This window comes from Enterobacter dykesii (assembly GCF_008364625.2).
GTDB lineage: Bacteria > Pseudomonadota > Gammaproteobacteria > Enterobacterales > Enterobacteriaceae > Enterobacter > Enterobacter dykesii.
The window spans coordinates 1,437,037-1,552,379 of record NZ_CP126604.1; the positions used below are offsets into that span (position 1 = coordinate 1,437,037).

At 55.9% G+C, this 115,343-nt stretch carries 96 protein-coding genes (2 of these 96 only partly in view); 53 read left to right on the forward strand and 43 right to left on the reverse strand.

Translation table 11 applies throughout. The features are described from left to right. The 4 genes from F0320_RS06790 to poxB form a co-directional block, all read right to left on the reverse strand. Positions 1-966, reverse strand: partial view of an NAD-dependent epimerase/dehydratase family protein gene (locus F0320_RS06790; protein ID WP_047653249.1) — the 5' portion only. 48 nt of this gene lie to the left of the window's left edge; 966 of the gene's 1,014 nt are visible here — the first part of the coding sequence; it begins with the start codon at positions 964-966; its stop codon lies off the left edge, out of view. A gap of 92 nt (positions 967-1,058) precedes the next feature. Further along, the gene (locus F0320_RS06795; RefSeq protein ID WP_126328125.1) at positions 1,059-2,495 is read right to left on the reverse strand and encodes an SDR family oxidoreductase; all 1,437 of its coding nucleotides are present in this window, start codon (positions 2,493-2,495) and stop codon (positions 1,059-1,061) included. A 10-nt stretch (positions 2,496-2,505) separates the two neighbouring features. Beyond that, positions 2,506-3,507 (reverse strand): low-specificity L-threonine aldolase, encoded by a 1,002-nt coding sequence (ltaE, locus tag F0320_RS06800; protein WP_126328126.1) that lies wholly within the window; start codon positions 3,505-3,507, stop codon positions 2,506-2,508. A 38-nt stretch (positions 3,508-3,545) separates the two neighbouring features. After that, positions 3,546-5,264, reverse strand: a complete 1,719-nt coding sequence (gene poxB, locus F0320_RS06805; protein ID WP_023310968.1) for a ubiquinone-dependent pyruvate dehydrogenase — start codon at positions 5,262-5,264, stop codon at positions 3,546-3,548. A 151-nt stretch (positions 5,265-5,415) separates the two neighbouring features. On the opposite strand from poxB, the gene F0320_RS06810 reads away from it, so the two are divergent. Continuing rightward, positions 5,416-5,850 carry a DoxX family protein gene (locus F0320_RS06810; RefSeq protein ID WP_033145069.1) on the forward strand — a complete coding sequence of 145 codons (435 nt, stop codon included), beginning with the start codon at positions 5,416-5,418 and terminating at the stop codon, positions 5,848-5,850. A gap of 45 nt (positions 5,851-5,895) precedes the next feature. Here the strand turns inward: F0320_RS06810 and hcr are convergent, their stop codons facing one another. The 4 genes from hcr to aqpZ all read right to left on the reverse strand — a co-directional run bounded on the left by hcr (position 5,896) and on the right by aqpZ (position 10,448). Continuing rightward, positions 5,896-6,864, reverse strand: a complete 969-nt coding sequence (gene hcr / locus F0320_RS06815; protein WP_047653132.1) for an NADH oxidoreductase — start codon at positions 6,862-6,864, stop codon at positions 5,896-5,898. 10 nt (positions 6,865-6,874) lie between these two features. Next, complete coding sequence (gene hcp / locus F0320_RS06820; RefSeq protein ID WP_126328127.1) at positions 6,875-8,527, reverse strand: hydroxylamine reductase; 1,653 nt, start codon at positions 8,525-8,527, stop codon at positions 6,875-6,877. A 144-nt stretch (positions 8,528-8,671) separates the two neighbouring features. Beyond that, entirely contained in the window at positions 8,672-9,571 is a 900-nt protein-coding gene (locus tag F0320_RS06825; RefSeq protein ID WP_126328128.1) for a lysine exporter LysO family protein, read from the reverse strand. A 181-nt stretch (positions 9,572-9,752) separates the two neighbouring features. Next, positions 9,753-10,448, reverse strand: coding sequence for an aquaporin Z (aqpZ, locus tag F0320_RS06830; RefSeq protein ID WP_047653128.1), 696 nt, complete (start codon positions 10,446-10,448; stop codon positions 9,753-9,755). 290 nt (positions 10,449-10,738) lie between these two features. On the opposite strand from aqpZ, the gene F0320_RS06835 reads away from it, so the two are divergent. After that, positions 10,739-12,397, forward strand: coding sequence for an ATP-dependent endonuclease (locus F0320_RS06835; protein WP_029739481.1), 1,659 nt, complete (start codon positions 10,739-10,741; stop codon positions 12,395-12,397). Here F0320_RS06835 and F0320_RS06840 read toward each other — a convergent pair. Beyond that, positions 12,394-13,350, reverse strand: a complete 957-nt coding sequence (locus tag F0320_RS06840) for a VirK/YbjX family protein (protein ID WP_126328129.1) — start codon at positions 13,348-13,350, stop codon at positions 12,394-12,396. The two genes, F0320_RS06835 and F0320_RS06840, sit on opposite strands and share 4 nt — an antisense overlap. A gap of 159 nt (positions 13,351-13,509) precedes the next feature. On the opposite strand from F0320_RS06840, the gene macA reads away from it, so the two are divergent. Next, positions 13,510-14,625 (forward strand): macrolide transporter subunit MacA, encoded by a 1,116-nt coding sequence (macA, locus tag F0320_RS06845; protein ID WP_126328130.1) that lies wholly within the window; start codon positions 13,510-13,512, stop codon positions 14,623-14,625. Continuing rightward, complete coding sequence (gene macB / locus F0320_RS06850) at positions 14,622-16,562, forward strand: macrolide ABC transporter ATP-binding protein/permease MacB (protein ID WP_126328131.1); 1,941 nt, start codon at positions 14,622-14,624, stop codon at positions 16,560-16,562. The genes macA and macB overlap by 4 nt, the downstream gene beginning before the upstream one ends. A gap of 70 nt (positions 16,563-16,632) precedes the next feature. Here the strand turns inward: macB and cspD are convergent, their stop codons facing one another. Then, positions 16,633-16,854 (reverse strand): cold shock-like protein CspD, encoded by a 222-nt coding sequence (gene cspD, locus F0320_RS06855; protein WP_006809408.1) that lies wholly within the window; start codon positions 16,852-16,854, stop codon positions 16,633-16,635. Between the two features lie 267 nt (positions 16,855-17,121). On the opposite strand from cspD, the gene clpS reads away from it, so the two are divergent. The 3 genes from clpS (at position 17,122) to F0320_RS06870 (ending at position 20,452) form a co-directional block, all read left to right on the forward strand. Continuing rightward, positions 17,122-17,442, forward strand: coding sequence for an ATP-dependent Clp protease adapter ClpS (clpS, locus tag F0320_RS06860; RefSeq protein ID WP_006174393.1), 321 nt, complete (start codon positions 17,122-17,124; stop codon positions 17,440-17,442). Between the two features lie 27 nt (positions 17,443-17,469). Further along, entirely contained in the window at positions 17,470-19,749 is a 2,280-nt protein-coding gene (clpA, locus tag F0320_RS06865) for an ATP-dependent Clp protease ATP-binding subunit ClpA (protein WP_008499992.1), read from the forward strand. 253 nt (positions 19,750-20,002) lie between these two features. After that, entirely contained in the window at positions 20,003-20,452 is a 450-nt protein-coding gene (locus F0320_RS06870) for a hypothetical protein (RefSeq protein WP_126328132.1), read from the forward strand. A gap of 71 nt (positions 20,453-20,523) precedes the next feature. Here F0320_RS06870 and infA read toward each other — a convergent pair whose 3' ends face one another. The 5 genes from infA to trxB form a co-directional block, all read right to left on the reverse strand. Beyond that, a complete protein-coding gene (gene infA / locus F0320_RS06875) occupies positions 20,524-20,742 on the reverse strand; it encodes a translation initiation factor IF-1 (RefSeq protein WP_002211347.1) in 219 nt (72 codons plus the stop codon). A 284-nt stretch (positions 20,743-21,026) separates the two neighbouring features. Beyond that, complete coding sequence (gene aat, locus F0320_RS06880; RefSeq protein WP_047651318.1) at positions 21,027-21,731, reverse strand: leucyl/phenylalanyl-tRNA--protein transferase; 705 nt, start codon at positions 21,729-21,731, stop codon at positions 21,027-21,029. 45 nt (positions 21,732-21,776) lie between these two features. After that, positions 21,777-23,498 carry a heme ABC transporter ATP-binding protein/permease CydC gene (cydC, locus tag F0320_RS06885; protein WP_126328133.1) on the reverse strand — a complete coding sequence of 574 codons (1,722 nt, stop codon included), beginning with the start codon at positions 23,496-23,498 and terminating at the stop codon, positions 21,777-21,779. Then, on the reverse strand, positions 23,498-25,264 hold the full coding sequence (gene cydD, locus F0320_RS06890; RefSeq protein ID WP_126328134.1) for a heme ABC transporter permease/ATP-binding protein CydD: 1,767 nt from the start codon (positions 25,262-25,264) through the stop codon (positions 23,498-23,500). The genes cydC and cydD overlap by 1 nt, the downstream gene beginning before the upstream one ends. A 114-nt stretch (positions 25,265-25,378) precedes the next feature. Next, a complete protein-coding gene (trxB, locus tag F0320_RS06895) occupies positions 25,379-26,347 on the reverse strand; it encodes a thioredoxin-disulfide reductase (RefSeq protein ID WP_023616696.1) in 969 nt (322 codons plus the stop codon). A 544-nt stretch (positions 26,348-26,891) separates the two neighbouring features. Between trxB and lrp the strand changes: the two genes are divergently transcribed. From lrp to F0320_RS06945, 10 genes are all read left to right on the forward strand, one after another. Continuing rightward, a complete protein-coding gene (lrp, locus tag F0320_RS06900; RefSeq protein ID WP_000228469.1) occupies positions 26,892-27,386 on the forward strand; it encodes a leucine-responsive transcriptional regulator Lrp in 495 nt (164 codons plus the stop codon). A gap of 135 nt (positions 27,387-27,521) precedes the next feature. After that, the gene (locus F0320_RS06905) at positions 27,522-31,223 is read left to right on the forward strand and encodes a DNA translocase FtsK 4TM domain-containing protein (protein WP_126328136.1); all 3,702 of its coding nucleotides are present in this window, start codon (positions 27,522-27,524) and stop codon (positions 31,221-31,223) included. Positions 31,224-31,351: 128 nt separating this feature from the next. Continuing rightward, positions 31,352-31,966, forward strand: coding sequence for an outer membrane lipoprotein chaperone LolA (lolA, locus tag F0320_RS06910; RefSeq protein ID WP_028019257.1), 615 nt, complete (start codon positions 31,352-31,354; stop codon positions 31,964-31,966). Positions 31,967-31,975: 9 nt separating this feature from the next. After that, positions 31,976-33,319, forward strand: a complete 1,344-nt coding sequence (gene rarA, locus F0320_RS06915) for a replication-associated recombination protein RarA (RefSeq protein ID WP_126328137.1) — start codon at positions 31,976-31,978, stop codon at positions 33,317-33,319. A gap of 92 nt (positions 33,320-33,411) precedes the next feature. Beyond that, positions 33,412-34,704 (forward strand): serine--tRNA ligase, encoded by a 1,293-nt coding sequence (gene serS, locus F0320_RS06920; protein ID WP_126328138.1) that lies wholly within the window; start codon positions 33,412-33,414, stop codon positions 34,702-34,704. 211 nt (positions 34,705-34,915) lie between these two features. Next, a complete protein-coding gene (dmsA, locus tag F0320_RS06925; RefSeq protein WP_149323884.1) occupies positions 34,916-37,360 on the forward strand; it encodes a dimethylsulfoxide reductase subunit A in 2,445 nt (814 codons plus the stop codon). Between the two features lie 10 nt (positions 37,361-37,370). Further along, positions 37,371-37,988: a DMSO/selenate family reductase complex B subunit gene (locus F0320_RS06930; protein ID WP_126328140.1), complete on the forward strand. Its 618-nt coding sequence runs from the start codon at positions 37,371-37,373 to the stop codon at positions 37,986-37,988. A 1-nt stretch (position 37,989) separates the two neighbouring features. Continuing rightward, entirely contained in the window at positions 37,990-38,853 is an 864-nt protein-coding gene (locus tag F0320_RS06935; RefSeq protein WP_126328141.1) for a dimethyl sulfoxide reductase anchor subunit family protein, read from the forward strand. 274 nt (positions 38,854-39,127) lie between these two features. Further along, positions 39,128-40,276, forward strand: a complete 1,149-nt coding sequence (locus tag F0320_RS06940; RefSeq protein WP_047742311.1) for an MFS transporter — start codon at positions 39,128-39,130, stop codon at positions 40,274-40,276. Between the two features lie 123 nt (positions 40,277-40,399). Continuing rightward, positions 40,400-40,921: an anti-virulence regulator CigR family protein gene (locus tag F0320_RS06945; protein ID WP_126328142.1), complete on the forward strand. Its 522-nt coding sequence runs from the start codon at positions 40,400-40,402 to the stop codon at positions 40,919-40,921. A gap of 36 nt (positions 40,922-40,957) precedes the next feature. Here F0320_RS06945 and pflA read toward each other — a convergent pair whose 3' ends face one another. From pflA to ycaO, 4 genes are all read right to left on the reverse strand, one after another. Further along, positions 40,958-41,698, reverse strand: coding sequence for a pyruvate formate lyase 1-activating protein (pflA, locus tag F0320_RS06950; protein ID WP_023310991.1), 741 nt, complete (start codon positions 41,696-41,698; stop codon positions 40,958-40,960). Between the two features lie 204 nt (positions 41,699-41,902). Beyond that, positions 41,903-44,185 (reverse strand): formate C-acetyltransferase, encoded by a 2,283-nt coding sequence (gene pflB, locus F0320_RS06955; protein WP_024907798.1) that lies wholly within the window; start codon positions 44,183-44,185, stop codon positions 41,903-41,905. A gap of 51 nt (positions 44,186-44,236) precedes the next feature. After that, positions 44,237-45,094, reverse strand: a complete 858-nt coding sequence (gene focA / locus F0320_RS06960) for a formate transporter FocA (RefSeq protein WP_008499974.1) — start codon at positions 45,092-45,094, stop codon at positions 44,237-44,239. Positions 45,095-45,500: 406 nt separating this feature from the next. After that, complete coding sequence (gene ycaO, locus F0320_RS06965; RefSeq protein WP_047651308.1) at positions 45,501-47,261, reverse strand: 30S ribosomal protein S12 methylthiotransferase accessory factor YcaO; 1,761 nt, start codon at positions 47,259-47,261, stop codon at positions 45,501-45,503. 127 nt (positions 47,262-47,388) lie between these two features. On the opposite strand from ycaO, the gene F0320_RS06970 reads away from it, so the two are divergent. From F0320_RS06970 to F0320_RS07030, 13 genes are all read left to right on the forward strand, one after another. After that, complete coding sequence (locus tag F0320_RS06970; RefSeq protein WP_023310994.1) at positions 47,389-48,081, forward strand: DUF421 domain-containing protein; 693 nt, start codon at positions 47,389-47,391, stop codon at positions 48,079-48,081. Between the two features lie 162 nt (positions 48,082-48,243). Further along, complete coding sequence (serC, locus tag F0320_RS06975) at positions 48,244-49,332, forward strand: 3-phosphoserine/phosphohydroxythreonine transaminase (RefSeq protein WP_047651307.1); 1,089 nt, start codon at positions 48,244-48,246, stop codon at positions 49,330-49,332. Between the two features lie 69 nt (positions 49,333-49,401). After that, positions 49,402-50,685: a 3-phosphoshikimate 1-carboxyvinyltransferase gene (aroA, locus tag F0320_RS06980; RefSeq protein ID WP_126328143.1), complete on the forward strand. Its 1,284-nt coding sequence runs from the start codon at positions 49,402-49,404 to the stop codon at positions 50,683-50,685. Positions 50,686-50,870: 185 nt separating this feature from the next. Beyond that, a complete protein-coding gene (gene cmk / locus F0320_RS06985) occupies positions 50,871-51,554 on the forward strand; it encodes a (d)CMP kinase (RefSeq protein ID WP_013097305.1) in 684 nt (227 codons plus the stop codon). A 111-nt stretch (positions 51,555-51,665) separates the two neighbouring features. After that, positions 51,666-53,339, forward strand: coding sequence for a 30S ribosomal protein S1 (rpsA, locus tag F0320_RS06990; protein ID WP_008499966.1), 1,674 nt, complete (start codon positions 51,666-51,668; stop codon positions 53,337-53,339). Between the two features lie 170 nt (positions 53,340-53,509). After that, positions 53,510-53,797 (forward strand): integration host factor subunit beta, encoded by a 288-nt coding sequence (gene ihfB, locus F0320_RS06995; RefSeq protein WP_008499965.1) that lies wholly within the window; start codon positions 53,510-53,512, stop codon positions 53,795-53,797. A gap of 213 nt (positions 53,798-54,010) precedes the next feature. Continuing rightward, entirely contained in the window at positions 54,011-56,275 is a 2,265-nt protein-coding gene (locus F0320_RS07000) for a ComEC family protein (protein WP_126328144.1), read from the forward strand. 36 nt (positions 56,276-56,311) lie between these two features. After that, on the forward strand, positions 56,312-58,063 hold the full coding sequence (gene msbA / locus F0320_RS07005) for a lipid A ABC transporter ATP-binding protein/permease MsbA (protein WP_126328145.1): 1,752 nt from the start codon (positions 56,312-56,314) through the stop codon (positions 58,061-58,063). After that, the gene (gene lpxK / locus F0320_RS07010) at positions 58,060-59,037 is read left to right on the forward strand and encodes a tetraacyldisaccharide 4'-kinase (RefSeq protein WP_126328146.1); all 978 of its coding nucleotides are present in this window, start codon (positions 58,060-58,062) and stop codon (positions 59,035-59,037) included. Before msbA ends, lpxK begins: the two co-directional genes overlap by 4 nt. A 44-nt stretch (positions 59,038-59,081) precedes the next feature. Continuing rightward, the gene (locus tag F0320_RS07015; protein ID WP_126328147.1) at positions 59,082-60,311 is read left to right on the forward strand and encodes a winged helix-turn-helix domain-containing protein; all 1,230 of its coding nucleotides are present in this window, start codon (positions 59,082-59,084) and stop codon (positions 60,309-60,311) included. 45 nt (positions 60,312-60,356) lie between these two features. Then, positions 60,357-60,539 (forward strand): protein YcaR, encoded by a 183-nt coding sequence (gene ycaR / locus F0320_RS07020; RefSeq protein WP_006174474.1) that lies wholly within the window; start codon positions 60,357-60,359, stop codon positions 60,537-60,539. After that, positions 60,536-61,282, forward strand: a complete 747-nt coding sequence (kdsB, locus tag F0320_RS07025; RefSeq protein ID WP_023311001.1) for a 3-deoxy-manno-octulosonate cytidylyltransferase — start codon at positions 60,536-60,538, stop codon at positions 61,280-61,282. The genes ycaR and kdsB overlap by 4 nt, the downstream gene beginning before the upstream one ends. Before the next feature lie 141 nt (positions 61,283-61,423). Beyond that, positions 61,424-62,317 (forward strand): YcbJ family phosphotransferase, encoded by an 894-nt coding sequence (locus F0320_RS07030; protein WP_126328148.1) that lies wholly within the window; start codon positions 61,424-61,426, stop codon positions 62,315-62,317. Here the strand turns inward: F0320_RS07030 and elyC are convergent. Beyond that, entirely contained in the window at positions 62,294-63,073 is a 780-nt protein-coding gene (elyC, locus tag F0320_RS07035; RefSeq protein ID WP_126328149.1) for an envelope biogenesis factor ElyC, read from the reverse strand. The genes F0320_RS07030 and elyC overlap by 24 nt on opposite strands. Positions 63,074-63,197: 124 nt before the next feature. On the opposite strand from elyC, the gene cmoM reads away from it, so the two are divergent. The 7 genes from cmoM to F0320_RS07070 all read left to right on the forward strand — a co-directional run bounded on the left by cmoM (position 63,198) and on the right by F0320_RS07070 (position 73,835). Next, a complete protein-coding gene (gene cmoM, locus F0320_RS07040) occupies positions 63,198-63,977 on the forward strand; it encodes a tRNA uridine 5-oxyacetic acid(34) methyltransferase CmoM (RefSeq protein ID WP_126328150.1) in 780 nt (259 codons plus the stop codon). Between the two features lie 3 nt (positions 63,978-63,980). After that, positions 63,981-65,303 (forward strand): chromosome partition protein MukF, encoded by a 1,323-nt coding sequence (gene mukF, locus F0320_RS07045; RefSeq protein ID WP_023311005.1) that lies wholly within the window; start codon positions 63,981-63,983, stop codon positions 65,301-65,303. Next, positions 65,284-65,988, forward strand: coding sequence for a chromosome partition protein MukE (gene mukE, locus F0320_RS07050; protein WP_008499954.1), 705 nt, complete (start codon positions 65,284-65,286; stop codon positions 65,986-65,988). The genes mukF and mukE overlap by 20 nt, the downstream gene beginning before the upstream one ends. After that, positions 65,988-70,439, forward strand: coding sequence for a chromosome partition protein MukB (mukB, locus tag F0320_RS07055; protein WP_126328151.1), 4,452 nt, complete (start codon positions 65,988-65,990; stop codon positions 70,437-70,439). Before mukE ends, mukB begins: the two co-directional genes overlap by 1 nt. A 178-nt stretch (positions 70,440-70,617) precedes the next feature. Beyond that, the gene (gene ldtD, locus F0320_RS07060) at positions 70,618-72,441 is read left to right on the forward strand and encodes a L,D-transpeptidase (RefSeq protein ID WP_149323883.1); all 1,824 of its coding nucleotides are present in this window, start codon (positions 70,618-70,620) and stop codon (positions 72,439-72,441) included. 174 nt (positions 72,442-72,615) lie between these two features. Then, complete coding sequence (locus F0320_RS07065) at positions 72,616-73,167, forward strand: YcbK family protein (protein WP_126328153.1); 552 nt, start codon at positions 72,616-72,618, stop codon at positions 73,165-73,167. Between the two features lie 20 nt (positions 73,168-73,187). Further along, positions 73,188-73,835 carry an MBL fold metallo-hydrolase gene (locus tag F0320_RS07070; protein ID WP_126328154.1) on the forward strand — a complete coding sequence of 216 codons (648 nt, stop codon included), beginning with the start codon at positions 73,188-73,190 and terminating at the stop codon, positions 73,833-73,835. Positions 73,836-73,883: 48 nt separating this feature from the next. On the opposite strand, the gene aspC is transcribed toward F0320_RS07070, so the two are convergent. The 4 genes from aspC to pncB form a co-directional block, all read right to left on the reverse strand. Beyond that, positions 73,884-75,074 carry an aspartate transaminase gene (gene aspC / locus F0320_RS07075; RefSeq protein WP_033145106.1) on the reverse strand — a complete coding sequence of 397 codons (1,191 nt, stop codon included), beginning with the start codon at positions 75,072-75,074 and terminating at the stop codon, positions 73,884-73,886. A 184-nt stretch (positions 75,075-75,258) separates the two neighbouring features. Then, positions 75,259-76,362, reverse strand: coding sequence for a porin (locus F0320_RS07080; RefSeq protein WP_047651295.1), 1,104 nt, complete (start codon positions 76,360-76,362; stop codon positions 75,259-75,261). Positions 76,363-76,968: 606 nt separating this feature from the next. Beyond that, a complete protein-coding gene (gene asnS / locus F0320_RS07085; RefSeq protein ID WP_032658183.1) occupies positions 76,969-78,369 on the reverse strand; it encodes an asparagine--tRNA ligase in 1,401 nt (466 codons plus the stop codon). Between the two features lie 166 nt (positions 78,370-78,535). Beyond that, positions 78,536-79,738 carry a nicotinate phosphoribosyltransferase gene (gene pncB / locus F0320_RS07090; protein ID WP_047651294.1) on the reverse strand — a complete coding sequence of 401 codons (1,203 nt, stop codon included), beginning with the start codon at positions 79,736-79,738 and terminating at the stop codon, positions 78,536-78,538. A gap of 254 nt (positions 79,739-79,992) precedes the next feature. Between pncB and pepN the strand changes: the two genes are divergently transcribed. Further along, entirely contained in the window at positions 79,993-82,605 is a 2,613-nt protein-coding gene (gene pepN / locus F0320_RS07095; protein WP_126328155.1) for an aminopeptidase N, read from the forward strand. Between the two features lie 49 nt (positions 82,606-82,654). Here pepN and ssuB read toward each other — a convergent pair whose 3' ends face one another. The 5 genes from ssuB to ssuE are packed head-to-tail and all read right to left on the reverse strand — an operon-like array spanning position 82,655 to position 86,895. Then, on the reverse strand, positions 82,655-83,425 hold the full coding sequence (gene ssuB / locus F0320_RS07100) for an aliphatic sulfonates ABC transporter ATP-binding protein (RefSeq protein WP_126328156.1): 771 nt from the start codon (positions 83,423-83,425) through the stop codon (positions 82,655-82,657). Beyond that, positions 83,422-84,213 carry an aliphatic sulfonate ABC transporter permease SsuC gene (gene ssuC, locus F0320_RS07105; protein WP_126328157.1) on the reverse strand — a complete coding sequence of 264 codons (792 nt, stop codon included), beginning with the start codon at positions 84,211-84,213 and terminating at the stop codon, positions 83,422-83,424. The genes ssuB and ssuC overlap by 4 nt, the downstream gene beginning before the upstream one ends. 9 nt (positions 84,214-84,222) lie before the next feature. Further along, complete coding sequence (gene ssuD, locus F0320_RS07110) at positions 84,223-85,368, reverse strand: FMNH2-dependent alkanesulfonate monooxygenase (RefSeq protein WP_126328158.1); 1,146 nt, start codon at positions 85,366-85,368, stop codon at positions 84,223-84,225. Further along, entirely contained in the window at positions 85,365-86,327 is a 963-nt protein-coding gene (locus F0320_RS07115; protein WP_126328159.1) for a sulfonate ABC transporter substrate-binding protein, read from the reverse strand. Before F0320_RS07115 ends, ssuD begins: the two co-directional genes overlap by 4 nt. Next, a complete protein-coding gene (ssuE, locus tag F0320_RS07120) occupies positions 86,320-86,895 on the reverse strand; it encodes an NADPH-dependent FMN reductase (protein ID WP_008499940.1) in 576 nt (191 codons plus the stop codon). Before ssuE ends, F0320_RS07115 begins: the two co-directional genes overlap by 8 nt. A gap of 248 nt (positions 86,896-87,143) precedes the next feature. On the opposite strand from ssuE, the gene pyrD reads away from it, so the two are divergent. Beyond that, on the forward strand, positions 87,144-88,154 hold the full coding sequence (pyrD, locus tag F0320_RS07125; RefSeq protein WP_111964548.1) for a quinone-dependent dihydroorotate dehydrogenase: 1,011 nt from the start codon (positions 87,144-87,146) through the stop codon (positions 88,152-88,154). Positions 88,155-88,319: 165 nt separating this feature from the next. Then, positions 88,320-88,862 (forward strand): cell division protein ZapC, encoded by a 543-nt coding sequence (gene zapC / locus F0320_RS07130; RefSeq protein ID WP_032651189.1) that lies wholly within the window; start codon positions 88,320-88,322, stop codon positions 88,860-88,862. Here the strand turns inward: zapC and F0320_RS07135 are convergent. Then, positions 88,859-89,968, reverse strand: a complete 1,110-nt coding sequence (locus F0320_RS07135) for a YcbX family protein (protein WP_126328160.1) — start codon at positions 89,966-89,968, stop codon at positions 88,859-88,861. The two genes, zapC and F0320_RS07135, sit on opposite strands and share 4 nt — an antisense overlap. 98 nt (positions 89,969-90,066) lie before the next feature. Between F0320_RS07135 and rlmKL the strand changes: the two genes are divergently transcribed. The 6 genes from rlmKL (at position 90,067) to rmf (ending at position 97,993) form a co-directional block, all read left to right on the forward strand. Then, positions 90,067-92,175 (forward strand): bifunctional 23S rRNA (guanine(2069)-N(7))-methyltransferase RlmK/23S rRNA (guanine(2445)-N(2))-methyltransferase RlmL, encoded by a 2,109-nt coding sequence (rlmKL, locus tag F0320_RS07140; RefSeq protein ID WP_039261606.1) that lies wholly within the window; start codon positions 90,067-90,069, stop codon positions 92,173-92,175. Between the two features lie 12 nt (positions 92,176-92,187). Beyond that, the gene (locus tag F0320_RS07145) at positions 92,188-94,095 is read left to right on the forward strand and encodes an ABC transporter ATP-binding protein (protein ID WP_126328161.1); all 1,908 of its coding nucleotides are present in this window, start codon (positions 92,188-92,190) and stop codon (positions 94,093-94,095) included. A 13-nt stretch (positions 94,096-94,108) separates the two neighbouring features. Further along, positions 94,109-95,362 carry a membrane integrity-associated transporter subunit PqiA gene (gene pqiA / locus F0320_RS07150; RefSeq protein WP_126328162.1) on the forward strand — a complete coding sequence of 418 codons (1,254 nt, stop codon included), beginning with the start codon at positions 94,109-94,111 and terminating at the stop codon, positions 95,360-95,362. Between the two features lie 4 nt (positions 95,363-95,366). After that, positions 95,367-97,007: an intermembrane transport protein PqiB gene (gene pqiB, locus F0320_RS07155; protein ID WP_047652839.1), complete on the forward strand. Its 1,641-nt coding sequence runs from the start codon at positions 95,367-95,369 to the stop codon at positions 97,005-97,007. Beyond that, complete coding sequence (gene pqiC, locus F0320_RS07160) at positions 97,004-97,570, forward strand: membrane integrity-associated transporter subunit PqiC (RefSeq protein ID WP_024907767.1); 567 nt, start codon at positions 97,004-97,006, stop codon at positions 97,568-97,570. Before pqiB ends, pqiC begins: the two co-directional genes overlap by 4 nt. Positions 97,571-97,825: 255 nt before the next feature. After that, positions 97,826-97,993, forward strand: coding sequence for a ribosome modulation factor (rmf, locus tag F0320_RS07165; protein WP_013097261.1), 168 nt, complete (start codon positions 97,826-97,828; stop codon positions 97,991-97,993). Between the two features lie 71 nt (positions 97,994-98,064). Here the strand turns inward: rmf and fabA are convergent, their stop codons facing one another. Both fabA and F0320_RS07175 read right to left on the reverse strand, forming a co-directional pair. After that, complete coding sequence (fabA, locus tag F0320_RS07170; RefSeq protein WP_126328163.1) at positions 98,065-98,583, reverse strand: 3-hydroxyacyl-[acyl-carrier-protein] dehydratase FabA; 519 nt, start codon at positions 98,581-98,583, stop codon at positions 98,065-98,067. A gap of 68 nt (positions 98,584-98,651) precedes the next feature. Then, on the reverse strand, positions 98,652-100,412 hold the full coding sequence (locus F0320_RS07175; protein ID WP_126328164.1) for an AAA family ATPase: 1,761 nt from the start codon (positions 100,410-100,412) through the stop codon (positions 98,652-98,654). 186 nt (positions 100,413-100,598) lie between these two features. Between F0320_RS07175 and matP the strand changes: the two genes are divergently transcribed. After that, positions 100,599-101,051, forward strand: a complete 453-nt coding sequence (matP, locus tag F0320_RS07180; RefSeq protein WP_032658161.1) for a macrodomain Ter protein MatP — start codon at positions 100,599-100,601, stop codon at positions 101,049-101,051. Positions 101,052-101,117: 66 nt separating this feature from the next. Here the strand turns inward: matP and ompA are convergent, their stop codons facing one another. Continuing rightward, positions 101,118-102,173 carry a porin OmpA gene (ompA, locus tag F0320_RS07185; RefSeq protein ID WP_023311028.1) on the reverse strand — a complete coding sequence of 352 codons (1,056 nt, stop codon included), beginning with the start codon at positions 102,171-102,173 and terminating at the stop codon, positions 101,118-101,120. A 354-nt stretch (positions 102,174-102,527) separates the two neighbouring features. Next, positions 102,528-103,037, reverse strand: coding sequence for an SOS-induced cell division inhibitor SulA (sulA, locus tag F0320_RS07190; RefSeq protein WP_126328783.1), 510 nt, complete (start codon positions 103,035-103,037; stop codon positions 102,528-102,530). A gap of 217 nt (positions 103,038-103,254) precedes the next feature. Here sulA and F0320_RS07195 point away from each other — a divergent pair, with 217 nt between their 5' ends. Then, positions 103,255-103,881, forward strand: coding sequence for a TfoX/Sxy family DNA transformation protein (locus F0320_RS07195; protein ID WP_023311030.1), 627 nt, complete (start codon positions 103,255-103,257; stop codon positions 103,879-103,881). On the opposite strand, the gene yccS is transcribed toward F0320_RS07195, so the two are convergent. Together yccS and F0320_RS07205 are read right to left on the reverse strand one after the other, a co-directional pair. Continuing rightward, positions 103,838-106,000, reverse strand: a complete 2,163-nt coding sequence (gene yccS, locus F0320_RS07200) for a YccS family putative transporter (RefSeq protein ID WP_126328165.1) — start codon at positions 105,998-106,000, stop codon at positions 103,838-103,840. The two genes, F0320_RS07195 and yccS, sit on opposite strands and share 44 nt — an antisense overlap. A 19-nt stretch (positions 106,001-106,019) precedes the next feature. Continuing rightward, the gene (locus F0320_RS07205; RefSeq protein WP_023311032.1) at positions 106,020-106,466 is read right to left on the reverse strand and encodes a YccF domain-containing protein; all 447 of its coding nucleotides are present in this window, start codon (positions 106,464-106,466) and stop codon (positions 106,020-106,022) included. A 123-nt stretch (positions 106,467-106,589) separates the two neighbouring features. Between F0320_RS07205 and helD the strand changes: the two genes are divergently transcribed. Further along, on the forward strand, positions 106,590-108,644 hold the full coding sequence (helD, locus tag F0320_RS07210; protein WP_149323882.1) for a DNA helicase IV: 2,055 nt from the start codon (positions 106,590-106,592) through the stop codon (positions 108,642-108,644). 58 nt (positions 108,645-108,702) lie between these two features. Here the strand turns inward: helD and mgsA are convergent, their stop codons facing one another. After that, positions 108,703-109,161, reverse strand: a complete 459-nt coding sequence (mgsA, locus tag F0320_RS07215; RefSeq protein WP_033145124.1) for a methylglyoxal synthase — start codon at positions 109,159-109,161, stop codon at positions 108,703-108,705. Positions 109,162-109,241: 80 nt separating this feature from the next. Then, a complete protein-coding gene (gene csgI, locus F0320_RS07220; protein WP_033145125.1) occupies positions 109,242-109,904 on the reverse strand; it encodes a curli synthesis inhibitor in 663 nt (220 codons plus the stop codon). A gap of 173 nt (positions 109,905-110,077) precedes the next feature. Here csgI and F0320_RS07225 point away from each other — a divergent pair, with 173 nt between their 5' ends. Continuing rightward, complete coding sequence (locus tag F0320_RS07225; protein WP_008499920.1) at positions 110,078-110,491, forward strand: CoA-binding protein; 414 nt, start codon at positions 110,078-110,080, stop codon at positions 110,489-110,491. Positions 110,492-110,529: 38 nt separating this feature from the next. Here the strand turns inward: F0320_RS07225 and hspQ are convergent, their stop codons facing one another. Together hspQ and rlmI are read right to left on the reverse strand one after the other, a co-directional pair. Next, complete coding sequence (gene hspQ, locus F0320_RS07230) at positions 110,530-110,847, reverse strand: heat shock protein HspQ (RefSeq protein WP_008499919.1); 318 nt, start codon at positions 110,845-110,847, stop codon at positions 110,530-110,532. A gap of 60 nt (positions 110,848-110,907) precedes the next feature. Continuing rightward, positions 110,908-112,098, reverse strand: a complete 1,191-nt coding sequence (rlmI, locus tag F0320_RS07235) for a 23S rRNA (cytosine(1962)-C(5))-methyltransferase RlmI (RefSeq protein ID WP_047652832.1) — start codon at positions 112,096-112,098, stop codon at positions 110,908-110,910. Positions 112,099-112,271: 173 nt separating this feature from the next. On the opposite strand from rlmI, the gene F0320_RS07240 reads away from it, so the two are divergent. Genes F0320_RS07240 through yccX form a run of 3 tightly spaced genes read left to right on the forward strand, consistent with a single transcriptional unit; the run spans position 112,272 to position 113,921 of the window. Further along, positions 112,272-112,829, forward strand: coding sequence for a kinase inhibitor (locus F0320_RS07240; protein ID WP_126328167.1), 558 nt, complete (start codon positions 112,272-112,274; stop codon positions 112,827-112,829). Between the two features lie 10 nt (positions 112,830-112,839). After that, entirely contained in the window at positions 112,840-113,628 is a 789-nt protein-coding gene (locus F0320_RS07245) for an AraC family transcriptional regulator (protein WP_126328168.1), read from the forward strand. Positions 113,629-113,639: 11 nt separating this feature from the next. Next, positions 113,640-113,921: an acylphosphatase gene (gene yccX, locus F0320_RS07250; RefSeq protein WP_033145129.1), complete on the forward strand. Its 282-nt coding sequence runs from the start codon at positions 113,640-113,642 to the stop codon at positions 113,919-113,921. On the opposite strand, the gene tusE is transcribed toward yccX, so the two are convergent. From tusE to F0320_RS07265, 3 genes are all read right to left on the reverse strand, one after another. Then, a complete protein-coding gene (gene tusE / locus F0320_RS07255) occupies positions 113,918-114,247 on the reverse strand; it encodes a sulfurtransferase TusE (protein ID WP_008499913.1) in 330 nt (109 codons plus the stop codon). The two genes, yccX and tusE, sit on opposite strands and share 4 nt — an antisense overlap. A 69-nt stretch (positions 114,248-114,316) precedes the next feature. Beyond that, positions 114,317-114,868, reverse strand: a complete 552-nt coding sequence (locus F0320_RS07260; RefSeq protein ID WP_126328169.1) for a LuxR C-terminal-related transcriptional regulator — start codon at positions 114,866-114,868, stop codon at positions 114,317-114,319. 10 nt (positions 114,869-114,878) lie between these two features. Next, positions 114,879-115,343: the 3' portion of a CfaE/CblD family pilus tip adhesin gene (locus F0320_RS07265; protein WP_149323881.1), read on the reverse strand. Its footprint extends 693 nt past the window's final position; only the last 465 of its 1,158 coding nucleotides appear in the window; its start codon lies off the right edge, out of view — the gene reads right to left on this strand; its stop codon occupies positions 114,879-114,881.

Genomic DNA, 115,343 nt, shown 5'->3' on the forward strand with positions numbered 1-115,343 from the left:
AATCCCTTCATCCAGCGTCACAACCGGTTTGTACCCAAGCTCGTTCTCCGCCCGCGAAATATCCAGCGTGAAATCAAAGTTAAGCTTCGATACGCCGTAATGCGTTAGCGCAGGTTCTTTGGCCGTTTTACTGCCAAAACGCTCCATGCTGCGGGCAATCATATCCAGCATTGGGTAAGGGACTGAACGGATGCGGCAGTCGATCTGCAGTTCGTCAATTAAGCGCTGCACAATGCTGCGCAGCGTGCAGGGTTCGCCGTTCGTGATGTTGTAGGCGCGACCGGAGATCAGCTTATCGCAGTCCGGCTGGCTTGCCAGCCACATGGCGTGAACGGCGTTTTCGTAATAGGTCATATCCACCAGCGCATCGCCGCCGCGCGGCAGCAGCACGCTGCCGTAGTGGTGCATCATCTGCGCCAGGCGCGGAATAAACACTTTGTCGTGCGGCCCGAACAGGCTCTGCGGACGCAATACCGTAAAACGGGTGTGCGGGTTCGACTGCGCCAGCAGGTCAATCACCTCTTCGCTGGCCGCCTTGCTGCGGGCAAACTCGCAGGCAAAGCGAGCCGGACGGAAATCTTCCTGCACGTCACGATGGTGGTGGTAGTCGAAATAGAGCGACGGTGACGAGATATGAATAAAATTGCGCACGCCCCAGGCAACGGCCCATTCGCCCAGACGGCGGGTGGCCCGCACGTTGGCGAGATCGAAGGCTTCCTGGGTACCCCACGGAGAGGTGAAACTGGAGCAGTGCCACAGCGTGTCGATACCGGCGAGCATCACTTTCGCCTGAGAGGAGACCAGCTCCGTCAGGTCAGCATGGACGAACTCCGCGCCCATTTTTTGCAGCAGTTTTCCCATCGCTTCGTTGCGACCGGTAGCCCTGACGCTGATGCCCTTGTTGCGCAGAAATTCGACCGCATTTCGGCCTAAGCCGCTGGTCGCCCCGGTAACCAGTACCTTCATATCAATCCACTGTGTTGAAAAGAATTTCGTGCGCATTCTTTCGTGAATTACGGCGCTATGCAATGGGAAAGGTGAAAGAAAGAGAGTTTTATTTAGATCTTTTCCGTCTTTTGTTCTGCCTGTTGCGCAATGCGTTTCGCCATTCCCCGGAAGATAAACAGGTGGGCAGGGATCATCAACAGCCAGTAGAACAGACCCGGCATTCCGTGCGGATGCCACCAGGCGCGAACGTCCAGTTCACGGTGGGTGCCTTTGTCTTTCAGGGTAAAGCAAAGGCGACCCAATCCCGGGGCCTTCATGCCGAACAGCATCGCCAGCTGTTTTTCAGGCTCGACGATGATGACCTTCCAGCTGTCGACCGCGTCGCCAACCTCAAGATACGGGCGTGTCGGGCGGCCTTTCGCCAGCCTGTGCCCCACCAGCAGATCCATTGCCCCGCGCGTTTGCCAGAGGATATTACCGAAGAAATAACCGTCTTTACCGCCAATCTGGTTCACCACCTCCCACAAGGCGGTCAGGCTGGCGTGGGTTTTCACCGTGCAGCCCGCCTGTTTCGGGTAATAGCCGTACTCCGGCCGCCAGCGGGCAAACGCCTGGGCGTCGTAACCCCAGTCGCTGGAGTTCACCAGCTGCTCTTCTTCTTTCAGCGTATTGCGCACGGCATCGTCAAAGCGGATCAGATCCTGGGGAATGAGTGCCCGCAGTTCGCGATCGTCGGCCAGTAAATCGTGCTTAAGCCCCTGGATCAGCGCTTTGGCGGTCGTCGGCGGCACGGAGGTGATCACATTCAAAAACCATACCGAAATCCAGCGGGTCGGGAAGGGGATGGGGATCAGCCAGCGGCGGCGTCCGCTGACGCGCATGAAATGTTCGAACTGCTCCTGATAGCTCAGCACTTCAGGGCCTGCCGCCTCCAGCACGCGGTGTTGCTCTGCCGGATGATCCAGCAGCGCCACCAGATAATGCAGTAAATTCTCCAGCGCAATCGGCGTGGTGCGCGAGCGTACCCAGCGCGGCGGCGTGAGCACCGGCAGGTTGTAGACCATATCGCGCATCACTTCGAAGGCGGCGGAGCCTGCGCCGACGATGATCCCGGCGCGCAGTTCGGTGACGGGGATATTCGCCCCGCGCAGGGTTTCAGCCGTCAGATAGCGGGCGCGCAGGTGATCGGACTGCTCGTGTTCAGGTGCCTGGAGTGAGCTGAGAAAAATGACCTGCTTCACCGGGGTTTGCAGCAGGGCGTCGCGAACGTTCATCGCCACCTGACGCTCGTGGGCGATAAAATCCCCGCCTTCGCCCATGCTGTGCACCAGGTAGTAAAGCGTGTCGACCTCCTCCAGCAGGGCGGGAAGCTCCTTCGGCCAGTTGAGGTCAACGCTGTGGCAGGTAACGCCCGGCAAACCGAGTTTTTGCAGGCGTTCGGTGTTGCGTGCCGCGGCCAGCACCTGGTGTCCCTGCTGGCTTAACGCCGCGGTGAGATGCTGACCGATGTACCCGCTGGCGCCGAGCACCAGAATGCGTTGCGGCACGTGATGCTCCTTATCGCTGTAAAAACGCCTGCCAGTGTTTCACCACGTCGGCCAGCTGCTCGCGGCTGACGTCGAGATGCATCACCAGGCGAACGACAGGTGAGGCGTTGATCAGCACGCCACGTGATTTCATGAACTCACCCAGCGCTGCAGCGCGATCCTCGCCCACGCGGACGAACAGCATGTTGGTGTCGTGGCGCATCACGTCGGCGCCAATCTCGCGCAGCTGCGCCGCCATCCACGCGGCGTTGTCGTGATCGTCCTTAAGACGCGCCACGTTGTTTTTCAGGGCATACAGCCCGGCAGCCGCCAGAATACCCGCCTGACGCATGCCGCCGCCGGTCATTTTACGCCAGCGGTTGGCGCGCTTGATGTAGTCCGCGTTGCCGACCAGCAGGGAACCCACCGGCGTGCCCAGCCCTTTAGAGAGGCAGATGGTAAAAGAGTCGCAATATTGCGCAATCTCTTTCAGCTCGCAGCCGTACGCCACCACGGCGTTAAAGATGCGCGCGCCGTCAACGTGCAGGCCGAGCTTGCGCTCGCGGGTGAATTCCCACGCTGCTTTCAGGTATTCGCGCGGCAGGACCTTGCCGTTGTGGGTGTTTTCGAGGCTGAGCAGCCGGGTGCGGGCGAAGTGAATATCGTCAGCTTTGATTTTCGCCGCGACCTTATCGAGCGGCAGGGAGCCGTCCGGCGCGGCGTCAATCGGCTGCGGCTGGATGCTGCCGAGCACCGCAGCGCCGCCGGCTTCGTAGAGATAGTTATGCGCGCCCTGGCCGACGATATACTCTTCCCCGCGCTCGCAGTGGCTGAGCAGCGCCACCAGGTTAGCCTGCGTTCCGGTCGGCAGGAACAGCGCGGCCTCCTTGCCGCTCAGTTCAGCCGCGTAGCGCTGCAGCTCGTTGACCGTCGGGTCATCGCCGTAGACGTCGTCCCCGACCGGGGCGGCCATCATCTCTTCGAGCATGGCGCGGCTCGGGCGGGTTACGGTATCACTGCGTAAATCAATCATTTCACATCCCTTTAATTTAAGAGGTCATGCGAAATGTTTTACCTGAGCCAGTTGGTTTTTGCCAGTTCGATCACCTCGTCACCGCGACCGCTGATGATGGCGCGCAGCATATAGAGGCTAAAGCCTTTGGCCTGTTCAAGCTTGATCTGCGGCGGGATCGCCAGCTCCTCTTTGGCGACGACGACATCCACCAGCACCGGACCGTCGATGGAAAACGCGCGCTGCAGGGCTTCATCCACCTCGGAGGCTTTCTCCACGCGAATACCGGTGATGCCGCAGGCCTCGGCGATGCGCGCGAAGTTGGTGTCGTGCAGCTCGGTGCCGTCCGTCAGGTAGCCTCCGGCCTTCATCTCCATCGCCACGAAGCCCAGCACGCTGTTGTTAAAGACCACGATTTTCAGCGGCAGCTTCATCTGTACCACCGACAGGAAATCCCCCATCAGCATGCTGAACCCGCCGTCGCCGCACATCGCCACCACCTGACGCTCCGGGGCCGTCGCTTTTGCACCCAGCGCCTGCGGCATGGCGTTGGCCATCGAGCCGTGGTTAAACGAGCCGAGCAGGCGGCGTTTGCCGTTCATCTTCAGATAGCGGGCCGCCCAGACGGTTGGCGTGCCTACGTCGCAGGTGAAGATGGCATCGTCGTCCGCGAAATGGCTGATCTGCTGCGCCAGATATTGCGGGTGAATGGCTTTGTCGCTCGGTTTGGCGAGATCGTCCAGACCCTTGCGGGCATCGCGATAGTCGCTTAGCGCTTTATCGAGGAACTTGCGGTCGGTTTTCTCTTCCAGCAGCGGCAGCAGGGCGGCAAGCGTGGATTTGATGTCGCCCACCAGCGCCATATCGACCTTGCTGTGCGCGCCGATGCTGGCCGGGTTGATATCAATCTGAATGATTTTCGCATCCGTCGGGTAGAACGCGCGATACGGGAACTGGGTGCCGAGCAGGATCAGCGTGTCGGCGTTCATCATGGTGTGGAAGCCGCTGGAGAAACCGATCAGACCGGTCATCCCCACATCAAAGGGGTTGTCGTATTCAACGTGCTCTTTGCCGCGCAGGGCGTGAACTATGGGGGCTTTAAGCTTACCCGCGAATTCAAGCAGCTCCTTGTGCGCGCCCGCGCAGCCGCTGCCGCACATCAGGGCGATATTGCTGGAGTAACGCAGCAGCTGTGCCAGCTTTTTCAGCTCCTCTTCTGCGGGCGTCACCACCGGCTGTGGGGCGTGATACCAGTGGGTGCTGGCCCCTTCCGGCGCGGCCTTGAGGGCCACATCGCCCGGGATAACGACCACAGAAACGCCGCGGTTCAGCACGGCTTTGCGCATGGCTATCGCCAGCACCTGCGGGATCTGCTCCGGGGATGAAACCAGCTCGCAATAGTGGCTGCATTCACGGAACAGCTCCTGCGGATGCGTCTCCTGAAAGTAGCCGCTGCCGATTTCGGAAGAGGGGATATGGGCGGCAATGGCCAGCACCGGCACGTGGTTACGGTGACAGTCGAACAGCCCGTTGATCAGATGGAGGTTACCCGGCCCGCACGATCCGGCGCAGACGGCCAGTTCCCCCGTGAGCTGTGCTTCAGCGCCTGCGGCGAAGGCGGCAACCTCTTCATGGCGGGTGGGCATCCATTCGATGGTCTTCATCTTGTTGAGGCTGTCGCTAAGTCCGTTCAGGGAATCGCCGGTTACGCCCCAGATACGTTTCACGCCAGCCTGTTCGAGCGTTTTCGCTATATATGCAGCCACGGTTTGTTTCATGGTTGTCCGTCTCCTTTTTGTGATATCGCTTACAAGCTTAGAAGAAAGTCTCCGTATTGCCCGTCGCATCCCCCCAATTAAAAGGTGCTTTTCACGCGCAATTATTCGGCATAATCTGGTGATGTCTCGGTGAAAACAGGAATCATTTCAAATGGTTAAATCATTGTTAATTGCTGTTAATGAAAAGCTATCGTGCGACGATCTTGGCAAACTCTTGTTACGACTTGCCGTCGGCGGGCTGATGCTTTTTCACGGTTTGCACAAGCTTTTTGGCGGCGTGGGCTTTATTAGCGGCATGCTGGTGGAAAAAGGGCTGCCGGGATTTATCGCCTACGGCGTATTGGTTGGCGAAGTGGTGGCACCGATCCTCATTATCGTTGGGCTCTTTACGCGCCCGGCCGCGCTGGTGCTGGCCTTTACGATGATTGTGGCGTGGCTGATGGTGGGAATGGGTGAAACGCTCGCCCTTGATAAGGTAGGCGCATGGGCGATTGAAAGCCTGGTGTACTTCTTTATCGGCTCGCTGGCGGTCGCGTTTTTAGGGGCGGGGCGGTTTGCCCTGGGTAAAGCGCCCGCGTGGCGGTGATGTTTTGTAGGCCCGGTAAGCGCCAGCGCCACCGGGCATTTTTTATCAGGCAAGAACCAAATCACCCTGCGGATGACATGAACACGCCAGTACATAGCCTTCAGTAATTTCCGCGTCGGACAGCGTCATGGTGCTGGTGACGGTGTACTCCCCGGATACCACTTTCGTCTTACAGCAGCCGCACACGCCCGCGCGACAGGCCGCCGCTACCGGAACCTTGTTGCTTTCCAGCGCCTCCAGCAGCGTGGTCCCTACGCGGCCAAAGAAGGTCTGCGCAGGCTGCAGTTTGGTGAACTTAACGCCGCCGGTGGCCGCTTCCGCCACCGGCGTGAAGAACTGCTCTTTGAGGAAGCGGGTCACGCCAAGTGCTTTCACCTCTTTTTCCACGATGTCCATATACGGCGCCGGGCCGCAGGTCATCACGGTACGGTTCGCGATATCCGGCACACTTTGCAGCAGCTCGCGGCTCAGGCGACCGGGCACAAAGCCGTGCGTCGCGTTGTGCTCAGCCACCAGCGTCACCGGATAATCACGCCACTCCCCGGCAAAAATCACGTCTTCCGGGGAACGGACGCTGAAGATCGCCTGCACGTCGGCCTGCGGGCGGTTCTTCGCCAGCCAGCGGCGCATCGACATAATTGGCGTTACGCCACAGCCCGCCGCCAGCAGCAGGAATTTATCGTCTGCTTTGTCGTCACAGGTGAAATCACCCTGCGCGTCAGACAGCCAGATATAATCCCCGCGCTTCACGTCCCGCGTCAGCCACTGAGAGCCCGCGCCGTCGTCAATGCGGCGGACGGTGAGCGTAACGTACTCGCTCACGCCCGGCGTTGAGGAGAGGGTATAGGCGCGCAGGGTGTCCGCCGAGTTGCGAACGCTGACCAGCGCATACTGACCTGCACGGTACGGATAGTAGTCATGGCACAGCAGCGACAGCGTCCACACATCCGGCGTCTCCTGATGGATGTGATGAACCTGCATCCGCCACGGGCATTGTGAGGTTGGCATGGTCATGAATTACTCCTTATGCGCTCAGCAGCTGTTTCATATCGTCTTCAACGTTGGTCACGGAACGCAGGCCGAATTTCTCGTTCAGCACCGCCAGCAGGTCCGGCGTCAGGAAGCCAGGCGCGGTCGGGCCGGTCACGATGTTGGTGACGCCGAGAGAGAGCAGGGTCAGCAGGATGACAATCGCTTTCTGCTCGAACCATGACAGCACCAGCGACAGCGGCAGGTCGTTCACGCCGCAGCCCAGTTTCTCCGCCAGGGTGACCGCCAGAATGATGGCCGAGTAAGCATCGTTACACTGGCCCGCATCGATCAGGCGCGGCAGACCTTCGATGTCGCCGAAGTCCAGCTTGTTGAAACGGTATTTGCCGCACGCCAGGGTCAGGATCAGGCAGTCTTCCGGCACGCGGGTGGCGAAATCGGTGAAGTAGTTTCGCTCGCCGCGCGCGCCGTCGCAGCCGCCGACGAGGAAGATGTGGCGCAGCTTTTCACGGCTGACGAGATCGATCAGCGAATCAGCGGCACCCAGCAGGGTTTCACGACCGAAGCCGACGGTAATAAGGTGCGGGATCTCGCTGTACGGGAAGCCTGCCATCTGCTGCGCCTGCGCAATCACCGGCCCGAAATCGTCACCTTCAAGATGGCTCACGCCCGGCCAGCCGACGATGCTGCGGGTCCAGATGCGGTCATCGTACGCGCCGACGGTCGGGTCGATGATGCAGTTAGAGGTCATCACGATAGGGCCAGGGAAGCGGGCGAACTCCACCTGCTGGTTCTGCCAGCCGCTGCCGTAGTTACCGATCAGATGCTTAAATTTACGCAGCTCCGGGTAGCCGTGCGCCGGCAGCATTTCGCCGTGGGTATAAACGTTAACGCCGGTGCCGTCGGTTTGCTTCAGCAGGTTGTAGAGATCTTTCAGGTCGTGACCGGAAATCAGGATGCACTTGCCTTCAGTTGCCTTGACGTTGACCTGCGTCGGCGTCGGGTGGCCGTAGGTGCTGGTTTCACCGGCATCCAGAATGCTCATCACGCGGAAGTTCATCTGGCCGATTTCCATTGAGCACTCAAGCAGCGCGTTCATATCGGCAGGCCAGGTGCCCAGCCATGCCATGATTTTGTGGTACTGGGCGTAGATGTCGTTGTCGTACTGACCGAGCACATGCGCGTGTTCCATATAGGCCGCAGCGCCTTTCAGGCCGTACAGGCACAGCAGGCGCAGGCCGAGAATGTTCTCGCCAATCGCCGCTTTGTCTTTATTCGGGGTGAATTCTGCCGCCTGACGCTGGAGGTCGCCAAGATCGTCGCTGACCAGCTGCAGCTCAGACATCGAGTTTTCCACGCGGGCGCTGGCATCCGCCTTCAGGCACTGTGCTTTCAGCGCTTCACGCAGAGCAATCGCTTCGCGGGCGTAGCCGACAATGCGCGGAGAGTCGAAGTTAACGTTTGTTAGGGTGGAGAAAAACGCGCGCGGGGCGAAGCTATCGACGTAGTGGTCGACAATGCCGTATTCGCGGGCTTTGAACGCCCATGCGGAAAGGCCTTGCAGGGCCGCAATCAGCAGGTCCTGCAGGTCAGATGTTTCTGCGGTTTTACCGCACATACCCTGTGCGTAAGAGCAGCCATTGCCTGCCGGGGTACGGATGGTTTGTTCACATTGCACACAAAACATAATCACACCTGTTAAAGTTATATTTGATATACATGTTTAAGGTTATGCCTGTGCCAGAACGGAGAAAAGGGCTTTCTGCTACAAAATAGAGGGAGATTGATTTAGCGCAATTTTGGCGGCAGGAAACCTACCGCCAAAGAAGTATCAGGCAGAGAAGAAGGCCATCATGACCGGAACCAGCTGGCTTAAAATAAAGCCGTGCACGATAGCCGCGGGCACCATCTCCAGCCCTCCGGAGCGTTGTAGTACCGGCAGGGTAAAGTCCATTGACGTTGCGCCGCACAGGCCCAGCGCGGTAGAACGGCTGCGGCGAACCAGGCTCGGGATCAGCATGATGGCAATCAGCTCGCGCGCCAGATCGTTAAAGAAGGCGGCGCTGCCGATCACCGGACCGAACGATTCGGTCAGCAGAATACCGGAGAGCGAATACCAGCCAAAACCAGACGCCATCGCCAGGCCGGTTTTCAGCGGCAGATCGAGAATAAAGGCGTTAATGACGCCCGCCACCATTGAACTGGCGACAACCATAACGGCAACCATCATCCCCCGACGGTTGAGGACAATTTGTTTCAGCGTCATGCCATTATTTCGCAGCTGAATACCAATCAGGAACAGCAGGAAGATCAGCGTATATTCACTGGCCTCAGTCGCGTGCTGTAAAAATGCCCAACCGGTCAGCCCAAGAAGAAAACCGAGCACCACGACGCCGCATAATTTTAATGATTCAAGCGCCATTGCAATTCGTGAAGGAAGTTTTTCCTGATGGTGGTGATTTTTCCATGGAATAGTGCGCTCCAGCCACAGCAGCGCGGCAATATTGCACAGCAAAATAACCACCACGGTGACGACAGAATAATGGAGGATGGAGAGTAAATTCGCCGATAAGTTGTCCAGGAATGCCAGGCTAATCCCCATAAAGAAAAGAATAACGTAGACAATCCAGCTCAGGAATCGATTAATGAGCCTTAATGCGGATTCACGATGCAGCGGAATAAGATAGCCCACGATCAAGGGCAGCAAAATGATGAGGAGTCCTGAAAACATGAACAGCCGGTCCTTTTTGAGTATCGGTTAAGCGCCAGTGACACTACCCAATAAAGACTGTTCAGTAAAGCGGCAAAAGAAAGCCGGGCGGCGGCTACGCCTTACCCGGCTTGTGTCTATGTGGGGTGTGCGGCCTGCAGCCCTCACCCCGGCACTCTCCCACGGGGAGAGGGAGGAAAGATTAATCGCGTTTTTCCAGCAGGGTGCGATACAGCACGCCGCCCAGGATACCGCCGATAATTGGCATCACCCAGAATAGCCACAGCTGCTCAAGCGCCCAGCCGCCCTGGAAGATGGCGACGGCGGTACTGCGCGCCGGGTTAACGGAGGTGTTGGTGACCGGAATAGAAATCAGGTGGATAAGCGTCAGCGCCAGACCAATGGCGATCGGGGCGAAACCGGCTGGCGCGAGTTTGTCCGTTGCGCCGTGGATCACCAGCAGGAAGCCGGCAGTAAGCACGATTTCAATCACGATGGCAGACAGCATGGAGTAGCCGCCCGGAGAGTGCTCGCCAAAGCCGTTAGAGGCAAAGCCGCTGGCCGCCGCGTCGAACCCGGCTTTACCGCTGGCAATCACGTACAGAACGCCAGCCGCAATAATACCGCCAACCACCTGTGCCACAATGTAGCCAATCACGTCTTTCGCCGGGAAACGGCCGCCCGCCCATAAACCTAACGTGACTGCCGGGTTAAAATGACCGCCGGAAATATGTCCCACGGCAAACGCCATGGTTAATACGGTTAAACCAAACGCCAGCGCAACGCCGACAAAACCGATACCTAATTCCGGGAATGCTGCTGCCAGAACGGCGCTACCGCAGCCACCAAATACCAGCCAGAATGTACCAAAGCATTCTGCTGCCAATTTTCTAAACATAACCACCTCAAATAATCTTCCGCACGCATTCCCGCGCGCGGGATATATCGCCATAAAGGGATGACGACTCAAAGAGCCCGTATTTTAAAAACCAATAACACCCCTTCGCCACTTAAATAAATTCGATTAATTTGATTTAAGGCAATGTGATGTCAATCCTTGTTCAAATCAGCGGTAAATAGAGCATAGACCAATTCTGGTAAGGGCGAATGTTGTGCTGTCGTGGCAGAGCGCCTCCCGCTATACTGCTGATAACTTGAAGGAAAAAGTGATCATTTCGCGGGGGATTTATGCTTCTCGAACGTGTGGAAATTGTCGGGTTTCGCGGTATTAACCGTCTGTCGCTGCAGCTGGAGCAGAACAACGTCCTGATTGGCGAGAATGCGTGGGGTAAGTCCAGCCTGCTGGATGCATTGACTCTACTGCTTTCGCCCGAAGACGATCTGTATCACTTCGTCCGCGACGATTTCTGGTTTCCGCCCGGTGACGTAACGGGGCGCGAGAAGCACCTGCATATCATCCTGACGTTCCGCGAATCCGAGCCCGGACGTCACCGCGTGCGTCGCTTCCGCCCGCTGTCACCCTGCTGGGTGCCGTGCGATGACGGTTTCCACCGGATTTTCTATCGGCTGGAAGGCGAGATGGCGGAGAACGAGGGGGTACTCACCCTGCGTGATTTTCTCGATGAGAAAGCCAACCCGATCCCGCTGGACAATATCGACGATCTGGCCCGCCATCTGATCCGCCTGACGCCGGTGTTACGCCTGCGCGATGCGCGCTTTATGCGGCGTATTCGTAACGGTACCGTACCGAATATGCCGGAAGTGGAAGTCACCGCCCGCGAGCTGGATTTCCTGGCCAGAGAGCTGGTGTCGCGTCCGCAGAATCTTACTGATGGCCAAATTCGTCAGGGGTTGTCCGCAATGGTACAGCTTCTGGAGCACTATTTTTCCGAGCAGGGAACCTCGGAGTCGCGCCACCGTCTGATGCGTCGCCGCTCTCATGATGAGCAGCGAAGCTGGCGTTACCTCGACATCATTAACCGAATGATCGACCGGCCCGGCGGTCGTACCCATCGGGTGATTCTGCTGGGGCTGTTTTCAACGCTTCTGCAGGCCAAAGGCACCGTTCGTCTTGATCGGGACGCCCGGCCGCTGCTGCTGGTGGAAGACCCGGAAACGCGCCTGCATCCCATCATGCTCTCCGTGGCATGGCATCTGCTGAATCTGCTGCCGCTCCAGCGCATTACGACCACCAATTCCGGAGAATTATTATCGCTGACGCCGGTAGAACACGTCTGTCGCCTGGTGCGTGAATCCTCCCGCGTCTCCGCTTTCCGGCTTGGGCCGGGCGGTTTGAATGCGGAAGACGGGCGGCGCATCGCGTTTCATATTCGCTTTAACCGGGCGTCGTCGCTCTTTGCCCGCTGCTGGCTGCTGGTGGAGGGGGAAACGGAAACCTGGGTTATCAACGAGCTGGCGCGCCAGTGCGGCCACCATTTTGATGCGGAAGGCATTAAGGTGATCGAATTCGCCCAGTCGGGATTAAAGCCGCTGATAAAATTCGCCCGCCGGATGGGGATCGAGTGGCACGTGCTGGTAGACGGTGATGAGGCGGGCAAAAAATATGCTTCGACCGTGCGGAGCCTGCTGAACAACGAGCGCGAGGAAGAGCGCGACCATTTAACCATGCTGCCCGCGATGGACATGGAGCACTTTATGTATCGTCAGGGGTTCGACGACGTCTTCCACCGAATTGCCATGGTGCCGGTCGATGTCCCGATGAACATGCGGCGCGTAATCGCCAAAGCCATTCATCGTTCGTCAAAACCGGATTTAGCCATTGAAGTGGCGACGGAAGCGGGGAGGCGGGGCGTGGAGGCGGTGCCGACCCTGCTGCGGAAGATGTTCTCCCGCGTGCTGTGGCTGGCACGCGGGAAAGCGGATTAGCCTTGGGTCGCCTGTTTCACCTGCTGAATCAGGCTATCCAGCAGCTCGTAGCGGCGGCGATATTCGGAACGTTTTTTGCTGGCGATCTCTTCCATTGGTTTACGCGGCATGACGAGCGGCAGCATAAAGTTACCGCTGTCCTGCTTTTCACCGCCGAGGGAGATCCAGAAACTGTCGTAATCGGCCAGCAGTTTGCCCTCTTTTTTCTTGCGGTAGCGCCAGCTGCGATAAATGTGCGTATCGTTACTGACGGCAACAATTTGCTCTACCGGGAACGCGGCGCCGAGGGTCATGGCGGCCTCGACCAGCAGACGTTTCGGGAACAGACCGTGGCAGGCTTTCGTCGCACCCTGGATCAGCTCATGAGGAACATGCGCTTTTGCGCCCTGCAAACCGCCAATGAACAGCGTTGATTTTCCCTCAAACTGGCATAGCGTAAAGGTCATCTCCGCCAGCGCCGTATTTTGACCGTCACGGAAAACGAGGGTTGCTTCTCCCTCTTTGTCCATAAACGCGTCGGCGCACAGACGAACGGTAAATTGCTGTTCATCTTTTCCGGTTAAGGTCAGCAGAGTCACGCCCTGCTTTGAAAGGTAACCCTTTGTCAGCGTCGCCGGCAGCTGGCGACACATCATCTTGTAGTGCCAGGACAGCGATTCCAGCGCACGCTGTCGATCCATATTGACCGTCAGCCACGGACGATGAAGGCGGCAGGGCAGCCCCGGCTGAACCTGGAGCATTTGCATCAGGTGCGGATGCCTGGCAAGCTCAGAAAGCAGACGCGCGGTGCTGAGCGGTGTCGCCAGTGAACGCAGCATGAACTTACGTCGGTAGGCGGTGTTTTCCCATGCCAGCCCGGGTGCGATCTCACCGAAAGCCAGGTTTTTGAAGAGCTGCCAGCCGGATTTTGGCTGCGGCAGGTTTGAAAGTGATGTATCGACGATAGAAGACATGGTAGATCCTGATCCTTTTGGAATATCGCTATTTCAACAGGGGGAATGTCAACGTCTCGTAAACAAATTAGGGCGATTTCGGAGAACAGGGGTTTCGTTGAAGAGTCGTTTAGATAGAATCAACATTTATAATTGCCAGAACATTTATTTGGAATATTTATGAACCTCAAGGGAAAACGCAGAACGTGGTTTCTGCTGCTGGCGGTCGCGGTTTTAGCCGGTGGGTACTGGCTATGGCAGGTGCTGAATGCGCCGGTGCCACAGTATCAGACGCTGATTGTTCGCCCGGGCGAACTGCAGCAAAACGTCCTCGCGACGGGCAAGCTTGACGCGCTGCGCAAGGTTGACGTCGGCGCTCAGGTCAGCGGCCAGCTGAAAACGCTGTCGGTTGAGATTGGCGACAAGGTGAAAAAAGGTCAGCTGCTCGGCGTGATCGATCCTGAGCAGGCTGAGAACCAGATCCGCGAGGTGGAAGCCACGCTGATGGAGCTGCGCGCGCAGCGTGCGCAGGCGCTGGCAGAGCGTAACCTGGCCCAGGTGACGCTGACTCGTCAGCAGGCGCTGGCCAAAACCCAGGCTATTTCAAAACAGGATTTAGATACTGCCACCACCGAACTGGCGGTGAAACAGGCGCAAATTGGCACAATTGACGCGCAAATCAAACGCAACCAGGCCTCGCTGGATACGGCCAAAACTAACCTCGATTACACCAAAATCGTCGCGCCGATGGCGGGCGAAGTGACCCAGATCACTACGCTGCAGGGCCAGACGGTGATTGCCGCGCAGCAGGCGCCAAACATTCTGACGCTGGCGGACATGAGCACTATGCTGGTCAAAGCCCAGGTTTCAGAGGCGGATGTGATCCATCTTAAGCCGGGACAGAACGCCTGGTTTACGGTGCTGGGAGACCCGCAAACGCGCTACGAAGGCGTGCTGAAGGACATTCTGCCGACGCCGGAGAAAGTTAACGACGCTATTTTTTACTATGCCCGCTTTGAGGTACCAAACCCGCAGGGCGTGCTGCGTCTGGACATGACCGCACAGGTGCATATCCAGCTGACCGGCGTGAAGAACGTGCTGACCATTCCGCTCTCTGCGCTCGGCGAGTCCGCCGGGGAGAGCCGTTATAAAGTGAAAGTGCTGCGCAACGGCGAAACGCGCGAGCGCGAGGTCGTTATCGGCGCGCGCAACGACACCGACGTGGTGGTGGTGAAAGGGCTGGAAGAGGGCGAGGAGGTTGTTGTCAGCGAAAGCCTGCCCGGAGCCGCTAAATGACGTCGCTGCTTGAGCTGAATAACATTCGTCGCAGCTATCCTTCTGGCGACGGTCCGGTGGAGGTGCTGAAGGGCATCTCCCTGCGCGTGGAAGCGGGCGAGATGGTAGCGATTGTCGGGGCATCGGGGTCCGGTAAATCGACGCTGATGAACATTCTCGGCTGCCTGGATAAGCCGACCAGCGGGACCTATCGCGTGGCCGGGATGGATGTCTCCACGCTGAACGGCGACGCGCTGGCGAAGCTGCGCCGGGAACATTTCGGCTTTATCTTCCAGCGTTACCATCTGCTTTCTCACCTTAATGCGGCGCAGAACGTGGAAGTGCCTGCGGTCTATGCGGGCGTTGAGCGGAAAAAGCGCCTTGAGCGCGCGCAGATGCTGCTGACGCGTCTGGGACTGGCGGAGCGGGTGGAGTACCAGCCCTCGCAGCTTTCCGGCGGCCAGCAGCAGCGCGTGAGTATTGCCCGTGCCCTGATGAACGGCGGGCAGGTGATCCTCGCGGATGAACCGACCGGCGCGCTCGACAGCCATTCCGGCGAAGAGGTGATGGCGATCCTGCACCAGCTTCGCGATCTGGGCCACACGGTCATCATTGTTACCCACGATCCGCAGGTGGCGGCGCAGGCGGAACGCATTATTGAGATCCACGACGGCGAGCTGGTCAGCAACCCGCCGCCGCGTGAGTCCAGGGCTGCGGCGCCGAAAGAAGCGCTGCCGGCATCAACCGGCTGGGGACAGTTTTCCAGCGGCTTTCGCGAGGCGCTGACCATGGCGTGGCTGGCGATGGCGGCCAACAAAATGCGCACTCTGCTGACGATGCTCGGCATCATTATCGGGATCGCCTCGGTGGTGTCGATCGTGGTGGTGGGCGACGCGGCCAAGCAGCTGGTGCTGGCGGATATCCGCGCTATCGGCACCAATACCATTGACGTCTATCCCGGCAAAGACTTTGGCGACGACGAGCCGCAGTATCAGCAGGCGCTGAAGTACGACGATCTGGCGGCGATTCAGAAGCAGCCGTGGGTAAACTCCGCCACGCCTGCGGTTTCGCAGAACCTGCGTCTGCGCGTGGGCAACGTTGACGTGGCCGCCAGCGCTAACGGCGTGAGCGGAGACTACTTCAACGTCTACGGCATGACCTTCAGCGAAGGTGCCACCTTCAACGCCGAGCAGCTGGCGGGCAGGGCGCAGGTGGTGGTGCTGGACGCAAACTCGCGCAGGCAGCTTTTCCCAAATAAAGCCCACGTGGTGGGCGAAGTGATTCTGGTCGGCAACATGCCTGCCACGGTCATCGGCGTGGCGGAAGAGAAGCAGTCGATGTTCGGCAGCAGCAAGATCCTGCGCGTCTGGCTGCCCTACACCACCATCTCAGGGCGGATTATGGGGCAGTCATGGCTCAACTCCATCACCGTACGCGTGAAGGAGGGCTACGACAGCGCGCTGGCCGAACAGCAGCTTGAGCGGCTGTTAACCCTGCGTCACGGGAAGAAAGATTTCTTCACCTGGAATATGGACGGCCTCTTGAAAACGGCGGAAAAGACCACACGTACTCTTCAGCTGTTCCTCACGCTGGTGGCGGTGATCTCGCTGGTCGTCGGCGGTATCGGGGTGATGAATATCATGCTGGTGTCGGTCACCGAGCGTACCCGGGAGATCGGCATCCGCATGGCGGTCGGGGCCAGGGCCAGCGACGTGCTGCAGCAGTTTTTGATTGAAGCGGTACTGGTGTGTCTGGTCGGCGGGGCGATGGGCATTGCGCTCTCGATGATGATCGCGTTTGCGCTCCAGCTCTTTTTACCCGGCTGGGAGATTGGCTTCTCGCCGGTTGCCATTATCACCGCCTTTTTGTGTTCGACCTTTACCGGCATTTTGTTTGGCTGGTTGCCCGCCCGCAACGCGGCGCGGCTGGATCCGGTGGACGCGCTGGCTCGGGAATAACTCGAAAATAAAAATGCCAGCCGATCGGGCTGGCATTTTGACTGCGGGATGTACACAATAAAACAGAGAGCTATGCAACCGTCTCTGCTTCAACGGGTACGATTAGGCTGGCATGATTGCCTTTTGGTCCCTGATGTACATCGAACCGGACGGACTGCCCGGCTTTGAGCGTTCTGTAACCATCCATCTGAATGGTGGAATAGTGAGCGAAGATATCCTCGCCGCCGCCTTCGGGGCAGATGAAGCCAAACCCTTTGGCGTTGTTGAACCACTTAACAGTACCCATTTCCATGCTTCGACATCCTTCGTAAATCTTATAAGTTAAGATGGAATGAACCGGTGGTGGAGTGGGGGCTGTTCAAAACCTCGCCATCTCACGCTTGTACAATTTAGAGAAACGAAAGAAGTCGTCAAGCGTTTGGCGCTGGAGATGGGACAATAATCAACCAAAGTTTGAAGCAGTTAACGCTATTGCAACAGTTTGTGACAGACATCGCGGATGACAGTAATAGATGATTGTTATCTAACATCTGAGGTAGATTCAAAGTGGTTATGCATAATGGGTAAGACCAACGATTGGCTGGATTTCGACCAGCTGGCGGAAGACAAAGTGCGCGATGCGCTAAAACCGCCATCTATGTATAAAGTTATGTTAATGAACGATGATTACACGCCGATGGAATTTGTTATTGACGTGCTACAAAAGTTCTTTTCTTATGATGTAGAACGTGCAACGCAACTGATGCTTACCGTTCATTATCGTGGCAAAGCTATCTGCGGCATCTTCACAGCCGAAGTGGCGGAAACCAAAGTGGCGATGGTGAACGACTATGCGAGGGAGAACGAGCATCCGTTGCTGTGTACGCTGGAAAAGGCCTGATAAGGCATAAAATTGGGGGAGGTGCCTATGCTCAATCAAGAACTGGAACTCAGTTTAAACATGGCTTTCGCCAGAGCGCGTGAGCACCGACATGAGTTTATGACCGTCGAGCATTTACTGCTCGCACTGCTTAGCAACCCATCTGCCCGCGAAGCGCTGGAAGCCTGCTCCGTGGATCTGGTGGCGCTACGTCAGGAACTCGAAGCCTTCATCGAACAAACCACACCGGTGCTGCCAGCCAGTGAAGAAGAGCGCGACACGCAGCCGACGCTCAGCTTCCAGCGCGTGCTGCAGCGCGCGGTATTCCACGTCCAGTCTTCCGGGCGTAGCGAAGTGACTGGCGCAAACGTCTTAGTCGCCATCTTCAGCGAGCAGGAGTCACAGGCTGCCTACCTGCTGCGCAAACACGAAGTCAGCCGCCTCGACGTGGTTAACTTTATTTCTCACGGAACGCGCAAAGACGAGCCTAACCAGGCATCGGATTCCAGCAATCAGGTCAATAACAATGAAGAGCAAGCAGGCGGGGAGGATCGTATGGAAAACTTCACCACCAACCTTAACCAGCTTGCTCGCGTTGGCGGTATCGACCCGCTGATTGGTCGCGATAAAGAGCTGGAGCGCGCGATCCAGGTGCTGTGCCGTCGCCGCAAGAACAACCCGCTGCTGGTGGGCGAGTCAGGCGTGGGTAAAACCGCGATTGCTGAAGGGCTTGCCTGGCGCATTGTGCAGGGCGACGTGCCGGAAGTGATTGCCGACTGCACCATCTACTCGCTGGATATCGGCTCGCTGCTGGCGGGCACCAAATACCGCGGTGATTTTGAAAAACGCTTCAAGGCGCTGTTGAAACAGCTGGAGCAGGACACCAACAGCATCCTGTTTATCGATGAGATCCACACCATCATCGGCGCAGGTGCGGCCTCCGGTGGGCAGGTGGACGCTGCAAACCTGATCAAACCGCTGCTCTCCAGCGGCAAGATCCGCGTGATTGGCTCCACGACCTACCAGGAGTTCAGCAACATCTTTGAGAAAGACCGTGCGCTGGCGCGTCGCTTCCAGAAAATCGACGTGACCGAACCGTCCGTCGAGGAAACGGTGCAGATCATCAACGGCCTGAAGCCGAAGTACGAAGCGCACCACGACGTGCGTTACACCGCGAAAGCGGTACGTGCGGCGGTGGAGCTGGCGGTGAAATACATCAATGACCGTCATCTGCCGGATAAGGCGATTGACGTGATTGATGAGGCAGGGGCGCGTGCGCGCCTGATGCCGGCCAGCAAGCGTAAGAAAACCGTTAACGTGGCGGATATTGAGTCCGTGGTGGCCCGCATCGCGCGTATTCCTGAGAAGAGCGTTTCTCAGAGCGACCGCGACACGCTGCGCACCCTCGGCAATCGCCTGAAAATGCTGGTCTTTGGTCAGGATAAAGCCATTGAGGCCTTAACCGAAGCGATCAAGATGGCCCGCGCCGGGCTGGGGCATGACCACAAGCCTGTCGGTTCCTTCCTGTTCGCTGGCCCAACCGGCGTGGGGAAAACCGAGGTGACGGTTCAGCTCTCCAAAGCGCTGGGCATTGAGCTGCTGCGCTTTGATATGTCCGAGTATATGGAGCGTCACACTGTCAGCCGTTTGATTGGTGCGCCTCCGGGCTACGTGGGCTTTGACCAGGGCGGCCTGCTCACCGACGCGGTGATCAAGCATCCGCACGCGGTTCTGCTGCTCGATGAAATCGAGAAGGCGCACCCGGACGTGTTCAACATCCTGCTGCAGGTGATGGACAACGGGACGCTGACCGACAACAACGGGCGCAAGGCGGACTTCCGCAACGTGGTGCTGGTGATGACCACCAACGCCGGGGTGCGTGAAACCGAGCGTAAATCCATCGGCCTGATCCACCAGGATAACAGCACCGATGCGATGGAGGAGATCAAGAAGATCTTCACGCCGGAGTTCCGTAACCGTCTGGACAACATTATCTGGTTCGATCACCTGTCTACCGAGGTGATCCATCAGGTTGTGGACAAGTTCATCGTCGAGCTGCAGGTTCAGCTGGATCAGAAAGGCGTGTCGCTGGAAGTGAGCCAGGAGGCTCGCAACTGGCTGGCCGAGAAAGGCTATGACCGCGCGATGGGGGCCCGTCCGATGGCGCGCGTGATTCAGGACAACCTGAAGAAACCGCTGGCGAACGAGCTGCTGTTTGGCTCGCTGGTTGACGGCGGTCAGGTGACCGTGGCGCTGGATCAGGCGAAGAACGAACTGACGTACGATTTCCAGAGTGCGGCGAAGCACAAGCCGGAAGCGGCTCACTGAGTTATAAGGTAAAAGCAAAACGGCAACTTCGGTTGCCGTTTTTTTTGTTTTCTCCCTCTCCCTGTGGGAGAGGGCCGGGGTGAGGGCATCAGGTCGCAGAGGAATTTTGCGAGGCGCTTTCCAGTTTCTGTCGAAGTCAGTTGCTGGATAAATCCACAGTAATAAAATGGCGGCGCACCTGCAAAATCAGGTGCCGGGATTGGCGTCCTGAAAGTGTGTGCACAGACAATCTTGCGTGCATAAAGGATCACATATGACTGATATTAATAGCTTCGCCCAACTCTACACCGAACTCTCCCTCAACCCCGATCTTCCAACCCTGGCCGAGCGCTGCAACCTGCTCACCGAAATCCTGCTCGACTGTCATTCGCTCCCACAAACGCAGCCCGTATGTCGTTGCCTCGGGGCTTATCTGGAAGAGGTGAAATCCGGCCTTACAGAATCCATGCGTGATTTTCAGGTGGTGGAATTTGAGAACGAAGCGGAACAGCTGCGACAAAAAGAGTGGTTGCTTGAAGATACAGAAACGAAATGCGACTACTGCCGGGCGTTAAACCACATACTGCTGGTATCGCATTTTGACCGCGATATGTTGCCGCACCTCACGGGATTACTCCACGACATGGCTCATTCTATGGCAGGGGATTTAATCGCTCCTGTACAACCGTGGATGACAATACATCTTCCGACGCAGCAACACTAAAGCCATAAATAAAAAAGGCCGGGATTATCCCGACCTTTTAAATATTCATCTGCCATTACAGGCGAAAACAATTAGCGACTACGGAAGACAATGCGGCCTTTGCTCAGGTCGTACGGGGTCAGTTCAACAGTCACTTTGTCGCCCGTCAAAATGCGGATGTAGTTTTTGCGCATTTTACCGGAGATGTGCGCAGTTACCACGTGACCGTTTTCCAGCTCTACGCGAAACATGGTATTAGGCAACGTATCAAGTACGGTACCCTGCATTTCAATATTGTCTTCTTTGGCCATCTAATCCTCTGGGGTATCACTACCAAGTTTTGAACCGGCAAGATAATGCCGAAATTCATCAATTAAGTAAAGAATTGCGCGATTAAAACGCAGCAAAACAGTTTCGGCGCATTGCCCAAGCGTCACGGTACAACCGAACAGGAAGCGCATTCGTAAAGGGGAGACAACAGGATAAACGTCAGGACGTTATCTGAAGCGAGGGTCCCAAACGGCGGCGGGGCAACAGGCAGAAGCTACTCTGCGGCATAATTATAACACCCTCACAAAAAATATGCGGAAAACATTTAGGCATTGGGCATAAAGAGCGTTCTCGGTATCCAGAAGTCGCGCGGGAGCTTCTCCTGACGGCTGGCATCCAGTTGTTCGATGTACTGGCGTCGCGGGATTTCAACAGCCCCCAGGGAGGCCGTGTGCTCGTTGAGCACCTGACAATCGATCAGGCGTCCGCCGCGCTGGGCAAACGCCTCGCAGAAGACCAGCAGCGCGGTTTTCGAGGCGTTAACCGCGCGAGAGAACATCGACTCGCCGCAAAACAGCGTGCCTTGCGCCACGCCGTACATGCCGCCGACGAGTGCTCCGCCTTCCCACACCTCAATGGAGTGGGCGTACCCAAGTTCATGAAGCTGGTGGTAGGCAGTGATGATATCGCTGGTTATCCATGTCCCTTCATAGCGGTCTTCAGCGCAGCCTTCAATGACCTGACCAAAAGCGTGGTTGAGGGTGACGCGGTAGGGTGATTTCGCATGGAAACGCTTCATGCTGCGGCTCACGTGAAACTGCGCTGGCCACAGCACGGCACGCGGATCGGGGGACCACCATAAAATCGGATCGCCGGGGGAAAACCAGGGGAAGATACCGCGCTGGTACGCCATTAAAAGCCGTGCGGGACTGAGGTCACCGCCGAGGGCCAGCAGCCCGTTGGGCTCACGCAGCGCCCCTTCCGGAGAAGGGAACGCGATGTTATGACGAGAAAGCTGGACCAGGCGCATGACAGCAAAACTCCAGTACGCGAGTAAGGACGCTACAAATATAGTCTACAGACGCTGTTTAAACTGGTAGTAGCGACCCTGTTTGGCCAACAGCTCTGCGTGACTACCTTGCTCAATAATGTGTCCGTTGTCCATCACAATTATCCGATCAAAACTCGCCAGTCCGCGCAGGCGGTGTGTGACCATCAGCACGGTTTTGCCGGTCATGACATTCGCCAGTAAATCAAGGATTTGGCTCTCGGTTGTGGCATCCAGCCCTTCGGTGGGTTCGTCGAGCAGCATCAGCGGCGCATCGTGCAGCAGCGCGCGCGCGATTGCGAGACGGCGCAGCTCACCGCCGGAGAGCTGACGGCCGCCTTCGCCCAGCCAGCTGTTCAGTCCGTCGTCCTCAAGCAGTTTTTGCAGTCCGACCTGCTCCAGCACGGCGCGAAGCGCATCATCAGAGGCCTCTGGCGCGGCCAGCAGCAGGTTATCGCGCAGGGTGGCGCTAAACAGATGCACGCGCTGCGGAACGACGCTCACCGTCTTGCGCAGGGTCTGCTCGCTGAAATCGGTCAGCAACGTGTTATTAAAACGAATTTTGCCGCGCTGCGGATCCCAGGCGCGGGTCAGCAACTGCAGCAGCGTCGATTTACCGCAGCCGGTACGGCCGAGGATCGCCATCCGCTGACCTGCACTAACAGAAAGGTTGATACCGTCCAGCGCGTTCTGCGCCTGTTTGTCATAGGCGAAGGTGACATCTTCAAGCGTCAGCGCAACCTGCTCTGGTACCGCAGTTTGCCCGGCACTGAACGTGACTTCAGGCTCCTGTTCGGCAATCTGCGTGATGCGCAGGGCAGAGGCGATCACCTGACCAAGATGCTGGAAGGCGCCCGTCACCGGGGCCAGCGCTTCAAACGCCGCCAGCGCGCAGAAGACGAACAGGGCAATAAGAGGACCCGGCTGCGTATTACCGCCAACATCGCCTGAAGCCAGCCACAGCATAGCAATCACCGCCACGCCGCCGATTAACATCATCAGCGCCTGAGAAAAGGCCGTCAGCTCCGACTGGCGGCGCTGGGCCTCATGCCAGTTAAGCTCCGTACTTTCCATCCGCGCGCGATAGCGCTTGCTGGCGCCAAAAATCGTCAGCTCTGCCTGCCCCTGAAGCCAGGAGGTCAGCTGCTGACGGTAGTCCCCGCGCAGCCGCGTCAGGTTTTCCCCGGTGGATTTCCCGGCGCGGTAAAACAGCGGCGGCAGAATGATGAGCGTCAGCAGCATGATCCCGCCCAGCGTCAGCGCAACGGAAGCATCCAGAAAAGACAGCCCCAGCGTGACCACCACAATCACCACAAACGCGCCCACGATCGGGGAAATCACGCGCAGGTAAAGGTGATCCAGCGTGTCGACATCCGCAACAACACGGTTAAGTAACTCACCCTGACGAAAACGCGCCAGCCCGGCAGGGGAGAGGGGCAGCAGTTTGCTGAAGGTGTAGATGCGCAGGTGCTGCAGCACGCGGAAAGTAGCGTCGTGGCTGACAAGACGTTCGAAATAGCGTCCGGCTGTACGGGTGATGGCGGTACCGCGAACGCCGGCAGCCGGGAGCATATAGTTGAAGCTGTATAAACCGGCAAAGCCCGCGACGGCCGAAGCCGACAGGAACCAGCCGGAAAGCGTGAGCAGGCCAATGCTGGCGAGCAGCGTGACAATCGCCAACACAATCCCCAGCGTCAGCATCCATTTGTGGCGTTTATAGAGCGCAAGATAAGGCAGCAAAGCACGCATCAGATATCCTCCTGACGGTTCGCCAGTAGGGCGGCAAACGGTCCCTGGGCGGCAACGAGAGAGGCGTAATCGCCTTGCTCAACAATACGGCCGTTCTCCATGACCCAGATCTGGTCCCAGTCGGCAATCCCTTCCAGCTGGTGGGTGACCATCAGGGTGGTTTGCTGCCGGGAGGCGGCGTTCAGGGCCTCCATTACGCGCTGTTCGCTGTGGGCATCCAGGCTGGCGGCAGGCTCATCCAGTAGCATCAGATGGCATGGGTTAAGCAGCGCGCGTGCCACGGCTACGCGCTGCGCCTGTCCGACCGACAGCCCGGCGGACTGATCGCCGACCACGGTATCTACCCCCTGCGGGAGCAGCGGCAGAAACTCGCTGACCCAGGCGCGGTCGAGCACCGATTGCAGTTCATCGTCACGCGCATCCGGGCGCGCCAGCAGGACGTTTTCACGCAGCGTAGCGGCGGGAAGCTGCGGGTTCTGGCCCACCCAGCTGAGCTGTTTACGCCAGGCGTCTGGATCGAGGTTGCGCAGTTCGGTTTTGTTGATCCGCAGTGAACCCGTGTAGGCCATAAAGCCGGATAGCGCATTCAGCAGAGAGCTTTTCCCGGAACCGCTGGTGCCGACGAGCACCACGCGTTGTCTCGCAGGTAAGGTAAAGTTCAGCGGACCGGCGAGCACTTTGCCTTCGGGCGACAGAATGGAAAAGTCCTGCGCTTCAATGGACACCGGATCTTTCGCATTCAGCGTTACGTCACCGCGCTCCGGGTGGGCCAGCGGCGTTTCCAGGAACGTTTTCAGGCTATCGGCTGCACCAACCGCCTGCGCTTTGGCGTGATAGAAGGTTCCCAGATCGCGAAGCGGCTGGAAAAACTCCGGGGCCAGGATCAGCGCCAGGAATCCGGCTGAAAGGGTCACCGCCGTGCCGTAATGGCCGAAATCCAGCGCGCCAAGATAGGAGAAGCCAAAGTAGACCGCCACGAGGGCAATCGACAGCGAGGTAAAGAATTCCAGTACGCCGGAAGACAGGAAGGCGAGGCGTAACACTTCCATGGTGCGCTGACGGAAGTCCTGTGATGCCTGGCGAATGTTTTCGGTTTCTGCTTCACCGCGGCCAAAAATGCGTAACGTCTCCATGCCGCGAAGACGATCGAGGAAATGGCCGCTAAGGCGACCCAATGCCAGGAAGTTACGGCGGTTGGCATCCGCTGCCCCCATGCCGACCAGCGCCATAAACAGCGGGATCAGCGGGGCGGTGCCCATCAGAATCAGCGCAGCCATCCAGTTCACAGGGAAGATGGCGATCACGATCAGCAGCGGAACGAAGACGGCAAGGGCCATTTGCGGCAGATAGCGCGCATAGTAGTCGTGCATATCGTCAATCTGCTCAAGGATCAGCGTCGCCCAGCTACCGGCCGGTTTACCCTGGATCCACGCGGGCCCGGCTTCCTGAAGGCGATCCAGCACCTGACGGCGGATCTCGTAGCGGATATGCTGTCCGGCGTGAAAACCGACGCGCTCACGCAGCCACACCACCCAGGCGCGCAGGATAAAAATCAGGATCAGGACAATAAAGGGCAGCAACAGCGCTTCGCGCGGGATGTTCTCCATGATCATATGATTAAGAATGCGGGCCAGCAGCCATGCCTGGGCAACAATCAACAGGCCGCTAACGAACCCCAGGAGACGGGAAATCGTAAGCCAGCGGCGGGAAATAACGCTTTGCTGTTTCAGCCAGCGTGTTAACTCTTGTTGACGGGTTTTTTCCATTGCGTACTTTGCAGGTGACGTTATTAGAAGTTGGGCAGCGCAATGTTACAACGGGGAGACAATAAAGGCGACTTATCGCCGCCTTTATTTACGTTTGTTACTGACTTGTAAAGATTATTTACCTTGTTCAGCCAGTCCATCAAGGTAGCGTTCAGCGTCCAGCGCGGCCATACAACCGGTACCCGCAGAAGTAATCGCCTGACGATAAATATGGTCCATCACGTCGCCAGCCGCGAACACGCCAGGGATGCTGGTCTGGGTCGCATTACCGTGAATGCCGGACTGCACTTTGATGTAGCCGTTTTCCAGCTCCAGCTGACCGTCGAAGATCGCGGTGTTCGGGCTGTGACCGATCGCCACAAACAGACCCGCCACTTCCAGCGTTTCGACGTTATCGGTGTTCTGGGTATCACGGATACGCAGGCCGGCAACGCCCATCTGGTCGCCCGTCACTTCTTCCAGGGTACGGTTAGTGTGCAACACGATGTTGCCGCTTGCCACTTTATCCATCAGACGCTTGATCAGGATCTTCTCCGCGCGGAAGGTTTCGCGACGGTGGATCAGGTGCACCTCAGAGGCAATGTTCGCCAGGTACAGCGCTTCTTCCACCGCGGTGTTGCCGCCGCCGATAACCGCGACTTTCTGGTTGCGATAAAAGAAACCATCACAGGTTGCGCAGGCAGAGACGCCGCGGCCTTTGAACGCTTCTTCGGATGGCAGACCAAGGTAACGGGCAGAAGCGCCGGTGGCAACGATCAGCGCGTCACAGGTGTATTCGCCGCTGTCGCCCGTCAGGCGGAACGGACGGTTCTGCAGATCGACCTTATTGATGTGGTCGAACAGAATTTCGGTTTCGAATTTAGCGGCATGCTCGTGCATGCGCTCCATCAGCAGCGGCCCGGTCAGGTCGTTCGGGTCCCCTGGCCAGTTTTCCACTTCGGTGGTGGTGGTCAGCTGACCGCCTTTTTCCATACCGGTGATGAGTACCGGGTGCAGGTTAGCGCGTGCAGCATAGACCGCTGCGGTATATCCCGCAGGTCCAGAACCAAGGATTAGCAGCTTACTGTGTTTGGCCGTGCCCATGAGATCCCCATTATTGTTGGCAGACATTTGGCTGGATTGTAGGGAATTTGTTGTCGTAAAAAAAGAGCGCAGCAATTTTGATATCAATCTGTGTAATAGTCACGGACGATGAATGGCGCGCTATAACATCACGCTTTCGCCTGAAAACCGGTCGTTTGTAAGGCAATAAAATGAGGATTAATACCCTGCCGTAATGAATATCCGGCATGTTGTACTAAAAAACGATGTTTTGCTTTGACAATCCCCTGCGCTTTTGCGAAAACATTCAAGGAAGAAAAAAAACCGCGTTAACCGTATGCCGCATAGGCATGCACGTAAATGCCATTTTTACCGGGTCAGTGAAATCTACGCATGGCGTGGACAGACGCCATACGTGATGTCGGTGACTGCCTTCGGGCAACGGTCTTCTTACCAACAGAACCCGAATCCGCATCGCGTCTAATACATAATCAGGCGATGTGATGACTAACGGGTACAGGCTCTGAACAGTGATGTGCACAGGGTCCAGGCAGGAGTAGGGAAGGAATACAGAGAGACAATAATAATGGTAGATAGCAAGAAGCGCCCTGGCAAAGATCTCGACCGTATCGATCGTAACATTCTTAATGAATTGCAAAAGGATGGGCGTATTTCCAACGTCGAGCTTTCAAAACGTGTGGGACTTTCCCCGACGCCGTGCCTTGAGCGTGTGCGCCGACTGGAAAGACAGGGTTTCATTCAGGGCTATACAGCTCTGCTGAACCCGCATTATCTGGATGCCTCACTTCTGGTATTTGTTGAGATTACTCTGAATCGTGGTGCGCCGGATGTGTTTGAGCAATTTAACGCCGCTGTACAAAAACTTGAAGAAATTCAAGAGTGTCACCTGGTGTCCGGTGATTTCGACTACCTGTTGAAAACCCGTGTGCCTGATATGTCCGCCTACCGTAAGCTGCTGGGTGAAACCCTGCTGCGTCTGCCAGGCGTGAACGACACCCGTACTTATGTGGTGATGGAAGAGGTCAAACAGAGCAATCGTCTGGTTATTAAGACGCGCTAACACGGAACAGGTGCAAAATCAGCGTAGTTTGATTACACTCCTGTTAATCCATACAGCAACAGTGCCGGGGAGTCCCGGCGCTGTTGTCCGTTTTAGCAAAAAGGCAGGATATGCCTGATACCTGGAGAGCCTTTTTTGAGCCAGGAATACACTGAAGACAAAGAAGTCACACTATCGAAGCTAAGCAGCGGACGTCGTCTCCTCGAGGCTTTGCTGATTGTTATTGCCCTTTTCGCCGTCTGGCTGATGGCAGCCTTACTCAGTTTCAACCCCTCAGATCCCAGCTGGTCACAAACTGCATGGCATGAGCCTATCCATAATTTAGGCGGTGTCCCCGGTGCCTGGCTTGCGGACACGCTGTTCTTCATTTTCGGTGTGATGGCCTACACCCTTCCCGTCATTATTATTGGCGGATGCTGGTTTGCGTGGCGTCATCGTCAGAACGATGATTACATCGACTATTTTGCCGTGTCGCTGCGCCTGATTGGCGCACTGGCGCTGATCCTCACCTCGTGCGGGCTAGCGGCGATAAATGCGGATGATATCTGGTACTTCGCCTCTGGCGGGGTGATCGGCAGCTTACTCAGTTCTGCGCTGCAGCCGATGCTGCACAGCAGCGGCGGTACGCTGGCGCTGCTGTGCATCTGGGCGGCTGGGTTGACGCTGTTTACCGGCTGGTCCTGGGTGAGCATTGCCGAGAAAATTGGCAGTTTTATCCTCACCATTCTGACCTTCGCCAGCAACCGTACCCGCCGTGACGATACGTGGGTTGATGAAGACGAGTACGAAGATGAAGAGGAAGACGACGCGCCTGTGCAGCGTCGCGAGTCTCGTCGTGCGCGTATTCTGCGCGGCGCGCTGGCACGTCGCCAGCGTGTTGCTGAGAAATTTGCCAACCCGCTGGGTCGTAAAACCGATGCGGCGCTCTTCTCCGGTAAACGCATGGATGAAGACGAGCAGGTTGCGTATCGCGCTGCAGGTGTCGCCGTCGATCCTGACGATGTGCTCTTCTCCGGCAGCCGTGCCACGCCGGGTGACTTCGACGAATACGATCCGCTGTTAAACGGCCATTCGGTTACCGAGCCGGTTGCAGCCGCCGCAGCCGCGACGACCGCTGCGCAGGCGTATGCCGCGCCTGTCGACGCCGTGACGCCATCCGCGCCGGTTTCGCCGCCGGAATCCGTTATCCAGCAGCCTCAGGTTGACTGGCAGACTGCGCCAGGCGTTCACACGCCGGAGCCGGTTATCGCGCCTGAACCTGAAAGCTACATCCCTGTGCAGCAGGAGCAGTGGCAGCAGCCTTATCAGCCGCCGCAGCCTGCGTATGAACCGCAAGATTATCCGCACTATGAACAGCCTGTGGCCCAACCTTATCAGGAGTATGTGCCTGAGTCGGTTGAACCTGTGCAGCCTTATGTAGAGCCGCAGCCTGAACCTGAAATCGTGGAAGAGGTAAAACCCTCTCGTCCACCAATGTACTATTTTGAAGAAGTCGAAGAGCGTCGTGCGCGTGAACGTGAACAGCTGGCCGCATGGTACCAGCCTGTGCCTGAACCGGTGCAGGAGCCAGTGACGAAAGCGCCTTCTGTTTCTGTTCCACCGGTCGACCCGACGCCTGCTGTTGCACCCGTAGCAGAAAGCGTGAAGCAGGCTACCGCGGCTGCTGCCGTGGCTGCACCTGTCTTTAGCCTGGCAACAGGGAGCGCGCCACGTCCTCAGGTGAAGGAGGGGATTGGCCCGCAACTGCCTCGCCCTAATCGCGTTCGCGTTCCAACCCGCCGTGAGCTTGCCTCTTATGGCATCAAGCTGCCTTCCCAGCGTATGGCCGAAGAGAAAGCGCGCGAGCCTGAGTACGAAGATGACGCCGATGAAATGCAGCAGGACGAGCTGGCCCGTCAGTTCGCCGTGCAGCAGAATCAACGCTACGGTGAAGAATATCAGCACGATGAACCGGTGCTGGAAGACGAAGAGGACGCGGCTGAAGCCGAATTGGCGCGCCAGTTTGCCGCCACCCAGCAGCAGCGCTATTCCGGTGAACAACCGGCTGGTGCAAATCCGTTCTCGCTGTCTGATTTTGAATTCTCACCGATGAAGGATCTGGTGGATGATGGCCCGAGCGAGCCTTTATTTACCCCGAGCGTGATGCCGGAAGCAGAGCCTGTGCGCCAGCAGCCAGCACCACAGGCCTACTCGCAGCCGCAACAACCTGTTCAGCAGCCGTATGCGCAGCCGCATCAATCTGTTCAGCAGCCACCACAGCCGCCGCAGTTCCAGCAGCCTGCGCCTCAGCCGCAGGAAAGTCTGATTCACCCGCTGCTGATGCGTAACGGTGACAGCCGTCCGCTGCAGCGTCCAAGCACGCCGCTGCCGTCTCTGGATCTGTTAACGCCGCCGCCGTCAGAAGTGGAACCGGTTGATACCTTCGCGCTGGAGCAGATGGCGCGTCTGGTGGAAGCGCGTCTGGCTGACTTCCGCATCAAGGCAGACGTGGTGAACTACTCGCCGGGTCCTGTTATCACACGATTTGAACTGAACCTGGCGCCTGGCGTTAAAGCCGCGCGTATTTCCAACCTGTCCCGTGACCTGGCGCGTTCTCTGTCGACCGTTGCGGTACGTGTGGTGGAAGTAATACCGGGCAAACCGTACGTTGGCCTTGAGCTGCCGAACAAGAAACGTCAGACCGTCTACCTGCGTGAAGTGCTGGATAACACCAAATTCCGCGATAACCCCTCTCCGCTGACGGTGGTGCTGGGTAAAGATATCGCTGGCGATCCGGTCGTTGCGGATCTTGCCAAAATGCCTCACCTGCTGGTAGCGGGTACTACCGGTTCCGGTAAGTCTGTCGGTGTGAACGCCATGATCCTCAGCATGCTCTATAAAGCGCAGCCGGAAGATGTGCGTTTCATCATGATCGACCCGAAAATGCTCGAACTTTCGGTCTACGAAGGCATCCCGCATCTGCTGACCGAAGTGGTCACCGATATGAAGGACGCCGCCAACGCTCTGCGCTGGAGCGTCAATGAGATGGAACGCCGCTACAAGCTGATGTCTGCGTTAGGCGTGCGTAACCTGGCCGGTTATAACGAGAAAATCGCCCAGGCGATGCGCATGGGGCGTCCGATCCCGGATCCTTACTGGAAGCCGGGTGACAGCATGGATGCCCAGCATCCGGTGCTGGAAAAACTGCCTTATATCGTCGTGCTGGTCGATGAATTCGCTGACCTGATGATGACCGTCGGTAAGAAAGTTGAAGAGCTGATTGCCCGTCTGGCGCAGAAAGCGCGTGCGGCCGGTATTCACCTTGTGCTCGCGACCCAGCGTCCTTCCGTGGACGTTATCACTGGTCTTATCAAAGCGAACATCCCGACGCGTATCGCCTTTACCGTATCCAGTAAAATTGACTCCCGTACCATTCTTGACCAGGGCGGCGCAGAGTCGCTGCTGGGTATGGGTGATATGCTCTATTCAGGCCCGAACTCTACCTCTCCGGTGCGTGTCCACGGTGCGTTCGTCCGCGATGAGGAAGTACACGCCGTCGTGCAGGACTGGAAGGCGCGCGGTCGTCCGCAATACGTTGACGGTATTACCAGCGATACGGAAAGCGAAGGCGGCGGCGGTGGCTTCGACGGCGGCGAAGAGCTGGATCCGTTATTCGATCAGGCGGTTAACTTCGTTACTGAAAAACGCAAAGCGTCCATCTCTGGCGTGCAGCGTCAGTTCCGAATTGGCTATAACCGCGCAGCGCGCATCATCGAGCAGATGGAAGCGCAGGGCATTGTGAGCGAGCAGGGGCATAACGGTAACCGCGAGGTGCTGGCGCCGCCGCCGTTTGATTAACCTTCAGCGATTGCAAAGAAGGGTAAATCAGCCAAAATTAAGCATTTTCTTCTGTCGCCTGCCTTCGGGCAGGTCCAGAATAGAAGACGGAAACCCCATATCGGGAAGACGTATTTTAAGGAATAACAATGAAAAAAATCGCCATCGCCTGTGCATTACTCACCAGTTTTGTCGCCAGCAGCGTCTGGGCTGATGCAGCCAGCGACCTTAAAAGCCGACTGGATAAAGTAAGCAGCTTCCACGCCAGCTTCACGCAAAAAGTGACGGACGGCAGCGGCAACGCGGTGCAGGAAGGTCAGGGAGATTTGTGGGTAAAACGCCCGAATCTGTTCAACTGGCACATGACCCAGCCGGATGAAAGCATCCTGGTGTCGGACGGCAAAACCTTATGGTTCTTCAACCCGTTCGTTGAGCAGGCAACGGCCACCTGGCTGAAAGATGCCACCAGCAATACGCCGTTTATGCTGATTGCCCGTAACCAGTCCAGCGACTGGCAGCAGTACAATATTAAACAGACGGGTGATGAGTTTGTCCTGACGCCGAAAGGCAGCAACGGCAACCTGAAGCAGTTCACCATTAACGTAAGCACCAACGGTACCATTAATCAGTTCGGCGCGGTTGAGCAGGACGATCAGCGCAGCAGCTACCAGCTCAAGTCTCAGCAGAACGGCGCCGTTGATGCATCGAAATTCACCTTTACCCCGCCGAAGGGCGTAACGGTGGACGACCAACGCAATAAGTAAGAGGCGTGAGTGGGCAATCTGTCGCTCGATTTTTCAGATAACGCGTTTCAACCTCTGGCCGCCCGTATGCGGCCAGAAAATTTAGCGCAGTACATCGGCCAGCAGCATCTGCTGGCTGCCGGTAAGCCATTGCCGCGCGCCATTGAGGCCGGGCATCTTCACTCCATGATCCTCTGGGGCCCCCCTGGCACCGGCAAGACCACGCTTGCAGAAGTGATCGCCCGCTATGCCAACGCGGACGTTGAACGTATCTCGGCGGTCACCTCCGGCGTGAAAGAGATCCGTGAGGCGATCGAGCGTGCGCGGCAGAACCGCAATGCCGGACGGCGCACCATCCTCTTCGTGGACGAAGTCCACCGCTTCAACAAGAGCCAGCAGGATGCCTTCCTGCCGCACATTGAAGACGGCACGATCTTCTTCATCGGCGCGACCACCGAAAACCCGTCGTTTGAACTGAACTCGGCGCTGCTTTCCCGCGCGCGCGTTTACCTGCTCAAATCGCTGACCACCGAGGATATCGAAAAGGTTCTCACCCAGGCGATGGACGACAAAGCGCGCGGCTACGGCGGGCAGGATATCGTTCTGCCTGACGACACGCGTCGTGCGATTGCCGAACTGGTTAACGGCGATGCGCGTCGGGCGCTGAACACGCTGGAAATGATGGCCGATATGGCCGAAGTCGACGATGCCGGGAAGCGTGTGCTGAAGCCGGAACTGCTCACCGAAATTGCCGGGGAGCGTAGCGCGCGGTTCGATAATAAAGGCGACCGTTTTTACGACCTGATCTCGGCGCTGCATAAGTCCGTGCGCGGCAGCGCGCCGGATGCGGCGCTTTACTGGTACGCGCGCATTATCACTGCGGGCGGCGATCCTTTATATGTCGCGCGTCGCTGTCTGGCGATTGCGTCAGAAGATGTCGGTAATGCCGATCCTCGCGCCATGCAGGTTGCACTGTCGGCCTGGGACTGCTTCACCCGCGTTGGACCCGCGGAAGGCGAACGTGCCATTGCGCAGGCGATTGTCTATCTGGCCTGTGCGCCGAAAAGCAATGCGGTTTATACCGCGTTCAAAGCGGCGATGTCCGACGCGCGCGAACGTCCGGACTACGACGTGCCGGTTCACCTGCGTAACGCGCCGACCAAACTGATGAAAGAGATGGGCTATGGGCAGGAGTATCGCTACGCTCACGACGAGCCCAATGCCTACGCCGCCGGGGAGGAATATTTCCCGCAGGAGATGGCACAAACGCGCTATTATCACCCCACAAACAGAGGTCTTGAAGGCAAGATTGGTGAAAAGCTCACCTGGCTCGCCGGACAGGATCAAAATAGCCCTATAAAACGCTACCGTTAGTTCAATCGTTGCGGTAATGTTGGCAATGTATCCTTGTGGCCGCAGGCTGTGGCCACATTTTCCTATTTTAATTCGATAAGCACAGGATAAGCATGCTCGATCCCAATCTGCTGCGTAATGAGCCAGACGCAGTCGCTGAAAAACTGGCACGCCGGGGCTTTAAGCTGGATGTAGATAAGCTGCGCGCTTTTGAAGAGCGTCGTAAAGTTCTGCAGGTACAAACTGAAAATCTGCAGGCAGAGCGTAACTCTCGATCGAAATCCATCGGCCAGGCGAAAGCGCGCGGGGAAGATATTGAGCCATTACGCCTGGAAGTGAACAAGCTGGGTGAAGAACTGGATCAGGCAAAAGCTGAGCTGGATGTTCTTCAGGCCGAGATTCGTGATATTGCCCTGGCTATCCCGAATATTCCTGACGACAGCGTGCCTGTTGGCAAAGATGAAAACGACAACGTTGAAGTGAAACGCTGGGGTACGCCTCGTGAGTTTGACTTCGAGGTGCGCGATCACGTGACGCTGGGCGAAATGCACGCGGGCCTGGACTTTGCGGCTGCGGTTAAGCTGACCGGCTCCCGTTTTGTGGTGATGAAAGGCCAGATTGCCAATCTGCACCGTGCGCTGGCGCAGTTCATGCTGGATCTGCACACCGAGCAGCATGGCTACAGCGAAACCTACGTGCCGTATCTGGTCAACCACGATACGCTGTACGGTACGGGCCAGCTGCCGAAATTTGCCGGCGATCTGTTCCATACCCGTCCGCTGGACGAGGAAGCAGACAGCAGCAACTACGCGCTGATCCCAACCGCGGAAGTGCCGCTGACTAACCTCGTGCGTGATGAGATCATCGATGAAGACGACCTGCCAATTAAGCTGACGGCACACTCTCCGTGCTTCCGTTCTGAAGCCGGTTCTTACGGTCGCGACACGCGCGGTCTGATCCGTATGCACCAGTTCGACAAGGTTGAGATGGTGCAGATCGTTCGTCCTGAAGAGTCCATGGACGCGCTGGAAGAGATGACCGGCCACGCGGAGAAAGTGCTGGAGCTGCTGGGTCTGCCGTACCGTCGTATGGCCCTGTGCACCGGTGATATGGGCTTTGGTGCCTGCAAAACCTTCGATCTGGAAGTGTGGGTGCCTGCGCAGAACACTTACCGCGAGATCTCCTCCTGCTCTAACGTCTGGGATTTCCAGGCGCGCCGCATGCAGGCTCGCTGCCGCAGCAAATCTGACAAGAAAACCCGTCTGGTGCATACCCTGAACGGTTCTGGTCTGGCTGTGGGTCGTACGCTGGTTGCCGTGCTGGAAAACTATCAGCAGGCAGACGGTCGTATTGAAATCCCTGAAGTGCTGCGTCCATACATGAAAGGCCAGCAGTACATCGGCTAATTCTTTGCCTCACAACAAAAAAGCGCCTCAGGGCGCTTTTTTTATGCCTTTGATTTGATACGACGCAATAACCCTTCCCTCTAAAGTAGTAATACTCCTCCGAATGAAAGTCAGAATAAAAATCTGATAACGAAAAAAATCGTTATATATAAAACTACATAGCGGTTTACGCCGCCTCTCTTTTCTTTGTGAGCAACCAAAGTGAGTCTCTATGAAAATCAACGCGCCTGAAGCATTAATGGCTGCCGAGGTCACTCGCCGTGGGTTGATGAAAACCACGGCAATAGGCGGCCTGGCCGTAGCCAGCAGCGCCTTCACGCTCCCTTTTACCCGACTGGCCTCAGCGGCGGATGCACTATCCCCAGCCTCAGTTCCGGAAAAAGTGGTGTGGAGTGCCTGTACCGTTAACTGCGGTAGCCGTTGTCCGCTACGTATGCATGTGGTGGATGGCGAAATTAAATATGTCGAAACCGACAATACCGGGGACGATAACTACGAAGGGTTACATCAGGTCCGTGCCTGCCTGCGTGGTCGCTCCATGCGTCGTCGCGTGTATAATCCGGACCGCCTGAAATATCCGATGAAGCGCGTCGGTAAGCGTGGGGAAGGGAAGTTCGAGCGGATTAGCTGGGATGAAGCCTACGACATCATTGCCACCAACATGCAGCGTTTGATTAAAGAGTACGGCAACGAATCCATCTACCTGAACTACGGTACCGGGACGCTTGGCGGCACGCTGACCCGCTCCTGGCCACCGGGTAAAACGCTGGTGGCACGCCTGATGAACTGCTGCGGCGGTTATCTCAATCACTACGGCGACTATTCCTCTGCGCAGATCGCAGCAGGACTGAACTACACCTACGGCGGCTGGGCTGATGGCAACAGCCCGTCCGATATTGAAAACAGTAAGCTGGTCGTGCTGTTCGGTAACAACCCGGGTGAAACCCGCATGAGCGGCGGTGGGGTAACTTACTACCTCGAACAGGCCCGCGCCAAATCCAATGCCCGCATGATCATCATCGATCCGCGCTATACCGACACCGGTGCCGGACGTGAAGACGAGTGGATCCCCATCCGTCCGGGGACCGATGCGGCGCTGGTCTCCGCGCTTGCGTGGGTAATGATCACAGAAAACCTCGTCGATCAGCCTTTCCTGGATAAATACTGCGTCGGCTATGACGAGAAAACCCTGCCGGCCAGCGCGCCTGCTAATGGTCACTACAAGGCGTATATTCTCGGGCAGGGCAATGACGGCGTGGCGAAAACGCCGCAGTGGGCATCCACCATCACCGGCATTCCGGCCGAGCGTATCGTTCAGCTGGCGCGTGAGATTGGCTCGGCCAAACCGGCCTACATCAGCCAGGGCTGGGGTCCGCAGCGTCATGCGAACGGCGAAATCGCGACCCGCGCCATCTCCATGCTCTCCATTCTGACCGGCAACGTCGGCATTCACGGCGGTAACACCGGCGCGCGTGAAGGCTCGTATGAAGTGCCGTTCGAACGCATGCCGACGCTGGATAACCCGGTTCAGACCAGCATCTCCATGTTTATGTGGACCGATGCGATTGAACGTGGTCCTGAAATGACCGCCCTGCGCGACGGCGTGCGCGGCAAGGACAAGCTGGACGTGCCGATCAAGATGATCTGGAACTATGCCGGTAACTGCCTCATCAACCAGCATTCAGAAATCAACCGCACCCACGAGATCCTCCAGGATGACAAGAAGTGCGAGATGATTGTGGTGATCGACTGCCACATGACCTCCTCGGCAAAATATGCCGATATCCTGCTGCCGGACTGCACCGCCTCTGAGCAGATGGATTTCGCGCTGGACGCCTCCTGCGGCAACATGTCCTACGTCATCTTTACTGACCAGGCCATCAAGCCGCGCTTCGAGTGCAAAACCATCTATGAGATGACCTCCGAGCTGGCGAAACGTCTTGGTGTTGAGCAGCAGTTTACCGAGGGACGCACTCAGGAAGGGTGGATGCGCCATCTGCATGAACTCTCCCGTAAGGCGATTCCTGACCTGCCGGACTTTGATACCTTCCGCAAGCAGGGGATGTACAAACAGCGCGATCCGGAAGGGCACCACGTGGCGTACAAAGCGTTCCGTGAAAATCCGCAGGCGAACCCGCTGACCACGCCATCGGGCAAAATCGAAATCTACTCCGAAGAGCTGGCAAAAATTGCGTCGACGTGGCAGCTGCCGGAAGGGGACGTTATCGATCCGCTGCCGATCTACACGCCAGGTTTTGAAAACTATAACGATCCGCTGACGGCGAAATTCCCGCTGCAGCTGACCGGTTTCCACTACAAAGCGCGCGTGCACTCCACCTACGGTAACGTCGACATACTGAAAGCCGCCTGCCGTCAGGATATGTGGATCAACCCGATGGATGCCAAAGCGCGCGGCATCAGCAATGGCGATCGCGTGCGTATCTTCAACGGTCGCGGCGAGGTCCACATCGAAGCCAAAGTGACGCCGCGCATGATGCCAGGCGTGGTGGCGCTGGGGGAAGGGGCCTGGTACAGCCCTGATGCCAACCGCATCGACCAGGCGGGCAGTATTAACGTACTGACCACGCAGCGTCCGTCGCCACTGGCGAAGGGCAACCCATCCCACACAAACCTTGTCCAGGTTGAAAAGGTTTAAGGAGTAGCCGATGACAACCCAGTATGGATTTTTTATTGATTCCAGCCGTTGCACCGGGTGCAAAACCTGCGAGCTGGCCTGTAAAGATTACAAAGACCTGACTCCTGACGTCAGCTTCCGCCGCATCTACGAATACGCCGGGGGCGACTGGCAGGAAGATAACGGCGTCTGGCATCAGAACGTCTTTGCCTATTACCTGTCGATTGCCTGCAACCACTGTGAAGATCCGGCCTGTACCAAGGTCTGTCCGAGCGGGTCAATGCACAAGCGTGAAGACGGTTTTGTGGTGGTGGATGAAGATGTCTGCATCGGCTGTCGCTACTGCCATATGGCCTGTCCGTACGGCGCACCGCAGTACAATGCTGCTAAAGGCCACATGACCAAATGCGACGGTTGCCACACCCGCGTAGCGGATGGCAAAAAGCCGATTTGCGTCGAGTCCTGCCCGCTGCGCGCGCTGGACTTCGGTCCCATCGAAGAGTTGCGTCAAAAACACGGTCAGCTTGCCGCCGTGGCACCGCTGCCGTCTGCGCACTTCACGAAGCCGAGCATTGTGATTAAACCTAACGCCAACAGCCGTCCTACTGGTGACACCACCGGCTACCTGGCAAACCCGAAGGAGGTGTGAGATGGGAAGTGGATGGCATGAATGGCCGCTGATGATCTTCACGGTCTTTGGTCAGTGCGTGGCGGGCGGCTTCATTGTGCTCGCGCTGGCGATGTTGAAAGGGAACCTCAATGCCGAACAGCAGCAGCGTTTAGTGTTGAGCATGTTTGGCCTGTGGGTGCTTATGGGGATTGGCTTTATCGCCTCTACTCTGCACCTGGGTTCGCCGATGCGCGCGTTTAACTCTCTGAACCGCGTGGGGGCCTCATCCCTCAGTAACGAGATTGCCAGCGGGGCAATTTTCTTTGCCGTCGGTGGTCTGGGCTGGCTGCTGGCCGCTTTGAAGAAATTGCCAGCGGGTCTGCGCAGCCTGTGGTTAATCGTGACCATGGTACTGGGCGTGGTGTTCGTGTGGATGATGGTACGCGTCTATAACACCATCGATACCGTCCCCACCTGGTACAGCGTCTGGACGCCAATGAGCTTCTTCCTGACGATGTTTATCGGCGGGCCGCTGCTGGGCTACCTGCTGCTGCGCGTGGCGGGTGTCGACGGATGGGCTATGCGTTTGCTGCCCGCTGTTTCGCTTCTGGCGCTGGTAGTGAGTGCGATGGTCGCCCTGATGCAGGGTTCTGAACTGGCAACCATTCACAGCTCTATCCAGCAGGCCTCTGCCCTGGTGCCGGACTACGGTGCGCTGATGGCCTGGCGTATCGTTCTGCTGGTCGCTGCGCTGGTATTCTGGATTGCTCCTCAGCTCAAAGGCTATCAGCCCGCGCTGCCGCTGCTGTCACTGGCCTTTGTGCTGGTCCTGGCGGGTGAACTGATTGGCCGCGGTGTGTTCTACGGGTTGCATATGACCGTTGGTATGGCTGTCGCCAGCTAACGTTGCATTTGGTTATATCAAGCCGGGCCAGAGTGCCCGGCTTTTCTTTTTTCGATCATGAAATTTTTCGACTGTCGTTTTGTTTTAATTTCGCCCATTAATAAATAAAAACAGACACATAATTAATATCTATAGCAGGCGTGGCATTAGCAGGATAAGTTTTTTAAATCGACAGGGAACATATTGTGCGAGGCGGCTAAATCAGTGGATTGACTTTGTTTTTGCCAGTGGCATGATGCGCACGAAATCTGAACTTCCTCACGGTTTTTAATCCATGACCACCTATACCCGCCCAGTGCTCCTGTTGCTCTGTGGCCTGCTTCTGTTGACCCTGGCGATCGCAGTGTTAAATACGCTCGTCCCGCTATGGCTCGCCCATGAAAACTTACCGACCTGGCAGGTGGGTATGGTCAGCTCGTCCTTTTTTACCGGGAACCTGCTGGGTACGCTAATGACCGGGAGCCTGATTAAGCGCTTTGGCTTTAATCGCAGCTATTATCTGGCTTCGCTGATTTTCGCCGCCGGGTGTGCAGGGCTGGGCCTGATGGTCGGATTCTGGAGCTGGATGGCATGGCGCTTTATCGCAGGCGTAGGCTGCGCGATGATTTGGGTGGTGGTTGAAAGCGCGCTGATGTGCAGCGGCACTTCGCGCAACCGTGGACGCCTGCTGGCAGCCTATATGATGGTTTATTACGTCGGCACCGTGCTGGGTCAACTGATGGTCAGCAAGCTGCCAACCGATCTGATGAGCGTTCTGCCGTGGGTAACGGGCATGGTGCTGGCCGCAATCCTGCCACTGCTCTTCACGCGTATTGTGAACCAGAACAGCGAGCATCAGGAAGCGACCCACGTCTGGCCGATGCTGAGACTGCGTCAGGCGCGCCTGGGCGTTAACGGCTGCATTATCTCGGGGATTGTACTGGGCTCGCTCTACGGCCTGATGCCGCTCTATCTGAATCATCAGGGCGTCAGCGATTCCGGAATTGGCTTCTGGATGGCGGTGATGGTGAGTGCGGGGATCGTCGGGCAGTGGCCGATTGGCCGCCTTGCGGACCGCTTCGGTCGTTTGCTGGTGCTTCGCGTTCAGGTCTTCGTGGTCATCATGGGATGCCTTGCCATGCTCAGCAACGCCGCGATGGCGCCTGCGCTGTTTATTCTCGGGGCCGCCGGCTTTACGCTCTATCCGGTCGCGATGGCCTGGGCCTGTGAGAAAGTTGAACATCACCAGCTGGTGGCAATGAACCAGGCGCTGTTACTGAGCTATACCATCGGCAGTTTATTAGGGCCGACGTTTACCGCGATGCTGATGCAGAATTATTCCGATAATTTATTGTTTATCATGATCGCCAGCGTGTCGTTTATTTATCTCTTGATGCTGCTGCGCAAAGCAGGCGAGCATCCAACGCCTGTGGCACATGCCTGATTAAATAAAAGCCTGTCGATGACAGGCTTTTTTGTCCCTGTCACAACTAAGAGTTTTACTTATTGTTTGTTTATTGCGCCAGGCGATAATTCATGTGAGTCCTACCACTATAAGGCAGCAATCATGTCTATTCGTCGTTTTTCCACTACCGCACTTGCCGTAGTGTTGTCTTTAACGTTTGCAACGGCTCCGGTCATGGCTAATCCTGGAAACGGGAATGGCGGTGGTCACGGAAACGGTGGCGGGCAAGGTAATGGCGGTAATCATGGTAACGGGAATTCTGGTAACCATGGCAATAAGCAAAATAACGGTCAGGATAACCCTGGAAAATCGGATAAAAGCTTTGAAAGCAGTAAAGATGTCGGTAACGATGTCGATGCTCGCGTGAGCTTCGATCATGCCCGCCATCTGGCGCTGAATTATGGCTTAACGGGCTATGACTCTCTGCCTCCGGGTATCGCGAAAAACCTGGCGCGCGGTAAGCCATTGCCTCCGGGCATTGCGAAGAAAACCGTGCCGGCCTCAATGCTGGGCCAGCTTCCTTCCTACCCTGGCTATGAATGGCGCGTGGTCGGAGACGACCTGGTCTTAATTGCGCTGAGTACAGCCATTGTGACGTCCGTTATTAACGGCGTCTTTAAATAGAATATAAAAAGGCCCGGTTCTCACCGGGCCTTTTCTTTAATACATCACCTTGTGGCCGTACTGTTCAAGAATACCTTTGACGCGTTCCATTGTCTCTTTTTTCGGCGGCTTCACGCCATCAAGTTTGTACTCTTCGCCCATCGCCACCCATTTATGTTTACCCAGCTCGTGATAGGGCAGAAGCTCGATTTTCTCGACGTTGCCCATGTCGCGGGTAAATTCCCCCAGGCGGTGCGCGGAGTCGTCATCATCTGACCAGCCGGGAACCACCACGTAGCGGATCCAGGTTTTGATGCCTTTATCGGCAATGTATTTGGCAAATTCCAGCGTGCGGTGGTTTGAGACGCCAACCAGGTTCTGGTGGATCTCATCGTTCATCTGTTTGAGATCGAGCATCACCAGATCGGTCACTTCAAGCAGTTCGTCGATAACCGGATCGTAACGGCGTACGAAGCCGTTGGTGTCGAGGCAGGTATGAATGCCTTCTTTATGGCAGGCGCGGAACCAGTCGCGGACAAATTCAGCCTGCAGAATGGCTTCACCGCCGGATGCGGTGACGCCGCCGCCGGACGCGTTCATAAAGTGGCGGTAGGTCACCACCTCTTTCATCAAGTCTTCAACGGTCACTTCTTTACCGCCATGGGTATCCCAGGTGTCACGGTTATGGCAGTACAGGCAGCGCATCAGGCAGCCCTGGAAAAAGGTGATGAAGCGGATACCCGGGCCATCGACGGTGCCACAGGATTCAAAGGAGTGAATGCGACCAATAATTGACATTGCGGTGATATCTCCAGCATCGGCCCGTCCGGGGCCTGAGTATGCACAGCTCAAAGCCGGCTGTGTTGAAGTCTGTTTTGGCTGATATCCATAGAGTATAGATAGCGGACAAAAGAGACTGAGGTGGAGAGGGTGCTAAAAAGGCCCCACTGACGTGGAGCCTTTATTGTACGCTTTTTAACGCGTGATTTCAGTCAATTCCACTTACATGGACTGAGTGAAAGTACGGGTGATAACGTCCTGCTGCTGTTCTTTAGTCAGGGAGTTAAAACGTACTGCGTAGCCAGATACGCGGATGGTCAGCTGAGGATATTTCTCAGGGTGTTCCATCGCGTCGAGCAGCATCTCACGGTTCATTACGTTCACGTTCAGGTGCTGACCACCTTCGATGGACGCTTCGTGGTGGAAGTAACCATCCATCAGACCCGCGAGGTTAGTTTTACGCACTTCGTCGTCTTTACCCAGCGCGTTTGGCACGATAGAGAAGGTGTATGAGATACCATCTTTCGCGTAAGCAAACGGCAGTTTAGCAACGGAGGTCAGAGAGGCAACCGCACCTTTCTGGTCACGACCGTGCATTGGGTTAGCACCTGGGCCGAATGGCGCGCCAGCACGACGACCGTCTGGGGTGTTACCGGTTTTCTTACCATACACAACGTTAGAGGTGATGGTCAGAACAGACTGAGTCGGGATAGCGTTACGGTAAGTAGTCAGTTTCTGAATTTTCTTCATGAAACGTTCTACCAGGTCAACCGCCATGTCATCAACACGAGAGTCGTTGTTACCAAACTGCGGATATTCACCTTCGATTTCGAAGTCTACAGCCAGGCCGTCTTCGTCACGAATTGGTTTAACTTTCGCATATTTGATTGCAGACAGGGAGTCAGCAGCAACGGACAGACCAGCGATACCACACGCCATGGTGCGGATAACGTCACGGTCGTGCAGCGCCATCAGAGAGGCTTCGTAGCTGTACTTGTCGTGCATGTAGTGAATAACGTTCAGCGCGGTCACGTACTGTTTAGCCAGCCAGTCCATGAAGTGATCCATGCGGTCCATCACTTCGTCGAAGTTCAGAACGTCGCCTTTGATCGGCTCAGACTTAGGACCAACCTGCATTTTCAGTTTTTCATCAACGCCGCCGTTGATTGCGTACAGCATGGTTTTCGCCAGGTTTGCACGCGCACCGAAGAACTGCATTTGTTTACCAACAACCATTGGGCTTACGCAGCAAGCGATAGCGTAATCGTCGTTGTTGAAGTCCGGACGCATCAGGTCATCGTTCTCGTACTGCAGAGAAGAGGTATCGATGGACACTTTAGCGGCGAATTTCTTGAAGTTCAGAGGCAGTTTTTCAGACCACAGAACGGTGATGTTCGGCTCCGGAGAAGGACCCATGGTGTACAGGGTGTTCAGGAAGCGGAAGCTGTTTTTGGTTACCAGAGTACGGCCGTCAACGCCCATACCACCGATTGATTCTGTTGCCCAGATTGGGTCACCAGAGAACAGCTCATCGTATTCAGGGGTACGCAGGAAGCGAACCATACGCAGTTTCATGACCAGGTGGTCAATCATTTCCTGAGCGTCTTGCTCGGTAATTTTGCCTGCTTTGATGTCGCGTTCGATGTACGCATCCAGGAAGGTGGATACGCGACCGAAGGACATTGCTGCACCGTTCTGAGACTTAACAGCGGCCAGGTAGCCGAAGTAGGTCCACTGGATAGCTTCCTGAGCGTTGGTAGCAGGACCAGAGATATCGCAGCCATATTTCGCTGCCATCTCTTTGATCTGACCCAGCGCGCGGTGCTGTTCAGCGATTTCTTCACGCAGACGGATAGTCGCTTCCAGGTTTACGCCGTTTTCCAGATCGGACTGCAGGGAAACAAACTGCGCGTACTTGTCTTTCATCAGGAAGTCGATACCGTACAGCGCAACGCGACGGTAGTCGCCGATGATACGGCCACGGCCATACGCATCTGGCAGACCAGTCAGAACGCCAGATTTACGGCAGTTCAGAATGTCTTTGGTGTAAACATCGAATACGCCCTGGTTGTGGGTTTTGCGGTATTCGGTGAAGATTTTTTTCAGCATTGGGTCCAGCTCGCGATTATACGCTTTGCAGGAACCTTCAACCATTTTGATACCACCGAACGGGATAATTGCGCGTTTCAGTGGTGCTTCAGTCTGCAGACCAACGATTTTCTCAAGGGCTTTGTTGATGTAGCCAGCATCGTGAGAAGTGATGGTGGAAGCAACGGAGGTGTCAAAATCAACTGGCGCGTGAGTGCGGTTTTCCAGTTTAACGCCTTCCATTACGCTGTCCCACAGCTTGGTGGTCGCGTCAGTTGCGCCAGCCAGGAAGGATTCGTCACCTTCATACGGGGTATAGTTTTTCTGAATGAAGTCACGTACGTTTACTTCATTCTGCCAGTCACCTTTCGCAAAACCTTCCCAGGCTGTGGCTAACTTTTCATTAAGCTCGGACATGTAACACCTACCTTCTTAAGTGGATTTTTTATTTACTGCCTGAGAAAACCATCAATGATGATCGTCGCCACGCAGGTAAATGACCCAGTATGTCAACCCAACTAACAGACCCCCACCGATAATGTTCCCGATAGTGACAGGGATCAGGTTATCAGTAATGAAATTCATAATAGTCAGGTGAGAGAAACTTTCCGGGGATGAACCAACTGCGGTCCAGAACTCCGGGCTTGCAAAGTCGCGGATGACAATGCCCATTGGGATCATGAACATATTCGCGATACTGTGCTCAAAGCCGCTGGCAACAAACATCGCAACCGGCAGAACCATAATTAAGGCTTTGTCCATCAGGCTACGACCCGAGTAGCTCATCCATACAGCCAGGCAGACCATCAGGTTAGCGAGGATGCCGAGAGCAACGGCTTCGATAAATGTGTGGTGCATTTTGTGGTCGGCGGTTTGCAGGACGTTAAGGCCCCAGCCACCGTTGGCGGTCATGTACTCGCCAGAAAGCCACATCAACAAAACAAAGAGCAGACAGCCAACCAGGTTACCCACGTAGACGTTAAGCCAGTTACGCGCCAGCTGACCCCAGGTAATTCTTCCGCTGGCCTTTGCCACGACAATCAGCACCGTTGAGGTGAAGAGGTCGGCGCCGCAGATGACGCAAAGAATCAGACCCAGTGAGAAGCAAATGCCGCCAATCAGTTTGGCCATGCCGAAAGGCATTCCGGCAGTACCGGTGGTGGCGGTGATGTAGAAGACGAAAGCGATAGAGATGAACACACCAGCCGTGATCGCCAGATAGAACGTCTTCATCGGGTGTTTCGTTGCTTTATAGACACCCGCTTCTTCGGCAACTTTGGCCATCGCAGCAGGGAGTAAAAGATCAAAAGGGTTGTCAGCTTTCACACTAACTCTCTCTTTATTAAGTCGGCGACGAGATACTAACAAAGCATTATAGAAGAGAAATTGATATAGATCATATCTCGCCTGGCTTATAGGCCCGCAGTGTGTATGGTTTTACAGCAAATGCGGAGTAAGTATTTGATTATCCGTATAAAAATAAATTTTAAAAGTTATGAAAAGAGTTGAATTTTTTCGTTCAGCCACCTCTGACACAGTTAATTAATATGGAGTATTTACCATAAAAAGTAACAGTAAAGCCCAGGTAAATATTATTATATTTACCCATGTTTAACTTTATTATTACAATCAACAGTCATTGCCGAAGAAAATAAAAAACGGGGCAATGAAATTGCCCCGTAATATAGCCCAGACGATTGAATACGCCTACTGCTGGTAATGTTATCTGCGCTTATTTTGACCAGTAAGCGGCTTTAGCTTTCTGCAGCTTTTCGTAGGCCTTCAGCAGCGACTGATGCGCCGGGAAGGCTTTCAGATCGCTATCAACAGCCTGCAGGCCATAGAACGGCTCTTCGCCGCTCAGGGCTGCGCTGGCTGCTTCTACGGCCTCAGCTCCGTACATCCGCACGAAAGCATTCAGGTATTGCAGCGGCTCGCGATCGTCTTCCTGTGCCAGCAGCAGCAGGGTTTGCAGGCAGCGGTAATAATTGGTGCGCTCGGCAGAGAAGACCGACTGGTTGAATTCCATGGTCCACTCGGTCCAGGCCAGAGCCTGATCCAAATCGCCACCCGCCAGGGCCAGCATCGCTTTCAGCTCACCGATACGCAGGGTATACCAGCCGTTGTCTTTACCGGTCGCCAGGCCCAGCAGTTCGCGTACTCGGGTAAAGTCGTCGTGGCCTTCTTCGTCCAGCTGGGCGATCAGGTTCAGATAATCTTCTTTCTCCCACTCGCTGCCCGGCAGAGCCAGCAGCGTTTCGCGCAGGTGCGCGCCCATGCTGTTATTCGCCAGCCACAGATCTTCAGCCGGGTAGATGTCGGACATGCCCGGAACGATAATGCGGCACGCGTAGACGCCAAGGTGTTCGTAGTCGGCAATGTAGACTTCCTGATCTTCGGCGTTGAAGATAGCCATCAGCGTGGCGAACTCTTCTTCCGTGGTACCGGCAAAGCTCCAGTCCACGAACGGATAGTCGGCGTCCTGCTTGAACATATCCCAGGAAATTAAACCGCTGGAGTCGATGAAGTGGGTTTCAAGGTTGGTATGCTCGGCCACTTCTTCATCGTCAAACGTTGGCGGAGTGAAGACGTCGAGATCTTTCAGGCTACGGCCCTGCAGCAGCTCGGTAACGGTACGCTCCAGCGCCACGCCGAAGTCAGGGTGTGCGCCGAAGGAGGCGAAGCAGGTGCCGTTGGCCGGGTTAAACAGCACCACGCAGATAACCGGATACTTGCCGCCCAGCGAGCCGTCGTAGGCAAAGATTGGGAAACCTTCTGCTTCCAGCTTAGCGATGGACTCCACAACGCCCGGGTAGCGCGCCAGCACGTCTGCCGGAATTTCAGGCAGGCTGATGGATTCGGCGATGATGCGGTTTTTAATGTGGCGTTCAAAGACCTCGGACAGACCCTGCACGCGCGCTTCATTGCGGGTGTTACCGGCGGACATACCGTTGGATACATACAGGTTGCCGACGATGTTCATCGGAATATACACGGTCTGCTCGTCAGACTGACGGGTGAACGGCAGGGCGCAGATCCCACGGTCTTCATTGCCAGACTGCAGATCGATCAGCATGCTGGCCGTCAGTTCGTTTTCCGGATCGTAGAAAGCACGCAGGCGCGCGTCGAGAATACCTTCCGGCAGCTCGTCATCTTCGGTCAGCGGGAACCATTTTTCATTCGGATAGTGAACGAACGGGCCGTTAGCAATAGTTTCGCCCAGCCAGAAGTCAGCGAAGAAATAGTTGGTGGACAGACGCTCAAAATACTCACCCAGCGCAGAGGCCAGTGCCGCTTTTTTTGTCGCGCCTTTACCGTTGGTAAAGCACAGGGCACAGTCTTTATCGCGAATATGCACTGACCAGACATGAGGCACCGGATTGAGCCAGGAGGCTTCTTCGATGTTAAAACCCAGGTCGGTCAGTTTCTGCTGGAAGCGAGCGATGGAATCTTCCAGAGCGGCGTCTTTGCCGGGGATAAACGTTTGAGTCATGGCGTTCACTTTTATCGTACGTAAAGCGCGCAATGATACGGGTTTTGCGTGACGGGTGCTATCTTCGGCGAAAATAAAAGGCTGGGCTATGCTTAGTGGCAGTAACTGACTGTTAAGGCATAAAAAAATGAAAGCATTTGATCTCCAGCGGATGGCGTTTGATAAAGTTCCTCCTGAATTTCTGGGCGAAGTGGCGCTGCGCAGCCTGTATACCTTCGTCCTCGTCTTCCTGTTTCTTAAAATCACCGGCCGCCGCGGCGTGCGGCAGATGTCGCTCTTTGAGGTGTTGATCATCCTGACGCTGGGGTCTGCCGCGGGGGACGTCGCCTTTTATGACGACGTGCCGATGGTGCCGGTGTTTATCGTTTTTGTCTCACTGGCGCTACTTTACCGTCTTGTCATGTGGCTGATGTCGAAAAGCGAAAAGCTGGAAGATCTGCTTGAAGGCAAGCCGGTCGTTATCGTCGAGGACGGACAGCTGGCCTGGGAAAATGTACAAAGCGCCAATATGACCGAGTTTGAGTTCTTTATGGAGCTACGCCTGAACAGCGTTGAACAGCTCGGGCAGGTGCGTCTGGCGATCATGGAAACCAACGGGCAGATCAGCGTTTATTACTATTCAGACGACGAGGTAAAACCGGGACTGTGTATCCTGCCGGATATGCTGATCGAGCGTTTCAGAACGGTACCTGAATCAGGCGAGTATGCTTGCGTAAGATGTAGCCATGTCGTCGCGATGCAGCCGGGGGATCGCCAATTATGCCCCCGCTGTGCAAATCCGGAATGGACGAAGGTTAGCCGGGCCAAACGTATCACCTGACAGCCATTTTGTCGGTTTTGACTTAGCGAGGCGGCAGATTGTTTTGTGTGACGCGGGGCACATTTCACGGGTCATAAGTTTTAGACATTGCGGCGCGTGTCACTGAATGATAAAACCGATATCCACAGTTATAACTTATGGCTTTTAGCGTGGTGAGGGGAAATGGCTCAAGTCTTTAATTTCAGTTCAGGTCCGGCAATGTTACCGGCAGACGTGCTTAAACAGGCTCAACAGGAACTTTGTGACTGGAACGGTCTCGGTACGTCGGTGATGGAAATCAGCCACCGTGGTAAAGAGTTTATTCAGGTGGCGGAAGAGGCAGAAAAGGATTTTCGCGATCTGCTGAATATTCCCTCGAATTACAAAGTATTGTTCTGTCACGGCGGTGGACGCGGCCAGTTTGCAGGCGTTCCGCTGAATATTCTCGGTGATAAAACGACGGCTGACTACGTTGATGCGGGTTACTGGGCGTCAAGCGCCGTTAAGGAAGCACATAAATACTGCACGCCGAATGTTATCGACGCCAAAGTGACCGTTGACGGTCTGCGCGCCGTGAAGCCAATGAGCGAGTGGCAGCTTTCCGATAATGCAGCGTATCTGCACTACTGCCCGAACGAAACCATTGACGGGATTGCCATCGACGAGACGCCAAACTTCGGTAGCGATGTCGTGGTTGCCGCCGACTTCTCCTCCACCATTCTGTCTGCGCCAATTGATGTCAGCCGCTACGGCGTTATCTATGCGGGCGCGCAGAAAAATATCGGCCCGGCCGGTTTGACTATCGTCGTCGTGCGTGAAGACCTGCTGGGTAAAGCGCATAAATCCTGCCCGTCGATTCTTGATTACACCGTGCTGAACGATAACGATTCGATGTTCAACACCCCACCAACGTTTGCCTGGTATCTCTCCGGCCTGGTCTTCAAATGGCTGAAGCAAAACGGCGGCGTGGCGCAGATGGACAAGGTGAATCAGCAGAAAGCTGAACTGCTGTACGGCGTAATCGACAAGAGCGATTTCTACCGCAACGATGTGGCGAAAGCGAACCGTTCCCGCATGAACGTGCCGTTCCAGCTGGCGGACAGCAGCCTGGATAAAGTGTTCCTGGAAGAGTCCTTCGCGGCAGGCCTGCATGCGCTCAAAGGTCACCGTGTCGTTGGCGGCATGCGTGCCTCCATCTATAACGCGATGCCGCTGGAAGGCGTTAAAGCCCTGACGGATTTCATGATCGACTTCGAACGTCGTCACGGTTAATTTGCTGTTTTTCACCCCCGCAGCGTCCCTGCGGGGTTTTTATTATGTTGAGTTGAGAGTTTAGTTTTCATGGAATCCCTGACGTTACAACCTATCGCGCGGGTAGATGGCACCATCAATCTGCCTGGTTCAAAAAGTGTCTCGAACCGCGCTCTGCTGCTGGCAGCTCTGGCAAACGGCACCACCGTCCTTACAAACCTGCTGGACAGCGATGACGTGCGCCATATGCTCAATGCGCTGAAAGCGTTGGGCGTTCATTACACTCTCTCCGACGATCGTACCCGCTGCGAAGTGACCGGCAACGGCGGCGCGCTTCGCTCGAGCGAAGAGCTTGAGCTGTTTCTGGGCAACGCGGGTACCGCGATGCGCCCGCTGGCGGCGGCCCTGTGTCTGGGCAGCAACAACATCGTGCTGACCGGCGAGCCGCGCATGAAAGAGCGTCCGATTGGTCACCTGGTGGATGCTCTGCGTCAGGGCGGTGCGCAGGTTGAGTATATTGAGCAGGAAAACTATCCGCCACTGCGTCTGCGCGGCGGTTTTACCGGCGGTAACGTCGAGGTGGACGGCAGCGTTTCCAGCCAGTTCCTGACGGCACTGCTGATGACCGCGCCGCTGGCACCGCAGGATACGGTTATTAGCATCAAGGGCGACCTGGTTTCTAAACCGTACATTGATATCACGCTACACCTGATGAAAACCTTCGGTGTTGAGGTGGAAAACCAGTCCTATCAGCGCTTCGTGGTACGCGGGGCACAGCAGTACCAGTCTCCGGGCAACTACCTTGTTGAGGGTGATGCGTCATCCGCGTCCTACTTCCTGGCCGCGGGTGCGATTAAAGGCGGCACGGTAAAAGTGACCGGTATTGGCCGTAACAGCGTGCAGGGCGACATCCGTTTTGCGGACGTGCTGGAAAAGATGGGCGCCATTGTCACCTGGGGCGATGACTTCATCTCCTGTACCCACGGCGAGCTGAACGCCATCGATATGGACATGAACCATATCCCGGATGCGGCGATGACCATTGCCACGGCGGCGCTGTTCGCCAAAGGCACTACCACGCTTCGTAACATCTACAACTGGCGCGTAAAAGAGACGGACCGCCTGTTCGCGATGGCGACCGAGCTGCGAAAAGTCGGTGCTGAGGTGGAAGAGGGCGAAGACTACATTCGCGTGACTCCTCCGGCAAAACTGCAGTTTGCGGAAATCGGCACCTACAACGATCACCGTATGGCTATGTGCTTCTCGCTGGTGGCGCTTTCAGACACGCCTGTAACGATTCTTGACCCGAAATGTACCGCGAAAACCTTCCCGGACTACTTCGAACAGCTGGCTCGCATTAGCACGCTGGCCTGATAACGTATTGCCGCATCACCCGATGCGGCATTTCCTTACGCTTCATTACGAACACCTCCGCTCATTTCTTCTACACTCTGCTTCAATCATTCCGTAATTTGCACGCAAAGGTAACAGTTGCGCACGTTGGCGCGTATAATGCGCGGCGTTCATGTAAACGGTATGCCTTATTTAAGGAGAAAAAGATGACGGCAGTTGCCCCGGTAATCACCATTGATGGGCCGAGTGGCGCAGGGAAAGGTACTCTGTGCAAAGCGATGGCGGAAGCATTGCAATGGCATCTTTTAGATTCGGGAGCAATCTATCGCGTGCTGGCGCTGGCCGCTCTGCATCACCATGTGGATGTCGCGTCTGAAGAAGCGCTGGTCCCGCTGGCTGCGCATCTGGATGTGCGTTTCGTATCGACTGATGGCAACCTGGAAGTCATCCTTGAAGGGGAAGACGTGAGCGGCGAAATCCGTACGCAGGAAGTGGCTAATGCGGCCTCTCAGGTCGCGGCGTTCCCGCGCGTTCGCGAGGCGCTTTTACGTCGTCAGCGCGCGTTCCGTGAAGCCCCGGGGCTGATCGCTGACGGACGCGATATGGGAACGGTGGTATTCCCTGATGCGCCAGTAAAAATTTTCCTCGACGCCTCTTCGGAAGAACGTGCTCAACGCCGCATGCTTCAGTTGCAGGAAAAGGGGTTTAGTGTTAACTTTGATCGCCTTTTATCCGAGATAAAAGAGCGCGATGACCGCGATCGTAACCGCGCCGTCGCCCCACTTGTTCCTGCAGAAGATGCATTAGTTCTGGATTCAACCAGTTTAACTATTGAGCAAGTGATTGAAAAAGCGCTACAATATGCGCGCCAAAAACTGGCACTCGCGTAATCGCGACCGATTTAGCAGTACCCCCGCTGCAATGGATTGACGGCGGGTATGTGAAACAACCCCATCCGGCACGGAGCCAGGTGGACGTTAATATTAACCTGAAGATTAAACATGACTGAATCTTTTGCTCAACTGTTTGAAGAATCCTTAAAAGAAATCGAAACCCGCCCGGGTTCCATCGTTCGCGGTGTTGTTGTTGCTATCGACAAAGACGTAGTACTGGTTGACGCCGGTCTGAAATCTGAGTCCGCCATTCCGGCAGAGCAGTTCAAAAACGCCCAGGGCGAACTGGAAATCCAGGTTGGTGACGAAGTTGACGTTGCTCTGGACGCAGTAGAAGACGGCTTCGGTGAAACCCTGCTTTCTCGTGAGAAAGCTAAACGTCACGAAGCATGGATCACGCTGGAAAAAGCTTACGAAGAAGCTGAAACTGTGGTCGGTGTTATCAACGGCAAAGTTAAAGGTGGCTTCACTGTTGAGCTGAATGGTATTCGTGCGTTCCTGCCAGGTTCTCTGGTAGACGTTCGTCCAGTTCGTGACACTCTGCACCTGGAAGGCAAAGAGCTTGAGTTCAAAGTAATCAAGCTGGACCAGAAGCGTAACAACGTTGTTGTTTCCCGTCGTGCCGTTATCGAATCCGAAAACAGCGCAGAACGCGATCAGCTGCTGGAAAACCTGCAGGAAGGCATGGAAGTCAAAGGTATCGTTAAGAACCTCACTGACTACGGCGCATTCGTTGACCTGGGCGGCGTTGATGGCCTGCTGCACATCACCGACATGGCGTGGAAACGCGTTAAACACCCAAGCGAAATCGTGAACGTGGGCGACGAAATCACTGTTAAAGTGCTGAAGTTCGACCGTGAGCGTACTCGTGTATCCCTCGGCCTGAAACAGCTGGGCGAAGATCCATGGGTAGCTATCGCTAAGCGTTACCCAGAAGGTACTAAACTGACTGGTCGCGTAACCAACCTGACTGACTACGGCTGCTTCGTTGAAATCGAAGAAGGCGTTGAAGGTCTGGTGCACGTTTCCGAAATGGACTGGACCAACAAAAACATCCACCCATCCAAAGTTGTTAACGTTGGCGATGTAGTGGAAGTGATGGTTCTGGATATCGACGAAGAACGTCGTCGTATCTCCCTGGGCCTGAAACAGTGCAAAAACAACCCATGGCAGCAGTTCGCGGAAACCCACAACAAGGGCGACCGTGTTGAAGGTAAAATCAAGTCTATCACTGACTTCGGTATCTTCATCGGCCTGGACGGCGGCATCGATGGCCTGGTTCACCTGTCTGACATCTCCTGGAACGTTGCAGGCGAAGAAGCAGTTCGTGAATACAAAAAAGGCGACGAAATCGCTGCAGTTGTTCTGCAGGTTGACGCAGAGCGTGAGCGTATCTCCCTGGGCGTTAAACAGCTCGCAGAAGATCCGTTCAACAACTGGGTTGCACTGAATAAGAAAGGCGCAATCGTAAACGGTAAAGTGACTGCAGTTGACGCTAAAGGCGCAACCGTAGAACTGGCTGACGGCGTTGAAGGTTACCTGCGCGCTTCTGAAGCTTCCCGTGACCGCGTTGAAGATGCCACTCTGGTTCTGAACGTAGGCGACGACGTTGAAGCTAAGTTCACCGGTGTTGACCGTAAGAACCGTGCAATCAGCCTGTCTGTTCGTGCTAAAGACGAAGCTGATGAGAAAGATGCAATCGCCACTGTTAACAAACAGGAAGATGCAAACTTCTCTAACAACGCAATGGCTGAAGCTTTCAAAGCAGCTAAAGGCGAGTAATATCAGGTTCTCAGCATCATTTGCGCTGTAACGCATTTACAGCCTGAAGGATGAGGAGCAAACTTGACAGATTGCAGGATTCGTCCTGTAATCAATAACAAAGGGCGGCTACGGCCGCCCTTGTTTAATGAGCTGTTCAGCTAATTGGTTTGAAAGGAACCGGAGGAATCATGACCAAGTCAGAATTGATTGAAAGACTTGCCAGTCAGCAACCGCATATCCCTGCCAAGGCAGTGGAAGATGCCGTAAAAGAGATGCTGGAGCATATGGCCTCCACTCTTGCCCAGGGCGAGCGCATTGAAATCCGCGGTTTCGGTAGTTTTTCTCTGCACTATCGTGCTCCACGTACCGGGCGTAACCCGAAAACTGGCGATAAAGTCGAGCTGGAAGGTAAGTACGTTCCACACTTTAAGCCGGGCAAAGAACTGCGCGATCGCGCCAATATTTACGGCAACTGAGTTTAGCCAGCCGGTTAAACTGGGTTCGAAAGAAAGCACCTGCGGGTGCTTTTTTTGTGTCTGTCGCTTTCATTCTGAAGATGCCCCGCATTTTCCATTTCGTTTTCTGCAAACCGATAAAAACAGCACAGTGCGCGCAGTAAAACGCACTCTTCCCATCTGACATTCCTTCTGCCTGATTACATACTGCCCCTCTGAAACAGGGAGGTAGCAATGGGAATTCCCGCGCTTAGCATCTGCGCCATTCTGGCGATAGCCCCGTTACTCTGGTTACCTGTACTGCCATCACGTCATACCGTGTGGATAATGATTGTTGGCGGGATCGTGCTGGCCGCACGGCGAAACGTACGACTGAAGTATGCGGGTATCACGCTGTTATTTTGCGTGTGGGGTATTCTGGCTGCGAAGGAGAGCGTCTGGCCGATGCAGCATTTAACCACGGGGGCCGTGCAGGCTGAGGTAGCAATTACCGCCACAGATGGCGCAACGCAGCATCAGGGAAACATTCTCCGCGTCGATGGCCAGCGCTGGTGGGCCTCTACCGGCGTAACGCTGTATGGCAATTATCTGCCACAGAAAGCGTGTGCCGGTCAGCGCTGGAGCATGACGCTCAGGCTCAGGCCTGCTCATGGCGAACTGAACGACGGCGGCTATGATTCCCAGCGCAGCGCTTTATCTCGGCACCAAACGCTGAGCGGGCGCTTCACCCGTGCGGAACTCGTCGATGGGCGCTGCAGCCTTCGATCGCAATATCTCATGTCACTGCAAAACCGCCTTTCTGCTTACCGCTGGGGGGCTGTTATCCTCGGACTGGGAATGGGTGAACGTCTGGATGTGCCCCGGGAAATACAAGACCTGATGCGTGAAACCGGGACGCTGCATCTGATGGCGATTTCGGGTCTGCATATCGCGCTGGCGGCATCCCTCGCCTGGTTACTCGCACGTGGGCTTCAGTTTTTATTACCCAGCCACCGTATCCACTGGCAAATGCCTCTCCTGGCCGGGTTATGCTTTGCCGCTTTCTACGCCTGGCTTACCGGTCTGCAACCTCCTGCGCTACGCACGGTCATCGCGCTTGCTGTGCTTGCAATGTTGCGGATCGCTGCCAGGCAATGGTCTCCATGGCAGGTATGGGGGGGCTGTATCGCAGCGATCCTGATAAGCGATCCCTTAGCCATACTCTCGCAGAGTCTGCTCTTGTCTGCATTTGCCGTCGCCGCACTGATTTTCTGGTTTCAGTGGCTGCCTCTTCCTCGCTGGCGCCGGGCACGACGTATACGGCCGCTGCTGAACCTGATCTATCTGCAGGTGGGCATGCTGATGCTGCTGATGCCACTACAGGTTCTGATTTTCCATGGCTTCAGCATCTCCTCCCTGGTCGCGAATCTCTTTGCCGTTCCCCTGGTGACGTTTGTCTCCGTGCCGCTGATCCTGCTCGGCATGCTGCTTCATCTCCTGCCGCTGGCGGCACCTGAAAGCGTCGTCTGGTTCGCAGCCGATAAGTCACTTGCGGGATTGTTCTGGCTCCTCATGCGCTTGCCTGATGGCTGGCAAAATGTCGACCAACGCTGGCAGTACATGACATTACTGCCCTGGCTTATCATCATTGGCTGGCGCTTTCGTGCCTGGAAAACCCTTCCTGCCGTTTGTCTTGCAGGGAGTGTTTTACTCACATTTCCTCTCTGGAGAACGGAAAAAAACGAGAGCTGGACGCTGCATATGCTGGATGTAGGGCAGGGGCTGGCGATGGTCGTTGAACGGCAGGGAAAAGCCATTCTCTATGATACCGGGCTTGCCTGGCCGGGCGGGGATAGCGCGCAGCGGTTAATTATCCCGTGGCTTCGCTGGCATCACCTGCGGCCTGAAGGCGTTATTCTCAGTCATGAACACCTCGACCATGCGGGAGGACTCGCATCGTTGCAAAAAGCGTGGCCGGACGTGTGGGTAAGAAGCCCATTGCGCCTAGCGGGGCATCACCCATGTTTTCGCGGGCAGAGATGGAAATGGCAGGGACTCTCCTTCACCGTACACTGGCCCCCTGAAAATTACCCGGCTCAGGGAAACAACCATTCCTGCGTGGTAAAGGTGGACGACGGTGAGCAGAGTGTTCTGCTAACGGGGGACATTGAAGCGCAGGCGGAACAGGCTATGCTTAGCCATTACTGGCGTTATCTGACGTCCACGCTCATACAGGTGCCCCATCATGGCAGCAATACTTCGTCGTCATTGCCGCTGGTACAGCGGGTGGAAGGTCAGATCGCCCTGGATTCCGCGGCCCGCTATAACGTATGGCGATTCCCGTCGGCAAAAGTTGTCCGACGCTATCGAAAAGAGGGGTACATCTGGCACGATACCCCTCATTCTGGACAAATATCGGTGACATTCTCGCAACATTACTGGCAAATCCGGCGCTTGCGTGAGCAATTTTTACCCGTTTGGTATCATCAGTGGTTTGGCGAGCCCGTCGATAACGGGTAGAATATGCGGCTATTTCAACGAATGCTGGTTTTTTGAATGCATAACGACAAAGATCTCTCCACGTGGCAAACCTTCCGCCGACTCTGGCCGATGATTGCGCCCTTTAAAACAGGCCTGATCGTGGCGGGAGTAGCGTTAATCCTCAACGCAGCCAGCGATACTTTTATGCTATCGCTTCTCAAACCGTTACTGGACGACGGTTTTGGTAAAACGGATCGCTCAGTGTTGCTATGGATGCCTCTGGTGGTTATCGGACTGATGATCTTACGCGGCATTACCAGCTATATCTCCAGCTACTGTATTTCCTGGGTATCAGGGAAAGTGGTTATGACCATGCGCCGTCGCCTGTTCAGCCACATGATGGGCATGCCGGTCTCGTTCTTTGACAAGCAGTCTACCGGGACGCTGCTGTCCCGTATTACCTACGATTCCGAGCAGGTTGCCTCTTCGTCCTCAAGCGCACTGATCACCGTTGTGCGTGAGGGCGCGTCAATCATCGGCCTGTTCGCGATGATGTTCTATTACAGCTGGCAGCTGTCGATCATCCTTATCGTTCTGGCGCCGATAGTTTCTATTGCTATCCGCGTCGTCTCAAAGCGCTTCCGCAATATCAGTAAGAATATGCAGAACACGATGGGACAGGTGACAACCAGCGCGGAACAGATGCTGAAAGGGCATAAAGAAGTTCTGATTTTCGGCGGTCAGGACGTCGAAACCAAACGCTTTGATAAAGTCAGCAATAAAATGCGCCTTCAGGGGATGAAAATGGTCTCGGCCTCTTCCATCTCTGACCCGATTATTCAGCTGATAGCGTCACTGGCGCTGGCATTCGTCCTGTATGCGGCAAGCTTCCCTAGCGTGATGGAGACGCTGACGGCGGGTACTATCACCGTGGTCTTCTCCTCGATGATCGCCCTGATGCGTCCGCTGAAATCCCTGACGAACGTGAACGCCCAGTTCCAGCGCGGGATGGCCGCCTGCCAGACCCTGTTCAGCATTCTGGATTCCGAGCAGGAAAAGGATGAAGGTAAGCGCGTGATCGAGCGTGCAAACGGAGACGTTGAATTCCGTAACGTGACCTTTACCTATCCGGGCCGCGAAGTGCCTGCCCTGCGTAATATCAACCTGTCTATTCCGGCGGGTAAAACCGTGGCGCTGGTGGGCCGTTCCGGCTCGGGTAAATCGACGATTGCCAGCCTGATGACCCGTTTCTACGACATTGATGAAGGTGAAATCCTGTTAGATGGTCACGACCTGCGGGAATATACCCTGCAGTCGCTGCGTAACCAGGTGGCGCTGGTTTCCCAGAACGTGCACCTGTTTAACGATACCGTCGCCAATAACATCGCTTATGCGCGCACGGATGAATACAGCCGCGAGCAGATTGAGAACGCCGCGCGTATGGCCTATGCAATGGACTTTATCAACAAGATGGATAACGGCCTGGATACGATAATCGGTGAGAACGGCGTGCTTCTCTCCGGTGGCCAGCGCCAGCGTATTGCGATTGCGCGTGCGCTGCTGCGCGATAGCCCAATTCTGATCCTGGACGAAGCGACCTCGGCGCTGGATACGGAATCTGAACGCGCTATCCAGTCCGCGCTGGATGAACTGCAAAAGAACCGTACCTCGCTGGTGATTGCGCACCGTCTGTCGACTATCGAGCAGGCTGATGAAATCGTCGTGGTTGAGGATGGCGTCATTGTTGAACGCGGAAGCCATGCCGATCTACTGGAACACCGTGGCGTTTATGCCCAGTTGCATAAGATGCAGTTCGGTCAACAATGATTGCACGCATCTGGTCCGGTGAATCCCCGCTGTGGCTGCTGCTTTTGCCGCTCTCCTGGCTGTATGGTCTGGTGAGCGGCATTATCCGTCTGCTTTACCGTTTAGGATTTAAGCGGGCCTGGCGTGCGCCGGTTCCGGTTGTAGTGGTCGGTAATCTCACGGCGGGCGGCAACGGTAAAACCCCGGTGGTGATCTGGCTGGTGGAGCAATTGCAAAAACGCGGTATTCGTCCGGGGGTTGTCTCTCGCGGTTATGGCGGTAAAGCGGCGCAGTATCCTCTTCTGCTCACGGCGGAAACTACAACCGCCGAAGCGGGCGATGAACCGGTCCTGATATATCAGCGTACCGGCGCGCCGGTTGCGGTTTCGCCGGTGCGCAGCGACGCCGTTCAGGCACTGCTTGCCGAACACGCGGTGCAAATCATCATTACGGATGATGGTCTGCAACATTACGCCCTGGCGCGTGATAAAGAGATTGTGGTCATCGACGGGGTTCGCCGCTTCGGTAACGGCTGGTGGCTACCGGCCGGACCCATGCGCGAACGCGCTTCGCGCCTTAAGTCCGTTGATGCGGTGATTGTTAACGGCGGTGAGGCAAAAGCGGGTGAAATCCCCATGCACCTGCAGCCGGGTCCTGCGATTAACCTGCTGACGGGGGAACGCCGGTCGGTTGCTGAGCTGCCTTCACCGGTGGCGATGGCGGGTATTGGTCATCCGCCACGCTTCTTCGCGACGCTGGAACAGTGTGGTGCCCGTCTGGAAAAGCGCGTTCCGCTGGCCGACCATCAGGCGCTGGTGGAAGGGCAGGTAGATGCCCTGACCGTACCGGGGCAGTCGCTGATCATGACCGAAAAAGATGCGGTGAAATGCCGCGCCTTTGCGAAAGATAACTGGTGGTATCTGCCGGTTGACGCCGAACTCAGCGGTGAGCAGCCGGAACGTTTGCTCAAGGAACTGATTGCGTTGGTGCACTAAAAGCTTACGCGGTTCTGGTGGCGCTTTGACTGACAGGAAAACGCATGTCTCTACCGCAACTCTCGCTCTCAGCCGCACGTAATCTCCACCTTGCCGCGCAGGGGTTGCTTAAAAAGCCCCGCCGCCGCGCGCAGCCTGCCGATATTCTCTCTACCGTCCAGCGCATGTCGCTGCTTCAAATCGACACCATTAACATAGTGGCCCGTAGCCCATACCTGGTGCTGTTTAGCCGCCTGGGGAATTATCCTTCGCAGTGGCTGGATGAGGCGCTCAGCAAGGGGGAGTTAATGGAGTACTGGGCGCACGAAGCCTGCTTCCTGCCCCGCAGCGATTTTGCCCTGGTTCGTCACCGCATGCTTGCCCCTGAAAAGATGGGCTGGAAATACCGTCAGGCGTGGATGCTGGAACATGCGGCTGAAATTGAGCAGCTTGTCGCGCATATTCAGGATAACGGTCCCGTACGCTCCGCTGATTTTGAACATCCGCGCAAAGGCACCAGCGGCTGGTGGGAGTGGAAACCGCACAAGCGTCATCTTGAAGGACTGTTCACGTCAGGTAAAGTCATGGTCATTGAACGGCGTAATTTTCAGCGCGTTTATGACCTGACGCATCGCGTGATGCCCCACTGGGACGACGAGCGTGACCTGCTTACTCAGGAGGCCGCCGAGGCCATCATGCTGGAGAACAGCGCCCGCAGTCTGGGCATTTTCCGTCCGCAATGGCTGGCAGATTATTATCGCCTTCGTCAGCCCGCGCTGAAACCGCTGATGAACATATGGCAACGCGAACAGCGCGTCATCCCCGTCACGGTGGAAACGCTGGGCGAAATGTGGCTGCATGCGGATCTCCTCCCGCTACTGCCTCTGGCCCAGGAGGGGAAACTTCAGGCAACCCACAGTGCGGTGTTGTCGCCTTTCGACCCGGTCGTCTGGGATAGAAAACGCGCCGAGCAGCTGTTCGATTTTAGCTACCGGCTGGAATGTTATACCCCGGCTCCAAAGCGCCAGTATGGTTACTTTGTTCTCCCGCTGCTGCATAAGGGGCAACTGGTCGGGCGCATGGACGCCAAAATGCACCGCAAGACCGGCACGCTTGAAATCATTGCGCTTTACCTGCAAGAGGGGGTCAGGGTGACGGCGAGCCTGGAAAAAGGGTTAACGTTCGCCATTGGCGAATTCGCGCGCTGGCAGGGTGCCCGCGAAGTGACGCTGGGCCGGGTGCCCGACGGACTGTTTACTTCCTGTCGAAGTGGCTGGGAAACAGGCACTCCCTGAAAAGGGAATGTGTTAAGCTTTAGCGATTACCCATACGGAGGAACTATGGATCACCGTTTACTTGAAATTATTGCCTGCCCGGTATGCAACGGCAAACTCTACTACAGCCAGGACAAACAGGAGCTGATTTGCAAGCTGGACAGCCTGGCTTTCCCGCTGCGTGACGGCATTCCGGTACTGCTGGAAAATGAAGCTCGTTCCCTGGTGGCAGAAGAGAGCAAACCATGAGTTTTGTTGTCATTATTCCTGCGCGCTATGCCTCAACGCGTCTGCCGGGTAAACCGCTGGTGGATATCAACGGCAAGCCGATGATTGTGCATGTCCTCGAGCGTGCGCGTGAATCCGGTGCCGATCGCGTGATTGTTGCTACCGATCATCCTGACGTCGCCCGTGCGGTTGAGGCGGCAGGCGGTGAGGTGTGCATGACCCGCGCCGATCACCAGTCCGGCACCGAGCGTCTGGCGGAAGTGGTTGAGAAATGTGGTTTCAGTGATGATACGGTTATCGTGAACGTGCAGGGTGACGAGCCGATGATCCCGGCGGTGATTATCCGTCAGGTGGCAGAAAACCTGGCTCAGCGTCAGGTCGGTATGGCGACGCTTGCGGTACCCATTCACCACGCTGAAGAGGCATTCAATCCGAATGCGGTGAAGGTGGTCATGGATGCCGAAGGCTATGCGCTCTATTTCTCCCGCGCCACGATCCCGTGGGATCGCGATCGCTTTGCGCTCTCTAAAGAGACAATCGGTGATACTTTCCTGCGTCATATTGGGATTTACGGCTATCGCGCCGGCTTTATTCGTCGATATGTTACCTGGGCGCCGAGTCCGCTGGAGCATATCGAAATGCTGGAGCAGCTTCGCGTGCTCTGGTACGGCGAAAAAATTCACGTTGCCGTTGCCAGCGAAGTGCCTGGAACGGGCGTTGATACGCCGGAAGATCTTGAGCGCGTTCGCGCCGAGCTGCGCTAATACCGCCTGCATCCCTCCTGACGGGGGGATGTCCTCTCCCCGCTAATTCCCCTTTCTTTTTCCTAATTGTTCTCTTCCGGGTGACATCTCCCTTCAGGACGCTCATTATAAAAGCAGTAGTCTTAATGGGGGTAATCTCATATGGAACAGCTGCGCGCCGAACTTAGCCATCTGCTGGGTGAGAAATTAAGCCGGGTCGAATGCGTGAGTGAAAAGGCAGATACCGCGCTTTGGTCGTTGTATGACAGTCAGGGCAACCCAATGCCGCTGATGGCCAGAAGTTTCACCTCGCCGGGCGTTGCCAGACAGCTGGCATGGAAAATGTCGATGCTGGCGCGGGAGGGAACCGTCCGTATGCCGACGGTGTATGGCGTGATGACCCACGAGGAACACCCCGGCCCGGACGTGCTGCTGATTGAGCGCTTGCGCGGCGTGCCCGTTGAAGCGCCCGCGCGCACGCCGGAACGCTGGGATCAGTTAAAAGACCAGATTGTCGAGGCGCTGCTGGCCTGGCATCGCCAGGATAGCCGCGGGCTTGTCGGTCCGGTCGACAGCACTCAGGAAAACCTGTGGCCGCTGTGGTATCGCCAGCGGGTGGAAGTGCTGTGGGGAACGCTTAACCAGTTCAGCAATACCGGTTTGACCATGCAGGATAAGCGTATTCTGTTTCGCACCCGAGAGTGCTTGCCGGCGCTGTTCGACGGTTTTAATGACAACTGCGTGCTGATTCACGGTAATTTTACCCTGCGCAGCATGCTCAAGGACTCCCGCAGCGATCAGCTTCTGGCGATGTTGGGGCCGGGGATAATGCTCTGGGCTCCGCGCGAATATGAGCTGTTCAGGCTCAGCGACAGCGGGGCGGCGGAAGGTTTACTGTGGCACTACCTTCAACGCGCGCCCGTTGCAGAAGCGTTTCTCTGGCGGCGCTGGCTTTATCTGCTCTGGGACGAAGTCGCGCAGCTGGTCAACACCGGACGCTTTAATCGCGCAAATTTCGATCTGGCGACAAAATCACTCTTGCCCTGGCTCGCCTGACGATCCTTTCAGCCACTGCCAGAGGCGTCCGAGCGTCTCATAACCGACGCGATCGCTGTGCATCAGCCACACCGGGGAGGGGATCGCCCGTTCCCACGGGTTGAGCGGCGCGTCGATGGCCATCTGGTTTGCCGGTGCGGGAAGCGGGTGCAGGCCTTGCTTCTGGAAAAAAATCATCGCGCGCGGCAGGTGTGAAGCGGAGGTCACCAGTAAGAACGGGACATCGCCAATCGCCTGCTTCACTGCGGCAGCCTCTTCCTCGGTATCTTTTGGCCTGTCCAGGGTGATAATCGAGGAGCGCGGTACGCCGAGCGATTCCGCGACCCTGGCGCCCGCTTCAGCCGTACTCACCGGGTTTGTTTTGGCTGCCGCGCCGGTGAAGATCATTTTTGATCCCGGATTTGCCAGCCAGAGGCGAATGCCTTCGTTTAGCCGTGGCAGGCTGTTGTTGATCAGATTTGAACTGGGGGCCCAGTCAGGATCCCAGGTATATCCGCCGCCCAACACTACGATGTACGCCACTTTCTGATTTCCCTGCCATGTTGGATACCTTTTTTCGATGGGGCGTAACAGCCCATCCGCGACCGGCTGCAGGCTCAGCAGCAGCAAGACCAACCAGCCGAACGTGATCAGCGTTTTTCCACTCTTCTGAAAGCGACTAAACCACACCAGCGCCAGCCCCAGGGCGATGATGATGAGCAGCAGCGGAAGGGGAAGCATCATCCCTCCAATGTATTTCTTAAGGGTAAAAAGCATCCTTTTTGGTTCCTTTTTTGACCATATAGCAGGTGTTTACCCGTGATATTACACCAGAGAGGTTCATTCTCCGCGCGGGTGTGACAAAATAGCGGTTTTGCAGTTAGCGAGTGGAACTCTCCCAATGCGGGATCGCAATTTTGATGACATCGCGGAAAAGTTTTCGCGCAACATTTATGGCACCACGAAAGGGCAGCTCCGTCAGACGATCCTCTGGCAGGATCTGGACACCATTCTGGCCACCTTTGGTGGGCAAAAGTTGCGCGTGCTGGACGCCGGTGGCGGTGAAGGGCAGACGGCGATAAAAATGGCCGAGCGCGGTCATCACGTCACGCTTTGCGATCTTTCTGCTGAAATGGTCGCCCGCGCGACGCGTGCTGCAGAAGAGAAAGGTGTGAGCGACAACATGCATTTTATACAATGCGCCGCCCAGGACATCGCACAGCATTTGGAAACCCAGGTTGATCTGATATTGTTTCATGCGGTGCTGGAGTGGGTTGCCGATCCGCAAAGCGTGTTACAAACCCTGTGGTCGATGTTGCGCCCGGGCGGCACGCTGTCGCTGATGTTTTACAATGCTAACGGCTTCCTGATGCACAACATGGTTGCAGGAAACTTCGACTATGTGCAGGTCGGGATGCCCAAAAAGAAAAAGCGCACGCTTTCCCCGGACTATCCGCGCGATCCACAGCAGGTTTATGGCTGGCTGGAAGCGATTGGCTGGCAGATCGTCGGGAAAACGGGCGTCAGGGTGTTTCATGATTATCTGCGTGAAAAACACAAACAGCGTGACTGTTTTGACACCTTAACAGAATTAGAAACGCGGTATTGCCGTCAGGAGCCTTTTATCAGCCTTGGCCGCTATATTCACGTCACCGCGCACAAGCCGCAGATGCAAGGATAACCTATGAGTGAATTTTCCCAGACAGTCCCCGAACTGGTTGCCTGGGCCAGGAAAAACGATTTCTCCATCTCGCTGCCGGTAGACAGACTCTCTTTCCTGCTGGCGGTTGCCACGCTGAACGGCGAACGGCTGGACGGTGAAATGAGCGAGGGTGAACTGGTGGATGCGTTCCGCCATGTCAGTGATGCGTTTGAGCAAACCAGCGAAACCATTAGCGTGCGTGCCAACAACGCGATCAACGATATGGTGCGTCAACGTCTGCTGAACCGCTTTACCAGCGAGCAGGCGGAAGGAAACGCCATCTATCGCCTGACGCCGCTGGGCATCGGCATCACCGATTACTATATTCGCCAGCGTGAATTTTCCACGCTGCGTCTTTCCATGCAGCTCTCGATCGTGGCGGGTGAGCTTAAGCGCGCCGCCGACGCGGCGGATGAAAACGGTGACGAATTCCACTGGCACCGTAACGTCTACGCGCCGCTGAAATATTCGGTGGCCGAGATTTTTGACAGTATCGATCTCACCCAGCGCCTGATGGACGAACAGCAGCAGCAGGTGAAAGACGATATTGCCCAGCTGTTGAATAAAGACTGGCGAGCGGCCATCTCCAGCTGTGAACTTCTGCTGTCAGAAACCTCCGGCACGCTGCGTGAGCTCCAGGATACGCTGGAAGCCGCAGGAGACAAGCTGCAGGCGAACCTGCTGCGCATTCAGGATGCGACGCTGGCGCACGACGATCTGCATTTTATCGACCGTCTGGTGTTCGATCTGCAGAGCAAACTTGACCGCATTATTAGCTGGGGCCAGCAGTCGATCGACTTGTGGATCGGCTACGACCGACACGTGCATAAATTTATCCGTACCGCGATTGATATGGATAAAAACCGCGTCTTTGCTCAGCGTCTGCGTCAGTCGGTGCAGACCTATTTCGATGCGCCGTGGGCGCTGACCTACGCCAATGCCGATCGTCTGCTGGATATGCGCGACGAAGAGATGGCGCTGCGCGATGAAGAGGTGACCGGTGAACTGCCGCCGGATCTGGAATACGAAGAATTTAACGAAATTCGCGAGCAGCTTGCGGCGATGATCGAAGAACAGCTCGCGGTCTACAAAACCAGACAAGTGCCGCTGGATCTTGGGCTCGTGGTGCGCGACTATCTGGCGCAATACCCTCGCGCGCGCCACTTCGACATTGCCCGCATTGTGGTAGACCAGGCGGTGCGTCTGGGCGTCGCGCAAGCAGATTTCACCGGACTGCCGCCGAAGTGGCAGCCAATCAACGATTACGGAGCCAAGGTACAGGCGCATGTCATTGACAAATATTGAACAAGTGATGCCGGTTAAGCTGGCACAGGCGCTGGCGAATCCGTTATTTCCGGCGCTGGACAGCCAGCTGCGTGCCGGTCGTCACATTGGATTAGACGAGCTGGATAATCACGCCTTTTTGATGGATTTCCAGGAGTACCTGGAAGAGTTTTACGCACGCTATAACGTGGAGCTTATCCGCGCGCCGGAAGGGTTTTTCTACCTGCGCCCGCGCTCCACGACGCTGATCCCGCGTTCCGTGCTCTCCGAGCTGGATATGATGGTCGGCAAAATTCTTTGCTACCTCTACCTCAGCCCGGAACGTCTGGCGAATGAAGGGATCTTCACCCAGCAGGAACTCTACGACGAGCTGTTGACGCTGGCAGATGAGAGCAAGCTGCTGAAGCTGGTGAACAACCGCTCCACGGGGTCGGATCTTGACCGTCAGAAATTACAGGAAAAGGTTCGCTCTTCCCTGAACCGTCTGCGCCGTCTGGGGATGGTCTGGTTTATGGGCCACGACAGCAGCAAATTCCGCATCACGGAATCTGTCTTCCGCTTCGGCGCAGACGTGCGCGCGGGCGATGACGCGCGTGAAGCGCAGCTTCGCATGATCCGCGACGGTGAAGCGATGCCGGTGGAAAACCATTTGCAGCTCAATGACGAGCATGAAGAGAATCTGCCGGATAGCGGGGAGGAAGAGTAATGATTGAACGCGGTAAATTTCGCTCACTGACGCTGATTAACTGGAACGGCTTCTTTGCCCGAACGTTCGATCTGGATGAGCTGGTCACGACGCTCTCCGGCGGTAACGGTGCGGGTAAATCCACCACCATGGCGGCCTTTGTCACGGCGCTGATCCCTGACCTGACGCTGCTTCACTTCCGTAACACCACCGAAGCGGGGGCAACAAGCGGCTCCCGCGATAAGGGTCTGCACGGTAAGCTGAAGGCCGGCGTCTGTTATTCGGTTCTGGACGTCATTAACTCCCGTCATCAGCGCGTGGTAGTGGGCGTGCGCCTGCAGCAGGTCGCCGGTCGCGACCGTAAAGTGGATATCAAACCGTTTGCGATTCAGGGCTTGCCAACCTCCGTGCAGCCGACGGCGCTGCTAACGGAAACCCTGAACGAACGTCAGGCGCGCGTGCTGACGCTGCAGGAGCTGAAGGACAAGCTCGAAGCTATCGAAGGCGTGCAGTTCAAGCAGTTCAACTCGATTACCGACTACCACTCGCTGATGTTCGATCTGGGCGTGGTGGCGCGTCGTCTGCGCACCGCATCAGACCGTAGCAAATACTACCGCCTGATCGAAGCGTCTCTGTACGGCGGTATCTCCAGCGCGATTACCCGCTCCCTGCGCGACTACCTGCTGCCGGAAAACAGCGGCGTGCGTAAGGCCTTCCAGGATATGGAAGCGGCGCTGCGTGAAAACCGCATGACGCTGGAAGCGATTCGCGTGACCCAGTCTGACCGCGACCTGTTTAAACACCTGATCAGCGAAGCCACCAACTACGTGGCGGCGGACTACATGCGCCACGCCAACGAGCGCCGGGTGCATCTCGATCAGGCATTAGAATACCGTCGCGAGCTGTTTACCTCCCGTAAACAGCTGGTGGCCGAGCAGTACAAGCACGTCGAAATGGCGCGCGAGCTGGGCGAGCACAACGGTGCTGAAGGCGATCTGGAAGCCGATTACCAGGCCGCCAGCGATCACCTGAACCTGGTGCAGACCGCGCTGCGTCAACAGGAAAAAATCGAGCGCTATGAAGCGGACCTCGATGAGCTGCAGATCCGTCTCGAAGAGCAGAATGAAGTGGTGGCTGAAGCCGCCGACATGCAGGAAGAGAACGAAGCCCGCGCCGAAGCGGCCGAGCTGGAAGTGGATGAGCTGAAAAGCCAGCTTGCCGATTACCAGCAGGCACTTGACGTGCAGCAGACGCGAGCGATTCAGTATAACCAGGCACTGCAGGCATTACAGCGTGCAAAAGAGCAGTGCCATCTGCCTGACCTGACGCCGGATAGCGCCGACGAGTGGCTGGATACCTTCCAAGCCAAAGAGCAGGAAGCCACCGAGAAATTGCTCTCCCTCGAACAGAAAATGAGCGTCGCGCAAACGGCGCACAGCCAGTTTGAGCAGGCTTATCAGCTGGTGGTCGCGATTAACGGCCCGCTGGCGCGTAGCGAAGCCTGGGACGTTGCTCGTGAACTGCTGCGCGACGGTGTAAACCAGCGCCATCTGGCCGAGCAGGTTCAGCCGCTGCGTATGCGTCTGAACGAGCTGGAGCAGCGCCTGCGCGAGCAGCAGGAAGCCGAGCGTCTGCTGGCCGATTTCTGTAAACGTCAGGGTAAAAATTACGATTTCGACGAGCTTGAGGCCCTGCATCAGGAGCTGGAAGCGCGTATTGCAGCTCTGTCCGATACCGTATCAAACGCCAGCGAACAGCGTATGAACCTGCGTCAGGAGCTGGAGCAGATTCAGTCCCGTTCGAAGACCCTCCTGGAGCGTGCGCCAGTCTGGCTGGCGGCGCAAAGCAGCCTGAATCAGCTCAGCGAGCAGTGCGGCGAGCAGTTCGAATCCAGCCAGGAAGTGACCGAATACCTGCAGCAGCTGCTGGAGCGCGAGCGCGAAGCCATCGTTGAGCGTGATGAAGTGGGTGCCCGCAAGCGCGACGTCGATGAAGAAATTGAGCGCTTAAGCCAGCCGGGCGGGTCAGAAGATCCGCGCCTGAATGCACTCGCCGAGCGTTTTGGCGGCGTTCTGCTGTCCGAGATTTACGACGACGTTGGCCTTGACGATGCGCCATACTTCTCCGCGCTGTACGGTCCATCCCGCAACGCGATTGTGGTTCCGGATCTGTCGCTGATTTCTGAGCAGCTTGCCGGCCTGGAAGATTGCCCGGAAGATCTCTACCTGATCGAAGGGGATCCGCAGTCGTTCGATGACAGCGTATTCAGCGTCGACGAGCTGGAAAAAGCGGTGGTAGTGAAAATTGCCGACCGTCAGTGGCGCTATTCCCGCTTCCCGGAGCTGCCGCTGTTTGGCCGCGCCGCGCGCGAAAGCCGCATTGAGAGCCTGCACGCCGAGCGTGAAACGCTGTCTGAACGTTTTGCGACCCTGTCGTTTGACGTGCAGAAAACCCAGCGTCTGCATCAGTCGTTCAGCCGCTTTATCGGCAGCCATCTCGCCGTAGCGTTTGATGCGGATCCTGAGGCCGAAATCCGCAAGCTCAATACCCGCCGTGGCGAGCTGGAACGCGCGATTGCCGCTCATGAAAATGATAACCAGCAGAGTCGCGTCCAGTTTGAACAGGCAAAAGAGGGCGTTGCGGCCCTTAACCGCATCCTGCCGCGCCTGAATCTGCTGGCGGATGACACGCTGGCTGACCGCGTGGATGAGATCCAGGAGCGTCTGGATGAAGCGCAGGAAGCCGCGCGTTTCGTTCAGCAGCATGGCAATCAGCTGGCGAAGCTGGAGCCCGTCGTGTCTGTCCTGCAGAGCGACCCGGAACAGTTCGAGCAGTTAAAAGAAGATTATGCCTGGTCGCAGCAGGTGCAGCGCGAAGCGCGTCAGCAGGCGTTTGCCCTGACGGAAGTGGTGCAGCGTCGGGCTCACTTTGGCTACTCCGATTCGGCTGAAATGCTGAGCGGTAACAGCGATCTGAACGAAAAACTGCGTCAGCGCCTTGAGCAGGCGGAGGCGGAACGTACTCGCGCCCGCGAAGCAATGCGCAGCCATTCCGCTCAGCTGAACCAGTACAACCAGGTGCTGGCCTCGCTGAAAAGCTCCTTCGACACCAAGAAAGAGCTGTTAAACGATCTGCAGAAAGAGCTTCAGGACATCGGCGTTCGTGCCGACAGCGGGGCGGAAGAGCGCGCGCGTATTCGTCGTGACGAGCTGCATTCACAGCTCAGCAATAACCGCGCGCGTCGTAATCAGCTGGAAAAAGCGCTGACCTTCTGCGAAGCGGAAATGGATAACCTGACCCGTCGCCTGCGCAAGCTGGAACGCGATTATCATGAAATGCGTGAGCAGGTCGTGACCGCCAAGGCGGGCTGGTGCGCGGTGATGCGCATGGTGAAAGACAATAACGTTGAGCGTCGTCTGCACCGCCGCGAGCTGGCGTATCTTTCTGCCGATGAGCTACGTTCCATGTCGGATAAGGCGTTGGGTGCGCTGCGTCTGGCGGTGGCGGATAACGAACACCTGCGCGACGTGCTGCGTATGTCGGAGGATCCGAAACGCCCGGAACGTAAAATTCAGTTCTTCGTGGCGGTTTACCAGCACCTGCGCGAGCGTATTCGTCAGGACATCATCCGTACCGACGATCCGGTCGAAGCCATCGAACAGATGGAAATCGAGCTGGGTCGCCTGACGGAGGAGCTGACCTCCCGCGAGCAGAAGCTGGCGATCAGCTCCCGCAGCGTGGCGAACATCATTCGTAAAACCATTCAGCGCGAGCAGAACCGTATACGCCAGCTGAACCAGGGTCTGCAGAGCGTGTCGTTTGGTCAGGTGAACAGCGTGCGCCTCAACGTCAATGTGCGTGAAGCCCACGCGACGCTGCTGGAAGTGCTCTCAGAGCAGCACGAGCAGCACCAGGATCTGTTCAACAGCAACCGTCTGACCTTCTCCGAAGCGCTGGCGAAGCTGTATCAGCGCCTGAACCCGCAGATTGATATGGGGCAGCGTACGCCGCAAACCATCGGTGAAGAGCTGCTGGACTACCGTAACTACCTGGAAATGGAAGTTGAGGTAAACCGTGGCTCAGACGGCTGGCTGCGTGCGGAATCCGGAGCGCTCTCTACCGGTGAAGCGATCGGTACCGGGATGTCAATTCTGGTGATGGTGGTACAGAGCTGGGAAGATGAAGCGCGCCGCCTGCGCGGCAAAGACATCTCGCCATGCCGACTGCTGTTCCTGGATGAGGCGGCGCGTCTTGATGCCCGTTCAATTGCCACGCTGTTCGAGCTTTGCGAACGTCTCGATATGCAGCTCATTATCGCAGCACCTGAGAACATCAGCCCCGAGAAGGGCACCACCTACAAACTGGTGCGTAAAGTGTTCCAGAACAGCGAACACGTTCACGTTGTGGGGCTGCGTGGCTTTGCGCCGCAGCCGCCGGAGTCATTGCCGGAAACCACGGCGGACGCTTCCTGAAGCGTCTTCTGACCCGAAGCGGCGCACTGGCGCCGCTTTTTTTTTAAACTTAACTTGTGCTTAGGGCTGCGTTATCTTTAAACTTCTTTACATAAGGTAAGGCAACAGCTTAGCCGTCTACCTATAATGAAAGAAAGCCCCAGCGTGATGGGCATGTCGTGAAAACAGGGGGCAAGGGATGTTGCTAAAGAAAGAATGTGGTCGTCAGCTGTCTGCGCTGAGTTTATGCCTGGCAGTGATGTTTGCTCCGCTGTTAACCGCCCAGGCCGACGAGCCTGAAATTGTGCCGACTGACAGCTCGGCAACGACAGGCGCGCAGCCAACGTCGTTGTCCCAGCCGCTGGACCAGTCTCCGGCTACGGCTATCATGGCCGGTATAAAGCCGCTGCCGGAAGGCATCGACGCCGAATCGCTCAGTCAGCAGCTGCAGTCGGGGCTGCCGTCAGGCTACACGCCTGTCTATCTCAATCAGCTCACGCTGCTCTATGCCGCCCGCGATATGAAACCGATGTGGGAAAATCGCGATGCCGTGCGCGCCTTCCAGCAGCAGCTGGCGGAGGTCGCGATTGCCGGGTTTCAGCCGCAGTTTACAAAGTGGGTTGAACTGTTAACCGATCCTGCCGTCACCGGGCAGGCGCGGGACGTGGTGCTTTCAGATGCCATGATGGGTTACCTGCAGTTCGTGGCGGGTATTCCGGTCAACGGCAACCGCTGGCTGTACAGCGATAAGCCGTACAAGCTGGCGACGCCGGCGCTGTCGGTCATTAACCAGTGGCAGCTAGCGCTTGATAATGGCGAACTGCCGCGCTTTATCGCCAGCCTCGCACCGGCGCATCCACACTATGCCACTCTGCATCAGTCGCTTCTCGCGCTGGTGGGCGACTCGCGCCCATGGCCGCAGATGCGCGGCACCGCGACGCTGCGTCCGGGGCAGTGGAGCAGCGATGTGCCTGCTCTGCGCGAGATCCTGACGCGCTCCGGTCTTCTTGATGGCGGGCCAAAGATTGCTCTCCCGGGTGATGATCCACAAAGCGTCGCCGTCAGCCCGTCAGCGCCAGTAAAAGAGAAGAAAGGCATTGCCCTGAGCAACAAACCTGCGGCTTACGATCGCGAGCTGGTTGCGGCCGTTAAACAGTTCCAGACCGCTCAGGGGCTGGGGGCCGATGGCGTCATTGGCCAGACGACGCGTGACTGGCTGAACGTATCGCCTGCGCAGCGGGCAGGCGTACTGGCGCTCAATATCCAGCGTTTGCGTCTGCTGCCGGGAACGCTCTCTACCGGAATTATGGTTAACATTCCGGCGTATTCCCTGGTCTATTATCAGGACGGTAGCGAAAAACTGGCGTCGCGCGTGATTGTCGGGCGTCCGGATCGTAAAACACCGATGATGAGCAGTGCGCTGAATAACGTGGTGGTTAACCCACCGTGGAACGTTCCGCCGACCCTGGCGCGAAAAGACATTTTGCCGAAGGTCTGGAACGATCCGGGTTATCTGGAACGTCATGGCTACACGGTGATGCGTGGATGGAACAGTAAAGAGGCCATCGATCCTTATATGGTCGACTGGTCGACGATCACGGCGTCGAATTTACCGTTTCGTTTCCAGCAGGCTCCCGGGGCGCATAACTCTTTAGGGCGTTATAAGTTCAATATGCCGAGTTCAGACGCTATCTATCTGCACGATACGCCGAACCACAACCTGTTCCAGAAAGATACGCGCGCGCTCAGTTCTGGTTGCGTGCGAGTGAACAAAGCCTCGGAACTGGCCAATATGCTGTTGCAGGATGCGGGCTGGAACGATACGCGTATCTCGGATGCTCTGAAGCAGGGGGATACGCGTTACGTGAATATTCGCCACAATATTCCTGTCAATCTTTACTACCTGACGGCATTTGTGGGTGAGGACGGGCGTACCCAGTATCGTACAGATATTTACAATTATGATCTCACCGCGCGATCCGGCGCACAAATTTTGCCAAAAGCGGAACAATTAATCAGGTAAATGAAGCAGTTCGGGAAAAATGATTGTCGTAAGTTAGGGTGAATAAGGGGCAATATCGCTGTAAGCCGCGTATTCACTGGGGTTGGGCGCCTTGACGTACCTGGTTTTGCCAGTTAAGGTGCCCTTCGTGCGCTAAGCATATTACGATTTCTTTTACCTGTAGACCTGATTATCATGGACAAATTTGACGCTAATCGCCGCAAACTGCTGGCGTTAGGTGGTGTTGCGCTTGGCGCAGCGGCCATCCTGCCGACGCCAGCATTTGCCACCCTCTCGACACCTCGTCCGCGAGTTTTAACGCTCAACAACCTGCATACCGGTGAGTCGCTAAAAGCGGAGTTTTTCGATGGCAGAGGCTATATTCAGGATGAATTAGCAAGACTTAACCATTTTTTCCGTGATTTCCGCGCGAATAAAATAAAAGCCATCGATCCAGGACTGTTTGATCAGCTTTTCCGCCTTCAGGGCCTGCTGGGCAGCAGCAAGCCGGTGCAGCTCATATCTGGCTATCGCTCGATTGATACCAATAATGAACTGCGCGCCCACAGTCGTGGGGTAGCGAAAAAAAGCTATCACACGAAGGGACAGGCAATGGATTTCCATATTGAAGGCGTTTCGTTAGCCAATATTCGCAAAGCCGCGTTATCTATGCGCGCAGGTGGTGTAGGATATTACCCCAGCAGCAACTTTGTGCATATTGATACCGGTCCGGTTCGGCACTGGTAATAACGAAACACAGGAGCAGTATGAACTATCGTATTATTCCGGTTACCGCGTTCTCCCAGAATTGTTCATTGATCTGGTGCGAACAGACTAAACTGGCCGCGCTTGTCGATCCCGGCGGTGACGCTGAGAAAATCAAGCAGGAAGTCGCAGCAAGCGGCGTCACGCTGATGCAGGTTTTGCTCACTCATGGTCATCTTGACCATGTAGGTGCTGCGGCTGAACTGGCTGAACACTACGGTGTGCCGATTATCGGTCCGGAAAAAGAAGATGAGTTCTGGCTGCAGGGGTTACCCGCCCAAAGCCGCATGTTTGGCCTTGATGAGTGTCAGCCCCTGACGCCCGATCGCTGGCTGAACGAAGGAGAGCGCGTTAACGTAGGGAATGTGACTTTACAGGTGTTGCATTGTCCTGGGCATACGCCAGGCCATATCGTCTTCTTTGATGACCAGTCCCGTCTGCTAATTTCCGGCGATGTGATTTTCAAAGGTGGCGTAGGACGCAGCGATTTTCCGCGCGGCGATCACGGGCAGTTGATTCAGTCAATTAAACAAAAGTTATTGCCGCTGGGTGATGACGTCACGTTTATCCCTGGACACGGTCCGATGTCGACGCTGGGCTACGAACGGCTCCATAACCCGTTCCTTCAGGATGAAATGCCTGTCTGGTAACCAGAATAAAAAAAGCCTGCATAACGCAGGCTTTTTTATGGGCGCAAATTACAGTACGGCGACAATCGCTTCGCACAGTGGCGCCATGTTGTCGGGCGTCATGCCAGCAACGTTCACGCGACCAGAGGCCACGGCGTAAACGCCGAACTCTTCACGCAGACGCAGAACCTGCTCTTTGGTCAGGCCGCTGAACGAGAACATGCCGTTCTGTTTGATGATAAAGCTGAAGTCGCGGTCCGCGCCTTTCTCAGCCAGGGTGTTCACAAACAGCAGGCGCATGCGCTGAATACGCTGACGCATATCGTTCAGCTCTTGTTCCCAGATAGCGCGCAGCGCATCGTTGCTCAGGATAGTGGCCACAACAGACGCACCGTGTGCCGGTGGGTTAGAGTAGTTAGCGCGGATAACCGATTTCATCTGGCTGAACGCACGATCGACGGTCTCTTCGTTAGCCGCAACCAGCGTACAGGCGCCTACGCGCTCGTTGTACAAACCGAAGTTCTTGGAATAAGAGCTTGCGACAATCAGCTCCTGATGCACGGCTGCGAACGCGCGCAGGCCTTCGGCATCTTCTTCCAGACCACGGGCGAAGCCCTGGTAGGCAAAGTCAAACAGCGGCAGCCAGCCCTTTTCAACGGACAGCTTCGCCAGGTGTTGCCACTGCTCAAGCGTCGGATCGATACCGGTTGGGTTGTGGCAGCAGCCGTGGAACAGCACCACGTCACCTGCCTGCGCTTCGCTCAGGCTTGCCAGCAGGCCGTCAAAGTCGAGAGAGTGGTTTGCCGCGTCGTAGTATGCATATTCACGCACCTCCAGACCCGCAGAGTTAAACACGCTCTTGTGGTTCGGCCAGCTTGGGTTGCTCACCCATACGCGCTTAACAGAGGTGTTTTTCGCAAGGAAATCCGCCGCCACGCGCAGCGCGCCGGTACCGCCAGGGGTCTGCGCCGTGCGCGCACGTTTGTCACTTACAATTGCGCTGCCTTTACCGAACAGCAGCTCCTGGGTGCAGCGACCAAACTCAGGGATACCATCAATACCGAGGTAGTTTTTGGTGGTTTCGTTTTCCAGCAGATACTGCTCAGCTTTCTTAACGCTGGTCAGTACCGGAGTTTTGCCGGTTTCATCTTTATATACACCAATACCCAGGTTGATTTTGCCAGGGCGGTCGTCGGCACGAAACAGATCGGCCAGGCCCAGAATAGGGTCGGCAGGAGCGGCGGTAATGTTCTCAAACATGACGAAGTTCCATTGTGATTACAGAAGTGAAATCCGCTATCAGGTTAACGGTAGATTTACAAAATGCCAACCGTTTGCGACGAAAAGCGTGCGGCTTTTCAAAAGTCGCCATTATTTTCTGTCACGCATAAAAAAACAGGGCCGAAGCCCTGTTCATTAAGCATATAACAACGTGGTGTACTGATTAGAACTGGTAGGTTACGCCAACGGTAGCCTGGTTGTCAGAGCCAACCCAGCTGGTGGACGCATCTTTGTCGTCCAGCAGGTTGAAGCGGTAGTCACCGTACACGTTGAAGTTCTTGTTGAAGTAGTAAGTCGCACCAGTGGTGATGTATTTCGCCAGGTCACGGTCGCCGATGCCGTTCAGGTCTTTACCTTTGGACTGAACGTAAGAAACGGAAGGACGCAGGCCGAAGTCGAACTGGTACTGAGCGATAACTTCAAAGTTCTGGGTCTTGTTAGCAATGTTATAAACATTACCATCATCATTCGGAACATAGTTTTCACCGCTGTTACCCAGGCGGCTCATGTTGCGAGTCTCTGCATAAACGGTCGCCAGGTAGATGTTGTTCGCGTCGTATTTCGCGCCAACAGCCCAGGATTCAGCTTTATCGCCTTTACCATCTTTTTTCTGCTCAAGCGTACGGTTAGCGGTGCTGTAGGCACCGATCAGACCGAAGCCTTCACCGAACTCGTAACCCAGTGACAGGCCAACGCCGTCGCCGTTTGCTTCATTCAGGTTTTTACGATCGTTTTTACCCTGGTATTGAACGCCAAAGTTCAGACCATCAACCAGACCGAAGAAGTTGTTGTTACGGTAGGTCAGCAGGCCAGTAGAACGGCTGGTCATGTAGTTATCAACATAGCCGCCACCCCAGGTTTCGCCAGAGAAGGACGGAGCCATATCGGTGTAGGATTCTACGTCATACACGATACCGTAGTTACGACCGTAGTCCAGAGAACCCGCGTCAGCGATTTTCAAGCCAGCGAAAGCCAGACGAGTTACGTTAGTCTGGTCACCTTCAGCTGCACCGGCGCGTGCACGGTATTCCCACTGACCGTAACCGGTCAGCTGGTCGTTGATCTGAGTTTCGCCTTTGAAGCCGATCTGGCCGTAAGAGGAGTCAGCGTTTTTGTGTACGCCAGAAGTGGTGAAGCCGTGTTCGCCCACAACTTTACCGTAGAAGTCCAGTTTGTTGCCGTTCTTGTTATAGATTTCTGCAGCGTTAGCTGCACCGGCTACCAGCAGGGCAGGGATTACCACTGCCAGAATATTGCGCTTCATCATTATTTATTACCCTCATTGGTTTTTTTATGACACTCGCCACTGCCGTCAATAAATTCTGTCAATAAATATTTCCGGAACTATTGATGAGAGTTTGGTGTCTTTATGTATCTGACAGGCATCTTTCCATTCGGCGAAGCGTTTCGCTAGCCTGAAAGTGCTACAATTCTCAAGATTAAGTAACCGAAAGAAAATATGTGTAACCAAATGTGTATTTTTCGGAACTTTGTGAACCATCTCAAACTTCAGACCAACCTGGCGAATTAAACAGCAAACCCTATCCTATATATATGAATTCCTTATGATTAATTGAGATAAAGGCGATTCGTATAAACAGACCTTAAACGGCTCGTTTTTTCTTATGACAGTGAAAGGCCTTCCGGATGGCTGTAAAATAGGTTGAAATTTGTGCTATCGGCTGAGGGTGTAATAATCGCAATAAGAATGGGGTTTATTTTTTGTGGCTGGATGTTTCGCGGAAACAAAACGTAACAGGTAGTGGTTGTGACGGGGTGAAGGTTTAAAGATGCTGACTTTGCGCTGACGAAAACTGACAATGCAGAATAAAATAATGGCCAGCAGATGCTGGCCATTTTAATTTTGTACCGATTAGAAGCTGGCGTTACGTGGAGTACGTGGGAACGGAATCACGTCGCGTACGTTCTGAACACCGGTAACGTAGGCAATCAGACGCTCGAAGCCCAGACCAAAACCGGCGTGCGGTACGGTACCGTAACGGCGCAGATCGCGGTACCAGCTGTAGTCAGCTGGGTTGAGCCCCATCTCTTCCATACGCGCGTCCAGCACGTCAAGACGTTCTTCACGCTGAGAGCCACCGATGATTTCACCAATGCCCGGCGCCAGAACGTCCATCGCTGCCACGGTTTTACCGTCTTCGTTAAGGCGCATATAGAAGGCCTTAATGTCTTTCGGGTAGTTTTTAACGACAACCGGCGCTTTGAAATGTTTCTCGGCCAGATAGCGTTCGTGTTCAGACGCCAGGTCAACGCCCCAGTAAACCGGGTTCTCGAACGTCTCACCACATTTCTCGAGGATCGCCACCGCGTCGGTATAGTCTACCTGCGCAAAGTCGGCAGACACGAAACGCTCCAGACGCGCCACAGCATCGCTGTCTACGCGTTCTGCGAAGAATTTCATGTCGTCAGGACGTTCTTCCAGCACCGCTTTGAACACATACTTCAGCATGGCTTCCGCCAGACCCGCTACATCGTCCAGGTCAGCGAACGCCACTTCAGGCTCCAGCATCCAGAATTCCGCCAGGTGACGGCTGGTGTTGGAGTTTTCGGCGCGGAAGGTTGGGCCAAAGGTGTAGATCTTAGACAGCGCACAGGCATACGTTTCGCCGTTGAGCTGGCCAGATACCGTCAGGAAGGCTTCTTTACCAAAGAAGTCTTTGTCATAGTCCACTTTACCTTCAGGCGTGCGCGGCAGGTTTTCCATATCCAGCGTCGAGACGCGGAACATCTCACCGGCACCTTCCGTATCGGACGCGGTGATCAGCGGGGTAGACACCCAGAAGTAACCCTGCTCATCGAAGAAACGATGCAGCGCCTGCGCCAGCGTATGACGCACGCGCGCCACCGCACCAATCAGGTTGGTACGCGGACGCAGGTGGGCAACTTCACGCAGATATTCGATGCTGTGACGTTTTGCCGCCATCGGATAGGTGTCCGGATCTTCAACCCAGCCGGTGACTTCAATGGCAGTAGCCTGAATTTCGAAGCTCTGGCCCTGACCCGGTGAAGCCACCACCACGCCGGTAACAATCACGGAGCAACCGGTTGTCAGGCGCAGAACGTCATCATTGTAATTGGGCAGAGAATTATTAATGACGGCCTGTACAGGATCAAAGCAGGAACCGTCATAGACGGCGAGGAAGGAGATGCCAGCTTTAGAATCTCGGCGGGTACGCACCCATCCGCGCACGGTGACTTCCTGGTCAACGGCGACACGGCCCTGGAGTACGTCGGCTACAGGCACAACGCTCATAATATTCTCTCTGTTAATAGTCGGAAAAAATAAACACTTGTCCACCCTTATGGGGGGATATCTATGTTACCTGCCATCCGCTATCAGACAAGTAAATTTCGCAGTCTAAAGAGAAGAATTGAGAAATAAATAAGAAGAGGGGAGCCATGAAGGCTCCCTTAAGCGCTTAACTGGCTTTTTTTATCTGGGGAAGATCGAAGGCTTTGCGCAACGCGCGGACAAACGCCTTGTCATGGCAGATGGTTTTACCCGGGCTGTCAGAGAGTTTCGCCACCGGCTTTCCATTACATTCCACCAGTTTGATAACAATATTCAGTGGTTTCACCTGAGGGATATCGCAGGTCAAACGGGTACCAATCCCGAAGCTCAGGTTCACCCGGGTGTTGAAATGGCGATAGAGGTCGACCGCTTTCGCCAGGTCGAGATTATCCGAGAAGACCAGCACCTTGCTCATCGGGTCAATGCCGAGTTTTTCGTAATGGGCAATGGCTTTCTCGCCCCATTCAACCGGATCCCCGGAGTCGTGGCGTAATCCCTGGTAACGTTCAGCGAACTCGGGACCAAAGTCGCGCAGGAAAGCATCCATCGTAATACAGTCGGTGAGGGCAATCCCGAGCTGATTCGGGTACTCCTCAAGCCATGCGGCCAGTGCCGCGCGCTGGCTGTTAGCCAGATCGGGGCTGATCTGCTGATGCGCCTGGAACCACTCGTGTGCCTGGGTGCCCATTGGCGTCAGGCTGAGGCGACGCGCCAGATCGTAGTTGCTGGTGCCCACGAACCACGGCTCCTGCTGCAGACGTTTAACGATGGCCTCCTGAACGTCACGCGAGAAACGGCGACGCGTGCCAAAGTCCATCAGGCGGAAGCGGGACATGTCCAGCCCTTCGGTCAGCGTAGAGAAGGCTGCGAGTTTATTTTCCAGCGCGGCGACCGCCTGCTCGACGCCTTTTTCCGGCGAACGGTAGCGGTGAGCCAGTTCACTGATCACCGCCAGAAGCGGCACTTCCCACATAATCACTTCCCGCCACGGACCTTCAAGACGAATATCCAGCTTGCCGTTCTCGTTGGTCACGGTGACCTGTTCAGGCTTATAGCGGAAGTCGCGCAGCCAGTTCAGATAGTCCGCTTTGAAGAAAGGTAGGCCAGAAAGCCACTGGTATTCGTCGTCCTGCAGCGTCAGATGCTGCATCGCATCGACCTGTTCACGAATGGCGTCTGCGTAGATACCGAGCAAGTCGTCGCCACGGCAGCGGAATTCCGCCGCGACGTGAACGTCATAGTAATGGTGGAAAACGGCTTGCTGCATATGCAGTTTATACGCGTCGGTATCCAGCAACGTATGCAGAACCGGAGAAGCGAATTGAGTCATAGGTGCGCTGTAGCATCCTCTCACGGGAGCGTTTAGTACAATAAACAACTCCGGAGTATACCTTGTTTAGTGATTTATTGAACCCCGATCACAACATAAGCGCGTTTTATGGTCGAGGGCATTTTGTGCCCCGTGTTATACAAATGTAGCAAAAAAAGGTTTTGCCCCTGAAAAGATGAACATTCTGCATAGCGCGATTTGCGCAACAGGAATATATTGAAACGTTACTCGACAAACGATGCATAAGGTTTTCTATGACACAACAGCCACAAGCCAAATACCGCCACGACTACCGTGCGCCGGATTACCTGATTAGCGAAATCGATCTGACTTTTGACCTGGATGCCACTAAAACCGTTGTCACGGCGGTAAGCCAGGTGACGCGCCACAGCGCAACTGCGGTGCCGCTGCGTCTGGATGGTGAAGACCTGACGCTGGTCTCCCTGCATATTAATGATGAAGCCTGGTCGGACTATAAAGAAGAAAACAACCAGCTGGTCATCGACAACCTGCCGGACCAGTTTACGCTGCGCATCGTGAATGAAATCAGCCCGGCCGCCAACACCGCGCTGGAAGGGCTTTACCAGTCGGGCGTGGCGCTGTGTACCCAGTGTGAAGCGGAAGGGTTCCGCCACATAACCTGGTATCTCGACCGCCCGGACGTCCTGGCGCGCTTCACCACCAAAATCATCGCCGATAAAACCCTGTATCCCTTCCTGCTATCCAACGGCAACCGCGTAGGCGAAGGCGAGCTGGAGAATGGCCGTCACTGGGTGCAGTGGCAGGATCCCTTCCCGAAACCGTGCTACCTGTTTGCACTGGTGGCGGGGGACTTCGACGTGCTGCGCGACACCTTCAAAACGCGCTCAGGCCGCGAAGTGGCGCTGGAGCTGTTTGTTGACCGCGGCAACCTGGACCGCGCGCCGTGGGCGATGACCTCCCTCATCAACTCCATGAAGTGGGACGAAGAGCGCTTTGGCCTCGAATATGATCTCGACATCTATATGATCGTCGCCGTCGATTTCTTCAATATGGGCGCAATGGAGAACAAAGGCCTTAACGTCTTTAACTCCAAATACGTGCTGGCGCGTACCGATACCGCAACGGACAAAGACTACCTTGATATCGAACGCGTTATCGGCCACGAATATTTCCACAACTGGACCGGCAACCGCGTCACCTGCCGCGACTGGTTCCAGCTGAGCCTGAAAGAGGGCCTGACCGTCTTCCGCGATCAGGAGTTCAGCTCCGACCTGGGTTCACGCGCGGTGAACCGCATCAACAACGTGCGTACCATGCGTGGCCTGCAGTTTGCGGAAGACGCCAGCCCAATGGCGCACCCGATCCGCCCGGATAAAGTCATCGAGATGAACAACTTCTACACCCTGACGGTGTACGAGAAGGGCGCTGAAATTATCCGCATGATCCACACCCTGCTGGGCGAGGAGAACTTCCAGAAAGGCATGCAGCTGTACTTCGAGCGTCATGACGGCAGCGCGGCCACCTGCGACGATTTTGTGCAGGCGATGGAAGATGCGTCCAACGTCGATCTCTCTCACTTCCGCCGCTGGTACAGCCAGGCCGGGACCCCGGTTGTCACCGTCAAAGACGATTACAATCCGGAAACCGAGCAGTATACCCTGACCATCAGCCAGCGCACGCCGCCGACGGCGGAGCAGGAAGAGAAATATCCGCTGCATATTCCGTTCAGCATTGAGCTGTACGATAACGAAGGCAAAGTCATTCCGCTCCAGAAGGGCGGCCACCCGGTACACCACGTGCTGAACGTGACTCAGGCCGAGCAGACCTTTATCTTCGATAACGTCTACTTCCAGCCGGTACCTGCGCTGCTGTGTGAATTCTCCGCGCCGGTGAAGCTGGAATACAAGTGGAGCGATCAGCAGCTGACGTTCCTGATGCGTCACGCGCGTAACGACTTCTCCCGCTGGGATGCGGCGCAAAGCCTGCTGGCGACCTATATCAAGCTCAACGTAAACCGCCATCAGCAGGGCCAGCCGCTGTCGCTGCCTGTCCATGTGGCTGACGCGTTCCGAGCGATCCTGCTGGATGAGAAGATTGACCCGGCGCTGGCTGCTGAAATTCTGACCCTGCCGTCAGCGACTGAAATCGCGGAGTTGTTCGAGATTATCGATCCGATCGCGATCGTGGCGGTGCGTGAAGCGCTGACCCGTACGCTGGCTGCTGAACTGGCGGACGAGTTCCTGGCTATTTATAACGCCAACAAGCTTGACGCTTATCGCGTTGAACATGCGGACATTGGTAAACGTTCTCTGCGCAACACCTGCCTGCGCTATCTGGCGTTTGGTGAAACCGAGCTGGCGAACACCCTGGTAAGCAAGCAGTATCACGAAGCGGATAACATGACCGACGCGCTGGCCGCGCTGGGTGCAAGCGTTGCCGCTGAACTGCCGTGCCGCGATGCGCTAATGCAGGAGTACGACGACAGGTGGCATCAGGATGGCCTGGTGATGGACAAGTGGTTCATCCTGCAGGCGACCAGCCCGGCGGCCGATGCGCTCAGCAACGTGCGCAGTCTGCTGAAGCATCGCTCCTTTACCCTGAGCAACCCAAACCGCGTGCGTTCTCTCATTGGCGCGTTTGCCAGCAGCAACCCGGCCGCGTTCCACGCCGAAGACGGCAGCGGTTATCAGTTCATGGTGGAAATGCTGACCGAGCTGAACAGCCGTAACCCGCAGGTGGCGTCGCGCCTGATTGAGCCGCTGATCCGCCTGAAACGCTACGATGCGAAGCGTCAGGCGAAGATGCGTGCCGCGCTTGAGCAGCTGAAAGGGCTGGAAAACCTGTCTGGCGATCTGTACGAGAAGATTGCTAAGGCCTTAGCGTAATAAAAGTTAACCCTCCCTCTCCCTGTGGGAGAGGGCCGGGGTGAGGGCATCAGGCATTAGCCTTGGCTCGCTCTAACTCCGTCCCCCCGCGCTTCATCACCCGATCCAATACCTCAGCCTCCAGCTCCGCCAGTCTTGTCGAGCCCACGCGACGAGGCCGCGGAAGATCCACCGTCAGATCCAGACCTATTTTCCCGTCCTCAATTAACAGCACACGATCGGCCATCGCGACGGCCTCGCTCACGTCATGCGTCACCAGCAGTACCGTAAAGCCGTGCGCCTGCCACAGGGATCCTATCAAATCCTGCATTTCGATCCGAGTCAGGGCGTCGAGCGCGCCGAGCGGTTCATCAAGCAACAGCAGGCCCGGACGGTGAATCAACGCCCGCGCCAGCGCCACGCGCTGCTTCTGCCCACCCGAGAGGGCTGCAGGCCATTCGCCCGCACGATTTTCCAGACCAACGGCGGCCAGCGCCTGGCGGGCTTCATCCCGCCAGCTGCCCCTAAGACCGAGCCCGACGTTGTCGATAACCGTTTTCCACGGCAGCAGGCGTGCATCCTGAAACATCATGCGTGTATCGTCCTGAATATTCGAAAGCGGCGTCGTTCCTGCCAGAATGTCACCGCCGTTGGGGGCTTCCAGTCCGGCCAGAAGGCGTAGCAGGGTACTCTTGCCGCCGCCGCTGCGACCAACAACGGCCACAAATTGTCCGGCGGGAATATGCAGATCCAGCCCGTTAAGAATGGTGTTTTCGCCGTAGCGTTTGGTCACGCCGTTCAGCAGTAACGGTGTTCCCTGGTTCAGTCGTGCAGTATTCATGCTTTCGCCTCCTGAAGGGTGTAGGCCGGGTTCCAGCGCAGCCAGCTGCGCTCCAGCCACTGGGCGCTAACGTCGGCGAGTTTGCCGAGCAGGGCATACAGAATGATGGCAACCACCACCACGTCCGTTTGCAGGAATTCACGGGCGTTCATCGCCAGGTAGCCAATGCCTGAGTTGGCCGAAATGGTCTCCGCCACAATTAGCGTCAGCCACATCAGGCCGAGCGCAAAACGCACCCCGACCATAATGGAGGGCAGGGCGCCCGGCAGGATCACGTGTATAAAGAGAGGAAAACCCGTTAAGCCGTAGCTGCGCGCCATCTCCACCAGACCGCGATCGATGTTGCGGATGCCGTGCCAGGTGTTGATGTAGATCGGGAACAATGTGCCCAGCGCCACGAGGAAGATCTTGGCGCTCTCATCAATACCAAACCACAGGATAACCAGCGGGATCAGCGCCAGATGCGGCACGTTGCGCAGCATCTGAATGGAGGTATCCAGCAGCCGCTCGCCCCAGCGGGAAAGGCCGCTAATCAAGCCCAGAACCAGACCGATGCTGCCGCCGATGGAAAACCCAATCACGGCGCGCCAGGAGCTGATCGCCAGATGCTGCCACAGCTCACCGCTGACGCTCAGCGACCAGAACGCTTCTACGACGCCCTCCGGAGAGGGCAGAATGCGGCTCGATAGCCAGCCGGTGGACGACGCGAGCTGCCAGAGAGCCACAATGCCGACGGGTAAAAACCACGGCGCGGCGCGCAGCAGCCATTTTTGTGAGGTGGCAGACATGGTCACTCCTTAGCTCTGCGCGGCTTTTCGTGGAATAAATTCGTTCGCCACGGCTTCGCCCTGAAGCTGGAGTTGCTGCGGCTGCGGAATTTCCGGGATGGCGACATCCAGGTGTGGGAATAACAGTTCGCCTACCTTGTAGGCCTCTTCCAGGTGCGGATAACCGGAGAGAATGAAGCTGTCGATGCCCAGCTCAGCGTATTCGTTGATACGTGCAGCTACGGTCGGTCCGTCACCGACCAGCGCCGTGCCCGCACCGCCGCGCACCAGGCCGACGCCCGCCCACAGGTTCGGGCTGATCTCCAGATTCTCGCGTTTGCCGTTGTGCAGGGACGCCATTCGGTGCTGTCCGACGGAGTCGGTTTTCGCAAACGCGGCCTGCGCCCTGGCAATGGTCTCATCGTCCAGGTGGGAAATCAGGCGGTCCGCCGCCTGCCAGGCTTCTTCATTGGTCTCGCGCACAATCACGTGCAGGCGAATGCCGAAGCGCACCTTGCGGCCATGGGCGGCCGCTTTCGCACGAACCTGGGCAATTTTTTCTTTCACCAGCTCAGGCGGTTCGCCCCAGGTCAGATAGAGATCGACCTGCTCTGCCGCCAGATCCTGGGCCACATCCGACGAGCCGCCAAAATAGAGCGGCGGGCGCGGCTGCTGCACTGGCGGGAAGTAGAGTTTCGCGTCACGAACGTGAATATGCTTTCCTTCAAAGGTGACGGTTTCCCCTTCCAGCAGACGTCGCCAGACGCGGGTGAACTCGGCGGAGGCTTCATAGCGCTCGGTATGGTCGAGGAACACCCCATCGCCCGCCAGCTCCTGCGGATCGCTACCCGTCACCAGGTTAAACAGGGCGCGACCGTTGGACAGCCTGTCCAGCGTTGCCGCCTGACGCGCCGCCACGGTGGGGGAGACTACGCTCGGGCGTAACGCAACCAGGAACTTCAGACGCTGGGTGACCGGGATCATCGACGCGGCCACCAGCCAGGCATCTTCACATGAACGTCCGGTCGGGATCAGCACCCCGGTGAAACCGATTCGGTCCGCCGCCTGCGCAATCTGCTGCAGGTAGCCGTGGTCAACCGGGCGTGAGCCCTCTTCTGTACCAAGATAGTGTCCATCACCGTGGGTAGGTAAAAACCAGAAAAGATTCAGACTCATGATTTAGCTCCTTCTTTGCCTGCGGGCTGCCAGATGCGTTCGCGAATAGTGACCTGTTTTGGCACCAGGTGGTTTTGATAGAAAAGGTCGGCCGTTTGTTGCTGAAGCGCGGCGACGTGCGCGTCCACGGGCGTAATGGTGGTCGGCGGACGGTGGTTGAGATAGCTCGCGATCACCGGCTCAGGTAAGCCCATGGTTTTCGCCAGCAGGGCAATGCTCTCCTGACGCTGGGTCTGGGTCAGCGCATCGGCCTGGGTAAAGGTATCCAGTACGGCCTGAATAAATGCGCCGTTCTTTTCCGCATAAGGACGCGCGGCCAGATAGAACGAACCGGTCTGCTTCAGCGTGGTACCGTCTTTCAGCACGCGAACGCCGCCCTGCAGCAATGCGGCGGAGTAGTACGGATCCCAGATGGCCCAGGCATCAACGTTCTTCTGCTGGAACGCTGCGCGGGCGTCGGCAGGCGTCAGGTAAACGGGCTGAATGTCAGTGAACTTGAGCCCGGCCTCTTGCAGGGCGCGCAGCAGCAGGTTGTGTGAGCTGGAACCTTTCTGGAAAGCCACTTTATGCCCTTTGAGGTCGGCGACGCTTTTAATGTCGCTGTTTTCAGGCACCAGAATCACTTCGGCCTTCGGTTTGGGCGGCTCAACGCCCACATAGACGAGGTCCGCTCCCGCCGCCTGGGCGAATATCGGCGGAATATCGCCCGTGCTGCCGAGATCGATACTGCCGACGTTCAGGGCCTCCAGCATCTGCGGGCCAGCCGGAAACTCCACCCACGAGAATTTGGTCTCCGGGAAGCGTTTTTCCAGCAGCTGGTGGCTTTTCGCCAGCACCATGCTGACGCTGCCTTTCTGATAGCCGATACGTAAGCTTTCCGGAGCCGTTTCTGCGGCATGGGCCAGCGAGGTAAGCGCCATCAGACCGGCCAGTCCGATGCGGGTTAAGGTTTTAAACATGTGCGACTCCTTGAGGCTGACCAAACGCCGGGGCCTGGATATCCCTGCGGTGCAGGGCATGCCAGAAGGTTTCCAGGGCGTTATCGAGGCGGGTTTGCAGGTTCGGCGTAAAATGAGGTTTATGTTGATAATCGATAACCTGGGAGTCATCCGCGAAAACGCCGTGGAGGATCTCCTGCGCTTTCAGCGCGTTCAGCACCGGCTTCAGGGCATAATCCACGGCCAGTAAATGGGCAACCGTACCGCCCGTTGCCAGCGGCAGCACAACTTTGCCGTCCAGGGCGCGTTCTGGAAGCAGATCGAGCAGGGTTTTCAGCGCCCCGGAAAAAGAGGCTTTATAAATAGGCGTTGCCACAATTAATCCGTCAGCGCCGTTAAGCTGCTCGATGAGCGTTTTCAGCGCAGGGCTGTCGAAACGGGCATAGAGCAGATCTTCAGGTTCGAAGTTATGCAGGTTCCAGTGGCACACTTCCACATCCAGGGCATTGAGTTTTTCGCGGGCATATTCCAGCAGGGCGCTGGAGCGCGAGGGGAATCGTGGACTTCCGGCCAGGGTAATGACGCGCATACTTCCTCCTTATAACCAATTGTTTTCTTTTATCTAACATTCATAACAATTTTCAGGAGTGTGACACCGCGCGGTTATTCCACTAAATGATTTATCTGCAATTAAAATGCGAAAAAGTGCATAAGAAATAAACTGGGAGGTAAACGATTGCGTTTTGCGCTGATTTTTTGCCGCAGGTCAATTCCCTTTCGCGCGTGGATCGCCCATAATCCCCTCCCGGTTTGCACACCGGGAATCCAGGAGAGTTCATGTACTACCCCTTCGTTCGTAAAGCCCTTTTCCAGCTCGACCCTGAGCGCGCTCATGAATTTACATTCCAGCAATTACGTCGTATTACCGGAACGCCGCTGGCCGCGCTGGTGCGTCAGAATGTGCCGGTAAAACCTGTGCAGTGCATGGGTCTGACCTTTAAAAATCCGCTGGGTCTGGCGGCCGGTCTGGACAAAAATGGCGAGTGCATTGATGCCCTGGGCGCGATGGGCTTTGGCTCCATTGAAATCGGTACCGTCACGCCGCGCCCGCAGCCGGGAAATGACAAGCCGCGCCTGTTCCGCCTGGTTGAAGCCGAAGGGCTGATCAACCGCATGGGCTTTAATAACCTCGGTGTTGATCACCTGGTTGAGAACGTAAAAAAAGCCCATTTTGACGGGATATTAGGCATCAATATCGGCAAAAATAAAGACACGCCGGTAGAGCAGGGTAAAGATGACTATCTGATTTGTATGGAAAAAGTCTACGCCTATGCCGGTTATATTGCGGTGAATATTTCTTCACCCAATACCCCGGGTCTGCGCTCTTTACAATATGGCGAAGCGCTGGACGATCTTCTGAGTGCCATTAAAAATAAACAAAATGAACTTCAGTCGATCCACCATAAATATGTTCCGGTCGCGGTTAAGATCGCCCCGGATCTTTCTCCCGAAGAATTGATCCAGGTTGCCGACAGTTTGGTTCGCCATAATATTGATGGTGTTATTGCGACCAATACTACCCTCGATCGTTCCCTCGTGCAGGGAATGAAAAACTGTGACGAAGCGGGTGGGTTAAGTGGACGTCCGGTGCAATTAAAAAGCACCGAAATTATTCGCGCCCTGTCTGCGGAATTAAAAGGACGTCTGCCGATTATTGGCGTCGGCGGTATTGACTCGGTGATTGCTGCGCGCGAGAAGATGGCGGCAGGTGCGTCACTGGTGCAAATCTATTCCGGCTTTATTTTTAAAGGACCGCCGCTGATTAAAGAAATCGTTACTCATATCTAATCTTTTCTCTTAATCAGACAACCAGGGCTTTATTTCCAGCCCTGGTTGTTTTATATTCCGTCACTGTTGCTTATTTAGTCATTATAGTCTTTTATTAATGGTGTTATAAACGAGGCGGCAAACAGGACATTTTTAGTACAGGACGTTTGGGGACGGGAGAGACACATGCGAATTAAACCTGACGATAACTGGCGCTGGTATTTTTGCGACGAGCATGACCGAATGATGCTCGATTTAGCCAATGGCATGTTGTTTCGTTCTCGTTTTGCCCGCCGAATGTTAACCCCGGACGCGTTTTCCCCGTCGGGCTTTTGCGTTGACGATGCGGCGCTTTATTTCTCCTTTGAAGAAAAATGTCGCGATCTGGTGCTCTCTAAAGAGCAGCGTGCCGAGCTGGTATTAAATGCGCTGGTGGCTATCCGCTTCCTGAAACCGCAAATGCCAAAAAGCTGGCATTTCCTGCCGCACGGCATGAACTGGACCCCGGCAACGGGTGACGCGGCCAGCGTCAATCTGAGCGATACCGCAGAAGAGGTGAGCCTGCTGGTGGTTGAGCCAGGCGAAAATGCTGCGCTCTGCCTGCTGGCGCAGCCCGGCGTAACCATTGCCGGGCGGACGATGCAGCTTGGCGATGCCATTAAAGTGATGAATGACCGGCTGAAGCCACAGCTGCGCGTGGATGCCTTCAGCCTCGAACAGGCGGTTTAAGCTTCCAGTTGTACGGACGTTTTCGGTATGCAGCTACAGCACAGAATTGTGCCGTCATTTCCAATTGCCGATTTTTTCAGCGCACTGACCTCTCCATCCACCAGCTTGATGCGACAGCATCCGCAAATGCCTGCGCGACAGGAATAGGGTACGCGAATTCCTGCCTGCTCCAGTTGCTCAAGTAATACCTGCTGGTTGTTGCCACGGATGACGTTGCCCTGCCAGTGAATATCTACCGCAGAGGCGACATTCGTCACAACGTCGACCATTTCTTCTTCCTGACCCGAGCCGTACACCCTTGCAGGCCCACGGGCAAGAATTTCGACCTCATCGCCGACGCGGATCGCGCCGCTGGAGCGCGGGATCAGGTTCTGGCCGAAATCCACATCGCCGTTGTCCTGCGCTGTGCGGAACGACTGCAGCGTCTTCAGCGGTTCACCAGAAGGGTGCTTCAGCCCTTTTTCGGGGCTCACCGTGGTGAAAATGCAGCGGCTGCAGGGTTTTACGACATCAAAGATGACGCTGCCGATGCGGATCACTTTCCAGGTGTCTTCTTCCCAGGCGTCGGCGCCCGTGACCACCAGGTTAGGACGGAACTGTTCCATCTGAACGCTGGCTTTGCAGCGGCCTTGTAAATCACGCAGCGAGGCTTCGTTAGTCAGCAGGAACGGAAAACCATCGGCGAAGGAGAGGGGAACTGCGTCATGGCGCTTCACGCGACGCGTCGGTTCAGGACCTACCCAGCGCAGCTGCACGTCGCGGGAAAAGAAACCGCTCAGCCAGCGGTTAATCTCATCCGGGGCGATGCGCGCGGTAAAATGGTTACCCCACACTTCCGTTGGCGCATCGACAGGCGCAAAATCAGCAAAGCGAATGACCGCGCTGGAACCGTCCGGCGCGGTAAGGTGCAAACCGTCATGAAGCGGGGAAGGGGTAAAGCGAACCATCTGCGGGAACTGGCGTGCGGTAATGAACGTGCCGTCAGGCTCGGTGACCATAAAAATACGATCGAAGGCGAATCCGCTCATGTCGGCCAGCGCGTGAGACACGCCGATGCCGCGCATGGATTTCACCGGATGAATAAAAAGCCTGGATAACGTCGCCACTGCACACTCCCACAAATGAAAATAAGCCTTCAACTTTATGACATACACGCCATATTAGCTATAATGCGCGACAATTTTCTAAGAGTAAAAGTGACGATATGAATTCTCTGTTTGCCAGTACGGCCCGTGGGCTGGAAGAGCTGTTAAAAACTGAACTGGAAAGCCTGGGCGCGCAAGAGTGCCAGGTGGTTCAGGGTGGTGTCCATTTTGAGGGCGACACGCGGCTTATTTACCAGAGCCTGATGTGGAGCCGTCTGGCGTCGCGCATCATGCTGCCGATGAAGGAGTGCAAGGTCTATAGCGACCTGGACCTCTATACCGGCGTACAGATGATCGACTGGACAGAGATCTTCACGCCCAACGCCACCTTTGCGGTGCATTTCAACGGCGTGAACGATGAGATCCGCAACAGCCAGTACGGTGCCCTGCGCGTCAAAGACGCCATTGTGGACTGCTTTACGCGTAAAAATAAGGAACGTCCGAACGTCGATCGCGAAAATCCGGATCTGCGTATTAACGTCTGGCTCAACGGTGACACGGCGAGTATTTCTCTCGATCTGAGCGGCGCGGGCCTTCACCTGCGTGGCTACCGCGATCGTACAGGTATGGCGCCAATTAAAGAAACGCTGGCCGCCGCCATTGTGATGCGCTCCGGCTGGCAGCCGGGCACGCCGCTGCTCGATCCGATGTGTGGTTCCGGTACGTTGCTGATTGAAGCGGCCATGTTGGCAACCGACCGCGCGCCGGGGCTGCATCGCGGCCACTGGGGTTTTAAAGGCTGGGCGCAGCACGACGAAGCGCTCTGGAAAGAGGTCAAAGACGACGCGCAGACCCGCGCGCGTAAGGGGCTGGCGGAATATACCTCCCACTTCTACGGTTCGGACAGCGACCCGCGCGTAATCGAACGCGCGCGCAGCAACGCCCGTCGCGCCGGTATCGGCGAGCTTGTCACCTTCGAGGTGAAAGACGTAGCGAACCTCACCAACCCGCTGCCGAAAGGCCCGTACGGTACGGTTATCAGCAACCCGCCATACGGCGAGCGTCTGGACAGCGAACCGGCGCTGATTGCCCTGCATAGCCTGCTGGGGCGCAATATGAAGGACTACTTCGGCGGCTGGAACCTGTCGCTGTTTAGCGCCTCGCCGGAGCTGCTGAGCTGCCTGCAGCTGCGTGCCGATCGCCAGTTTAAGGCGAAAAACGGCCCGCTGGACTGCGTGCAGAAAAACTACCATCTGGCGGAGAAGGCGGCGGACAGTAAGCCATCTGGCGTGGCGGAAGATTACGCCAATCGCCTGCGCAAGAACCTGAAAAAATACGAGAAGTGGGCGAAGCAGGAAGGGATTGAATGCTACCGCCTGTACGACGCCGATCTGCCGGAGTACAACGTGGCGGTCGACCGCTACGCGGACTGGGTGGTGATTCAGGAATATGCGCCACCGAAAACCATTGATGCGCAAAAAGCGCGTCAGCGTATGCTGGACGTTATCGCGGCCACCATCGCCGTGCTCGGCATTGCGCCAAACAAGCTGGTGCTGAAAACCCGCGAGCGTCAGAAAGGGAAAAATCAGTACCAGAAGATGGGCGAGAAGGGCGACTTCATCGAAGTGGGCGAATACAACGCCCGCCTGTGGGTGAACCTGACCGACTATCTGGATACCGGCCTGTTCCTCGACCACCGTATCGCCCGTCGCATGCTGGGTCAGATGAGCAAGGGGAAAGATTTCCTCAACCTGTTCTCCTATACCGGGAGCGCCAGCGTGCACGCCGGTCTCGGCGGCGCGCGCAGCACCACTACGGTGGATATGTCCCGCACCTATCTGGAGTGGGCCGAGCGCAACCTGCGTCTCAACGGTCTGACAGGACGTCAGCATCGCCTGATGCAGGCAGACGTGCTGGGCTGGCTGCGCGATACCGACGAGCAGTTCGACCTGATCTTTATCGATCCGCCGACCTTCTCTAACTCCAAGCGTATGGAGGATAGCTTTGACGTTCAACGCGATCACCTGCGCCTGATGACCGACCTGAAGCGCCTGCTGCGCAAAGGTGGCACCATTATGTTCTCGAACAATAAACGCGGCTTCCGTATGGATCATGACGGTTTAGCAGCCCTGGGACTGAAAGCACAAGAAATCAGCCAAAAAACGCTGTCTCAGGACTTTGCCCGTAACCGTCAAATTCATAACTGCTGGTTGATTACCGCGGCCTGAAAGGAAATATAAATGTCTTTAATTAGTATGCACGGCGCGTGGCTTTCCTTCAGCGACTCGCCGCTTCTCGATAATGCAGAGCTGCATATCGAAGATAACGAGCGCGTCTGTCTGGTGGGCCGTAACGGCGCGGGTAAATCCACGCTGATGAAAATCCTCAACCGCGAACAGGGGCTGGATGACGGCCGCATCGTTTACGAGCAGGATCTGATCGTCTCCCGCCTCCAGCAGGATCCGCCGCGTCACGTGACCGGCAGCGTTTACGATTTCGTGGCGGAAGGGATCTCTGAGCAGGCCGAATACCTGAAGCGCTATCACGAGATTTCGCATCTGGTGATGACCGACCCGAGCGACAAGAACCTCAACGAACTGGCGAAAGTGCAGGAGATGCTCGATCACCACGGTCTGTGGCAGCTTGAAAACCGCATTAACGAGGTTTTGGCCCAGCTTGGTCTGGAAGCGGACATGGAGCTGTCGGCGCTCTCCGGCGGCTGGCTGCGTAAAGCGGCTCTGGGCCGCGCGCTGGTCAGCGGGCCGAAGGTGCTGCTGCTGGACGAACCGACGAACCACCTTGATATCGAAGCGATTGACTGGCTGGAAGGCTTCCTGAAAACCTTCAGCGGCACCATCATCTTTATCTCGCACGACCGTTCGTTTATTCGCAACATGGCGACGCGTATTGTCGATCTCGACCGCGGCAAGCTGGTCACCTATCCTGGCGATTACGACACCTATCTGCTGGAGAAAGAAGAAAACCTGCGCGTGGAAGAGCTGCAGAATGCGGAGTTCGACCGCAAGCTGGCGCAGGAAGAGGTGTGGATCCGCCAGGGCATCAAGGCCCGCCGTACTCGTAACGAAGGTCGCGTGCGCGCTCTGAAGGCAATGCGCCGTGAGCGCAGCGAACGCCGTGAAGTGATGGGCAGCGCCAAAATGCAGGTGGAAGAAGCGTCCCGTTCCGGCAAGATTGTCTTCGAAATGGAAAACGTCAACTATCAGGTTGATGGCAAAGTGCTGGTGAAGGATTTCTCCGCCCAGGTTCAGCGCGGCGACAAAATTGCGCTTATCGGCCCGAACGGCTGCGGTAAAACCACGCTGCTGAAGCTGATGCTGGGCCAGCTGCAGGCCGACAGCGGCCGCATTCACTGTGGAACTAAGCTGGAAGTGGCCTACTTCGACCAGCACCGCGCGGAGCTGGATCCGGACCGCACGGTGATGGATAACCTCGCCGAAGGCAAGCAAGAGGTAATGGTAAACGGCAAACCGCGCCACGTGCTGGGCTATTTGCAGGACTTCCTGTTCCATCCGAAACGTGCGATGACCCCAGTCCGTGCGTTATCTGGCGGAGAGCGTAATCGTCTGCTGCTGGCGCGTCTGTTCCTGAAACCAAGTAACCTGTTGATTCTCGATGAACCAACGAACGACCTGGATGTCGAAACGCTGGAATTACTCGAAGAACTGATTGACGGTTATCAGGGGACCGTGATGCTGGTTAGCCACGATCGTCAGTTTGTGGATAACACCGTAACCGAGTGCTGGATCTTCGAAGGTGAAGGGCGAATTGGACAATACGTAGGCGGTTATCACGATGCAAAAGGGCAGCAATCGCAGTCTCTGGCGCAGAAACAGTCAAAGTCCAAAATAAGTTCAGAACCTACTGTAACAAAAGCAGAAACTGTCAAGAAAACCTCGGCTAAACTAAGCTATAACCTGCAGCGCGAACTGGAGGGGCTACCGCAGCGTCTTGAAGAGCTGGAGGCCGCGCTTGAGGATCTGCAAAAACAGGTTGCTGATGCGTCATTCTTTACCCAATCGCATGACTATACTCAGAAAGTACTGGCTGAACTGTCCGAGGCTGAAAAAGCCCTGGAAGAAGCATTTGAGCGCTGGGAGTACCTTGAGTCTCTGAAGAACGGCGCATAAACAGGGATAACATATGTGTGACCAGCACCATGCCGACAGGCATATTTTATGCTCGCAATGCGATATGCTCGTGGCGTTGCCAGAGCTTGGTCACGGACATAAAGCCCTGTGTCCACGTTGCGGCGCAACGTTGACAACCGAGTGGGACGCGCCGCGGCAGCGTCCCACTGCTTACGCTCTTGCAGCATTGTTCATGCTGCTGCTCTCCAATCTCTTCCCCTTCATCTATATGAAGGTGGGGGGGATAACCAGCCAGGTGGATTTGCTTGAAATCCCGGGCGTGATGTTCTCGGAAGATTACGCCAGCCTCGGCACCTTTTTTCTCCTGTTTGTCCAGATAGTCCCGGCTTTTTGCCTGGTCGTTATCCTTTTACTGGTCAACCGCGTCAGGATGCCCTCATCATTGAAAATCCGGCTCGCGCGTATCCTGTTTCAGCTCAAAAGCTGGGGTATGGCCGAAATTTTTCTGGCGGGCATTCTGGTCAGTTTCGTGAAGCTCATGGCGTACGGCGATGTGGGGATCGGCAGCAGCTTTGTTCCGTGGTGCCTGTACTGTGTCCTGCAGTTGCGTGCCTTCCAGTGCGTGGACAGGCGCTGGGCGTGGGATGATATCGCCCCGGCACCGACGCTTGCGCAGACGGTAAAAGTCGGCGTGCCCGGCATTCGCCAGGGGCTGCGTTCCTGCCCATGCTGTACCGCCGTGCTGCCCGCCGATCTCGACGTTTGTCCGCGCTGCGAAACGAAAGGTCACGTACGCCGTAAAAATAGCCTTCAGTGGACGATGGCCCTGCTGGTCACGTCCATCATGCTGTATCTGCCTGCCAATATTCTACCGATCATGATCACCGATTTGCTCGGCGATAAAATGCCCTCGACGATCCTCGCCGGGGTGATCCTGCTGTGGGGCGAAGGTTCCTATCCCGTCGCCGGCGTGATCTTTATCGCCAGTATTATGGTGCCAACCTTAAAAATGATCGCCATCGCCTGGCTCTGTTGGGATGCGAAGGGTCATGGAAAACGCGACAGCGAACGCATGCACCTGATTTATGAAGTGGTCGAGTTTGTCGGACGCTGGTCAATGATTGACGTGTTTGTCATCGCCGTTCTCTCTGCACTGGTGCGGATGGGCGGTTTGATGAATATTTATCCCGCGATGGGGGCTTTAATGTTTGCACTGGTCGTGATTATGACCATGTTTGCGGCCATGACCTTCGACCCTCGTTTATCGTGGGATCGTGAGCCTGAATCAAGCCATGAGGAAGAGTAAGAGCATGGAAAATAAGAGTGGAGAGGCGAAAGTGCAGAAGGTCAAAAACTGGTCGCCGGTGTGGATTTTCCCCATCGTGACCGCGCTGATCGGTGCATGGATCCTGTTTTATCATTACAGCCATCAGGGACCCGAAGTCACGCTGATAACCACCAATGCCGAGGGGATTGAGGGCGGTAAAACGACCATCAAAAGCCGTAGCGTGGACGTGGGCGTGGTCGAAAGTGCAACCCTGACCGACGATTTAACCCATGTGGAGATTAAGGCGCGCCTTAATGCCGGCATGGAAAAACTGCTGCATGGCGATTCTGTTTTCTGGGTCGTTAAGCCGCAGGTGGGACGTGAAGGGATCAGCGGCTTAGGGACGCTGCTCTCCGGGGCCTATATCGAACTGCAGCCGGGTGCTAAGGGTAACCAGCCAGCCCAATACCAGCTTCTGGATTCACCGCCGCTTGCACCGCCTGATGCCAAAGGCATCCGCGTGATCCTCGACAGCAAAAAAGCAGGTCAGCTCACGGCGGGTGACCCGGTCCTGTTCCGCGGTTACCGCGTCGGGTCGGTTGAGAAAAGCACGTTTGATCCGCAGAAACGCGCGATCAGCTATCAGCTCTTCATTAATGCGCCAAACGATCGCCTGGTCACCAGCAACGTCCGTTTCTGGAAAGACAGCGGGATCGCCGTGGATCTGACCTCGGCAGGTATGCGCGTTGAAATGGGTTCGCTGACCACGCTGTTTGGCGGTGGCGTGAGTTTTGACGTGCCGGAAGGGCTGGATTTGGGCCAGCCGGTTGCAGAGAACACCGCTTTCCGTCTCTTTGACGATCAAAAAAGCATTCAGGATGCGCTCTATACCGATCACGTTGACTTCCTGATGTTCTTCAAAGACTCCGTTCGCGGCCTGCAGCCGGGGGCGCCTGTTGAGTTCCGCGGCATTCGTCTCGGTACGGTTGGGCAAGTGCCGTTCTTCGTTCCGGGCCTTCAGCAGGTGCTGGACGATGATTACCGCATTCCGGTACTGATTCGCATTGAACCAGAGCGTCTGCTTAACCAGATTGGTGAAAATCAGGATATCGCTACCCATATCACCCAACTGATGGAACGCGGTTTACGCGGGTCGCTGAAAACCGGCAACCTGGTAACCGGTGCGCTGTATGTGGATATGGACTTCTACCCGAAAGCACCGCCGATTACCGGTATCCGTGAATTCGGTGGCTACAAGATCATCCCAACGGTGAGTAGCGGTCTGGCTCAGATCCAGCAGCGTCTGATGGAAACGCTGGATAAGATCAACAATCTGCCACTGAATCCGATGATTGAAGCGGCGACGAACTCTCTTAGTGAAAGCCAGGCAACGATGCGTCGCCTGCAAACCACGCTGGATAACATCAACAAGATCACGGCGAGTCAGAGCATGCAGCAGCTGCCGCAGGATATGCAGAAAACGCTGCGTGAGCTGAACCGCAGTATGCAGGGCTTCCAGCCGGGTTCAGCGGCCTACAACAAGATGGTGGCAGATATGCAGCGTCTTGATCAGGTCTTGCGTGAACTGCAGCCGGTGCTGAAAACGCTCAACGAGAAGAGCAATGCGCTGGTGTTCGAAGCGAAAGATAAAAAGGATCCTGAGCCGAAGAGGGCAAAACAATGAAAAAGTGGCTATTAATGGTTGGCGCTCTGCTGTTAACGGCGTGCAGTTCAGGGGTAGATAATAAAAGCTACTATCAGCTGCCTGTGGCTACCCACAGCGGTGGACAAAGCACGGCCAGCCAGGGAAACCGCCAGCTGTGGGTTGAGCAGGTTGCCGTGCCGGATTATCTGGCAGGGAATGGCGTGGTCTATCAGACCAGCGACGTTAAATACGTGATCGCGACGAACAACCTGTGGGCCAGCCCGTTGGATCAGCAGCTGCGCAACACGCTGGTGGCCAATCTGGGCAGTCAGCTTCCGGGCTGGGTTGTCGCGTCGCAGCCGCTGGGTAACGACCAGGATACGCTTAACGTCACGGTCACGGGCTTCCACGGCCGTTATGACGGTGCGGTGGTGATTAGCGGGGAGTGGTTGCTGAACCATCAGGGGCAGCTGATTAAGCGTCCTTTCCATCTGGAGCTGAAGCAGCAGAAAGATGGCTATGACGAAATGGTGAAAGTTCTGGCTCAGGGTTGGGCACAGGAGTCGGCCAGCATCGCCAGGGAAATTTCCCGGCTGCCATAAGTAAAATTCATCATCAAAAACCGCAGTTGGCCTGTTGCTGATTGCGGTTTTTTTTCGTTTTCACTTCAGATTGTTACTTGTGCCACGTCACAATTTTTGTACAAATGAACTTCTGGCTAGCTCACAAATATGACACCCGTATGAATTTTGAACATTGACGATGCGACTAATTCGGGGTATTCGTTATCTGTGCCTGTGCAGATAGTGCAGACACTGTTTTCTTTCCACCAGACAAAAGAATGAGGGAAACGAGGCATGAAGAGACAGAAACGAGATCGCCTGGAACGGGCTCATCAACGTGGTTATCAGGCCGGCATCGCTGGACGTTCTAAAGAAATGTGTCCTTATCAGACGATAAATCAAAGGTCACAATGGCTTGGAGGCTGGCGAGAAGCCATCGGCGACAGGGCACTCATAGCCTGATAACGTCTCTTTTAAAAAAGAAACCTCCGCAATGCGGAGGTTTCGCCTTTCTGGGGGTGCCAAAAGCACGATCAGAAAGCTGAAGTGTCCTGGAACAGGCCAACTTTCAGGTCGCTTGCGCTATAGATCAGACGACCGTCGACCAGCACTTCACCATCAGCCAGGCCCATAATCAGGCGGCGGTTAACGATGCGCTTGAAGTGAATACGATAGGTCACTTTCTTCGCCGTAGGCAGAACCTGGCCAGTGAATTTTACTTCGCCCACGCCCAGCGCGCGGCCTTTACCTTCGCCACCCAGCCAGCCCAGATAGAAGCCAACCAGCTGCCACATTGCATCGAGGCCCAGGCAGCCAGGCATTACCGGATCGCCAATAAAGTGGCAACCGAAGAACCACAGGTCCGGGTTGATATCGAGTTCTGCTTCTACGTAACCCTTATCGAAGTTACCGCCGGTTTCGGTCATTTTCACGACACGGTCCATCATCAGCATGCTTGGGGCCGGTAACTGTGGGCCTTTTGCGCCAAACAGTTCACCGCGACCAGAGGCAAGAAGATCTTCTTTTGTATAGGATTCGCGTTTATCTACCATGTTCTCAGTAAGCCTTATTTTAGTGAAGGACGCAGGATAGCTAACACGTGTACGCTGAACAAGTCCGATCAGTTCGAACTAAACCAGCCCAACCAGCGTAACGGCCATGGATAACGATGACGAGCATCCTGCTGTGTCGCCTGAGCAATGCGCTCCTGGATAGTCTGCATCAGGGTTGTTTGCCCTTCGCCATCCCAAACCAGATTTGTCAGTAAGGGTAGCGCATCCTCAATCCCTTCGATGGCCCAGATGGCGAATTGCTCTTGCTCAACTGCATCCAGAATATCCTGACTGAGGCTCAAATGGCGTGCGTTGGGAGCAGGAATAATCACACCCTGTTTGCCGTTTAAACCACGCTGCTGACAGATGGAGAAGAAGCCTTCAATTTTTTCGTTGAGGCCTCCCACTGGCTGGGCACGACCGAACTGGTCCACCGAACCGGTGATCGCGATGTTCTGATTGATGGGCACTTCCGCCAGGGCGCTGATTAAGGCGCACAGCTCGGCCATAGAGGCGCTATCGCCATCCACTTCGCTGTAGGACTGCTCAAACGTCAGCGAGGCGGAGAAGGGGATCTGTTGCTCAAGCTGCAGCTCTGACATCAAAAACGCCTGCATGATCATCATGCCTTTCGCGTGAATGTTGCCGCCCAGCTCGGCTTTCCGTTCGATATCGGTGAACTCGCCATCGCCAATGTGCACAACGCAGCTGATACGGGACGGTTCCCCGAATGCGCGCGGATGGCCGGGAAATTCAATCACCGACAGGGCGTTGATCTGCCCGACGCGTTCGCCTTCGGTCTCTACCAGAATTTGTTCCAGCAGAATTTCATCCTGCATACGGTCGGCAAGATAGCCTTCTCGCCACTCACGCTGAGCCAGCATCTGAGTGAGCTGTTCGCCGGTGAACGCTCCGTCACCGCTGATCACGCCCACTTCACGCAGCTGTTTACCGATCCAGAGCGGGCAAAGCGGCAGCGTTTCCTGGTCACCGGTGTAGCGCACGGCTTCGCGGATTAAGCCCGGCCACGCGTCAGCCGCAGGGGTTGGTAGCGCAAAACGTTCAGCAACGGCCATCACCCACTGGCACCACTGCGCCATATCGTCGGCGTCAGCAATCTGGATGTTGTCTTCGTATTCGCTATACACCGCCTGCTCAGCGAGTTCCGGCTCCATTTCCTGGAAGTCCGCCAGCGATTCGCGGTCGCCCGTCAGCACGACGGTCAGCGACAGCGGCATAGACGGAACGGAGACAGGCAGAGGACGAGACTCATCGTAGCCCACCCAGTCGAAACGCTGCTGGTGGACGATGGTTTTCAGACGCATCCACAGCAGCGGCTGCGAGAGCAGGGTACGCAGTGAGATGATGAGAACACCGCCATTTGCGCGATGTACCAGCCCCGGCTGCAGCGAAAGCTCGCCGTTAAACTGGCGCAGACAACCAAAGAGCTGTTCCGCCTCGACCCAGTTAGCGGTAATCACTTCGCCTTTAACGGCAAAACGGCCATCGGCCTGCGCCGCCGGTTCGAAAGTGACATCATGTCCTGTAATACGATACTGGCCGCCAAAAACTGCGTTCGCTTCCGGCTTCAGCTGGCGCACGGCATCTCCGAGCAGCGTCAGGTACTCCGCTTCTTCCGGGGCCTTGAGCAGCATGAAGGGCGCGGTTGCCCATGGGCTTAACACCTGCTCCAGCGCATAATGCAAACGAGGCTGCGTATCGCTAAGGATGAATTCGTGTTCTTTTGCGAGTTCGGGCTGTGCAAACAGTTCCTGGTAACTTTCGGTATCCGGAACAAGGTCACGCCATGCAAGTTTCGTAATGGTCAAAGTTGATGTTTTTTAGTCAGATGTAAAAGCGTGGAGTATACCGTAAGCGGGGGGCTGTACCCAAGCAGGATTGGGTATTTCGGCAGGGCGATTGGCTGCATTCACTCACAGGATATGATTTCTTTTCAGCAGATTGCTAAAAAACTGATATTCTGAACAGAGTTACGTGGTAACACTGAGATCGCAATGAAATATCAACAACTGGAAAATCTCGAAAGCGGCTGGAAATGGAAGTACCTGGTCAAAAAGCACCGTGAAGGGGAGCTGATCACCTGCTACGTCGAAGCCAGCGCTGCGCAAGAAGCCGTGGATATTTTGCTGACCCTCGAAAATGAACCGGTACAGGTTAACGGCTGGATTGAGAAACACATCAATCCTGCACTGTTAAACCGGATGAAGCAAACTATCCGTGCGCGACGCAAACGGCATTTTAATGCTGAGCATCAGCACACTCGCAAAAAATCAATCGACCTGGAATTTGTTGTCTGGCAGCGACTGGCCGGGCTGGCACAACGACGGGGCAAAACGCTGTCGGAAACCATCGTGCAGCTGATTGAGGATGCAGAACATAAAGAGAAATACGCCAACCAGATGTCGACACTGAAGAACGACCTTCAGGCGCTGTTGGGTAAAAAGTAGATTTGTTTACTTTTCTTCAGACAATAAAAAACCCCGCATTGCGGGGTTTTTTTATAAGACGATAACTTATGCCGCTGGCTGAGTTACAACGTCTTTGATGCCTTTAACTTCGATCTCTACGCGACGATCTGGAGCCAGGCAGTCGATCAGTGCAGCGCGAGCTTTCACGTTGTCACAGGTGTTGCCAGTAACTGGGTTAGATTCGCCCATACCACGTGGGGAGATCTTGTTAGCTGGGATACCTTTAGAGATCAGGTAATCAACAACAGACTGAGCACGTTTCTCAGACAGTTTCTGGTTGTAAGCGTCAGAACCGATACGGTCGGTGAAGCCCAGAACCACTACGGAACCGTCTTTAGGATCCAGGTTGCTCAGCTGGGTATACAGCTGATCCAGTGCCTGCTGGCCTTCTGGTTTCAGAGTCGCTTTGTTGAAGTTGAACAGAACGTCAGACTTCAGAGTGAAGTGCTTGGTCTGTACTTCTGGAGCTGGAGCCGGCGCTGGAGCAACAACTGGTGCTGCTTCTTCCTGCTGGCCGAAACGGTAGGAAACACCTACGCTCAGCATGCCGTTGTCTGGACGAACACCAACGGTGTTGCCGTCGCCGATGTTGTTAACCCACTGGTATTCCAGACGGGTAGCGATGTCACGGGTCATAGCCCACTCAACGCCACCAGCGAATACTGGGGAAACACCGGTGTCATGGTTGTCACCAGAGATGTTGTTGCTGGAGTCTGCACGCCATACCATGCCGCCCAGACGGGTGTACACGTCCAGATCGTCAGTGATTGGGTAGCCCAGTTTAGCGGTCAGTTGAACGCCCTGTGCTTTGAAAGCGCCGTTGATGGTGTCGCCTTTGTATGGCATACGACCTAACCAGTCGTAACCCATTTCAAAACCAACATACGGGTTAACCTGATAGCCACCGAACGCACCTGCACCAAGCTGGCTCTCGTGAGTAGGGCCATCATTGTTCAGGCTGCTGTTGTACCAGCCGGTGTCGTGGAACTGAGACCAGCCCAGTTTACCACCTGCATACCAGGTATTATCTTTCGGAGCGGCCTGCGCTACGGTAGCGAAGCCAGCCAGTGCCACTGCAATCGCGATAGCTGTCTTTTTCATTTTTTGCGCCTCGTTATCATCCAAAATTCGCCATGAAAGTCTCAGGAGAGAATCACGGTTAAATCCTTCACCGGGGGGCGTGGTCAAATATAAATCTACCGATATCTTCGGCTTAGGCCGAGCACCCCTGGCGATGTAAAGTCTACAACGTAGCTGAAAACTTACAAGTGTGAAGTCCGTCAGGCATATGAAAAAAAAAGTTCCGTATACCGATTATTTAACATTTTTCGAACGAATTTTGTGCAATAAAATTAAGGAGAACCGCACCAGACAAGCCTTGCCGCAATTTTCAGACCGGGAACTTTAATGCCATCTTGTGGTCAAAAAAAATTCCAGGAAAAATCTTAATTTCACTCAATGATACAAATTTGAGTGAATTTTTAGCCCAGAAAGTTGTCCTCTGCGGTAAGAATCCGATCGAACCGGACGCATAATGAACCCGATTGCATTCCCTTCTTCAGCTGCTTCAGTCAGACGGAAATGTTCCTCTTCCGTCAATTCTTCCGGTAACCATCCAATCACCACGCTGTAATTTCCGGTGCGTAACGCGCGGATCATCGACTCAACGGTATCGCACGGCGGAAGCTGGTTAATTTGCATCACCTTAGTTAGAGGAAGGCCTGCGGACTGAACCCACTCACGGCTCAGTTTTTGCTGAGGCGTGAGCCAGAGCTGCCAGCGCGATTGCTGACCAAGCTGTTGCAATAACGGCAACAACAGAAGTTGCGTCAACAGGGACTGGTCTTCACGATAAACCACTTCACTGATAAGCCCCGTGGAAACACGCTCGACGGAATTCTGCGCGACATTGCCTGCGGTAGAAGAGAGAGAGGTTGAGCGATTTGCATAGCCTGAAGTGTGCATATTCATTCCAGCCCTGTAGTTACTGTATGGATATACAGTAACCCCTGTATGCATAAAGATCAACCTCATTTTCGGAAAGCGACTCGCAAAATTCATTCAATGTTGATGTCCCTCGAAAAATCATCTTGCTCATCGGCGATAAGTTGCCTATTTTCCTGCTAACGGATCCGCTAGTAAGAAATTTCGTTGTTACTTTATGATTTTGAAGGGAAATATCATGAAAAAGATATCTTATGAACGGATTTATAAATCCCAGGAATACCTCTCCCCGTTGGGCGAAATTCATCACCGGGCTCTGTTTGGAGGCTATACCCTGGCGGTAGATGATGCGGTGTTTGCCATGGTGTCAGACGGCGAACTTTATCTTCGCGCCTGTGAGGAGAGTGCGAAATACTGTGTAAAAAATGCCTCCTCTTTTTTGACGTTGATGAAGCGAGGCCGCCCGGTGCTGCTCAACTACTATCGTGTGGATGACGGATTATGGCAGGACAGGGAGCGGTTGCTTCAGCTCTCCTCGTTTGCGCTTAGTGCGGCAAGAAAAGAGCGCTATCAGCGCCATCAACGAAACCGCTTAAAGGATCTGCCAAACCTGACCTTTCAGCTTGAAGTCTTGCTCTTTGAAGCAGGCATCACTAATGAGGAAACGCTGCGTGCGCTGGGTGCCAGAGCGAGCTGGCTAAAGATGCGGGCAAAAAACAAAGCGCTCAGTATTAAGGTTCTCTTTGCGCTGGAAGGGGCTATCGAGGGGCTGCATGAGGCGGCACTCCCGGCAGGCATTCGCCGGGAGCTGACGGAGTGGTTTAATGCGCTACCTGAGCCACAGGAGAATCACTCCTCCAGGTAGCGATTTGCTGTTGCAGCCGGCAAATTTCAGGCAGCAGAGCGATAAGCAGGCCTATCTGCTGAAGTACCAGCGGCGCTTTGCTGTCGTTTCCAGGGTCAAGATGCGCAATGCGTTGAGCCAGTTCATCCAGCGCCTGTTGAACGCGCGGCTCATCGGCCGGTCGGTGATGAAGCGCGTCATCGACATAACAGACGGCGTCATCGAGCAGATTGAGAATACCCGGGTTGGTGAGTTTCTCGCGGTGGGCACCGAGCGTCGAAATATAGCTGGTGAACGTATGGTTCAGGCAGAGCAGGCGGAACGCCGTCTCACGAATCTCTGCCGTAGCGCGAGGCTCCGTTGACATATTAGAGACAACGGAGGCCAGTTCTGCGTCACTGTTATGCGCGTCGCGACGGGCTATCCGGTAAGCCAGGCGGTTATCGCGCCCCTGGTGGTACTGCTCCAGGATTGCGTCAAGATATCGACAGTTGGCGTTCATCGCCCTGTCTACCACGCGCGGCAAATTGCGGAAACGCCAGTCCGGCCAGATAAAGCTGACCGCGGCCCAGGCAATCGCACAGCCAATCAGGGTATCGATCACGCGGGGCAGGGCAACTTCAAACCCTTCACCCAGCAGGTTAAAGCAGAGCAGCACCAGCAGCGTGATGAACATGGTGGCATGGGCGTACTGCACGTTGCGAAACGCGAAGAACAACACGCCGGTGATTACAATCAGGATCAGTTGACCTTCAACGGAGGGCACAAAATAGAGCACCGGAAGGCCGATCGCGACGCCGACCAGCGTGCCGATAATGCGCAGCGCAAGACGGTGTCGGGTGGCGTTATAGTTCGGCTGGCAGACGAACAGGCTGGTCAGCAGGATCCAGTAGCCGTGGTGCAGCCCGGTTATCTGGATAAAGGCATACCCCACGCACAGCACCAGCGACATTCTCACCGCGTGGCGAAAGAGTGCCGACTCCGGCGTAAAGTTGCGGCTCAGCCGTAGCCACATATCGCTAACGCTGTGCACGCTGTCATCAGCAAGCTGATTTTCCACCTCACTGCCCGGCAGCGCCATCGCCTGTTCGGACTCGATTGTCGCCAGCTGAGCATCAATTGCCCGCAGGTTATTCAGCAGAAAGCCCAGCGCTTTGATGTGCTCCGGTGACGTTCCGCTGGCCTGAACGCGGTCGAGCGCCGCATCAAGGTGGCTGAATACGCGTTCAAAGCGGGGGTCATGCTGATAGGGCGTGCGCAGCAGAATGGAACGAGAGAGCTGCTGGCACGCCTGAGACTGCATGGACAGCAGGCGCTGGAAGCGGAACATCACGTCGCTATAGCGGAACTTCTCGCGCAGGGCAGCATACTGAACGTGCGAGGAGCTGGCACGTTCGTGAATATCCTGGGCGGCAAAATAGTAGTGTAAGGTCCTTCGTGTTCCGCGCTGACCGCGATCGCCGCGCAGACGGGTAAGCAGAGAGGCTTTTGTCTGGTTAAGGGTGGCGACCAGCTGGCCGTTTGCCAGCGCCAGATCGTAGAGCGGAGCCTGGCTTTCTTCCTCAATATCCGGGTCGAACAGCCGGGATTTCAGTTCCAGATAGTGGGCTAACTGCTCAAAGCTGCGGGCAAGATTATCCTGCAGCGGGCGAACGGGGAAGATCAGATGACCGGTTAGCGTCAGCAGGTTATACCAGATGGCGCCCAGCAGCAGGAGAACCGGCTGCTGGTACCACTGGTCGTACAGGGAAACGCCCAGCATGGTGTAGATGGCAATCAGCAATGCACCAAACGCGATGGTGGCATAGCGCTGCCCGAGGCCGCCCAGCAAAATAAACCCGCTGGTTGAGAGCGTAAGACCCAGAGCAAACAGCCAGGGCCACGGAAAAAGCAGCTCAACGGACGCTGACGCAATGAAAAAGCAGACGAGCGTAATGACCAGGTTACGTAAGCGCCCGGCCAGACGATCGTCCAGGTCCGCCAGCGCCCCGGCCACCACCCCCAGCGTAAGCGGAATGGTGAGCTTGACATCATTCAGCCACCAGGGCAGGGCAACCGTGCCGCAAAGCGCGATAAATATCCTGACGTTGTATAGCCAGGTGCTGTTCCAGGTATAACGGCGAAGCAGTGGGCTTAGCATAAACGCGGCCGGTCCTTATTTACTGAAAACGACGACGCGCGTTTGCTTCACGCGCCGCCTGGGCCACTTCTACCGGAACAACCCTGCGACCGACTGGCCAAAGAGCGATAGCGGCGATCTTAAAATTCGCGATCCCCACCGGAATACCAATAATCGTGATGCACTGTGCAATACCGGCAAAAATATGCATGATGCAGAGCCACCAGCCGAAGAAAATCAGCCACAGTATGTTCAGCAGGGTTCCGCCCGTATTCATCAGGGCGTTTTTGCTCTCCGGATTCAGCTCGTCAACGTGGATGGCTTCATTCCCGTAGGGGATTAAGGAGAGTTTTGTGATTTCCCAGCAGGAGCGGGTCAGGGGAAGCGTGAAAATCAGGACGATGCTCACCAGCGTGGCAAAAAGCCAGGAAAGGGTGGTGGCAAAACCGCCCAGCACAAAATTCAACACATTCAGAACGGTACGCATAAACCCTCACTTCCTTTCGATAAAATTAACGCCCAATGATTGTAACGTTTTTTTAGGCTGGAGCACCTTAAAACTGGCAGTTAAACTGTCTGGTAAATTATCTCTTCGTGGATTTGGCGGAACATGGAACTGAAAGCAACCTCGTTAGGCAAACGCCTGGCGCAACACCCTTACGACAGGGTGGTTCTCCTTAATGCCGGGGTGAAAGTCTCCGGGGAACGCCACGAATACCTTATTCCGTTTAATCAGCTTCTGGCTATCCACTGTAAACGCGGGCTGGTGTGGGGCGAGCTGGAGTTCGTTCTGCCTGACGATAAAGTCGTGCGTCTTCATGGCACTGAGTGGGCGGAAACCCAGCGTTTCCATCATCACCTGAACGCACTCTGGCAGCAGTGGAGCCAGGATATGAGCGTGATTGCCGCCCAGGTGCTCCAGCAGGTGCTGGACGATATCGCGCAAAGCAACGCGCAACACGCGTGGCTGACCCGTCAGCAGACTGCCGGGCTGCAGCAAAAGATTCTACAGGCACTCTCGGCGCTGCCGCTCTCCGTGACGCGTCTCGACGAATTTGACAACTGTCGCGACGCCTGGCGCCAGTGTCAGGCCTGGCTGAATGATAAGAATAAAAGCCGTCTCGCCCATAACCAGGCGTGGACGGACGCCATGCTCACCCAATATGCCGACTTTTTCAGTACGGTGGAATCTTCACCGCTCAATCCGGCCCAGGCGCGCGCGGTGGTCAACGGCGAGCAGTCGCTGCTGGTGCTGGCGGGGGCCGGTAGCGGTAAAACGTCGGTGCTGGTGGCGCGTGCCGGCTGGCTGCTGACGACCGGGGAAGCGGTAGCCGATCAAATTCTGCTTCTGGCCTTTGGCCGTAAGGCTGCTCAGGAGATGGACGAACGCATCCAGGAGCGCCTGCACACCCGGGACATCACGGCCAGAACCTTCCATGCCCTTGCGCTGCATATTATTCAGCAGGGCAGTAAAAAAGTGCCTTCCATCAGTAAGCTGGAAAACGACGCGCAGGCGCGTCAGGCGCTGTTCATCAAAACGTGGCGCCAGCAGTGCAGCGAGAAAAAGGCGCAGGCGAAAGGGTGGCGTCAGTGGCTGGAAGAGGAGCTCAGTTGGGAGGTGCCAGAGGGCAGCTTCTGGCAGGATGACAAACTGGCGCGTCGGCTGGGTACGCGACTTGACCGCTGGGTCAGCCTGATGCGAATGCACGGTGGATCGCAGGCAGAGATGATTGAAAGCGCGCCGGAGGCGATCCGCGATCTGTTTTCGAAGCGGGTCAAGCTGATGGCTCCGCTGCTGAAAGCCTGGAAAACCGCGCTGAAAGAGGAAAATGCCGTCGATTTCTCCGGTTTAATCCATCAGGCCATCATCATTCTTGAGAAGGGACGTTTTGTCAGTCCGTGGAAACATATTCTGGTGGATGAGTTCCAGGATATCTCACCGCAGCGTGCTGCATTGCTCTCGGCGCTACGGGCGCAAAATAAACATACCTCGCTGTTTGCGGTAGGGGACGACTGGCAGGCCATCTATCGCTTCAGCGGGGCGCAGCTCTCCCTGACGACCGCGTTCCACCACTATTTTGGCGAAGGGGATCGCAGCGATCTGGACACCACCTACCGCTTCAATTCACGCATTGGTGAGATCGCCAACCGCTTTATCCAGCAGAACCCGCATCAGCTGGCCAAGCCGCTCAATAGCCTGCGCCCTGGGGATAAAAAAGCGGTCACCCTGCTGGCGGATGACCAGCTGGAACCGCTGCTGGACAAGCTCAGCGGCTACGCGAAGCCCGATGAACGTATTCTGGTGCTGGCGCGCTACCATCATCTTAAGCCCGCGGCGCTGGAAAAAGCCGCCACCCGCTGGCCGAAACTGCAGCTTGAATTTATGACCATTCACGCCAGCAAAGGGCAGCAGGCTGACTATGTGATTGTGGTGGGGCTGAAAGAGGGGAGCGACGGTTTCCCGGCCCCGGCCCGCGAGTCGGTGATGGAAGAGGCCCTGCTGCCGGTGCCGGAAGACTTCCCGGATGCCGAAGAGCGGCGTTTGCTGTATGTGGCTATCACCCGCGCGCGGCATCGCGTGTGGCTGCTGTTCAATAAAGAGGAGCCATCCGTGTTTGTCGATATCCTGAAGAATATTGATGTACCGGTGGCGCGGAAGCCATAACGCCGCCGGGCAAGGATGGGTAGGCCGGGTAAGGCGTCGCCGCCACCCGGCAAAAAAGCTACTTCAGTCTGTCGGAAAGATAACGCTGATAGTCCGGAATAAGGATATCAACCGGCGAGTTAAACTGCGGCGACTCGATGATGAAATCCGCCGTCGACAGGTTTGTCGCCACCGGAATATTCCACACCGTCGCCAGACGCAGCAGCGCTTTGACATCCGGATCGTGCGGAACCGCGTTCAGCGGGTCCCAGAAGAAGATCAGCACATCAATTTTCCCTTCGGAGATCTGCGCGCCGACCTGCTGATCGCCGCCCATCGGGCCGCTCAGCATGGCATTCACCTGCAGACCCGTTTCGCGCTGGATCAGGTTACCGGTTGTGCCGGTTGCCGACAGGGCGTGCTTTTCCAGCGAAGGCTGATGGCGGCGAACCCAGTTAAGCAGCATTTGTTTACAGTGATCGTGCGCCACAAGAGCAATGTGTTTGCGCTCAGGCAGCGTGCGTGTTGTCAGTTCCATAATCATATCCATCAGGTTAACTGCCTACACGATGACGGGAACCGTCTGACGCTGCAAGAGAAAGGCGTAAAAAATGTGGCTTATGATGAAGGTTGTTGTTTTGCCCACTGTAAAAAACGGGCCCGCGTGTCGGGATCGGCCTGCTGGAACCAGAATTTAAGGCGCTGTTCCGTCAGGGTTTGGGATTGGGGAGGAATAACGTCCAGTTCAGAGACGCCGGATAAAAGCGTACTGTCGTCCGCCATCATGGTGGCAAACTGCGGAAGCGATGCGCGTTTTCCCGCTTTGTTATAGGTCTGGGTCGCTGCCTCGTAATCCGGGCCTTTCGGCGAGGTCGTTAACGCCAGAATATCCAGCTTCACCGGAATAGGCATCGCATTCCCGTCCAGCAGTTCAACGCGGGGTGAAGCGTCGAAGGCCGCAGATTCCTTCTCCGTTTCAAGGCGAGGCAGGGTGATGTTCACCTGACTGATTTGCCGGGTATTAAAGCTGACGATTAGCGGCGGGGAGATGTACATGCGTTGCTCGTGATTCGCCAGACCGATCGACTTTTCTACCCGGAAGACCAGCTGATGAGGCCCGTTATCCAGCTCGATGCTGTCTGCACCGCGCAATAAAGAGCTGGAGACCTTTTTTCCGTCCAGTACAAGAAGATCTATGTCGGTAGAGAGCCGGAGCGTGGTAGCAAAAACGCAGACCGGCATCACTAACGCAATCAGGGCAGTGGCAATACCGGTTTTCATAGAAGGCTCCCGTCAGAAATCCTGTCGCCGCATTAATGTATCTAAATTTTTCGATAATCACGTTTACTAACATATAGACATATTTCGCCGTTTTGCCCTCATGCATCTGTATGGGATGGATGGTTGAGATGTGCGGTTTGGCGTACACTTTTAAAAAAGCCAGGAGAAAAACCATGAAAGAGAACGATATTGCCGAGATTCTGACATCCACGCGTACTATTGCGCTGGTGGGCGCGAGCGATAAACCCGATCGTCCAAGCTATCGGGTGATGAAATACCTTCTCGATCAGGGCTATCACGTTATCCCGGTCTCGCCAAAAGTGGCGGGGAAAACCTTACTGGGTCAGCAGGGTTACGCCACGCTCGCCGACGTGCCGGAAAAAATTGATATGGTCGATGTCTTCCGCAATTCCGAGGCGGCGTGGGAAGTGGCGCAGGACGCTATTGCCGTAGGGGCGAAAACGCTGTGGATGCAGCTGGGCGTGATTAACGAGCAGGCCGCCGTGCTGGCGCGGGATGCGGGATTGAACGTCGTCATGGACCGCTGTCCGGCGATCGATATCCCCCGTCTGGGGCTGGCGAAGTAATAAAAAAAAAGCCCGTTCATCGGGCTTTTTTTACACGCTTAGTTCCGCAGGCGCGGAGCCTGTAACTGTTTGCGGATAGTCTGAGCAAGCTCATCCATTGTGGGTTGCTCCGGATGCTCTTCCTGCAGCTCGCTACTCAGCTGCGCTTCGGCCAGATAGGTGTGAACGGGTTGTCCATCATCACCTTCCATTACCACATGGTACCAGGGCGCGGCGCGAAGCTCTGCGTTCACCGCCAGCTCGTCTGCTGACGGTTCATCAAGGGAATACTCCGGGTCGATATCCACGACCACACCCAAATACCCTAGCAAAGTGTGGCGGACCTGCTGGCCGATACCGAATTTGCTGGCAATCATAGTCACCTCCCGGGAAATACGACTTACACGTTATGTGCGGGCAATATTTCTCTTTTCAAGTTACATGACGCGACAGGCAAACCCTTTCAGATACAGTCCTTCCGGGTAGGTAGCAATCACGGGGTGATCGGCTGCCTGACGGAACTGCTCTATAAATTGTACATCACGGCCAGCATCTATTGCGGCATCGGCGATGATTTTCTGAAATAAATCTGTGGTCATCAGGCCGGAGCAGGAGAAGGTGAGCAGAACTCCGCCCGGGTTCAGCAGCTGGATAGCCAGCATGTTGATATCTTTATACCCACGGCACGCGCCCATCAGCTGGCTTTTGTTTTCCACAAACTTCGGCGGATCCATCACGATGACGTCGAACTTCTCGCCCTGATCGCGATATTTACGCAGCAGCTTGAAGACGTCATCGCGGACAAACTCCGCTTTGCTCAAGTCCAGCTTGTTGAGCTCGACGTTCTGTTTCGCCACGTCCAGCGCTTCCTGTGACGTGTCCACGCTCACCACCTGGGCACAGCCACCCATCAGCGCCGAAACGGCAAAACCGCCGGTATAGGAGAAGCAGTTCAGCACGCGTTTGTCGGCAACGTACTGACGCGTAGCCAGACGGCTGTCGCGCTGGTCGAGGTAGTAACCCGTTTTGTGCCCGCCCTGAATATCCACCAGCAGCTTCATGCCGTGCTCTTCAATCGGCAGCAGGGCCGGTGGCAGTTCGCCCGTTACGGGCCCCTGAGTCAGCTCCATGCCTTCTTTTTTGCGCACCGCCACATCGCTGCGGTCGTAAATGGCACATTCCGGGAACAGCGTTTGCAGCGCGCCGATCAGCGCGGCACGCTGGTATTCCGCTCCGGCGCTCAGGAGCTGCAGCACCAGGAAGTTACCGAAGCGATCGATGGTCACGCCCGGCAGGCCATCGGACTCACCGGCAATCAGGCGGTAGCTGTCCAGCCCGTCGCGTTTTGCCAGCCAGTCGCGCCACTGCTGCGCCTGCTGCAGACGGCGAACGAAGAAGTCGATGTCGATGGTTTCATCTTTATCAAACGTCCAGACGCGAGCACGGATCTGGGACGCTGGCGAGTAGGCGCCTCGCGCTAACCATTTCCCCTGATGGTCAACGATATCAATGGTTTCACCGAGGCTGGCTTTGCCTTCCATACGGGCAACCGCGCCGGAAAAGACCCAGGGATGACGGCGCAGTAATGATTTCTCGCGCCCTTTGGCTAACACTAAACGTACACTCATAATTTGCTGTTCTGTCGATTTCAGGAAATGGCGCGTAGATTACCACATTCAGCAAGGCGCAATCATCTGCGGATGCCGTTGAGCGTTTCGGCACAAAATCAAATCGCTTAGGCACATTACGGTATTGCAGCAGGCTTTACAGTAGGGCTTCCGGTTCAGCAAAGGGAGCACCCATGAAAAAGCGCAGTGTGATAGCCATAGCCGCTCTGGCGGCGATGAGTTTTCAGGTTTTAGCAACAACGCCTTTCGGCATCACCAGCCGGGATATTTCCGGCGAAAAGCGGCTGGCGCAACAGCAGGTATTTGAGGGGTTTGGCTGCCACGGTGGGAATATTTCTCCGCAGCTGGCATGGAAAAATCCGCCCGCCGGTACGAAAAGTTTTGCCGTCACGGTATATGACCCGGATGCCCCCACCGGCAGCGGCTGGTGGCACTGGACCGTAGCCAATATTCCGGCGAAGACAATGACGCTGCCCGCTGATGCCGGTAACCCGAACGGCGAGAAATTACCTGCCGGCGTTGTGCAGGGGCGTAATGATTTCGGCTATTCTGGATTCGGCGGCGCATGTCCACCCGAAGGGGACAAGCCTCATCGCTATCAGATTACCGTCTGGGCCCTGAACGTGGATAAACTGCCCGTTGACAGCAATGCCAGCGGCGCGCTGGTCGGCTTTATGCTCAATAGTCACGTTCTTGCAAAGGCTCAGTTAACAGCAACCTACAGCAGATAAGGATGGCAGGGTGCAGGAGTTTCATTTTCGACATAACCATCTTACCGCGGGTGAAGTGACCGCCAGCAAAATGCATCGCCTGCACCAGGTTAAGCTCTTTTTTCCGGCGATTTGTCATATCACTCACGGCAGTAAGGTGATTGTTCAGGATGATAACCGCCTGGAGGCGACACGGGATGAGCTCATCATTATCCCGGCCAATACGACGATGGAGATTATCAATCAGCCTGTAAACGGTCTGTTTCACTCGGATTTGCTGATGTTATCCCCGGAAATTGTCGCCGAGTTTAAAGCGCATTACCTGAAATCCTGGCCGCGCACGACGCTGCATTCGCTCTGCGCCCCGCTGAGCGAGGGGTTGGCGTTTATGTGGGACAATCTGCTGCACGCCGTGCGTCAGGATTTACCGGAGGCGCTACAAAAGCATCAGGCTTTCGGCCTTTTGCTGGCCCTGCTGCATGATGGCGTGGCGGGTCCGCTGCTTGTTGAGCGAAACAGTAACCTGACCGAGCAGGTGCGGCAGTTCATTATGCTGTCGCCCGCCAGAGCCTGGACCGCCCAGGACGTCGCCAGCCGCCTCGCATTAAGCGTACCGACGTTGCGCAGACGCTTACGTGAAGAGTCGCAGAGTTTTCGCCAGATCGTGGAGGAGGTGAGGATGGCCGTTGCTTTGTCACAGCTACAGTCAACCCGATTACCAATTGGCGAAATCGCATTACAATGTGGGTATCTTTCCAGCTCTCGTTTCACCGCCCGTTTTCGGCAGCACTATGGCTGTTTGCCGAAAACGCTACGTTAAGGAGAAGAAAAATGTCAAAAGTCTGCACCATTGCCTGGGTTCACGGCGTTGTTCAGGGCGTCGGGTTCCGCTACAGCACCCAGCGCGAAGCGGTTGAGCTTGGGCTAACGGGATACGCGCGAAATAGGGATGACGGCAGCGTTGAGGTGGTCGCCTGCGGCGAAGCGGAGCAGGTCGACAAGCTGGTGGCGTGGCTGAAAGCGGGCGGGCCGCGCAGCGCGCGGGTTGATAAGGTCTTAACGGAACCGCATCAACCCGGGCGAGAATACGTAAACTTCGGTATTCGCTATTAAATACACTTCACCGGCTTAGGCAGGCCGGCAATTTTGGTGGCCTGTTTTGCCGGGCCTTTCGGGAACAGACGATACAGATAGCGGCTGTTGCCTTTCTCTTCGCCGAACTTATTGGCCATGGCTTTAACCAGCATGCGGATCGCCGGAGAGGTGTTGAATTCAAGATAGAACTCGCGAACAAAACGCACCACTTCCCAGTGTTCGGGGGAGAGGGTAATCCCTTCGTTTTCCGCAATTTTCTCCGCCAGCGGCTCGCTCCATAGCGTCGTATCTTTCAGATAGCCTTCGCTATCGGTCTCAATTTCCTGGCCTGCAAAAATGAACATAATCTTCTGTCGTCTGTGAAAAAAACGGCGACAGTGTAGCAAAAAAGCCGCCGCAGGATAAGCCGTGCCCTACAGGAGTAGCTGCAGCAGATTGTTGGCATTAAGCTTTTTCAGTGCGTTGCATTTATGGGTCGAAACCTGTTTCTCAGACATACGCGTCACGATGGCTATGTGGCGTACCGGCAACCCGGTAAGCATCAGATCGAGCACGTTGAATTCAAGGCCGGTAAGACAGCAGTCAAGACTTCGGACGCGGCGAGGCTCTTTTGCCAGCAAATATGCCGCATCGGCAACGGCGATTCTGTCGTCGATAATATAAAGGGTTAACGTACTGAAACGCTTGCGTAAGTGCGTCGCCAGCGCCCACCCCTTTTCATTGCAGACCAGATACAGGCTGCCTTGCCAGCGGGCGGCTTCCAGTCTGAGCAAAATGTTAATCAGTGCCTGATGCGTAGCGGCCACGGAAAAACGACAGCGTACGACAACCACACGGCGGGTAAGCAGCGCTGGCTGCCATTGCACGGTGTCGCTTTGGACCTCTGGCTGAACGCCCCGACGCAGCAGCGCGTAGCGCAACCCTTCGGCGTAAAATCGATTATTGTCGAGAATAGCGTAACTCACGGTGACCTCGTTATAACGTGCTGGGCGTATAGATAACGCGCAGCGTGCCGGTATAGTCGCCCGCGTTTTTGCTGCTGGCGGCAAACGCGGGGGTTTTCAGGATAATAGGGGCAGGGATGCACAGTACGCTCTCGCGTCCGCCGGGCAGCACGACCTGACGCAGATACTGCGGATCGTTTGTGCCTTGCCAGACCAGGGTTTTACCGTTCGCGACGGCTTCGGTTGCGCCTGTTATTGGGTTGGTGACGGAGACCCGGTAATCGAGACGATCCCGCGCATCGGTCTGGCTACCGCCGCGTCGCCTGATAGAAAACGCGCCTTCGGCACGATCCGCTGAGGGGAGTCCGTCATCCTCAAAGCGAAGATAGGCGCGGGTGCTGGTGCTGTTTTTGCCGTCGTACAGGCACATATCCAGCGAGTTTTCACCCTGGATCTCACTACCTCCCGGCCGCCCCGGGAAGTTGGTCAGGTTGAG

Coding starts and splice junctions, on each gene's coding strand:
- F0320_RS07145 (WP_126328161.1), top strand. CDS start 92,188: ATGTCTTTAATTAGTATGCACGGCGCGTGGCTTTCCTTCAGCGACTCG.
- trxB (WP_023616696.1), bottom strand. CDS start 26,347: ATGGGCACGGCCAAACACAGTAAGCTGCTAATCCTTGGTTCTGGACCT.
- mukF (WP_023311005.1), top strand. CDS start 63,981: ATGAGTGAATTTTCCCAGACAGTCCCCGAACTGGTTGCCTGGGCCAGG.
- F0320_RS07205 (WP_023311032.1), bottom strand. CDS start 106,466: ATGCGTACCGTTCTGAATGTGTTGAATTTTGTGCTGGGCGGTTTTGCC.
- clpS (WP_006174393.1), top strand. CDS start 17,122: ATGGGTAAGACCAACGATTGGCTGGATTTCGACCAGCTGGCGGAAGAC.
- pqiC (WP_024907767.1), top strand. CDS start 97,004: ATGAAAAAGTGGCTATTAATGGTTGGCGCTCTGCTGTTAACGGCGTGC.
- F0320_RS07115 (WP_126328159.1), bottom strand. CDS start 86,327: ATGTTTAAAACCTTAACCCGCATCGGACTGGCCGGTCTGATGGCGCTT.
- ldtD (WP_149323883.1), top strand. CDS start 70,618: ATGTTGCTAAAGAAAGAATGTGGTCGTCAGCTGTCTGCGCTGAGTTTA.
- rlmKL (WP_039261606.1), top strand. CDS start 90,067: ATGAATTCTCTGTTTGCCAGTACGGCCCGTGGGCTGGAAGAGCTGTTA.
- mukE (WP_008499954.1), top strand. CDS start 65,284: ATGTCATTGACAAATATTGAACAAGTGATGCCGGTTAAGCTGGCACAG.
- ltaE (WP_126328126.1), bottom strand. CDS start 3,507: ATGATTGATTTACGCAGTGATACCGTAACCCGCCCGAGCCGCGCCATG.
- lolA (WP_028019257.1), top strand. CDS start 31,352: ATGAAAAAAATCGCCATCGCCTGTGCATTACTCACCAGTTTTGTCGCC.
- F0320_RS07080 (WP_047651295.1), bottom strand. CDS start 76,362: ATGATGAAGCGCAATATTCTGGCAGTGGTAATCCCTGCCCTGCTGGTA.
- yccS (WP_126328165.1), bottom strand. CDS start 106,000: ATGCTAAGCCCACTGCTTCGCCGTTATACCTGGAACAGCACCTGGCTA.
- F0320_RS07015 (WP_126328147.1), top strand. CDS start 59,082: ATGTCTCTACCGCAACTCTCGCTCTCAGCCGCACGTAATCTCCACCTT.
- F0320_RS06835 (WP_029739481.1), top strand. CDS start 10,739: ATGCTTCTCGAACGTGTGGAAATTGTCGGGTTTCGCGGTATTAACCGT.
- F0320_RS06840 (WP_126328129.1), bottom strand. CDS start 13,350: ATGTCTTCTATCGTCGATACATCACTTTCAAACCTGCCGCAGCCAAAA.
- serC (WP_047651307.1), top strand. CDS start 48,244: ATGGCTCAAGTCTTTAATTTCAGTTCAGGTCCGGCAATGTTACCGGCA.
- dmsA (WP_149323884.1), top strand. CDS start 34,916: ATGAAAATCAACGCGCCTGAAGCATTAATGGCTGCCGAGGTCACTCGC.
- macA (WP_126328130.1), top strand. CDS start 13,510: ATGAACCTCAAGGGAAAACGCAGAACGTGGTTTCTGCTGCTGGCGGTC.
- F0320_RS06810 (WP_033145069.1), top strand. CDS start 5,416: ATGGTTAAATCATTGTTAATTGCTGTTAATGAAAAGCTATCGTGCGAC.
- F0320_RS06940 (WP_047742311.1), top strand. CDS start 39,128: ATGACCACCTATACCCGCCCAGTGCTCCTGTTGCTCTGTGGCCTGCTT.
- csgI (WP_033145125.1), bottom strand. CDS start 109,904: ATGAAAACCGGTATTGCCACTGCCCTGATTGCGTTAGTGATGCCGGTC.
- ssuC (WP_126328157.1), bottom strand. CDS start 84,213: ATGTCTGCCACCTCACAAAAATGGCTGCTGCGCGCCGCGCCGTGGTTT.
- F0320_RS07030 (WP_126328148.1), top strand. CDS start 61,424: ATGGAACAGCTGCGCGCCGAACTTAGCCATCTGCTGGGTGAGAAATTA.
- fabA (WP_126328163.1), bottom strand. CDS start 98,583: ATGGTAGATAAACGCGAATCCTATACAAAAGAAGATCTTCTTGCCTCT.
- cydD (WP_126328134.1), bottom strand. CDS start 25,264: ATGGAAAAAACCCGTCAACAAGAGTTAACACGCTGGCTGAAACAGCAA.
- F0320_RS06825 (WP_126328128.1), bottom strand. CDS start 9,571: ATGTTTTCAGGACTCCTCATCATTTTGCTGCCCTTGATCGTGGGCTAT.
- pflA (WP_023310991.1), bottom strand. CDS start 41,698: ATGTCAATTATTGGTCGCATTCACTCCTTTGAATCCTGTGGCACCGTC.
- F0320_RS07065 (WP_126328153.1), top strand. CDS start 72,616: ATGGACAAATTTGACGCTAATCGCCGCAAACTGCTGGCGTTAGGTGGT.
- F0320_RS07195 (WP_023311030.1), top strand. CDS start 103,255: ATGAAAAAGATATCTTATGAACGGATTTATAAATCCCAGGAATACCTC.
- F0320_RS06970 (WP_023310994.1), top strand. CDS start 47,389: ATGAAAGCATTTGATCTCCAGCGGATGGCGTTTGATAAAGTTCCTCCT.
- rmf (WP_013097261.1), top strand. CDS start 97,826: ATGAAGAGACAGAAACGAGATCGCCTGGAACGGGCTCATCAACGTGGT.
- hspQ (WP_008499919.1), bottom strand. CDS start 110,847: ATGATTGCCAGCAAATTCGGTATCGGCCAGCAGGTCCGCCACACTTTG.
- serS (WP_126328138.1), top strand. CDS start 33,412: ATGCTCGATCCCAATCTGCTGCGTAATGAGCCAGACGCAGTCGCTGAA.
- ihfB (WP_008499965.1), top strand. CDS start 53,510: ATGACCAAGTCAGAATTGATTGAAAGACTTGCCAGTCAGCAACCGCAT.
- pflB (WP_024907798.1), bottom strand. CDS start 44,185: ATGTCCGAGCTTAATGAAAAGTTAGCCACAGCCTGGGAAGGTTTTGCG.
- helD (WP_149323882.1), top strand. CDS start 106,590: ATGGAACTGAAAGCAACCTCGTTAGGCAAACGCCTGGCGCAACACCCT.
- matP (WP_032658161.1), top strand. CDS start 100,599: ATGAAATATCAACAACTGGAAAATCTCGAAAGCGGCTGGAAATGGAAG.
- sulA (WP_126328783.1), bottom strand. CDS start 103,037: ATGCACACTTCAGGCTATGCAAATCGCTCAACCTCTCTCTCTTCTACC.
- pncB (WP_047651294.1), bottom strand. CDS start 79,738: ATGACTCAATTCGCTTCTCCGGTTCTGCATACGTTGCTGGATACCGAC.
- pepN (WP_126328155.1), top strand. CDS start 79,993: ATGACACAACAGCCACAAGCCAAATACCGCCACGACTACCGTGCGCCG.
- aat (WP_047651318.1), bottom strand. CDS start 21,731: ATGCGCCTGGTCCAGCTTTCTCGTCATAACATCGCGTTCCCTTCTCCG.
- F0320_RS07225 (WP_008499920.1), top strand. CDS start 110,078: ATGAAAGAGAACGATATTGCCGAGATTCTGACATCCACGCGTACTATT.
- pqiB (WP_047652839.1), top strand. CDS start 95,367: ATGGAAAATAAGAGTGGAGAGGCGAAAGTGCAGAAGGTCAAAAACTGG.
- aroA (WP_126328143.1), top strand. CDS start 49,402: ATGGAATCCCTGACGTTACAACCTATCGCGCGGGTAGATGGCACCATC.
- F0320_RS06930 (WP_126328140.1), top strand. CDS start 37,371: ATGACAACCCAGTATGGATTTTTTATTGATTCCAGCCGTTGCACCGGG.
- F0320_RS06935 (WP_126328141.1), top strand. CDS start 37,990: ATGGGAAGTGGATGGCATGAATGGCCGCTGATGATCTTCACGGTCTTT.
- yccX (WP_033145129.1), top strand. CDS start 113,640: ATGTCAAAAGTCTGCACCATTGCCTGGGTTCACGGCGTTGTTCAGGGC.
- elyC (WP_126328149.1), bottom strand. CDS start 63,073: ATGCTTTTTACCCTTAAGAAATACATTGGAGGGATGATGCTTCCCCTT.
- F0320_RS07000 (WP_126328144.1), top strand. CDS start 54,011: ATGGGAATTCCCGCGCTTAGCATCTGCGCCATTCTGGCGATAGCCCCG.
- tusE (WP_008499913.1), bottom strand. CDS start 114,247: ATGTTCATTTTTGCAGGCCAGGAAATTGAGACCGATAGCGAAGGCTAT.
- pyrD (WP_111964548.1), top strand. CDS start 87,144: ATGTACTACCCCTTCGTTCGTAAAGCCCTTTTCCAGCTCGACCCTGAG.
- kdsB (WP_023311001.1), top strand. CDS start 60,536: ATGAGTTTTGTTGTCATTATTCCTGCGCGCTATGCCTCAACGCGTCTG.
- aqpZ (WP_047653128.1), bottom strand. CDS start 10,448: ATGTTTAGAAAATTGGCAGCAGAATGCTTTGGTACATTCTGGCTGGTA.
- rpsA (WP_008499966.1), top strand. CDS start 51,666: ATGACTGAATCTTTTGCTCAACTGTTTGAAGAATCCTTAAAAGAAATC.
- ycaR (WP_006174474.1), top strand. CDS start 60,357: ATGGATCACCGTTTACTTGAAATTATTGCCTGCCCGGTATGCAACGGC.
- mgsA (WP_033145124.1), bottom strand. CDS start 109,161: ATGGAACTGACAACACGCACGCTGCCTGAGCGCAAACACATTGCTCTT.
- lrp (WP_000228469.1), top strand. CDS start 26,892: ATGGTAGATAGCAAGAAGCGCCCTGGCAAAGATCTCGACCGTATCGAT.
- cmk (WP_013097305.1), top strand. CDS start 50,871: ATGACGGCAGTTGCCCCGGTAATCACCATTGATGGGCCGAGTGGCGCA.
- ompA (WP_023311028.1), bottom strand. CDS start 102,173: ATGAAAAAGACAGCTATCGCGATTGCAGTGGCACTGGCTGGCTTCGCT.
- ssuE (WP_008499940.1), bottom strand. CDS start 86,895: ATGCGCGTCATTACCCTGGCCGGAAGTCCACGATTCCCCTCGCGCTCC.
- cspD (WP_006809408.1), bottom strand. CDS start 16,854: ATGGAAATGGGTACTGTTAAGTGGTTCAACAACGCCAAAGGGTTTGGC.
- F0320_RS07240 (WP_126328167.1), top strand. CDS start 112,272: ATGAAAAAGCGCAGTGTGATAGCCATAGCCGCTCTGGCGGCGATGAGT.
- cydC (WP_126328133.1), bottom strand. CDS start 23,498: ATGCGTGCTTTGCTGCCTTATCTTGCGCTCTATAAACGCCACAAATGG.
- cmoM (WP_126328150.1), top strand. CDS start 63,198: ATGCGGGATCGCAATTTTGATGACATCGCGGAAAAGTTTTCGCGCAAC.
- msbA (WP_126328145.1), top strand. CDS start 56,312: ATGCATAACGACAAAGATCTCTCCACGTGGCAAACCTTCCGCCGACTC.
- pqiA (WP_126328162.1), top strand. CDS start 94,109: ATGTGTGACCAGCACCATGCCGACAGGCATATTTTATGCTCGCAATGC.
- hcp (WP_126328127.1), bottom strand. CDS start 8,527: ATGTTTTGTGTGCAATGTGAACAAACCATCCGTACCCCGGCAGGCAAT.
- F0320_RS06870 (WP_126328132.1), top strand. CDS start 20,003: ATGACTGATATTAATAGCTTCGCCCAACTCTACACCGAACTCTCCCTC.
- F0320_RS06945 (WP_126328142.1), top strand. CDS start 40,400: ATGTCTATTCGTCGTTTTTCCACTACCGCACTTGCCGTAGTGTTGTCT.
- lpxK (WP_126328146.1), top strand. CDS start 58,060: ATGATTGCACGCATCTGGTCCGGTGAATCCCCGCTGTGGCTGCTGCTT.
- macB (WP_126328131.1), top strand. CDS start 14,622: ATGACGTCGCTGCTTGAGCTGAATAACATTCGTCGCAGCTATCCTTCT.
- hcr (WP_047653132.1), bottom strand. CDS start 6,864: ATGACCATGCCAACCTCACAATGCCCGTGGCGGATGCAGGTTCATCAC.
- asnS (WP_032658183.1), bottom strand. CDS start 78,369: ATGAGCGTTGTGCCTGTAGCCGACGTACTCCAGGGCCGTGTCGCCGTT.
- ssuD (WP_126328158.1), bottom strand. CDS start 85,368: ATGAGTCTGAATCTTTTCTGGTTTTTACCTACCCACGGTGATGGACAC.
- zapC (WP_032651189.1), top strand. CDS start 88,320: ATGCGAATTAAACCTGACGATAACTGGCGCTGGTATTTTTGCGACGAG.
- clpA (WP_008499992.1), top strand. CDS start 17,470: ATGCTCAATCAAGAACTGGAACTCAGTTTAAACATGGCTTTCGCCAGA.
- poxB (WP_023310968.1), bottom strand. CDS start 5,264: ATGAAACAAACCGTGGCTGCATATATAGCGAAAACGCTCGAACAGGCT.
- F0320_RS07070 (WP_126328154.1), top strand. CDS start 73,188: ATGAACTATCGTATTATTCCGGTTACCGCGTTCTCCCAGAATTGTTCA.
- ssuB (WP_126328156.1), bottom strand. CDS start 83,425: ATGAATACTGCACGACTGAACCAGGGAACACCGTTACTGCTGAACGGC.
- ycaO (WP_047651308.1), bottom strand. CDS start 47,261: ATGACTCAAACGTTTATCCCCGGCAAAGACGCCGCTCTGGAAGATTCC.
- infA (WP_002211347.1), bottom strand. CDS start 20,742: ATGGCCAAAGAAGACAATATTGAAATGCAGGGTACCGTACTTGATACG.
- rlmI (WP_047652832.1), bottom strand. CDS start 112,098: ATGAGTGTACGTTTAGTGTTAGCCAAAGGGCGCGAGAAATCATTACTG.
- aspC (WP_033145106.1), bottom strand. CDS start 75,074: ATGTTTGAGAACATTACCGCCGCTCCTGCCGACCCTATTCTGGGCCTG.
- mukB (WP_126328151.1), top strand. CDS start 65,988: ATGATTGAACGCGGTAAATTTCGCTCACTGACGCTGATTAACTGGAAC.